The sequence below is a fragment of the Nocardia sp. SYP-A9097 genome (genome assembly GCF_009649815.1).
Taxonomy (GTDB): domain Bacteria; phylum Actinomycetota; class Actinomycetes; order Mycobacteriales; family Mycobacteriaceae; genus Nocardia.
Genome location: NZ_WJIC01000002.1, coordinates 1 through 113,229, shown reverse-complemented (window position 1 = coordinate 113,229; position 113,229 = coordinate 1). Strand labels below are relative to the sequence as shown.

108 protein-coding genes and 3 pseudogenes (1 of these 111 only partly in view) are annotated in these 113,229 nt (G+C 65.8%); 65 read left to right on the top strand and 46 right to left on the bottom strand.

All coding sequences use genetic code 11. The annotated features are described in order from the left end of the window. Window positions 1-666, top strand: the 3' portion of a protein-coding gene (locus tag GFY24_RS04175; protein WP_153803657.1) for a cystathionine beta-synthase. Its footprint begins 723 nt before the window's first position; only the last 666 of its 1,389 coding nucleotides appear in the window; its start codon lies off the left edge, out of view; the stop codon is at window positions 664-666. A gap of 337 nt (window positions 667-1,003) precedes the next feature. Further along, window positions 1,004-2,116 carry an AbrB family transcriptional regulator gene (locus GFY24_RS04170; protein ID WP_153803656.1) on the top strand — a complete coding sequence of 371 codons (1,113 nt, stop codon included), beginning with the start codon at window positions 1,004-1,006 and terminating at the stop codon, window positions 2,114-2,116. Here the strand turns inward: GFY24_RS04170 and GFY24_RS41620 are convergent, their stop codons facing one another. From GFY24_RS41620 to GFY24_RS04155, 4 genes are all read right to left on the bottom strand, one after another. Then, complete coding sequence (locus tag GFY24_RS41620; RefSeq protein ID WP_228565990.1) at window positions 2,117-2,236, bottom strand: DUF6529 family protein; 120 nt, start codon at window positions 2,234-2,236, stop codon at window positions 2,117-2,119. It lies immediately after the preceding gene. Window positions 2,237-2,256: 20 nt separating this feature from the next. Further along, window positions 2,257-2,394: a hypothetical protein gene (locus tag GFY24_RS04165; RefSeq protein WP_153803655.1), complete on the bottom strand. Its 138-nt coding sequence runs from the start codon at window positions 2,392-2,394 to the stop codon at window positions 2,257-2,259. 14 nt (window positions 2,395-2,408) lie between these two features. Then, entirely contained in the window at window positions 2,409-3,011 is a 603-nt protein-coding gene (locus GFY24_RS04160) for a hypothetical protein (protein WP_153803654.1), read from the bottom strand. Between the two features lie 84 nt (window positions 3,012-3,095). After that, window positions 3,096-3,575, bottom strand: coding sequence for a hypothetical protein (locus tag GFY24_RS04155; protein WP_153803653.1), 480 nt, complete (start codon window positions 3,573-3,575; stop codon window positions 3,096-3,098). A gap of 628 nt (window positions 3,576-4,203) precedes the next feature. On the opposite strand from GFY24_RS04155, the gene GFY24_RS40980 reads away from it, so the two are divergent. Together GFY24_RS40980 and GFY24_RS04145 are read left to right on the top strand one after the other, a co-directional pair. Beyond that, on the top strand, window positions 4,204-4,851 hold the full coding sequence (locus GFY24_RS40980) for a transglycosylase SLT domain-containing protein (RefSeq protein WP_194852739.1): 648 nt from the start codon (window positions 4,204-4,206) through the stop codon (window positions 4,849-4,851). Between the two features lie 237 nt (window positions 4,852-5,088). Continuing rightward, the gene (locus GFY24_RS04145; RefSeq protein ID WP_153803652.1) at window positions 5,089-6,063 is read left to right on the top strand and encodes a hypothetical protein; all 975 of its coding nucleotides are present in this window, start codon (window positions 5,089-5,091) and stop codon (window positions 6,061-6,063) included. A 67-nt stretch (window positions 6,064-6,130) separates the two neighbouring features. Here GFY24_RS04145 and GFY24_RS04140 read toward each other — a convergent pair whose 3' ends face one another. From GFY24_RS04140 to GFY24_RS04130, 3 genes are all read right to left on the bottom strand, one after another. Further along, complete coding sequence (locus GFY24_RS04140; protein ID WP_309230446.1) at window positions 6,131-6,475, bottom strand: DUF6401 family natural product biosynthesis protein; 345 nt, start codon at window positions 6,473-6,475, stop codon at window positions 6,131-6,133. Between the two features lie 69 nt (window positions 6,476-6,544). Continuing rightward, window positions 6,545-7,720, bottom strand: a complete 1,176-nt coding sequence (locus GFY24_RS04135) for an acyl-CoA dehydrogenase family protein (RefSeq protein WP_153803651.1) — start codon at window positions 7,718-7,720, stop codon at window positions 6,545-6,547. An 18-nt stretch (window positions 7,721-7,738) separates the two neighbouring features. Continuing rightward, complete coding sequence (locus tag GFY24_RS04130; protein ID WP_228565989.1) at window positions 7,739-8,083, bottom strand: DUF5713 family protein; 345 nt, start codon at window positions 8,081-8,083, stop codon at window positions 7,739-7,741. Window positions 8,084-8,220: 137 nt separating this feature from the next. On the opposite strand from GFY24_RS04130, the gene GFY24_RS04125 reads away from it, so the two are divergent. After that, window positions 8,221-9,366: a cystathionine gamma-synthase gene (locus tag GFY24_RS04125; RefSeq protein ID WP_153803650.1), complete on the top strand. Its 1,146-nt coding sequence runs from the start codon at window positions 8,221-8,223 to the stop codon at window positions 9,364-9,366. A 200-nt stretch (window positions 9,367-9,566) separates the two neighbouring features. Here GFY24_RS04125 and greA read toward each other — a convergent pair whose 3' ends face one another. Both greA and GFY24_RS04115 read right to left on the bottom strand, forming a co-directional pair. Further along, window positions 9,567-10,061, bottom strand: a complete 495-nt coding sequence (greA, locus tag GFY24_RS04120) for a transcription elongation factor GreA (RefSeq protein WP_153803649.1) — start codon at window positions 10,059-10,061, stop codon at window positions 9,567-9,569. Between the two features lie 248 nt (window positions 10,062-10,309). Beyond that, window positions 10,310-10,726: a DUF4307 domain-containing protein gene (locus GFY24_RS04115; protein WP_153803648.1), complete on the bottom strand. Its 417-nt coding sequence runs from the start codon at window positions 10,724-10,726 to the stop codon at window positions 10,310-10,312. A gap of 154 nt (window positions 10,727-10,880) precedes the next feature. On the opposite strand from GFY24_RS04115, the gene mca reads away from it, so the two are divergent. The 5 genes from mca to GFY24_RS04090 all read left to right on the top strand — a co-directional run bounded on the left by mca (window position 10,881) and on the right by GFY24_RS04090 (window position 14,827). After that, the gene (gene mca / locus GFY24_RS04110) at window positions 10,881-11,777 is read left to right on the top strand and encodes a mycothiol conjugate amidase Mca (RefSeq protein WP_153804139.1); all 897 of its coding nucleotides are present in this window, start codon (window positions 10,881-10,883) and stop codon (window positions 11,775-11,777) included. Then, entirely contained in the window at window positions 11,774-12,040 is a 267-nt protein-coding gene (locus GFY24_RS04105; RefSeq protein ID WP_153803647.1) for a hypothetical protein, read from the top strand. The genes mca and GFY24_RS04105 overlap by 4 nt, the downstream gene beginning before the upstream one ends. A gap of 57 nt (window positions 12,041-12,097) precedes the next feature. Further along, window positions 12,098-12,916, top strand: a complete 819-nt coding sequence (locus GFY24_RS04100; RefSeq protein ID WP_228565988.1) for an AraC family transcriptional regulator — start codon at window positions 12,098-12,100, stop codon at window positions 12,914-12,916. Between the two features lie 79 nt (window positions 12,917-12,995). After that, entirely contained in the window at window positions 12,996-14,009 is a 1,014-nt protein-coding gene (locus GFY24_RS04095) for an alpha/beta hydrolase (RefSeq protein WP_153803646.1), read from the top strand. Then, window positions 14,006-14,827, top strand: a complete 822-nt coding sequence (locus tag GFY24_RS04090) for a class I SAM-dependent methyltransferase (protein ID WP_375335998.1) — start codon at window positions 14,006-14,008, stop codon at window positions 14,825-14,827. Before GFY24_RS04095 ends, GFY24_RS04090 begins: the two co-directional genes overlap by 4 nt. On the opposite strand, the gene GFY24_RS04085 is transcribed toward GFY24_RS04090, so the two are convergent. Then, window positions 14,760-15,719 carry an ADP-ribosylglycohydrolase family protein gene (locus tag GFY24_RS04085; RefSeq protein WP_228565987.1) on the bottom strand — a complete coding sequence of 320 codons (960 nt, stop codon included), beginning with the start codon at window positions 15,717-15,719 and terminating at the stop codon, window positions 14,760-14,762. The genes GFY24_RS04090 and GFY24_RS04085 overlap by 68 nt on opposite strands. A 21-nt stretch (window positions 15,720-15,740) precedes the next feature. Continuing rightward, window positions 15,741-16,076 carry an EthD family reductase gene (locus tag GFY24_RS04080; protein WP_228565986.1) on the bottom strand — a complete coding sequence of 112 codons (336 nt, stop codon included), beginning with the start codon at window positions 16,074-16,076 and terminating at the stop codon, window positions 15,741-15,743. Window positions 16,077-16,327: 251 nt separating this feature from the next. Here GFY24_RS04080 and GFY24_RS04075 point away from each other — a divergent pair, with 251 nt between their 5' ends. From GFY24_RS04075 to GFY24_RS04055, 5 genes and pseudogenes are all read left to right on the top strand, one after another. Next, window positions 16,328-16,918, top strand: a complete 591-nt coding sequence (locus GFY24_RS04075) for a TetR/AcrR family transcriptional regulator (RefSeq protein ID WP_153803645.1) — start codon at window positions 16,328-16,330, stop codon at window positions 16,916-16,918. A gap of 153 nt (window positions 16,919-17,071) precedes the next feature. Further along, entirely contained in the window at window positions 17,072-18,295 is a 1,224-nt protein-coding gene (locus tag GFY24_RS04070; RefSeq protein WP_153803644.1) for a Glu/Leu/Phe/Val dehydrogenase dimerization domain-containing protein, read from the top strand. A gap of 32 nt (window positions 18,296-18,327) precedes the next feature. Next, window positions 18,328-19,185: pseudogene (locus GFY24_RS04065) on the top strand (CoA-binding protein); the annotation flags it as partial. A 229-nt stretch (window positions 19,186-19,414) separates the two neighbouring features. Further along, entirely contained in the window at window positions 19,415-19,867 is a 453-nt protein-coding gene (locus tag GFY24_RS04060) for an aldehyde dehydrogenase family protein (protein WP_309230445.1), read from the top strand. A gap of 59 nt (window positions 19,868-19,926) precedes the next feature. Continuing rightward, window positions 19,927-21,086, top strand: a pseudogene (locus tag GFY24_RS04055) (acyl-CoA dehydrogenase family protein). A 79-nt stretch (window positions 21,087-21,165) separates the two neighbouring features. Here the strand turns inward: GFY24_RS04055 and GFY24_RS04050 are convergent. Continuing rightward, on the bottom strand, window positions 21,166-21,324 hold the full coding sequence (locus GFY24_RS04050; RefSeq protein ID WP_153803642.1) for a hypothetical protein: 159 nt from the start codon (window positions 21,322-21,324) through the stop codon (window positions 21,166-21,168). Window positions 21,325-21,818: 494 nt separating this feature from the next. After that, window positions 21,819-22,160 carry a hypothetical protein gene (locus GFY24_RS04045; RefSeq protein ID WP_153803641.1) on the bottom strand — a complete coding sequence of 114 codons (342 nt, stop codon included), beginning with the start codon at window positions 22,158-22,160 and terminating at the stop codon, window positions 21,819-21,821. A 284-nt stretch (window positions 22,161-22,444) separates the two neighbouring features. Here GFY24_RS04045 and GFY24_RS04040 point away from each other — a divergent pair, with 284 nt between their 5' ends. The 4 genes from GFY24_RS04040 to GFY24_RS04025 all read left to right on the top strand — a co-directional run bounded on the left by GFY24_RS04040 (window position 22,445) and on the right by GFY24_RS04025 (window position 26,165). Further along, window positions 22,445-23,323, top strand: coding sequence for a Scr1 family TA system antitoxin-like transcriptional regulator (locus GFY24_RS04040; protein ID WP_309230444.1), 879 nt, complete (start codon window positions 22,445-22,447; stop codon window positions 23,321-23,323). Beyond that, a complete protein-coding gene (locus tag GFY24_RS04035) occupies window positions 23,320-23,676 on the top strand; it encodes a DUF397 domain-containing protein (RefSeq protein WP_153803639.1) in 357 nt (118 codons plus the stop codon). The genes GFY24_RS04040 and GFY24_RS04035 overlap by 4 nt, the downstream gene beginning before the upstream one ends. A gap of 197 nt (window positions 23,677-23,873) precedes the next feature. Next, a complete protein-coding gene (locus GFY24_RS04030; protein ID WP_194852738.1) occupies window positions 23,874-24,596 on the top strand; it encodes a DUF3558 family protein in 723 nt (240 codons plus the stop codon). 90 nt (window positions 24,597-24,686) lie between these two features. Further along, complete coding sequence (locus GFY24_RS04025) at window positions 24,687-26,165, top strand: hypothetical protein (RefSeq protein WP_153803637.1); 1,479 nt, start codon at window positions 24,687-24,689, stop codon at window positions 26,163-26,165. 85 nt (window positions 26,166-26,250) lie between these two features. On the opposite strand, the gene GFY24_RS04020 is transcribed toward GFY24_RS04025, so the two are convergent. Next, complete coding sequence (locus tag GFY24_RS04020; RefSeq protein ID WP_153803636.1) at window positions 26,251-27,543, bottom strand: ROK family transcriptional regulator; 1,293 nt, start codon at window positions 27,541-27,543, stop codon at window positions 26,251-26,253. 89 nt (window positions 27,544-27,632) lie between these two features. On the opposite strand from GFY24_RS04020, the gene GFY24_RS04015 reads away from it, so the two are divergent. The 6 genes from GFY24_RS04015 (at window position 27,633) to GFY24_RS03990 (ending at window position 37,838) form a co-directional block, all read left to right on the top strand. Next, on the top strand, window positions 27,633-29,144 hold the full coding sequence (locus GFY24_RS04015) for a carboxylesterase family protein (RefSeq protein ID WP_309230443.1): 1,512 nt from the start codon (window positions 27,633-27,635) through the stop codon (window positions 29,142-29,144). Between the two features lie 234 nt (window positions 29,145-29,378). Continuing rightward, complete coding sequence (locus tag GFY24_RS04010; RefSeq protein WP_153803634.1) at window positions 29,379-31,850, top strand: glycoside hydrolase family 3 C-terminal domain-containing protein; 2,472 nt, start codon at window positions 29,379-29,381, stop codon at window positions 31,848-31,850. Window positions 31,851-32,025: 175 nt separating this feature from the next. Then, window positions 32,026-33,135 carry a phosphotransferase family protein gene (locus tag GFY24_RS04005; RefSeq protein ID WP_153804134.1) on the top strand — a complete coding sequence of 370 codons (1,110 nt, stop codon included), beginning with the start codon at window positions 32,026-32,028 and terminating at the stop codon, window positions 33,133-33,135. After that, entirely contained in the window at window positions 33,132-34,217 is a 1,086-nt protein-coding gene (locus tag GFY24_RS04000; RefSeq protein ID WP_153803633.1) for a TIGR03857 family LLM class F420-dependent oxidoreductase, read from the top strand. Before GFY24_RS04005 ends, GFY24_RS04000 begins: the two co-directional genes overlap by 4 nt. A gap of 154 nt (window positions 34,218-34,371) precedes the next feature. Then, window positions 34,372-35,052: a TetR/AcrR family transcriptional regulator gene (locus GFY24_RS03995; protein WP_309230442.1), complete on the top strand. Its 681-nt coding sequence runs from the start codon at window positions 34,372-34,374 to the stop codon at window positions 35,050-35,052. A 689-nt stretch (window positions 35,053-35,741) separates the two neighbouring features. Beyond that, window positions 35,742-37,838: a thioredoxin domain-containing protein gene (locus GFY24_RS03990; RefSeq protein ID WP_309230441.1), complete on the top strand. Its 2,097-nt coding sequence runs from the start codon at window positions 35,742-35,744 to the stop codon at window positions 37,836-37,838. 189 nt (window positions 37,839-38,027) lie between these two features. Here the strand turns inward: GFY24_RS03990 and GFY24_RS03985 are convergent, their stop codons facing one another. From GFY24_RS03985 to GFY24_RS03975, 3 genes are all read right to left on the bottom strand, one after another. Further along, window positions 38,028-38,489, bottom strand: coding sequence for a hypothetical protein (locus GFY24_RS03985; protein ID WP_153803632.1), 462 nt, complete (start codon window positions 38,487-38,489; stop codon window positions 38,028-38,030). A gap of 271 nt (window positions 38,490-38,760) precedes the next feature. After that, window positions 38,761-40,350 (bottom strand): adenylate/guanylate cyclase domain-containing protein, encoded by a 1,590-nt coding sequence (locus GFY24_RS03980; RefSeq protein WP_309230440.1) that lies wholly within the window; start codon window positions 40,348-40,350, stop codon window positions 38,761-38,763. A gap of 148 nt (window positions 40,351-40,498) precedes the next feature. Then, complete coding sequence (locus GFY24_RS03975; RefSeq protein ID WP_153804130.1) at window positions 40,499-41,122, bottom strand: hemolysin III family protein; 624 nt, start codon at window positions 41,120-41,122, stop codon at window positions 40,499-40,501. A 287-nt stretch (window positions 41,123-41,409) separates the two neighbouring features. Here GFY24_RS03975 and GFY24_RS03970 point away from each other — a divergent pair, with 287 nt between their 5' ends. Together GFY24_RS03970 and GFY24_RS03965 are read left to right on the top strand one after the other, a co-directional pair. Continuing rightward, window positions 41,410-42,189, top strand: coding sequence for an isoprenyl transferase (locus GFY24_RS03970; protein WP_309230439.1), 780 nt, complete (start codon window positions 41,410-41,412; stop codon window positions 42,187-42,189). Window positions 42,190-42,296: 107 nt separating this feature from the next. Next, the gene (locus GFY24_RS03965) at window positions 42,297-42,890 is read left to right on the top strand and encodes a hypothetical protein (RefSeq protein ID WP_153803630.1); all 594 of its coding nucleotides are present in this window, start codon (window positions 42,297-42,299) and stop codon (window positions 42,888-42,890) included. A 4-nt stretch (window positions 42,891-42,894) separates the two neighbouring features. On the opposite strand, the gene coaA is transcribed toward GFY24_RS03965, so the two are convergent. Next, entirely contained in the window at window positions 42,895-43,827 is a 933-nt protein-coding gene (gene coaA, locus GFY24_RS03960) for a type I pantothenate kinase (protein ID WP_153803629.1), read from the bottom strand. Between the two features lie 283 nt (window positions 43,828-44,110). Here coaA and GFY24_RS03955 point away from each other — a divergent pair, with 283 nt between their 5' ends. Next, window positions 44,111-45,307: a DUF885 domain-containing protein gene (locus tag GFY24_RS03955; RefSeq protein ID WP_153803628.1), complete on the top strand. Its 1,197-nt coding sequence runs from the start codon at window positions 44,111-44,113 to the stop codon at window positions 45,305-45,307. 633 nt (window positions 45,308-45,940) lie between these two features. Next, complete coding sequence (gene glyA, locus GFY24_RS03950) at window positions 45,941-47,236, top strand: serine hydroxymethyltransferase (protein ID WP_309230438.1); 1,296 nt, start codon at window positions 45,941-45,943, stop codon at window positions 47,234-47,236. A gap of 193 nt (window positions 47,237-47,429) precedes the next feature. Here glyA and GFY24_RS03945 read toward each other — a convergent pair whose 3' ends face one another. Beyond that, window positions 47,430-47,780, bottom strand: a complete 351-nt coding sequence (locus tag GFY24_RS03945; RefSeq protein ID WP_153803627.1) for a glutaredoxin domain-containing protein — start codon at window positions 47,778-47,780, stop codon at window positions 47,430-47,432. An 84-nt stretch (window positions 47,781-47,864) separates the two neighbouring features. Next, complete coding sequence (locus GFY24_RS03940) at window positions 47,865-48,137, bottom strand: hypothetical protein (RefSeq protein WP_153803626.1); 273 nt, start codon at window positions 48,135-48,137, stop codon at window positions 47,865-47,867. A 21-nt stretch (window positions 48,138-48,158) separates the two neighbouring features. On the opposite strand from GFY24_RS03940, the gene GFY24_RS03935 reads away from it, so the two are divergent. The 4 genes from GFY24_RS03935 to GFY24_RS03920 all read left to right on the top strand — a co-directional run bounded on the left by GFY24_RS03935 (window position 48,159) and on the right by GFY24_RS03920 (window position 52,018). Further along, window positions 48,159-48,545: a DUF488 domain-containing protein gene (locus tag GFY24_RS03935; RefSeq protein ID WP_153803625.1), complete on the top strand. Its 387-nt coding sequence runs from the start codon at window positions 48,159-48,161 to the stop codon at window positions 48,543-48,545. 229 nt (window positions 48,546-48,774) lie between these two features. Continuing rightward, entirely contained in the window at window positions 48,775-50,178 is a 1,404-nt protein-coding gene (locus GFY24_RS03930) for a PhoH family protein (RefSeq protein ID WP_309230437.1), read from the top strand. Between the two features lie 185 nt (window positions 50,179-50,363). Further along, a complete protein-coding gene (locus GFY24_RS03925; protein WP_153803623.1) occupies window positions 50,364-50,885 on the top strand; it encodes an LGFP repeat-containing protein in 522 nt (173 codons plus the stop codon). A gap of 275 nt (window positions 50,886-51,160) precedes the next feature. After that, window positions 51,161-52,018, top strand: coding sequence for an acyl-ACP desaturase (locus tag GFY24_RS03920; RefSeq protein ID WP_309230436.1), 858 nt, complete (start codon window positions 51,161-51,163; stop codon window positions 52,016-52,018). 52 nt (window positions 52,019-52,070) lie between these two features. Here GFY24_RS03920 and GFY24_RS03915 read toward each other — a convergent pair whose 3' ends face one another. Next, the gene (locus GFY24_RS03915) at window positions 52,071-52,493 is read right to left on the bottom strand and encodes a limonene-1,2-epoxide hydrolase family protein (RefSeq protein WP_153803622.1); all 423 of its coding nucleotides are present in this window, start codon (window positions 52,491-52,493) and stop codon (window positions 52,071-52,073) included. Between the two features lie 65 nt (window positions 52,494-52,558). Further along, on the bottom strand, window positions 52,559-53,281 hold the full coding sequence (locus tag GFY24_RS03910) for a TetR/AcrR family transcriptional regulator (protein ID WP_309230435.1): 723 nt from the start codon (window positions 53,279-53,281) through the stop codon (window positions 52,559-52,561). Window positions 53,282-53,385: 104 nt separating this feature from the next. Here GFY24_RS03910 and GFY24_RS03905 point away from each other — a divergent pair, with 104 nt between their 5' ends. Continuing rightward, entirely contained in the window at window positions 53,386-54,570 is a 1,185-nt protein-coding gene (locus GFY24_RS03905; RefSeq protein WP_153803620.1) for an FAD-dependent monooxygenase, read from the top strand. Between the two features lie 55 nt (window positions 54,571-54,625). Here GFY24_RS03905 and GFY24_RS03900 read toward each other — a convergent pair whose 3' ends face one another. Beyond that, the gene (locus GFY24_RS03900) at window positions 54,626-56,032 is read right to left on the bottom strand and encodes a class II fumarate hydratase (RefSeq protein ID WP_153803619.1); all 1,407 of its coding nucleotides are present in this window, start codon (window positions 56,030-56,032) and stop codon (window positions 54,626-54,628) included. Window positions 56,033-56,300: 268 nt separating this feature from the next. After that, complete coding sequence (glpX, locus tag GFY24_RS03895) at window positions 56,301-57,344, bottom strand: class II fructose-bisphosphatase (protein WP_153803618.1); 1,044 nt, start codon at window positions 57,342-57,344, stop codon at window positions 56,301-56,303. A 186-nt stretch (window positions 57,345-57,530) separates the two neighbouring features. Here glpX and GFY24_RS03890 point away from each other — a divergent pair, with 186 nt between their 5' ends. Then, a complete protein-coding gene (locus GFY24_RS03890) occupies window positions 57,531-58,082 on the top strand; it encodes a DUF4245 domain-containing protein (RefSeq protein WP_309230434.1) in 552 nt (183 codons plus the stop codon). A gap of 59 nt (window positions 58,083-58,141) precedes the next feature. Here the strand turns inward: GFY24_RS03890 and GFY24_RS03885 are convergent, their stop codons facing one another. The 3 genes from GFY24_RS03885 to GFY24_RS03875 form a co-directional block, all read right to left on the bottom strand. Beyond that, window positions 58,142-58,366, bottom strand: coding sequence for an exodeoxyribonuclease VII small subunit (locus GFY24_RS03885; RefSeq protein ID WP_153803617.1), 225 nt, complete (start codon window positions 58,364-58,366; stop codon window positions 58,142-58,144). Continuing rightward, entirely contained in the window at window positions 58,359-59,588 is a 1,230-nt protein-coding gene (gene xseA, locus GFY24_RS03880; protein WP_153804126.1) for an exodeoxyribonuclease VII large subunit, read from the bottom strand. The genes GFY24_RS03885 and xseA overlap by 8 nt, the downstream gene beginning before the upstream one ends. Window positions 59,589-59,819: 231 nt before the next feature. Next, window positions 59,820-60,533, bottom strand: a complete 714-nt coding sequence (locus tag GFY24_RS03875) for a lipid droplet-associated protein (RefSeq protein WP_153803616.1) — start codon at window positions 60,531-60,533, stop codon at window positions 59,820-59,822. A gap of 158 nt (window positions 60,534-60,691) precedes the next feature. Between GFY24_RS03875 and GFY24_RS03870 the strand changes: the two genes are divergently transcribed. Continuing rightward, window positions 60,692-61,693: a 4-hydroxy-3-methylbut-2-enyl diphosphate reductase gene (locus tag GFY24_RS03870; RefSeq protein ID WP_153803615.1), complete on the top strand. Its 1,002-nt coding sequence runs from the start codon at window positions 60,692-60,694 to the stop codon at window positions 61,691-61,693. 65 nt (window positions 61,694-61,758) lie between these two features. Here GFY24_RS03870 and GFY24_RS03865 read toward each other — a convergent pair whose 3' ends face one another. Next, window positions 61,759-62,712: a DUF6542 domain-containing protein gene (locus GFY24_RS03865; RefSeq protein ID WP_309230433.1), complete on the bottom strand. Its 954-nt coding sequence runs from the start codon at window positions 62,710-62,712 to the stop codon at window positions 61,759-61,761. 77 nt (window positions 62,713-62,789) lie between these two features. Then, window positions 62,790-63,938, bottom strand: coding sequence for a DNA recombination protein RmuC (locus tag GFY24_RS03860; protein WP_153803614.1), 1,149 nt, complete (start codon window positions 63,936-63,938; stop codon window positions 62,790-62,792). A gap of 541 nt (window positions 63,939-64,479) precedes the next feature. Between GFY24_RS03860 and GFY24_RS03855 the strand changes: the two are divergent. Together GFY24_RS03855 and GFY24_RS03850 are read left to right on the top strand one after the other, a co-directional pair. Then, a pseudogene (locus GFY24_RS03855) lies at window positions 64,480-65,598 on the top strand (exonuclease SbcCD subunit D); the annotation flags it as partial. Window positions 65,599-65,977: 379 nt separating this feature from the next. After that, window positions 65,978-69,277, top strand: coding sequence for an SMC family ATPase (locus tag GFY24_RS03850; protein WP_309230432.1), 3,300 nt, complete (start codon window positions 65,978-65,980; stop codon window positions 69,275-69,277). A gap of 325 nt (window positions 69,278-69,602) precedes the next feature. Here GFY24_RS03850 and GFY24_RS03845 read toward each other — a convergent pair whose 3' ends face one another. The 4 genes from GFY24_RS03845 to GFY24_RS03830 all read right to left on the bottom strand — a co-directional run bounded on the left by GFY24_RS03845 (window position 69,603) and on the right by GFY24_RS03830 (window position 74,271). After that, window positions 69,603-70,097 (bottom strand): methylated-DNA--[protein]-cysteine S-methyltransferase, encoded by a 495-nt coding sequence (locus GFY24_RS03845; RefSeq protein ID WP_309230431.1) that lies wholly within the window; start codon window positions 70,095-70,097, stop codon window positions 69,603-69,605. A 17-nt stretch (window positions 70,098-70,114) separates the two neighbouring features. Further along, a complete protein-coding gene (locus GFY24_RS03840; protein WP_375335997.1) occupies window positions 70,115-71,590 on the bottom strand; it encodes an AlkA N-terminal domain-containing protein in 1,476 nt (491 codons plus the stop codon). An 88-nt stretch (window positions 71,591-71,678) separates the two neighbouring features. Next, window positions 71,679-71,849: a YbdD/YjiX family protein gene (locus GFY24_RS03835; protein WP_309230560.1), complete on the bottom strand. Its 171-nt coding sequence runs from the start codon at window positions 71,847-71,849 to the stop codon at window positions 71,679-71,681. Between the two features lie 85 nt (window positions 71,850-71,934). After that, window positions 71,935-74,271 carry a carbon starvation CstA family protein gene (locus tag GFY24_RS03830; protein WP_153803610.1) on the bottom strand — a complete coding sequence of 779 codons (2,337 nt, stop codon included), beginning with the start codon at window positions 74,269-74,271 and terminating at the stop codon, window positions 71,935-71,937. A 456-nt stretch (window positions 74,272-74,727) separates the two neighbouring features. Between GFY24_RS03830 and GFY24_RS03825 the strand changes: the two genes are divergently transcribed. The 4 genes from GFY24_RS03825 (at window position 74,728) to GFY24_RS03810 (ending at window position 78,561) form a co-directional block, all read left to right on the top strand. Beyond that, window positions 74,728-76,053: a sugar ABC transporter substrate-binding protein gene (locus GFY24_RS03825; RefSeq protein WP_153803609.1), complete on the top strand. Its 1,326-nt coding sequence runs from the start codon at window positions 74,728-74,730 to the stop codon at window positions 76,051-76,053. Continuing rightward, on the top strand, window positions 76,050-77,015 hold the full coding sequence (locus GFY24_RS03820; RefSeq protein WP_228565984.1) for a carbohydrate ABC transporter permease: 966 nt from the start codon (window positions 76,050-76,052) through the stop codon (window positions 77,013-77,015). Before GFY24_RS03825 ends, GFY24_RS03820 begins: the two co-directional genes overlap by 4 nt. A 14-nt stretch (window positions 77,016-77,029) precedes the next feature. After that, a complete protein-coding gene (locus tag GFY24_RS03815) occupies window positions 77,030-77,842 on the top strand; it encodes a carbohydrate ABC transporter permease (RefSeq protein ID WP_153804122.1) in 813 nt (270 codons plus the stop codon). Window positions 77,843-77,940: 98 nt separating this feature from the next. Beyond that, window positions 77,941-78,561: an HAD domain-containing protein gene (locus GFY24_RS03810; protein WP_153803608.1), complete on the top strand. Its 621-nt coding sequence runs from the start codon at window positions 77,941-77,943 to the stop codon at window positions 78,559-78,561. Window positions 78,562-78,585: 24 nt separating this feature from the next. Here the strand turns inward: GFY24_RS03810 and GFY24_RS03805 are convergent, their stop codons facing one another. Beyond that, the gene (locus GFY24_RS03805) at window positions 78,586-79,071 is read right to left on the bottom strand and encodes a carboxymuconolactone decarboxylase family protein (protein WP_153803607.1); all 486 of its coding nucleotides are present in this window, start codon (window positions 79,069-79,071) and stop codon (window positions 78,586-78,588) included. Window positions 79,072-79,171: 100 nt separating this feature from the next. Here GFY24_RS03805 and GFY24_RS03800 point away from each other — a divergent pair, with 100 nt between their 5' ends. The 4 genes from GFY24_RS03800 (at window position 79,172) to ychF (ending at window position 83,190) form a co-directional block, all read left to right on the top strand. Further along, window positions 79,172-79,354: a hypothetical protein gene (locus tag GFY24_RS03800; protein WP_153803606.1), complete on the top strand. Its 183-nt coding sequence runs from the start codon at window positions 79,172-79,174 to the stop codon at window positions 79,352-79,354. Window positions 79,355-79,396: 42 nt separating this feature from the next. After that, complete coding sequence (locus GFY24_RS03795) at window positions 79,397-80,695, top strand: SGNH/GDSL hydrolase family protein (RefSeq protein WP_228565983.1); 1,299 nt, start codon at window positions 79,397-79,399, stop codon at window positions 80,693-80,695. Window positions 80,696-80,792: 97 nt separating this feature from the next. After that, window positions 80,793-82,031 carry an SGNH/GDSL hydrolase family protein gene (locus tag GFY24_RS03790; RefSeq protein ID WP_309230430.1) on the top strand — a complete coding sequence of 413 codons (1,239 nt, stop codon included), beginning with the start codon at window positions 80,793-80,795 and terminating at the stop codon, window positions 82,029-82,031. Window positions 82,032-82,110: 79 nt separating this feature from the next. Next, entirely contained in the window at window positions 82,111-83,190 is a 1,080-nt protein-coding gene (ychF, locus tag GFY24_RS03785) for a redox-regulated ATPase YchF (RefSeq protein WP_309230429.1), read from the top strand. Between the two features lie 193 nt (window positions 83,191-83,383). On the opposite strand, the gene GFY24_RS03780 is transcribed toward ychF, so the two are convergent. Beyond that, a complete protein-coding gene (locus tag GFY24_RS03780) occupies window positions 83,384-83,584 on the bottom strand; it encodes a hypothetical protein (protein ID WP_153803604.1) in 201 nt (66 codons plus the stop codon). A gap of 255 nt (window positions 83,585-83,839) precedes the next feature. Next, entirely contained in the window at window positions 83,840-85,048 is a 1,209-nt protein-coding gene (locus GFY24_RS03775) for a helix-turn-helix transcriptional regulator (protein WP_228565982.1), read from the bottom strand. Between the two features lie 922 nt (window positions 85,049-85,970). Between GFY24_RS03775 and GFY24_RS03770 the strand changes: the two genes are divergently transcribed. Continuing rightward, on the top strand, window positions 85,971-86,372 hold the full coding sequence (locus tag GFY24_RS03770; protein WP_153803602.1) for a hypothetical protein: 402 nt from the start codon (window positions 85,971-85,973) through the stop codon (window positions 86,370-86,372). A 10-nt stretch (window positions 86,373-86,382) separates the two neighbouring features. Continuing rightward, window positions 86,383-86,553 (top strand): hypothetical protein, encoded by a 171-nt coding sequence (locus GFY24_RS03765; protein ID WP_153803601.1) that lies wholly within the window; start codon window positions 86,383-86,385, stop codon window positions 86,551-86,553. A gap of 319 nt (window positions 86,554-86,872) precedes the next feature. Here GFY24_RS03765 and GFY24_RS42830 read toward each other — a convergent pair whose 3' ends face one another. After that, window positions 86,873-86,998, bottom strand: a complete 126-nt coding sequence (locus tag GFY24_RS42830) for a hypothetical protein (RefSeq protein ID WP_255458608.1) — start codon at window positions 86,996-86,998, stop codon at window positions 86,873-86,875. 782 nt (window positions 86,999-87,780) lie between these two features. Between GFY24_RS42830 and GFY24_RS03760 the strand changes: the two genes are divergently transcribed. After that, window positions 87,781-87,975 carry a hypothetical protein gene (locus GFY24_RS03760; RefSeq protein WP_375335996.1) on the top strand — a complete coding sequence of 65 codons (195 nt, stop codon included), beginning with the start codon at window positions 87,781-87,783 and terminating at the stop codon, window positions 87,973-87,975. A gap of 144 nt (window positions 87,976-88,119) precedes the next feature. Here GFY24_RS03760 and GFY24_RS03755 read toward each other — a convergent pair whose 3' ends face one another. Together GFY24_RS03755 and GFY24_RS03750 are read right to left on the bottom strand one after the other, a co-directional pair. Next, window positions 88,120-88,716 (bottom strand): hypothetical protein, encoded by a 597-nt coding sequence (locus GFY24_RS03755; RefSeq protein WP_153803600.1) that lies wholly within the window; start codon window positions 88,714-88,716, stop codon window positions 88,120-88,122. Beyond that, entirely contained in the window at window positions 88,709-88,966 is a 258-nt protein-coding gene (locus GFY24_RS03750) for a hypothetical protein (RefSeq protein ID WP_153803599.1), read from the bottom strand. The genes GFY24_RS03755 and GFY24_RS03750 overlap by 8 nt, the downstream gene beginning before the upstream one ends. 169 nt (window positions 88,967-89,135) lie before the next feature. Between GFY24_RS03750 and GFY24_RS03745 the strand changes: the two genes are divergently transcribed. Next, window positions 89,136-89,600: a hypothetical protein gene (locus GFY24_RS03745; protein WP_153803598.1), complete on the top strand. Its 465-nt coding sequence runs from the start codon at window positions 89,136-89,138 to the stop codon at window positions 89,598-89,600. A gap of 5 nt (window positions 89,601-89,605) precedes the next feature. On the opposite strand, the gene GFY24_RS03740 is transcribed toward GFY24_RS03745, so the two are convergent. Beyond that, entirely contained in the window at window positions 89,606-90,352 is a 747-nt protein-coding gene (locus GFY24_RS03740; RefSeq protein WP_153803597.1) for an SDR family NAD(P)-dependent oxidoreductase, read from the bottom strand. A 352-nt stretch (window positions 90,353-90,704) separates the two neighbouring features. On the opposite strand from GFY24_RS03740, the gene GFY24_RS03735 reads away from it, so the two are divergent. Both GFY24_RS03735 and GFY24_RS03730 read left to right on the top strand, forming a co-directional pair. After that, on the top strand, window positions 90,705-91,379 hold the full coding sequence (locus tag GFY24_RS03735; RefSeq protein WP_309230428.1) for a GNAT family protein: 675 nt from the start codon (window positions 90,705-90,707) through the stop codon (window positions 91,377-91,379). Between the two features lie 145 nt (window positions 91,380-91,524). Beyond that, window positions 91,525-92,046 (top strand): hypothetical protein, encoded by a 522-nt coding sequence (locus GFY24_RS03730; RefSeq protein WP_153803596.1) that lies wholly within the window; start codon window positions 91,525-91,527, stop codon window positions 92,044-92,046. Between the two features lie 2 nt (window positions 92,047-92,048). Here the strand turns inward: GFY24_RS03730 and GFY24_RS03725 are convergent, their stop codons facing one another. Beyond that, the gene (locus GFY24_RS03725; protein WP_153803595.1) at window positions 92,049-92,528 is read right to left on the bottom strand and encodes a hypothetical protein; all 480 of its coding nucleotides are present in this window, start codon (window positions 92,526-92,528) and stop codon (window positions 92,049-92,051) included. Window positions 92,529-92,676: 148 nt separating this feature from the next. Here GFY24_RS03725 and GFY24_RS03720 point away from each other — a divergent pair, with 148 nt between their 5' ends. From GFY24_RS03720 to GFY24_RS03705, 4 genes are all read left to right on the top strand, one after another. Then, the gene (locus tag GFY24_RS03720) at window positions 92,677-96,354 is read left to right on the top strand and encodes a BTAD domain-containing putative transcriptional regulator (protein ID WP_153803594.1); all 3,678 of its coding nucleotides are present in this window, start codon (window positions 92,677-92,679) and stop codon (window positions 96,352-96,354) included. Between the two features lie 146 nt (window positions 96,355-96,500). Next, window positions 96,501-97,112: a CHAP domain-containing protein gene (locus GFY24_RS03715; RefSeq protein WP_153803593.1), complete on the top strand. Its 612-nt coding sequence runs from the start codon at window positions 96,501-96,503 to the stop codon at window positions 97,110-97,112. A gap of 165 nt (window positions 97,113-97,277) precedes the next feature. Continuing rightward, window positions 97,278-98,492 carry a hypothetical protein gene (locus tag GFY24_RS03710; RefSeq protein WP_153803592.1) on the top strand — a complete coding sequence of 405 codons (1,215 nt, stop codon included), beginning with the start codon at window positions 97,278-97,280 and terminating at the stop codon, window positions 98,490-98,492. A gap of 268 nt (window positions 98,493-98,760) precedes the next feature. Then, the gene (locus GFY24_RS03705; RefSeq protein ID WP_153803591.1) at window positions 98,761-99,486 is read left to right on the top strand and encodes a DUF1906 domain-containing protein; all 726 of its coding nucleotides are present in this window, start codon (window positions 98,761-98,763) and stop codon (window positions 99,484-99,486) included. A gap of 99 nt (window positions 99,487-99,585) precedes the next feature. Here the strand turns inward: GFY24_RS03705 and GFY24_RS03700 are convergent, their stop codons facing one another. Next, window positions 99,586-99,945, bottom strand: coding sequence for a hypothetical protein (locus tag GFY24_RS03700; protein ID WP_153803590.1), 360 nt, complete (start codon window positions 99,943-99,945; stop codon window positions 99,586-99,588). Window positions 99,946-100,059: 114 nt separating this feature from the next. Next, entirely contained in the window at window positions 100,060-100,812 is a 753-nt protein-coding gene (locus GFY24_RS03695; protein ID WP_153803589.1) for a hypothetical protein, read from the bottom strand. Between the two features lie 250 nt (window positions 100,813-101,062). On the opposite strand from GFY24_RS03695, the gene GFY24_RS03690 reads away from it, so the two are divergent. Then, a complete protein-coding gene (locus tag GFY24_RS03690) occupies window positions 101,063-102,331 on the top strand; it encodes a mannosyltransferase (protein WP_153803588.1) in 1,269 nt (422 codons plus the stop codon). On the opposite strand, the gene GFY24_RS03685 is transcribed toward GFY24_RS03690, so the two are convergent. Continuing rightward, window positions 102,273-102,566, bottom strand: a complete 294-nt coding sequence (locus GFY24_RS03685) for a 4a-hydroxytetrahydrobiopterin dehydratase (RefSeq protein WP_153803587.1) — start codon at window positions 102,564-102,566, stop codon at window positions 102,273-102,275. The genes GFY24_RS03690 and GFY24_RS03685 overlap by 59 nt on opposite strands. A 61-nt stretch (window positions 102,567-102,627) precedes the next feature. Next, window positions 102,628-102,807 (bottom strand): hypothetical protein, encoded by a 180-nt coding sequence (locus GFY24_RS03680; RefSeq protein WP_153803586.1) that lies wholly within the window; start codon window positions 102,805-102,807, stop codon window positions 102,628-102,630. Between the two features lie 151 nt (window positions 102,808-102,958). Here GFY24_RS03680 and typA point away from each other — a divergent pair, with 151 nt between their 5' ends. The 7 genes from typA to GFY24_RS03650 all read left to right on the top strand — a co-directional run bounded on the left by typA (window position 102,959) and on the right by GFY24_RS03650 (window position 110,513). Then, the gene (typA, locus tag GFY24_RS03675) at window positions 102,959-104,854 is read left to right on the top strand and encodes a translational GTPase TypA (RefSeq protein ID WP_309230427.1); all 1,896 of its coding nucleotides are present in this window, start codon (window positions 102,959-102,961) and stop codon (window positions 104,852-104,854) included. Between the two features lie 174 nt (window positions 104,855-105,028). Beyond that, window positions 105,029-106,753: an ABC transporter family substrate-binding protein gene (locus GFY24_RS03670; protein ID WP_153804117.1), complete on the top strand. Its 1,725-nt coding sequence runs from the start codon at window positions 105,029-105,031 to the stop codon at window positions 106,751-106,753. Then, the gene (mshB, locus tag GFY24_RS03665; RefSeq protein WP_309230426.1) at window positions 106,750-107,688 is read left to right on the top strand and encodes an N-acetyl-1-D-myo-inositol-2-amino-2-deoxy-alpha-D-glucopyranoside deacetylase; all 939 of its coding nucleotides are present in this window, start codon (window positions 106,750-106,752) and stop codon (window positions 107,686-107,688) included. Before GFY24_RS03670 ends, mshB begins: the two co-directional genes overlap by 4 nt. Before the next feature lie 3 nt (window positions 107,689-107,691). Continuing rightward, window positions 107,692-107,850, top strand: coding sequence for a hypothetical protein (locus GFY24_RS40975; protein WP_194852736.1), 159 nt, complete (start codon window positions 107,692-107,694; stop codon window positions 107,848-107,850). Further along, on the top strand, window positions 107,847-108,362 hold the full coding sequence (locus tag GFY24_RS03660) for a hypothetical protein (RefSeq protein ID WP_153803585.1): 516 nt from the start codon (window positions 107,847-107,849) through the stop codon (window positions 108,360-108,362). The genes GFY24_RS40975 and GFY24_RS03660 overlap by 4 nt, the downstream gene beginning before the upstream one ends. Before the next feature lie 146 nt (window positions 108,363-108,508). After that, the gene (locus GFY24_RS03655; protein WP_153803584.1) at window positions 108,509-109,810 is read left to right on the top strand and encodes an FAD-binding oxidoreductase; all 1,302 of its coding nucleotides are present in this window, start codon (window positions 108,509-108,511) and stop codon (window positions 109,808-109,810) included. Window positions 109,811-110,090: 280 nt separating this feature from the next. Beyond that, window positions 110,091-110,513, top strand: a complete 423-nt coding sequence (locus GFY24_RS03650; protein WP_153803583.1) for a roadblock/LC7 domain-containing protein — start codon at window positions 110,091-110,093, stop codon at window positions 110,511-110,513. Between the two features lie 6 nt (window positions 110,514-110,519). Here the strand turns inward: GFY24_RS03650 and GFY24_RS03645 are convergent, their stop codons facing one another. Further along, entirely contained in the window at window positions 110,520-112,475 is a 1,956-nt protein-coding gene (locus GFY24_RS03645) for a GMC family oxidoreductase (RefSeq protein ID WP_153803582.1), read from the bottom strand. A 121-nt stretch (window positions 112,476-112,596) separates the two neighbouring features. On the opposite strand from GFY24_RS03645, the gene GFY24_RS03640 reads away from it, so the two are divergent. Beyond that, window positions 112,597-113,064, top strand: a complete 468-nt coding sequence (locus GFY24_RS03640) for a carboxymuconolactone decarboxylase family protein (RefSeq protein ID WP_153803581.1) — start codon at window positions 112,597-112,599, stop codon at window positions 113,062-113,064. Window positions 113,065-113,229 lie beyond the last annotated feature (165 nt).

Here is a 113,229-nt window from a genome sequence, read left to right as displayed (position 1 = left end):
GAGATCATCGCGGTCTCCGATGCCGACTCCTTCGAGATGACCCGTCGCCTCGCCCGCGAGGAGGGCCTGCTGGTCGGTGGCTCCTGCGGTATGGCCATGGTCGCCGCGCTCAAGATCGCCGAACGCGACCCGGACGCCGTCGTGGTCGTGCTGCTGCCGGACGGTGGCCGCGGCTACCTGTCCAAGATCTTCAACGATCAGTGGATGAGCTCCTACGGCTTCCTGCGCTCGCGCCTGAACGGCTCCACCGCCGAGGTGCATGTGGGAGATGTGTTGCGCGGCAAGTCCGGTGAACTGCCGGACCTCGTGCACACGCATCCGCAGGAGACCGTGCGCGATGCCATCGAGATCCTGCGGGAGTACGGCGTCTCGCAGATGCCGGTTGTCGGCGCCGAACCGCCGATCATGGCGGGCGAGGTCGCGGGCAGCGTCACCGAGCGCGATCTGCTCTCGGACGTGTTCGAAGGCCGCGCCAAACTCACCGATTCGGTCGCACAGCATATGAGCCCGGCCTTCCCGCTCATCGGCTCCGGCGAGCCGGTCTCGGCCGCAACCAAACTGCTCGAGCACACCGATGCGCTGATGGTCGTCGACGACGGCAAGCCCGTAGGCGTCATCACCCGCCACGACCTCCTCGGCTTCCTCAGCGACGGCGTGCTGGCCTGAGGGGCCGCGCCTGAATCTCGTCGGCGACGGCATGCTGGCCTGAGGGACAGCGTCTGCCCCTCGTCGGCGACGGCGTGCTCCCATGAAGGGCCGCGTCCGACCCCTCGTCATCCCGGCATGCTTTTGGCCGGGATCCACCCCCCGCAGCACATTTGCTGAATGTGTGGATCCCGGCCAAAAACGCGCCGGGATGACGAGGGTCGGTCGAATTACTTACGTGTGATTTGTGGCCTGGCCCTTGGTGATTCGGTTCTGCATCGGAAGTCGCAGCTACTCCGCGGGCGAGGTAACTGGTGCGTTACTGTCCGTTCATGGGTGGCGAGCAGGATCGGCTCGTATGAACTTCAGGCAGGCGCTCACCTGGGTGGCACTGGCGGGCGCGGTGCTTGCCGGTGCGACGCTGCTCGATCGGGTCGGGTTTCCGGCCCCGCAGATGATGTTGGCCATCGTGGTGGGCGCGGCGCTGGCCCTGACCGGGCACCTGCCGAAACCACTTCCGGTGCAGGTGAATCTGGGCGTGCAGGGGATGCTCGGTGTGGTGATGGGCAGCTATCTACAGGTGTCGCTGCTGACCTCGATCGGCTGGGACCTGCTGCCGGTGGCGGCGGTCACCGTGGCCACCATTCTTCTGAGTATCGGTGTGGCGCTGATCTTCTCGCGCGTGATGAAGGTGGATATCCCGACCTCGACGCTGGGCATGCTGGCCGGTGGTTCGGCCGCTGTGGTCGCCGCAGCCGATGAGCTCGATGCCGATCCGCGCCCGGTGGCCTTCATGCAATATCTGCGCGTGGCATTGGTAGCGCTGAGCGCACCCGCGATCGCCGCCCTCCTCGACGATGAAGAGGGAATCGCCTACAGCACAGCGACTCTCGGCGGTTCGGTAACCGATCCCGCGCTCCCGTACTGGATGATCGTCGGCCGCGGCGATCAGGTGGCAGGAGTCTCGACCGCGATCGTATTGTGCGTGTTGGGGATTTGGGTGGGCCGCCGAATCGGCCTGCCCAATGCCGCCCTGCTGGGTCCGATGTTGCTGACTGCATTGCTCACCGCCGCCGGCATCAGCCACGGCTACGCGCCCACACACCTGTTCAAGGATCTGCTGTTCGTGCTCATCGGGTTCGATGTGGGCACCCGCTTCACCCGCAAGGTGGTGCGCGAGATGGCCCGCATGATTCCCGCCATGACGGCCGCCGTCCTCGCACTGTCGGTGCTCGTGGCCGGATTGGCAATGAGCCTGGCGTATTTCGTCGATCTCGAGCTGTCCGACCTGTACCTGGCCACCACCCCCGGCGGTATCAACGCCGTACTCGCCACCGCGGACAATATGAATGCCAACCTGCCGCTCATCACCGGCGTGCAGACCATCCGGCTGCTGCTCATGATGCTCATGCTCCCGCTGCTCATGCGGGCGCTGCGCCGTTTCCGGGTGCCGCAGCCGGTGGTCGCCTAGTCACCTCCCGAAGCCGAAATCGCGGAACCACCAGACCGCGGCCAGCGCCCAGGCCAGGACGAAGCTGGTGAATACCAGCCCGCCGAGCAGCGGAAGCAGCCAGTTCGGGGTGTTCTTCAAGCGCTGTCCGCGTGGACATCTCAACTCAGCTTCTTATTGTCCGCGATACCTCCGGAGAGGATCTCGGCGGTCATCGGCATATGTTCGGCCGCGGCCGCCAGCCTGTCGAAAACCATTCCGTCCCAGGCGGTCTGCGAGTCGATGGCCTGGAAGAGCATGGAGACATGCGGTTTCAGCTCATCGGCGAGGCATCGGCGGGCAGCTCGGGTATCACCGAGTTGATGAGCTGCCCGAACGAGGACCGGGCGGAACAGGCGGGTAGTACGGCCGGCGCCGCCGCGGCCGACAAGCCGATCATGCTTCGGGACAATCGTTTACGCTGCATCGGTAAGGCTCCGTCGTAGTCCGCGGCCTCCACCACCGCAGCGCAGGCGTCGCGGTCCAGTCGCCCGGCGGCGGCCTCGGCGGACAGGTGAGCCGCCGCTTCGCTCGGTTTGTGTGCCACCCGCTCCGGACGCGCCATCCCCGCCAAATCCGCTGCCGCATAGGTCAATTGCGCCACATGGCCCGAATGTCCCAGCAGATAGCGGCCTTTCGGATCCACCACCACCGCCATGGCGGTGCACAGCCGATCCCGGTCCTGCGGCCGGATGACGGTCGGCAGTCCCGGTTCGGCGTCCATCACGGCGGTGAGCAGGTCGGGCTGGTCGAGTACGCCCCACAGCTGCTCGGGATCGGTGGCGAAGGCCGCGACCAGGTCCGGGTCCAGGTGTCCGCCCGCGCGGCGGCGCAATTCGGTGACCACGTCCCGCCGATCGCGGGTGCCGGCGGCCAATACCGCCTGTTCGGCCAGGTGCAGGATGCGCCCGGCCAGCGACAGCTCGTCCCCGCGCAGCCGATCGGGGGCGCCGAGCCCCTCCTAGCGCTCCTTGACCTCGGTGAGTGCGACCACCGCCGCCTCGGGCAATCCGAGGCGTGGTCCCAGGGCCCTGCTGACCTCACAGACGGATCGGACGGCCGCGGGGCACCCTCCGGGCGCTTCGGTAACGAATCGGTCTCGTAACGCCGCCTGGGACCCCGGCATCCAGTCGCCGAATCGGCTCATCTGATCGCGGAAAACGGTCGGGTCGCCCGGATCGAGGGTGTGGTACGCCCGTTGAAACGCGAGGTCATCGGCATATGAGTCGGCATTCTCGCTGGCCCTGCTGGTGCAGCCGACCGCGCCGAGTAGCGCGGCGTGGAACACCACGCGGCGGTCGGTCTCGTCCAGGCCGAGTTTTTCGGCTATCGCGGTGGCGATCAGGCAGACTGCCAGGCCTTTTTCGAATGGCATTCCGGTGGCCAGGTCCGTGGTGAGGGACAGCGCCGCCAGCACCTCGGTGACCCGAATCGATGCCATGTATCGACGGTAGTGCCCAGGTCGCGCCGGTCGCAGGGCGTTTCGTGATAGGTGCGGCGCGATTTACGTGATCGGCGCCGTGATTGGTCCGTGATCGGCGGTTGCTGACAGCTCGCTAAGGGCGTGCGAAACGCCGAAAAAACGGCAAATCCGGGTATATCGCAAATGCGGGGCTAAATTTATCTGTGATCTAGAACACTTACTCGTTTGAATTGAATCACCAGGTCATTGCTTGTATTAATGCAGGTACTTGGGGTGCCGAGCGAGCTAGTTCATCTTCTGTTCAAATTTGGTTCAGGCTGTGTTAACCAAGCGCAATCAAGCTGTGACCTTGTTGGAAACAGACCACAAGTCTGGTTGATGCAAGGAGAAGTCGACACACATGCGGAACGTGAAAACGCCAGCGGTGCGATGAGGCCCCGCGGCCCGAAATGGCCGTCACGTACTTCGCAAGTCTCCTGAGCCTCGAGTTTCCCTGGCCCACAACGGGTTTCACAACAGCAACGCGAACCAGCTCCAGCGCACGGTGCCCGTCGAGAGACGCCCACCTTATTCAGCGCTGCCTTCTTCCAAGCCTGCGAGCCCAGAAACCGAATAGGAATCCAAATTCGCCATGCCTACGAATGCCATGACTGCTCTGCGTGACCCTGCTAGACGTAGCAAGGTGGTTGCCGCCGCCCGTACGGCCGGTGCCGCCGCCCTTGCTCTCGGAGTCTTCGGCTCCATTATCACCGCCGCCGGGACCGCCTCCGGTGATGTGCATCCGGTCGCTCTGCAGCAGACCCTCGCCGCTGCCGCTCCGGCCGTGGTCGCGCCCGCCGCTCCGGCCGTGGTCGCTCCCGCCGCTCCTGCCGTGGTCGCTCCCGCCAACGAGCAGCCCGCGCCGGCCGCCGCCGTGCCCGCGCCGATGCCTGCCCCCGAGCCGGCTCCGGTCGCGCCGCCCGCGCCGTCCTACCCGGACAACCTCGATGGCTGGATCCGTCAGGCGCTGGACATCATGTCCGCCCACGGCATCCCCGGCAGCTACGACGGCATCCTCCGTAACGTGCTGCGCGAATCCAGTGGCGACCCGCAGGCGATCAACCTGTACGACTCGAATGCGGCCATGGGCATCCCGTCCAAGGGCCTGCTCCAGGTGATCGACCCCACCTTCAACGCGTACCACGTCGAAGGCACCCCTGCCGACGTCTGGGATCCGGTCGCGAACATCGTGGCCGCCTGCAACTACGCCGCTGATCGCTACGGCTCGATGGACAACGTCAACAGCGCGTACTGAGGCACGCCCGCTGACTCCCGTCGGTGTGTGACAAGTCGATACGATCCCGTCAGAGCCCTCCCGGAGCACACGCTCCGGGAGGGTTTCGGCTTTCGGTCGTGAGTGTCCGGAAAATCACAGGCACCCGATTCGGCAACTTTTTCGCAAACTGACGGATCTCATGATCGGCAGCGGGTATACACGCCCTTGGAGCAAAGTTCCGGCACTCGGCCGGAACGGATAGCGAAGGGACGGGGTATGCACACCTCGAGTTTGGCTATCGATATCCAGCAGGGCCTTTCGGACGCGTGGAGCTCCGTAGCCACGTTCGTTCCGAAGTTCGCGGGCTTCCTGGCCATCCTGATCGTCGGCTGGCTGGTCGCCAAGATCGTCGCCCGGCTGGTGACCCGAATTCTGCATCAGGTCGGCTTCGACCGGTTGGTCGAGCGCGGCGGCATCAAGGACATGCTGGCACGCAGCAGCTACGACGCGGTCGGCATCATCGCCAAATTGGCTTACTACGCAATCCTTTTGATCACACTGCAGCTGGGATTCGGTGTGTTCGGGCCGAATCCGATCAGCACCATGCTGGATGGCATCGTCTCCTGGCTGCCCAGGCTGGCGGTCGCCATCGTCATCATCTGTGTCGCGGGCGCCATCGCACGCGTGGTGATGGACATGATCGCGAATATGCTCAGCGGACTGTCCTACGGCCGCATGATGGGTCGCATCGCGGCCGTATTCATTTGGGGCGTAGGCATTATCGCGGCGCTGAACCAGATCGGGGTGGCGACCTCGGTCACCATGCCGATCCTCATCACGGTGCTCGCGGTCATCGGCGGTGTGCTGGTGGTCGGCGTCGGTGGCGGCCTGATCCGTCCGATGCAGCAGCGCTGGGAAGGCTGGCTCGAAACCATCGAAGGTGAGATGCCGGAGGTGAAGGGTCACGCCGAAGCGTTCCAGCGCGGTCGCGAGGACGCTGCCCGCCAACACGAGGAGCAGCAGCAGCGGACGATGCAGGCTCAGCAGCAGGCCATGATGGGCAATCAGCGGCCCATGAGCGGCCAGCAGATGCCGCCCGGTAAATGGGCCGAACAAGCCATCGGCTCACCGGGATACAACCCGCAGGATTACGGTCAGCGCGGTTACGGGCAGGCTCCGGGACCGCAGGGACCGCAGCCCGGGCAGTCCGGCCAGATGCCCGATCGTGGCGGTCAACCCGGAATGCTTTAGATCTCTCCTACGAATCGAAGCGGCCCATGTACATCGAGTACGTGGGCCGCTTCGTTGTTCGGAGGTGTCACTCGCCGCGGGCGAGGGCGCAGACCGCGGCAAGGCGCAGGTGCACCCATTCGGCGCACTGCCAATCCTCGGAGTCGTACGGGGCCTGCAGGCCGGTTTCGCGCAGGTCTTCCAGCAGGCCGCGGGCGTATCCGGCGAGCAGCACGCTCACCGGGACGACGCTGGAATTCTCCACGCCCACTTCGAGAATGTCGCGAATGGCGGCGGCATGCTGATCCACCTGCGCGGCCACACCCGGAAACTCATGCATGGCTTCGACGGCCGGAGCTCCGTGTGTGCGCTGCAGGCGGTTCAAGGTCTTACGCGCCGAGACGACGAGCAATGCGGAGCCGGGCAAAAACACCTGGTCATGCTAGCTGTCGGCGCCCAGGTACGGGAGCGGCTGTGAGATATCGCGCACTCGCCGGCTGCGTCAGCGGAACGCTTTGGATCCCGTGAGCGCCTCGCCGAGGACCAGTTGGTGCACCTCCGCGGTGCCTTCATAGGTGAGTACCGATTCCAGGTTGTTGGCGTGCCGCAGCACCGGGTACTCGAGGCTGATTCCATTGGCGCCGAGGATGGTTCGGCATTCGCGTGCGATGGCGATGGCCTCGCGGGTGCTGTTCAGTTTGCCCGCGCTGATCTGTTCGCCGCGCAGCTCGCCGCGATCCTTCAAGCGCCCGAGGTGCAGTGCCAGCAGCTGTCCCTTGCCGAGTTCGACGGCCATATCCGCCAGCTTGGCCTGGGTGAGCTGGTAGGCGGCGAGGGGCTTGTCGAAGACCTGCCGGGTGCGGGCGTAATCGATTGCGGCGGAGAGGCAATCGCGTGCCGCGCCGAGTGCGCCGAAGATGATGCCGAAGCGGGCCTCGGACAGGCAGCCCAGCGGTGCGGCCAGACCGCGCGCCTCCGGCAGCATGGCATCGGCGGGCAGGCGCACCCCGTCGAACGCGAGCTCCGCGGTAATGGAGGCGCGCAGCGAAAGCTTGCGGTGGATCTCGTTCGCGCTGAATCCCGGTGTGTCCGTTGGCACTACGAATCCGCGAATGGTGTCCCGTTCGCCTTCACGCGACTGTGCCCACACCACCGCCACATCCGACACGGACCCATTGGTGATCCACATCTTGGATCCATCCAGGATCCAGTCGTCCCCGTCTCGCCTTGCGCGCGTACGCATTCCACCCGGATTGGACCCGAAATCCGGCTCGGTCAATCCGAAGCAGCCCAGCAGCTGTCCCGCCGCCATCCCCGGCAGCCACCGCTGCTTCTGCTCCTCCGACCCGTACTTGTGAATCGCCGTCATAGCGAGCGACCCCTGCACCGAAACCATGCTCCGCACACCGGAATCCACTGCCTCGAGCTCCATACACGCGAGCCCGTACGCGGTCCCGGAAGTCCCCGCGCACCCGTACCCCTCGAGATGCATCCCCAACAGCCCGAGCTTCCCGAGCTCCGGTGCCAACTCCCGAGCCGGAAACGTCCCCGCCTCGAACCAATCCGCGATATGCGGCCGCAACCGCTCCGCCGCGAAATCCCGCACGGTATCCCGAATAGCCCGCTCCTCGGCACTGAGCAGGGAATCGATGGCGAACAACTCGTCTACGGTGACCATGTCCTGAGCTTAGGACTCTCACCAGTCCCGAGTGGCGATCAGCTCCTCGTGATCCGCATCGGCGAACCCGTACGCCTCGGCGATGAACAGGAAGTCCGCCGCGATCGACTCGCGGGCCACAGTCTCGATTTCGCTACCCGCGTGGTGGAACACCTGCTCCAGTTCGTTGAATTCCTCGGTGGCCGAGTGGGTGAGTGCGTACAGCGCGGCCAGGTCGGCGGGCTGCTCCGTTTCGATGCGCTCACTCAGCCGGAGGAGGATCTCCGTGCCCAGATCCAGCGCGTGGTCGGGGAAATAGTCGTCGCGGTACAGGTCCGCCAGAAAACGGTGGGCCGTGACCTTCGCACTACCGATGGACATCATTTCTCCACGTTCGCTTGTCGATGAGGCAGTTGGATTCTGGCGCATTTGCCGCTGCGGTGGGATGTCCGATATTCGCGGGGTGCCGGAGGTATGCCCCCGGAGCTGGGCAGTCCGAGACACGTCCTTAGGCTGTTCGCATGAGCGATCAGCTGGGTTTCTCCACACGGGCCGTGCACGCCGGGTTCGATCCGGACCCTCAGACCGGTGCGGTGAACGTGCCGATCTACGCGAGCTCGACCTTCGCCCAGGACGGTGTCGGCGGGATGCGCGGCGGATACGAGTACGCGCGCACCGGTAATCCGACCCGTACCGCGTTGGAGGCGAATCTCGCGGCGCTGGAATCGGGTACGTACGGGCGGGCCTTCTCCTCGGGGATGGCGGCCACGGACTGTGCGTTGCGGGCGAATCTGCGCCCCGGCGATCACCTGGTCATTCCGGATGACGCGTACGGCGGCACCTTCCGGCTGATCGACAAGGTGTTCACGCAGTGGGGCATCGAGTACTCGGTGGCGCATGTGAACGATCCGGACGCGGTGGCCGCGGCCATGCGGCCGAACACCAAGCTGGTGTGGATCGAGACCCCCACCAATCCGCTGCTGAATATCGGCGATATCTCGGCGCTGGCCGGGGTGGCACACGCCGGTGGCGCGAAACTGGTGGTGGACAACACCTTCGCCTCCCCGTACCTGCAGCAGCCGCTGCTGCTCGGCGCGGATATCGTGCTGCACTCGACCACCAAATACCTCGGCGGTCACTCCGATGTCGTCGGTGGCGCGCTCATCACCAATGATCAGGAACTCGACACCAAATTCGCGTTCCTGCAGAACGGTGCCGGCGCGGTGCCCGGTCCGATGGACGCGTTCCTCACCATGCGCGGCATCAAGACCCTGGCCCTGCGGATGGACCGGCATTGCGACAATGCCGAGACCATCGCCGAATTCCTCACCAATCACCCGAAGATCGCGCAGGTCATCTACCCCGGCCTGCCCGAACACCCGGGTCACACCGTCGCGCAGAAGCAGATGCGCCGCTTCGGCGGCATGATCTCGGTGCGCGTGCACGGCGGTAAGGAAGCGGCCCTGGACTTCTGCGCCCGCACCAAGCTTTTCACCCTCGCCGAATCCCTCGGCGGCGTGGAATCGCTCATCGAGCACCCCGGCGCCATGACCCACGCCTCCACCGCCGGTTCCGCCCTCGAGGTCCCCGCCGACCTGGTCCGCCTCTCGGTCGGCATCGAAGACATCAGTGACCTGCTGGCCGACATCGAGCAGGCCCTCAGCTGACAGTTTCAACGAAGAACGAAGCGCCGCATCGGATTCCGGTGCGGCGCTTTCGTTTTTACGGAACGTGACAACTGATTTCGCAAGATCCGGGTAACTCCCGGGGTACCCCCAAAATCGGTGTCGCGCACAACCGCCGGTACGCGTCCCCAACGGTCAACGGCTCCCAGCCGTGCGCCAAAGTTTCGGGGAGGCGGAACAGCTTAGCTGTGGTACGGCTCCGCGCTGACCAGTGTCACCTTCATGGTGTTGCCGTTGGGCAGCATGTATTCGCGGGTCTCGCCGACCTTGGCGTTGATGAGTGCGCCGCCCAGCGGGGAGGCGGGGGAGTAGGTCTCCAGGTTGTCGCCATTGAGGCCCTCTTCGCGGGTGGCGATGAGGAAGGTTTCGGTATCGTTCTCGTCGCCGTCGTAGTAGACCTTGACGACGGAGCCGGGCAGTGCGACGCCGGACTTGGTCGGTGCGACGCCCACCTTGGCGTTGTTCAGGAGTTCCTGCAGCTGGCGAATCCGCGCCTCCTGCTGGCCCTGCTCCTCGCGAGCCGCGTGGTAGCCGCCGTTCTCCTTGAGATCGCCCTCTTCGCGGCGCTCATTGATTTCGGCCGCGATGACCGGACGGTTGGCAATGAGGACGCCGAGTTCGCTCGTGAGCCTCTCGTGCGACTCCGGGGTCAGCCAGGTCACGTTCGTCTCAGTCATCTCGATCACTCCCTAGTAGTTGTCCCCGACGCGTGCCGGGATTTCCCTGAACTCCGTCGTGCACGCCCACGCTGGGGTAGGCATGACAACAGCGGACAGCCAGAGCCATCCTGGGGGAGGTTCCCGACAGCGCCGGCCGTCAATGCAGCAAACACGGCTCCGAACCCCGGAACCGTGTGTTGGACTATTTTAGCACGATTCGCAAAGATGCAGGTAGAGGCATCAAAGCGGGTTGCGTACCGGACTTTTCACCCGGCGCGCAGATAGGCCGGCACATCATCGCTGCAGGCGTAGACATTGCCCGCCCCGGCGCGCCCGGTGGTTTTGATGGTGGTGGTGAGGCGCACGGTGCCGCTGTCGGAGGCCGGAACCAGCACTTCGCGGCGGCCGACCTCCTCGCTGTCCGCGGTCATGGCGCGAACAATGCAAACGACCGGCGTATCCGGATCCTTGCGCGTCACCTTGAAGTCCACCTCGACGGTGGAGTCGTCGACGACGGTGTATCCGATTCGATCCGGCTCGATGTCCTTGGGGCCGTACTGCTTATAGCCCACATAGGCGACGCCGAGACCGGCGATTATGACCACCGCGCTGATCGCGTACATCATCCAGCGGGGTGTCTTGCGGCGCGCCGCGCCATACCGCCCGGCCGGTCTTTCGCTCATGACAGGCCCCTCCCGGGGGGTAGGTCGGAACAAACGATGGTCGGATGGAACTATAGGGAATGGAGATCGGACACCCCCTGCCTGGACCTGGCGGAGAGCGATGAGGTGAAAAAGTGATCGGTGAGGTGAACGAGAAGTGAGTGGTCTTCGCCTCATGGCGGTACACGCGCACCCCGACGACGAATCCAGCAAGGGTGCGGCGACCACCGCGCGCTATGCGGCCGAGGGCAATGACGTCCTGGTCGTCACCCTGACCGGTGGCGAACGTGGTGACATCCTCAATCCCGCCATGGATACGCCCGGCATCAAGAACAACATCTCCGAGGTACGCAAGCAGGAGATGGCCGCCGCCGCCGACGTGCTCGGCGTCGAGCAGTTGTGGCTGGGTTTCGTGGATTCCGGCCTGCCGGAAGGGGATCCGCTGCCGCCGCTGCCCGAGGGCAGTTTCGCGCTGGTGCCCCTGGAGGAGGCCACCGAGGCGCTGGTGCGCGTGGTGCGGAAATTCAAGCCGCACGTCATGACGACCTACGACGAGATGGGTGGCTACCCGCACCCGGATCACATTATGTGCCACCAGGTTTCGGTCGCGGCCTACGAAGCGGCCGGCGATCCCGAGCGGTTCCCCGATGCGGGCGAGCCGTGGACGCCGTTGAAGCTCTACTACAACCACGGTTTCAGCCTGGCCCGGCTGGAGATCTTCGCCGACGAGTACGAGCGGCGCGGTGAACCCTTCCCCATGCAGGAGTGGATGGACCGCATGCGCGGTTACGCCCGCGATCGCGGTGACATCATGGGCCGGGTCACCACCCAGATCGAATGCGCCAAGTACTTCCCGCAGCGTGATGACGCGCTGCGCGCGCACGCCACCCAGATCGATCCGAACGGCGCGTTCTTCGCCATCTCGATCGAATTGCAGCAGAAGCTGTGGCCGACCGAGGAATTCGAGCTCGCGAAGACCCGAGTGCGCACCGCCATCCCGGAGACCGATCTGTTCGCGGGGATCGACGATGCCGACACCGAGGCTGTTGAAAATGAGGACGCCGACCGATGATGCTCACCCTGCTCGCCCAGGCCCAGAACACGCCCACCGGACCGGAGTTCGGTAAGGCGTCCCCGCTGGGCCTGGTGATCGTGCTGGTGCTGCTGGTCGGCACGGTGCTGCTCGTGGTGAGCATGAACCGGCACCTGAAGAACCTGCCCGCCACCTTCTCCCCGGAGCATCCGGAACCGGATCAGGAGGCGGACGAGGGCACCGAGCGGAGCGTCATCAAGCAGGAGGAGGACGCTCCGAAACCGGAGAATTCCACCAGCTGAGCCCGGTGGTGATCGGCGGGCCGCCTCGGTGGGTGCGCGGCTCGTAGGATGGGCGGTATGCCCATTGAGCCGGTTCGGATAGCCGGGGCGCTGGTTGATGTCGCGGTTCCGGCGCATCAGCGAATGGCAGGGGTCGGTATGGCCGGATTCTGCGGGCGCGCTGGGACTTCCATCGATATGCGGGTGGTGCCGTATCCGGATTTGACGGTGTTCATCGATTTCGGGGATGTGCTGCTCGTCGATGAGGCCGGTGGGGTGCGGCAAAGGGGGAGTGGGGTTGTCGGGCTCGCGCCGGGGAGTGTGCGCGGGTCGGGGCGGGCGATCGATGTGTTGCAGATTCGGTTGTCACCGGTGGTCGCGCATGCGGTGCTGGGGGCTACGGCCGAGTTGAGTGGGACCGTGGTGGGGCTCGATGAGCTGTGGGGGCGTGAGGCGGGGCGGATTCGGGAGCGTATGCGTGCCGCGTCGTGGGATGAGCGATTCGCTGTCGCGGAGGCAGTGTTGCTGCGCCGGATGGCGGCGGGGCGGGCGGTCGATCCGGAGGTGGCTCGGGCCTGGAATCGAATCGTGGTGAGCCGGGGGCAGATTCGGGTCGAGCGGCTGGCGGCCGAGATCGGGTGGAGTCGTAAGCGGTTGTGGTCGCGATTCCGGGGGCAGATCGGGTTGACGCCGAAACAGGCGGCGCAATTGGTTCGATTCGATTGTGCGGCACACGATCTCGCTTCGGGAGAGAGCGCGGCCATGGTGTCGGCGGGGAACGGTTATGCCGATCAATCGCATCTGCATCGTGATGCCAAAGCCTTCGCGGGATTGACGCCGACCGCCCTCGCGGTCGCGCCCTGGCTGGCTGTCGACCCCATCGCCTGGGCGCGCTGACGGGAACATTCTTCCAATACATTCGCCGACCTCCCGATGATGCTGAGCGTCAGGTCAGACGCGATCGAGGAGGAATGACATGAACGACGCCACCGAACGCCCACCGCGCGGGATCCGGCTACTGCATGCGCTGCAAAAGGATCCGGACTGGCCGAGTATCACGGCCGAGGAATTGGCTGTAGTAAGCGTCAAGGCGAATCGTAAGGCGGGATCGCGCCTGCTCCGGGTGGTCACCGGGTTTCCCGATCGCGGCGCCACCATCGCCTGGCAGGAGGTGACGCTGCCCGATCGGGTGGTCGGGGTTCGGGTGTATCGCCCGTCCTCCGGTGGCGACGCCGCGCTGCCGCTCGTGCTGCATGTGCACGGTGGCGGGTTCGTCGGTACCGCGTCGCAATGTGATTGGGGGAACAGTCATCTCGCCGCGCGGTTGCCCGCGGTTGTCGTCTCGGTCGAACATCGTCTGCTCACCGAGGACACCGCGCTGGCGGATGCGTTGGATGACGCCTGGGATGTGTTGCGGCACTTGGTAAGTCATGCCGCGGAGTGGGGTATCGATCCGGCACGTATCGTGGTCGCGGGGGAGAGCACCGGTGGGTTGATCGCCGCGCTGGCCGCGATTCGGGCCAAAGCCTCCGGTCTGCGGCTGCGGGCACAGGTATTGGTCAACCCCGCCGCCGATCTGACCGCGACCATGCACGACTACCCGTCGATGGCCAAGTACGCCGACAGCCCGACCTTGAATACACCGAGATTGCAGCTGTTCCACCGGCTTGCGGTGCCACCGGGCACGGATCCCCGCACGGTTTCACCCCTGTACGCCGACGACCTGAGCGACCTGGCCCCAGCGCTCGTGGTGGTGCCCACCCTCGACCCGCTGGCCGACCAGGGCCGCCGCTATGCCGAACGACTGCTCGAATCAGGCACGCCCGCAAGACTTTCCGAGCATCCCGGCGCGACGCACGCGTTCATCACCATGCCCGGACTGGTGCCGCAGGCCAAGGCGGCGCGCGCGGAGATCACCGAATTCCTCCGCAATCGCCTCACCGAACCGCAATCGGCCCAAGGGATTACGACAAAGGCGCGGGTGCGATGACCACCGAACATCTCTCCTCGGAGCTGCGCCACCGGCGCGGCGACTACGGGCTCGACGGGGACTTCTCGGTGGTTTCGGCCCGCGTGCAAGGGGTGATCCTGGCGGTGCTGGTCGCCGCGCTCCTCGCGTTCACGGTGCGCGAGATCGCGGTCGGTGCCTTCCTCGGCGCGGTGATCGGCGGCGTGATCGCGCTCGGATTGTCGCTGTTCGTGGGCACGTATGTGCGCACCAGCCGGACCGGAAAATTCGAGGTGTGGGCGCGGATTCTCACCGATCTGCGACTGCGCGGCGATGAACAGGTGCTCGATCTCGGCTGCGGTCGCGGCGCACTACTGCTGATGGCCGCGGAGCTACTGCCGCGCGGGCGTGCGGTCGGCATCGATCTGTGGCAGGCCGACCAGACCGGCAACAGTCCCGAGGTCACGCTGCGCAATGCGGAACTTGAAGGGGTGGCCGATCGAATCGTGGTGGAGACCGGGGACATTACGCGATTACCGTTCGCGGACAACAGTTTCGACCTGATCATCAGCAATGTCGTACTGCACAATATCTCCACCGCGGCCGGTCGCCTGGCCGCGGTCGACGAAGCCGTGCGGGTACTGCGCCCCGGCGGCCGGATCGCCATCGCCGATCTGTTGCACACCGGAAAATACCGTGCCCGCCTGCGCGAACTCGGAATGACCGGCGTGCACCGCCGCAATCTCGGCCGGCGGATGTGGTGGGGTGCGCCCTTCTTCCCCACCCGGCTCGTCACCGCGAGCCGGAAAACCACCGCCGCAAGCGAGTCGATGCCGACTTCTCGGGTTGCCGGGGCTTGATCCGATCGAGCCAGTCGGGCAACGGTTCTCGCGCGGCCACCCACGCCGGCGGTACGCCGCCCGCACCGCCACCGGTGTGGGCGGCCACGATTCCACCGACAATCGCGGCGGTGGTATCGGTATCCCCGCCCGCACCCACACAGGTGGCGATCGCGGCCCGGTAGTCGTCGAGATAGGTTGCCGCGACCCAGATTGTGAACGGCACGGTGTCCTGCGCGGTCACCCGAATTCCGGTGCCGAGCTCCTGCGCGACCTGCTCGACGGGTGCTCCGAGCAGTGCGCGGGCCCGGTGAATCAGCCGCGCGGTATCCCCGCCGCCGACCCGTTCGAGCACGGCGGTAATGAATTCCGCCGGCGCGGGCCGGATTCCGGTGATCCGAGCCTGCCCCGCGGTGGCGGCCGCGACCGCGATCGCGACAGCGCCGACGACCCCTTCGCGATGCCAATGCGTCACCTGCGCGGACCGAACCGCTTCGGCGACAACCCTTTCCGTATCCCCGGCATAGAACGCGCCCAGCGGTGCGACCCGCATGGCCGCACCATTGCCACACGATCCCTGTCGATCGAAAGCGGCCGCGGTTACCTCCCGCCAGGGCACACCACGGCGGATCCGCCCCAGCGTGTCCACGGTCATGAACCCGTAGTCGCGGCGACTGTCGAATCGCTCGGCGAAGGCCGCGGCCAGCCGATCCTGCTCGATTCCGCCGTGTTCGAGCAGTTCCCCGACCACCGTGCACGCCATCTCGGTGTCATCGGTCCATTCCCACCGGCCAACCGGGAGATCGCCGGCCGCCAATTCGGCGAGCGGCCGCCGCAGAATCGGAAATTCGGCCCCCACCGCGTCTCCGACGGAAAGGCCGGCCAATGAATCAAACATCAGGTCGATATTCATCGCATCCGATAGTAGCCGCGGTCAGATGTCGTTGAGCTGCAGGATCATTCCGCGCATAGTGGCATAGCGGGCGAGATTGGTGACGGCGTCCGCGGCGGTGCGCCGACCGATTTCGGAGTTGAGTGCGCTCTGCAGGGCGGCCATATCGTCCCAGTCCAGGATGGCAACCAGGTAGTAGGGTGCGCCGATCACCGGTGTCGCGTCATGACTGACCGTGTAGCGGCGTAATTCGGGCAGTTCGTTCGCCAGCGGAATGTGAATGTCTCGATAGTGGCGTTCGAATGCGTCTATGTCCGTTGGGGTTTCGTACATGATCACGAATCGCGCCAGGTGATCGGTGCCCGGAGTTGTGCTCATCGGTCTCAACCTTTCGAAGAATGCTCTGTTGACCAGGTAGACCTCGGCGACCCCGGAAAGGGATCGGTGTGATTACCGGACCGCGATGAATGTGATCGACTCGAGTACTTGACTCGGGTGTGAGTCGGGTCTCATACTTCGACTGATCAGTTAGTTAGTTGTAGTTCGAGTGGATCTGAAGGAAGCACCTCAGCCGCCGTCGCGAAGGCGTGACATGAACGGTGCAGTAACTTGGCAGGGTGGCAAAGCAGATGAGGCAGCGGAAAGAAACCAAGGATCGCCGTAATGAGATCCTCACCGCCACACTCGAATTGATCACCGAGGACGGGATCGATCGCCTGCGCGCCCTCGATATCGCCGAGGCACTGGGTATCAGCACCGCCTTGATCTTCTATCACTTCAAGACACTCGAGAATGTGGTCGTCAGTGCCTTCGAGTTGGCGGCCGAACATGATCTGGTCAATCTCGACGCGGTATTGGAACGCACGGACGGCTCGGTGGAGAACCGGTTGCGCGCGGTCCTGAACGAATACGGTCCCACCGGTCGCGCGGTGGGCTGGCGATTGTGGATCGAGACCTGGTCGGCGTGCCTGCGTCAGCCCGCGCTGCGCGAGGTCACCCATCGCCTCGATATGCGCTGGCGTGAGGTCGTCATCGAACTCATTGCCGAGGGTGTCGAATGCGGTGACTTCCGTGCCGATGATCCGCGCGGTGCGACCTGGCGTTTGACGGCAATGCTGGACGGGTTCGCGGTCCAGCTGGTCGCCCTCGATGGCGCGGTGTCGCGCGACGATGTGGCCGCCTGGGTGGATCGGGCGATTCGCACCGAATTGCAACTCTGATCCGCCGTCGCCGGGTGCTGCCCGGCGGCTTGACCGTGGGAGATAGCCCGCGGCACCGGTAAATACAAAGCAACACTTGACGTGGCCGGTATCACTCTCTCATGCTGACTGAGCAATCAGTAAGTAACTGGCCCAGAGCGTAGGAGCCTTCCAATGTCTTTGACCCTTCCGAACGCGATCGGCTCGGCCGACGCCGGCCGCAGCGACGACTCGTTCTTCGAGGCGACCTGGCGCGATACCGAAAGCGCCGCGACGGGATACCTGGTCATCGACCGCCTGGTCCGCGGCATCTCCAGCGGCGGCCTGCGGATGCGCGCCGGCTGCACCCTCAATGAGGTGCGCGGCCTGGCCCGGGGGATGACCCTGAAAGAGGCCATCCACTTCGAGGCCGACGCCAAGTACGTGCCGCTGGGCGGAGCGAAGGGCGGCATCGACTTCGATCCGTACCACCCCGACGCCGATCAGGTGCTGCGCCGCTACCTCGCGGCAATGGCCCCGCTCATCGAGCAGCGCTGGACCATGGGCGAGGACTTCGGCGTCCGGCAGGACGCGGTCGATGCCGCGCTCGACGATCTCGGGCTGACCAGTTCCGTGCAGGCCGCGCATCGCGTGGTCGGCGATCCGGCCGAATCCGCGGCCCGGATGAAGACCGCGTTCAGCGCGGTCGTCGATGGCGTGAAGCTCGACGAGCTGGTCGGCGGCTACGGCGTCGCCGAAGCCGCGCTGGCCGCCATGGAGCGAAAAGGTATGGACCCCAAGCAGACTCGCGCCTTGGTGCAGGGCTTCGGCTCCATGGGCGGGGCCACCGCCCGCTACCTCGCGCAGGCCGGTGTGCGCATTGTCGGCATCGCCGATGTGCACGGCGTCGTCGCCAACCCGGACGGCCTCGACGTGGAGACGCTGCTGCTGACCCGCGACGCGACCGGCGGCGTGGATCGCGGCAAGCTCGCGTGCGGCGATGTGCAATTGCCGTCCGAAGCGTGGCTCACCGTCGAGGCCGAGGTGCTGATCCCGGCCGCGACCTCGTACTGCATCAATGACGCCAATCAGGACCAGGTGCGGGCCCGGCTCATTGTCGAGGCCGCCAATATGCCGATCACCCCCAGCGCCGAGGCCGAGCTCCAGCGGCGCGGCGTCGTGGTCTCGCCGGACTTCCTCGCCAACTCCGCGACCAATGCCTGGTGGTGGTGGGTGTTCTTCGGCGATATCGACGGCAGCGCCGAGCAGTCCTTCGACAAGATCAGCACCCGCATGCGGACGCTGAGCACGCAGATGTTCGACCACGCCGACGCGCAGGGCGTCAGCACCCGGGCCGCCGCCTTCGCGCTGGCCTCGGACAAGCTCGCCGACCTGTCCACTCGGTTCCCGACCTACTGATCTCGGCCCCCCACGACCAGGAGTTATTCGATATGGCAACGCTCGCCGCGCCTCCGGCCGATACCGACCTGCGGGTCTTCACCGACCCTGCCTCGGTCGCGGTCGTCGGGGCCACCTCGGACCCAGCGAAATGGGGATACTGGCTGGCCAAGGGGGCGTTGTCCGGCCGTCACCGCCGCGAGGTGTATCTGGTGAACCGGTCCGGTGCGGAGATCCTCGGCGAGGCGAGCCACACCGGACTGGGGGAGCTGCCCGCAACACCCGAACTCGTCGCACTGTGTGTGCCGTCGCAGCATGTCGGTGCGGTGGTGGACGAGGCGCTGGCGCTCGGTGCGCGCGGTTTCCTCGGCATCACCGCGGCTGTGCCCGAGGAGCGGGAAATCGCCGATCGGATTCGGGCGGCCGGGGCGCGACTGGTGGGGATGAACAGTCTGGGCCTCTACGACAGCAGCGCCGAATTGCATTTGGCCTGGGGCAATTTCACGCCCGGACCGATCGCGGTGGTCTCGCAGAGCGGTCAGGTCGGTTCGGAGATCTCCCTGCTGGCGGCCCGCGCCGGACTGGGTGTCTCCCGGTTCGTCTCGATCGGGAACCAGACGGACCTGCGCGCCGCCGAACTACTCGACGATCTCATCGATGACGACGCCACCCGCGTGGTCGCGCTCTACCTCGAATCCTTCACGGGCGGTGCGGAAGTGGTGGCGGCGCTGAGCCGGCTGCGGCAGGCCGGAAAACACACGATCGTGCTCACCGTCGGCGCGAGCGCGGCCAGTTCGCGACTGGCCCGGTCACATACCGGATCGCTCACCTCGAGTCTGGATGTCGTGGATGCGGCCATGCGGGTCGCCGGCGCGGTGCGCGTCGCCACCCCGGCCGAACTGGTCGACCTCGCACGCCTGCTGCTCTCGGCGGGTCTGCCCGGCGGTGGCCGGGTCGCCGTGGTGGGTGACAGCGGCGGTCAGACCGGTATCGCCGCGGATGTGGTCGCCGCGGCCGGGCTCACCGTGCCGGAGTTCTCGGTCGACCTGAAAGCTGTACTCGAACAACGTCTTCCCAGCGGCGCCGCCAACAGCAACCCGGTCGATCTGGCCGGTGGACCCGGCGACCCGGCTCGGGCCGGTGATCTCGGGCCGGCAGCGCGAGTCGATCGCCCAGGCGGTCGAGGGTGCGCTGGGTCGCGGTGCGCGGCTGGCCGCCGGTGGCACCTACGCCATTGCCGAGCGCGGGCATTTCCTGCGGCCCACAATCCTGGCGGACGTCGACCGGAGTGATCCGGTCGCGCGGGACGAGATCTTCGGCCCGGTATTGGTCGTCCTCGCCCATGAGGGGGATGAGGACGCTATCGCGGCCGCGAACGACAGCGAGTACGGCCTCGCCGGTGCGGTCTGGTCGGCCGACCGGGACCGTGCGCTGTCGGTCGCGGCCCGCATGGACACCGGCCAGGTCGATATCAACGGTGCCGCCTTCAATCCGCTCGCCCCCTTCGGCGGCTGGAAGAACTCGGGGCTGGGTCGTGAACTCGGCCATATCGGCATCGAGGAGTTCACCGAATTGACCTCTGTCCAACTGTGATCGGGCCGCTCCGATCCCCACTCGTGCACACCAGAAACGTAAATCCAGAAAGGCCCACCATGACCACCACCCCGTTCGAAGCCTGGCCGCTCACCACCGAGCAGCGCGAAATCGTCAAGCTCTGCCGTGATTTCGCGGAGAAGGAGATTCGCCCGCGCGGCCGCGAGGTCGACGAGGCCGATGTGGTCACTCCCGTCGATATCTTCGCCAAGGCCGCGCAGGTAGGTATCACCGACTTCATGATCGCCGAGGAGTTCGGCGTCGGCGGCATGACCGACGTGTTCACCCAGTGCCTGGTCCAGGAGGAGCTGTGCTTCGGTGATCCGGGTATCGGAAACCTGGTGTGCTCCAACGGTTTCTTCTCCGATCCGCTGATGGCGCTGGGCACCGCGGAGCAGAAGGAGAAGTGGCTGCGCCCGCTCACTGGCACCACTCCGGTGATGACCGCGCTCGCCACCACCGAACCCGGTTCAGGCTCGGACGCCGCCTCGATCATCACCACCGCCACCAAGGTGGACGGCGGCTACCGCATCAACGGCCAGAAGGCGTGGATCTCCAATGCCGGTGCGGCCGAACAGTATGTGGTGTTCGCCAAGACCGATCGCAACGAGCGCTCCAAGGGTGTCACCGCGCTCCTGTTCACCAAGGACACACCGGGATTCAGCTGGGGTGAGCCGATGAAGAAGATGGGTCAGCGCGCCATTGTCTGCCGCGAGCTGTTCTTCGACGATATGTTCGTCCCCGACGAGAACAGGCTCGGCGACGAAGGCCAGGGCTTCTACGGTCTGATGGAGACCTTCGACATCTCCCGCATCGTGCTCGGCGCCGCAGCGGTCGGTTCGGCCCGCGCCGCCTACGAGTACGCCCTCGACTACGCCCGCAATCGCAAGCAGTTCGGCAAGCCGATCATCGAACACCAGGCCGTGGCATTCCGCCTGGCGGACATGGCAACTCGCATCGAGGCCGCGCGCCTGCTGGTCCACCACGCCGCCCGTTCCATCGACGCCGGCGTGAACACCACCGGCCTGGCCGCCATGGCCAAACTGACCGCCTCCGAGACGGCCATGTTCGTCACCCACGCCGCGTCCAAACCCTCGGCGGCTGGGGCTACTCCCGCGAATTCCCGGTCGAGCAGTGGATGCGCGACGTCAAACTGGAGGAGATCGAGGAAGGCACCTCGGACATCATGCGCCTGGTGATCTCCCGCAACCTCGCCTGACCACGCCCGGCGGCGGGCACGATCGCCCGCCGCCGGTCCGGTCCGAGTGAAACCGACTCCGCCGCAGGGCAATTCAGGATTATTCGAAAACCTCGTCCAGATTGCCTGCGGTGAGCACTCGCGCGGCCCAAATCCGCAGCTGCGCTGAATCTGCGCCCTGCACGGTGGCGGTGGTCGCTGCCGTCAGCCGTCCGAACTTCAAGGTCAATTGTTCGAGCACGGTCTCGGCCCGTCCCATGGCTTCCCCTTCAGCGCGTCCTCTGGCTTCGCCGTGGGCTTCCCCTTCAGCGCGAAGTCGATCCGCAGTTGTCACAATGACCTCCTTGCCGTGGGGTCCGAGTCGGTCGCCGGGATGTTCACCAGCCATGGGCGGGCAACCTACTGTCAGATCACCTGCGACACGCAGGTTTTCACGTTTTCAATTGGATGGGCTGCGTGAATCGGCCGTTGGCGACTTCGTTGAATCGACGGTCCGGGGTGCTGGCGCTCCTGTTCGAGGCGGGCGGCTATTGCTCGGACGGTTCGGCTTTCGCCGGTCCGGGTGTGTGATCGGGTGGGTTGCTCGTCGCCGAGTCCGGCGGCGAGGAGGAGCACGAGCGCCGCTCCTACGACGAGTCCGATCACGAACGGTGTCAAGGTGGACATGGGATGGCCCCCTAGTCGGTGAAATGTGTTGGTGAGTAATCGATTCAGGAACTATTCGGCAATGTGCGGGTGCGCCTGGCTCGCTGGCTATGGGGACACTTCGCACACCTGTGCACCGGCTCGCACGGCCAACAGTCCGAGTAGGCAGGTGCGGGGGACGCGCATCCCGGATAGGTGTCCGGCTGCCGTCATGACCAGATGTGCTCGCGCACGGCGACATTCGTCGAGCAGGTCCAGGTAGGCGGGCGGCACGGTCGCGTCCGGCGCGTACTCGCGGAAGATCGCGGCCAGCTCGAATCCGAGTTCGCGTGCGGCGGACGCGAGTCGGCCCTCCCACAAGGCGGTTTCGTCGCCGAGTAGCTCGAGGCGGAGATATCCGTAGGCCAGTGGAAGTGTGACGCCGCACGGCGGCGCGGGTTGCTGCTCCATCAGAGACGCTCCCCAATAGGGTTGGGATCGCGGTGTCGCGCGAGCCCGAAGTCGTTTCAGTTCAAGGAATTTCGATGCGAAATGCTGAAATCGCTTATCCGGCAGAGCATTGAGTGCTCGTCATCGCGGTGCCACGGTTTCCGGGCACTGACGGTTGTCGTGATGCATGTATCGAATCAGTTCTAATCCTGCTTCTGTAACTGTTACAGAAGCAGTTTCGGAAATCAAGGTCCGGTTGCAGGCTTGCGGCGTATCGTTCCGATGACGAGAGGAGTAGCGCGTTGGTGCCCGAGTCACCCGTTGTGGCGAGCTGGGAGCTGACGTTGCGGTTGCGTCAGCGCCGCGCGCAGTTGGGGATCGACGTCAAGACGATCGTCAAGGAAGTCGGCCTATCCCGCAGTTACTGGGTTCTGATCGAAGGGGATCGTCGAATCCCCGCCGTGGACAAGTTGCGAGCGCTGATCCAGCTTTTCGAATTCGATGCGGACGAGGCCGCTGAACTTCTCGCGCTTCGGGAGGTGGCGCGCGGACGGGGCTGGTGGACAGGATATTCCGCGCTGTTCGGCCCGGAACTGCTGCGCTGGTACGGGCTGGAGTACGGCGCTCAGCGCATCAGGACATATGAGAGTGTCCTCATCCCAGGACTCCTACAGAGTGAGGAATACGTTCGGGCACTGATGGTGACCGGGATCGCGACGGTGCTTCCGGTCCAGGTTGAGCAGCGTGTCGAAGTACGGATGCGGCGGCAGCATCGACTCGAAGGCGATGAGCCCCTGCACTTGTCGGCGGTGATCGGTGAAGCGTCACTTGTGCAGCAGATCGGTGGGCCCACTGTCCAGATTCGGCAACTCCAGCATCTCGCCGACACTATCGAAGGCCATCCCGACACCATCGATGTGCGGCTCATGCCCTTCACTGCGACCGAGCGGTCCATATTCAGTGGGGCGACGTTTCACCTGCTCGACTTCGCCAACCCGCGGCTGCCAACCATCGCGTGGCACGAATCCACGGTCGTAGGTGAGGTTTTGGAGGACAAGGGCAATGAGACTCGGGTCCGTGATCTGGGTGTCATTCACGATAGGGCGATGTCGCAGGCCATGGGGCGTGAGGCGACCTTGGACCGAATCAGGGCGATCGCCCTTGGGATACAGTCGACGCTATGAGCGCCCCGGATCTGCCGAGAATCAGGGGATGGTTCAAATCCTCTTGGTCGTCGGAAACCCAAACATGCGTGGAGGTCCGGCTCGGCGATGAGGTCGTGACCGTCCGCGACAGCAAGTTCATCGGCTCCGCTGAATATCAGCCGGTTGTCTCCGTGGCTGCCGGACAGTGGCCGGCTCTGCTCGAGTTGGCGGGGCGGCGGGTGTCCGGTGAGGTTGCCGATTCGGTGGCGATTGCTGTGGGTGACGATGGCGGTGCGGTGATCTCCGGGCAGGGTGTGTCGTTGGTTTATGACCGCGGTGAGTGGGATGCGTTCGTAAAGGGTGTTGTGGCGGGCGAATTCGCCTTCGGATAGTCGGATGACGTTGTCGGGCCTGTGATGCCGGCGTGGGTTAGCCCGATGTATGCCCCCTTGTGAGGACCCCGGATTTGGGGGCATTCACACGATGGCGGTGGGCGCCTTCCATGTCATACGTTGAAGGTCAGCGTGATATGCGAATCCGGTTCCGGGAGAATGCTTTCGGACCGCCGAGCTGGAGGTGTTGGCCGATCATGACACGAACAGGCTGTGCCGCTCCCCGTCGGCGGGGTATGTGGGCCAGGGCGAACACATTCCGCATTGTGGCGGTGCTGGGTAGCGCGGCGATAGCGCTCACGGGTTGCGCCACCAACTCGACGGACAGTGCATCGACTCCGGGCGGGAGCACTTCGGTGACGGCGGGCGTGTCCACGACTGTCCCCGCGGGTGCGGGCGTAACCACGACGGTCCGGGCGGACGGTGGAACTGTCGCGCCGGAACCTACTTCCGGCACCGAATCCGCCGCACCGACGTCCGGCGCCACCACCGTATCGCCGGTGGATGCCCCGGCGGGCGGCTCGTGGGATCCCTGCTCGCTGCCCGAATCCGAGCTCACCGCAGCGGGATTGAGCACCAGCACCGCGGCGCGGGTATCGGGTTCGAAGTTCCCGGCCTGCAAATGGCAGTCCGCCGATCAGACCTTCGAACTGATTATTGTGGCCTCGGGTGACTCGATGGATACGGTCCTCGCGCCCGGCACCTACACCGACCTGCGGCGCACCGAGTACTACGGTCGCCAGCTGGCGCTGTTCCGGGCGGCAGCCGACACCCACAAACTCGGCTGCCTCATCGTCACCCCGGCGAGCTTCGGCAGCATCGTCTTCACCGTCCGCAATACCCGGGTCCAAACCGATTACGGCGATCCCTGTGGCGACGCCCAGCGAGTCGGCGCGAAACTCTTCAAGTCGCTACCCTGACCCGCACCGCTGCCGAGGTTGAATCCCGCACCGCCACAGCCTGATCGTGAGTTAGGACACCTAAGGTTTAAGCCGATACGCTCCGGACTCATGAGAGTTTTCATCGTGGCTTGGCTCGCCTATGCCACGGTTCTGCTGAGTAGCAGTCGTGATCTGTTCTCCCGGATTGTCTTCGAGGAGGGGGACGCGGCGACTGTCTCGATCCAGGTGCTCGCGGCGAAGCATTTCGAGCTTCTCGTGGGCAACTATTCCCGGGTCGGGTTTCATCATCCCGGGCCCGCGTTCGTATACGTGCAGGCGTTCGGCGAATGGCTCTTCTACGATGTGCTGCATTTGGTGCCGGCACCCTGGAATGGGCAGGCGGTCGCCATTCTGCTGCTCAATGCCGCGATGGTGGCTCTGGCACTGAGCATCGTCCACGACTGGTATCCGTCCTGGACGCTCACTGCCGGGATCGGCGGTGCGAGTTTGCTGTTCCTCACCGTGTATCGCGAACTGCTCAGCGCACTTTGGTTTCCCTACGTGTATTTCGCGCCGTTCCTCGTCCTGCTGGTCGCGGTGTCCTCGGTGGTGGCCGGGCGCACCGAACACCTTTGGGTGGTAGCGCTCGCCGGCGGGTTGCTCATCCACGGGCACGCGGAATTCCTGTTTTTCGTGCCACTGCTGGGCGGGGCGGCGCTATACCTCGTATGGCGACGCCGACTGGAGGTCGCCAGGAAAGACTGGTGGCTGTTCGGCGGAATCGCCGCGGTGTTCGCCTCGACAATCGTGCTCGACGCGATCGTGCATTTCCCCGGCGAACTCGTGAAGTACGTCAGCTACGGCGGCGGGCACGGGATCCATATGCCGTGGACGGCAGCGTGGTACACGGTGCAGTTCTGGGGGCCGAACCACGGGCTCGGCATTGTCATCTTCATCGCGCTCTTCGCCCTCGTCGCGCTGGTGGCGCGCGGAGAGAAATTCTTGGAGACCGGTCTGGCGGTCTGCGCGGCGATCGTGCCACTGATGTCGATCTACGCGATGATCGGCATCGATCAGATCGACGAGGCATACATCGGCTACTTCTCATATGCGGTGCCGTTGTTCATGTTCGCCCTTCTTCTGGCCGGCGTCACCCAGCGGGTCCGGCGGCTGGAATTCGCCGGCGCCGACCGGTTGAAATTCGCCGGCGTCGGCCTGCTCGTCATCGGGATCGTGGTGAGTGGGTTGACGCACTCGCTGGCCAATAAGCGCTCCGAAATGGCCGGCGTTCCCACTACTTTGGACGCAATGGCAAGGGCCGCCGGAAGCCGGCCGATCGTCCTGGAGAGCCGCCCGCACGAAGCCTGGGCCGAAGTGGTTCCCCTCGTACTGAGCGGAGCCCGCGCCGGTATTCGAGTCTGCGCCGACGACGCCACCCGAATGGAACTACTGGTAACCGCCGCATTCGTCTGCACCCCAACCGAATTGGCCACCGGCGTCCATTTCGCGGTGACGAGAAAGGCCGCCGGCGCCCCCGTCGGTCAGGTCATCGGCGAGGTAGGCCACGGGGTCGGCAGCCAGGGGAGTTGGGTGACAACGCTGGGCTGACCGATCACGCCCCCACGCTTGATCATTCGCGGAGCTTGACCTTGATCAGTGCGGAGATACCAGCATGCGTGCATCGATCGCATTTTCACGAGCTTGCCGGAACGCCCGTTCGGATGTCGTGCTGCAGGTGCGGCACTGTGACGGGGTCGTCGAGGACCGCTCGGCGTGCGAGTTCGATTGCGCCGGTGAGGATTGCGTCCGATCCGAGGATGCCGCGGGTGATCAGGACGAGTCCGGCTGGCACGGTCGCGGCGCGGCCGGCTATCCGCTCGGTGATGGCCGGCTCGAGCCATGGGAACCAGTCCGCGAAGACCCCGCCCAGGACGATCTCGTCGATATCCAGCATGGCGGCGATGGCGAGCGCGGCTGTGCCCAGCGCTGCGCCGGCCTCGTGAACAGCGTTGCGGGCCTGCGGGTTTCGATCCTGTAGGGCACGCAGCAGCTCGGCCAGCGCGATCGTGCGGCCATGATCGCGCAGGCTGTCGGCGAGGCCGGCTCGGGTCAATACCCGGTCGGGTCCGGCATAGAGCACCAGGCAGCCGCGCGCGCCGCATTCACACGCCGGTCCGTCGGCGCCGACCGGAAGGTGCCCGGGCTCACCGGCTATGCCACGTCCGCCGGTATGTAAGGCGTGGTTCAGGATCAGCCCGCCGCCGATGCCGGTACCGGCCGCGATGTAGCACATGGCGCGGCTTCGGTTGGGCCGCATGCCGTATTCGGCCAGCGCGCCGGCGTTGGCGTCATTGACGATATCGATCGGACAGCCGAGGCCGGGCAGCCGCGCCGCGAGCAGCGCGCCCAGCTGTACCGGGCGCTTCCACCCGAAATTCGTTGCCGCCAATACGGTCCGGGAGTCGTCATCGGCCACCGCGCCCGGCATTGCGACGAGCACCCGCGCCAGTTCCGTGCGCGGTAGCGCGCGGATCCGGTCCTCGGCGCGGCAGATCTCGGCGGCGACGGCATCGGCCACAGATACCGGCACACCGGTGGTGAATTGGTATGGGCGCGAGTCCATCCAGACGGGTGTGCCGTCGAGCCCACTGACCGCTGTCCGCAACTGTTCGTGTCCGATCTGGACGGCGATGGTCAATGCTCGGCGCGGCGCGAGCCGCAACGGTTTGCGGGGCCGGCCCGGTCCGTTCGCATCACCCGATGAGCGGTCCTCGGTCACCAGTCCGCGCATGATGAGCTTGCCGACGGCCGCACTGACCGTGGAGTGCGAGAGCCCGGTTCCGGTGGCGATCTCGGTGCGAGCGCACGGACCCTGCGTCGCGATATGGGTCAGCACGAGACCCAGATTGCGGCGGTGTACGAGACCGGGCTGGTTCGGGCTACCCGCACCGGGTGGCCGCGGCGACGGCCGATTTATTTCGATCATTGACTCGCGCTTCTCGAAATTGCGAACCTGCGCTCACTCACGAATGAATCGAGGATGACTTGCGTTCCCAACCAGTTCGGCGTCGCACTGTGTTGTTCGGTGCCGCGGCATTGGCGGCGGCGGGCGTATTCGCGCCCGCGCGCGCCTTGGCCGCACCCGCCGCGCCCATCGTCCGTACCGGCTCCGGACCGGTGCGGGGCCTGCGCCGCGATACCGGATGCGCCTATCTCGGAATCCCTTTCGCGCAACCACCGGTCGGTGACCTGCGGTTCGCCGCACCGGTACCGGCCACACCGTGGGGCGAGGTACGCGACTGCACCGCTTACGGGCCGACCGCACAGCGCAAACAGCTCACCACGGTGACGACCATTCCCGAGCCGGTCATCCCGGGCGACAACGTCCTGAACCTCAACGTCTTCACCCCCGATCCGTCCGGGGGCGCGAAACTGCCTGTGCTGGTGTGGATTCACGGTGGCGGCTTCACCGCGGGCTGCAATGCCAGCCCCTGGTACGACGGGGCCGCGTTCAATCGTGACGGTGTGGTGCTGGTGTCCATCGGCTACCGGCTCGGTGTCGAAGGATTCATGCATCTGGACGACGCGCCGGAGAATCGTGGTGTGCTGGACTGGATCGCGGGTCTGCAGTGGGTGCGGGACAATATCGCCGCGTTCGGCGGCGATCCGAATCAGGTCACCATCGCGGGTCAGTCCGCGGGTGGCGGTGCGGTCTGGGCCCTGCTCGGCACGCCCTCCGCGCGCGGATTGTTCCGGGCCGGAATCAGCGTCTCCGGTGCGGTGAATCAGCCCAACGATCGCGCGACCGCCCTGAGCATCGCCGCGGATTTCACCCAGCGCACCGGCCGACCGGCCACCGCGGCCGCACTTCGGGATGTCTCCGATGACGAGATGCAGCAATTGCAGGACAAAGCGAATCAGGACGGAGCGGGCCTGCTGACGCATCCGTCGCTGATGACCTTCGCGCCTTACGTGGACGGCACGCTGATCCCGGAATCCAGCACGCAGATGGGCGGTGGCCCGGACATTCCGCTGATGATGGGCTTTACCAAGCATGAGATGAACGCCGTGGTCGACATGCTGCCGATTCCCGCTGCCGCCACCGGCCCGGCGCTGCTGGCGACCGGACTGGATCTGCCCACCGTGGCCGCGTATCACGCTGCCTATCCGGGATTGTCCGATAGCGAGTTGTTCGGTCAGGTGCTCAGTGACCGGGTGCTGCGCGCCGGGGCGTATCGGGTCGCCGAGGCGCGGGCGAGCAGGGGCCTGCCCACCTGGTTCTACGAATTCGGCTGGGGTGACCCGAGTTCGCAGTATCACGGCCAGTCCGTGCACTGCAGTGATCTGCCGTTCTCCTTCGATTTGCTGCACGCGGAGGGGGTCGACCGTTTGAACGGCACCGGGCAGCCGCCGCAGCAGTTGGCCGATGCCATGCACGGCGCGTGGGTTTCGTTCGTGCGCAATGGCGATCCGGGCGCGAACTGGCCGCGGTACAACCTCGCGGAGCGGCCGACCATGATGTGGTCCGCCGAGTCGCGCGTCGTCTCGGACCCGTTCGCCGCGCAGCGCCCGGTCTGGACCCGGTAGCCGCGGGTGTCGCGGCTGAAATCCGACTGATACCAAGCTCTTTCGATCCTGTCCTACGACCGCGGTGATCTCATGGTCACCGCGGTTCGCCGCGTGGGCGGGTGCTGGCACCGACAGATCGGCAGTTGATAACGCAATGGTAACGGTACCTACCGAACGCTCGGTAGTTTGACGATACTCGTCACGAACAGCGCACCGATGCGGATTGCCGCGGAACCAGGAGTGGGACGAGCCATGACAGATCGGGATTCCGAGCGGGCGGCAGTGGTCGAACGCGCACTGTCCGCCCTCGACCTGGACGCACGCTGCCTATTGGTGGCCGGACAGGACATGTGGACCCTGCCCGCCCTCGCGGAGATCGGCCTCGACTCCCTGGTCATGTCCGACGGGCCGATCGGAGTGCGCGGAGTCCGCTGGAGTCCGGAGGACCCGTCCATCGCGCTGCCCAGCCCGACAGCGCTGGCCGCCGGCTGGGATCCGGCGCTCGCGCGCCGCGCCGGGCAACTGCTCGCCCAGGAAGCCCGGCGCAAGGGCGTGCACGTGGTACTCGGGCCCACGCTCAATCTGCATCGGACACCGTTGGGCGGCAGGCACTTCGAGTGCTACTCCGAGGATCCGCTGCTGGCCGGCGAGATCGGCGCTGCGGTAGTCACCGGTGTGCAGGAGGGCGGGGTCGCGGCCACGCCGAAACACTTCGTGGCCAATGACTCCGAGACCGAACGCTTCTCGGTCGATGTGCGGGTATCGCAGCGGGCGCTGCGGGAGTTGTATCTGACTCCATTCGAGACGGTCGTGCGCAAGGCCGAGCCCTGGGTGCTGATGGCGGCCTACAACGGCGTCAACGGCACCACCATGACCCAGCACGGCGAATTGCAGAACGACATCCTGCGCGGCGAATGGGGTTTCGACGGCGCGATCGTCTCCGATTGGCTGGCCGCTCGGGATACCGCCGGTGCGGCCACCGGTGGCCTCGATATCGCGATGCCCGGACCGTTCGCCGTATTCGGGCAGGCACTGGCCGACGCGGTCCGAGCGGGCACGGTACCCGAGGACACGGTCGCGGAGATGGCCCGCAATGTGCTCCGGCTCGCAGCCCGGGTCGGAGCCCTGGCGGGCGCCGAACCGGCCGTCGCGGCGGCGGATCTGCCGCCGGTGATCGACGGCGAAGCACTGGCCCGCGAAATCGCTCAGCGCTCTATCGTGTTGCTGCGCAACGAGAACAATGTGCTGCCGCTGGCGCCGGTGCACCGGATCGCGCTCATCGGGCACGCCGCCGACCATGCTCGCGTCCTGGGCGGCGGTAGCGCACAGGTCTTCCCGCCGCATATCGTGTCGCCGCTGGACGGATTGCGGTCGGCACTGGGTGCGCAGACCGAGCTGGTGTACGCGGTCGGCGCGGACCCCCGCGTCAAGATCCCGCCCGCCGCAACCGGTTTCGAGCTGCGGGTGCAACTGCTCGGCGAGGACGACCGTGTGCTCGGTGACCATCCGCTGCCGGAGGCGGCACTGGAGTGGATCGGTGACTACCCGGATGGTGTCACGCCGGCAGAGCTGCGCGCCATTGTCATCAGCGGCACTTTCACACCGAAGACGACCGGAGTGCACACCCTGACGGTTTCGGGCGTCGGTGAATTCCGGTTGGACGTTGCCGGGCAGGTGCGCTTCGACGACACCATTGCCGCCAAGGATGATCCCACGGCGTTCCTGAACCCTCCGGAAGTGCTGGTCGAGGTGAAACTTGAAGCGGGACAACGGATATCGATCGAACTGCGGCACGCGATGGTGTCCGAATTGCCGCTGCCGTTCGCCAAACTCGGTCTCGGGCACCGGGAACCGGATATCGATCCGGAGGCTTTGATCGCGGAGGCCGTCGCCGCGGCTGCCTCGGCCGATGTCGCCATCGTCGTGGTCGCCACCACCGCCGAGGTGGAGAGCGAAGGCTTCGACCGCACCTCGCTGGCCCTGCCCGGACGTCAGGACGAACTCGTCGCACGGGTGATCGCCGCCAACCCCCGCACCATCGTGGTCGTGAATACCGGCTCACCGGTGCACATGCCGTGGGCATCCGATGCCGCGGCGATCCTTTTGACCTGGTTCCCCGGGCAGGAGGGTGGGGCCGCGCTCGCCGACGTCCTACTCGGCCACGCCGAACCCGGCGGGCGATTGCCCACCACTTGGCCTGTGCACCTTGATGATTCGCCGGTCTCGAATGTCACCCCCACCGACGGCACTCTGGTCTACACGGAGGACGCCCACATCGGATACCGGGCCTGGCAACGACTTTCGGCCGAGCCCGCCTACTGGTTCGGGCACGGCCTCGGCTACACCACCTGGGAGTACGAGTCCGCGGAGTTCACCGCGACCCCGGAGGGTGCGGACCTCGGCACGCTGACGGTTCGCATTCGCAATAGCGGCGAGCGCGCCGGCCGCGAGACCATCCAGACCTATCTCGCCCCGAACCGGGAAGGCTCCGCGGACCTGCGGGAACAGCGCCTCGCCGCCTTCGCGGTGGTCGAAGCCGGACCGGGGCAACATGTTTCGGTCGACCTCCCGATTCCCGGCCGGGCCGCCCAGATCTGGGACGAGGCGGCACAGGATTGGGTGTTTCCCGCGAATACCTGGCAACTACTGACCGGTCGCTCGATAGTCGACCCTCGCATCGCCACCACCATTCACCTCGGGAAATTCGTGGTGGGCGGCGAATGACGAAAGGTGCTGTGACCCAACTCGTCTGATGCATCGGCCCGACTATCTTCGCGCGCCTGGATAATTCTTTGAGAGGGTTCATTGACAATTGGGCCTCCAGCCCCGATCGTTGACGCAGTCGTTACCGCACGGGACATCTGGAGGAAACGTGACGGACGCTCAACCGCCCGATGACATGAAGCTGCAACGCACCAGCCGGGACCGGACCGGTGTGCCCGCCGCTTTGGCCGGCTGGCTCGCGACGAAGCTCCCGGCCGGCGCGGATCCCGCGGTCACCCTGCATTCCAGTATCGACGCCAACGGAATGTCTTCGGAGACACTCAGTTTCGACGTGTCCTGGGAGGCGGACGGGGCTCGGCACACCGCCGCGTACGTGGCCCGCGCCGTGCCGTCCGCGCAGGACTTCCCGGTCTACGAGAGCTACCGCCTGCAGGATCAATACGACACGATGCGCCTGATCGGTGAATTGAGCGATGTCCCGGTGCCGCGGGTGAGTTTCATGGAACCGACGGGCGAGGTGCTGGGTACACCGTTCTTCCTGATGGACCGTCTCGGCGGGGTGGTCCCGCCGGACCTGATGCCCTACAACTTCGGCAGCAACTGGCTCTTCGAAGCCTCGCCGCAAGAGCAGCGACGGCTACAGGACAACACCGTGAAAGCCCTTGCGGGCCTGCACTCGATCCCGCAGGCGGACAAGGTCTTCGACTTCCTCAATCCGGAGCAGCCCGGGACGACCGCGCTGGCTCGGCATCTCGCCCGCACCCGCTCGTGGTACGAGTTCGCCGCGCGCGACCTGGGACCGTCGCCGCTGATCGAGCGAGCGCTGGGCTGGCTCGAGGCCAACCTGCCGGAAACCACCGAAACGGTGCTGGTCTGGGGCGATGCCCGGCTGGGCAACATGATGTACGAGGACTTCGAGCCGGTCGGCGTCCTGGACTGGGAGATGGCGAGCCTCGGCCCGCGCGAACTGGACCTGTCCTGGCTGATCTTCGCGCACCGCTCCTTCGAGTCGATCACCGAGAACTTCGGACTTCCCGGTATGCCGCATTTCATGCGCGAAGAGGATCTCGTGGCCGCCTATCGCGAGCTCACCGGCGCCGAAATCGGTGACCTGACTTGGTATCACGTGCACAGCGCGGTCAATTGGGGCGTGTTGTTCATGCGTACCGGCGCGCGGTCCATCCACTTCGGGGAGATCGAACGCCCCGACGATATCGAGACGCTCATGCATCACCGAGCGCTGTTCGAGCGTCTCGTGAACGAATTGGGAACGGGGACACCATGAGTGACCAACTGAACGAACTCGGCTACTACGCCGTGACCCGGCATCCGGCCGACGCCAAAGTGGTCTTCAGTGAGGCGCGCGCGGCCGAGGAGCTCGGCTTGGGTTCTTGCCATGTCGGCGAGCGCTTCACGGTCAAGGACGCGGGAGTCCTGTCCGGTGCGCTGGCGGGCTGCACCACCGAGCTGGGCATCGCCCCCTCCACCAACCACCACACCCGGCATCCCACGGTCACCGCGACCATCGGATCGACCATGCACGCACTGACCGACGGCCGCTTCGCCATGGCATTCGGCCGCGGCATGGGCGCCTACTGGCAGGCGGTCGGCCTGCCGGTGGTGACCGAGGCCCGGCTCCGCGATTTCATCGGCATCCTGCGCCGCCTGTGGGACGGCGAGATCATTCTCAATCACGATGGGCCCGCGGGGAAATGGCCGATGCTGCGGCACGTGAACGGACTGGCCGACGCACCGCCCATCGGTATGGTCGCCGTCGGACCCAAAACGATGGAGCTCGCGGGCGAGATCTGCGATTTCGTTGTGCTGCATACGTTCTTCTCCGATGAGGCGACCGCGAACTCGGTCGCGGCGGTGCGCCGCGGGGCCGAGCGGGCGGGTAAGGATCCCGACAGTGTTCGGATCTGGGCTTGTCTGGCAACGGTCAGCGACACCCTGCCCGAAGAGGATCGGCTGCGGCGCCGCGCCGGGCGGCTCGCGACCTATCTGCAGGCTTACGCGGACGTGCTGGTCCACGCCAACGGCTGGGACCCCGCGGTATGGGAGCGGATGCGGGCCACCGAGCTGTACGCCAACGCGGCCGCCGCCGGACCCATCGACGCCAGCGCATCGGTCGAAACCCTGCAGCGACTCGATGCGATGATCCCCGCCGAATGGCTGGACGCGGCCGCGACGGGATCCCCCGAGAACTGCGCGAGAACCGTTGCGCGGCAATTCGATCTGGGCGTGGACTCGGTCATCATGCACGGCGCGACCCCGCAGGAACTCGCACCGGTTGTCGCGGCCTATCGCGCCGATCGGCCGACCTTGCGCCGGGCCGTCGCGGTGAATCCCGGACGGTTCGCCTGAACGGCCCCCGGTAGTCTTTGCCGCATGCAGCCCGGGAGCGTCGTACGCACATGACCGAGGAGTTCGTCCCGATACGCGACCCTCGCGTCCCGGTGCCCGTCGTATTCGGCGGACACCGGGACGCGATTCGGGCCTACCCGCCGCGACGGTTCCGGTGAGCGAATCCCCGCAGGCCGCGCGCGCTTTGGCGCAGTGGCTGGTGGCGGTCCCGACCCCGGTCACCGAGTCGGCCGCAGGTACGCGGCTGAACAAGCGCGGCCGCGAGACCCGGGCACGACTACTCGACGTGGCCATTCAATGTCTGGCCGAGGGCAGCAGTGAGCCGGTCTCCGCGAACCGCATCGCCAAGGAATCCGGCGTCACCTGGGGCACCGTGCAGCACCAGTTCGGTGACATGGACGGCCTGTGGGTCGCCGTGGTCACCGAGATCCACGCGCGCAGTTGGGCACAGAACCCCGGCCCATGGCCCGCCCTGACCGGATCGCTGCGCGAACGAGTCCAGGCCGCCATCGACTCCGTCTGGATCTACCTCGAGACAACCGAGGGCCGAGCCCTCACCGCCCTGCGCACCCTGCTGCCACCGCAACGTTCGGACATCATCGCCGAATACCCCCGCACAGCAGCGGCTCTCACCGCCCGCGAACACGACTGGATCGAGGGCTTCGACTACCTGATGAACGGCCTCGACCTCGACCCGGACAAGCTCTACCAGGTCCGCTGCCTGCTCCCGGCCGCGGTACGCGGCCTCAGCAACGAACGCGAACTCGGCTTCACCACCGAACTCGACGTAGCCCGCCGCACCCTCGCGGACGCTTTGGTGGCATACCTGAGCTGAGCAGCGGGCAATCGTGTTGCGCCCTATCGTCGCGCGGGTACGGTTTGGTGTTGGTCATACCATCTACGATTCACGGCGGGACCGCGAATATCGGTCCCTGGATACGCCGAGGCCCTGCCAGAGGTGAACTCCAGCAGGGCTTGGAAGTGTCTTGGCGGACGTTCCTTGTTGTTCCCACATGCTACGACAACCCGCTGACTAGTTCGGTGTTCGGGTTGTGGTTTGTCGGATTTCTCCTGTTGGCAGCTCTCGGTGTCTCTGCCATACGCGAAAACAGGAGAAATATCAGGATGGAAGAGACCTTCGACGCCGACGGCGAGTGTGTGATGGAAGCAACTATCCGGAAATTCCGGATGGTTCGCACGATGCTGCCCTTCCAACTGGTCAGACCCATCTGAATCTCCTTCTCCTCCAAGTAGTAGTAGCCGCCGTGCGGTGATGCTGCGGCTGTGAACACCAGTCGGTGGCCGTAGCATCACCCCGGAGCAGCTCCGACCCCCGGCCGGTGCGGCGCGGAAGCGGACGACGCCACTCGTCATGTGATGGCGCACTACTCTTCAGGTGACGGCCCATGAGTCAGCGGTGTGGTGGCGGGACAGGTTTTGCCATTCTGGCAAATCCGAGTCGCGCGGATCGGGCGAAGTGGCGGAGCTTGTTGTGTGCTGTCTCGGCATAGGAGGTTGACGGTTGTGAACCAATTGGCTGGTGCGACATCGCCTTACCTGCGTCAACACGCTGACAATCCGGTGGATTGGCGGGAGTGGGATGCTGCTGCGCTGGGGGAGGCGGCGGCGCGGGACGTGCCGATTCTGTTGTCGATCGGGTATGCGTCATGTCACTGGTGTCATGTGATGGCGCATGAGTCGTTCGAGGATGCGGATACCGCGGCGCTGATGAACGCGAACTTTGTATGTATCAAGGTGGATCGGGAGGAGCGGCCTGATCTGGATGCGGTTTATATGAATGCCACCGTTGCCATGACCGGGCAGGGTGGGTGGCCGATGACCTGTTTCTTGACGCCGGCGGGGGAGCCGTTCTACTGCGGGACTTATTACCCGAAGACGGCTCGGCAGGGGATGCCCTCGTTTACGCAGCTGCTTACCGCTGTGGCCGATACCTGGACGAATCGGCGGGATGAGGTGGATCAGGTTGCGGGGCAGGTGGGGGAGGCGTTGCGGCAGCAGACCGCGGGGTTGCGGGACAGTACGGTCGAGTTGAAGGGGAGTTTGCTGGATCATGCCGTCGCGGCCGTGTTGAAGGATTTGGACGCTCAGCACGGGGGATTCGGTGGGGCGCCGAAGTTTCCGCCTTCTGCGTTGTTGGAGGGGTTACTGCGGGATTACGAGCGCACCGGGAACAGTGATGTGCGGCAGGCTGTTTCGTTCACGGCGGAGGCTATGGCCCGGGGTGGGATCTACGATCAGTTGCGGGGTGGGTTCGCGCGGTACTCGGTGGACGCGGCCTGGGTGGTGCCGCACTTCGAGAAGATGCTCTACGACAATGCGCAGTTGCTGCGGGTGTATTCGCATCTCGCGCGGCGGGCGCAGGACGGCGAGGACGCACCCTGGCGTGACCCGCTGGCCGCACCCGATGCCTCGGAACCGTTGGCATTGCGGGTGACTCGGGAGACCGTGAGCTTTCTACTGAATGATCTGGGCACCGAGCAGGGCGGGTTCGCGTCGGCGCTGGATGCCGATACCCACCTGGAACCGGGGCAGGCGGGGGTGGAGGGTGCCACCTATGTGTGGACGCCGGCGGAATTGAACGGGGTGCTCGGCGCGATCGATGGGGCTTGGGCCGCAGGGGTTTTCGGCGTCACGACGGCGGGGACCTTCGAGCACGGTACCTCTGTGCTCACCCGGTACTCCGATCCGGAGGCCGCGGATTATGAACGCCTCGAGCGCATTCGGGCCCTGCTGAGTGCGGCGCGCGGGCGCCGCCCGCAACCCGGACGCGATGACAAGGTGGTCACCGCCTGGAACGGCATGGCGATTGTCGCGCTCGCCGAAGCCGGTGCGGCACACCTGGATCCGGTGTGGATCTCCGCCGCCGAGAACTGCGCGCACTTCCTGCTGGAGGTGCATGTTCGTGACGGGCGGCCCTGCCGGGCCTCGCTCGGCGGCGTCGCCGGGACCGCGCCCGGTGTGCTGGAGGACTATGCCTGGCTCGCACTGGGATTGCTCGCGCTGCATCAAACCGGCAGTGGCGATTGGCTTTCGGCGGCACAGCGCATTCTGGATGCCGCCGTCACCCACTTCGCCGACCCGGAGAATCCCGGCAGCTGGTTCGATACCGCCGATGACGCCGAAACCCTGGTGACCCGCCCCCGTGATCCGGTTGACGGCGCAACCCCTTCCGGCACTTCGGTTCTGGCGGACGCCCTGCTCACCGCCGCCGCCCTCAGCGACCCGGAACAAGCGCTCCGCTACCGGGATCTGGCCGATCGAACTCTCACGCGCGGCGCGGTCCTGCTGGCCCGGGCACCGCGCTCGGCAGGCCAATGGCTCACGGTCGCCGAGGCCGCCCTGCGCGGCCCCATCCAGGTGGCCGTCTCGGCGGGCGATGCCGACCTGGACGGCTGGGCCGCCTGCCTGCTCACCGCGGCGCGAGTAGCCGCACCCGGCGGCACCGTAATCGTCTCCGGCGACCAGGATTCCCAGCCGCTGCTCGCCGACCGCCCACCGGTGGACGACCTGTCCGCCGCCTACGTCTGCCGCGGCTCGGTGTGCGATCTCCCGGTCACGACGGTGGCGGAGGTGCGGGCCGCCCTGCAACCCCCCGTTTGACGGTCGCGGAGGTGCGGGCCGCGCTGCAACCCGGTGTTCGACGGTCGCGGCGCGGCCGGGCGGTGAGCCTCGTGCGCTTGAACTCGCCCCCATCCCGGCGCGTTTTCGGCCGGGATCCATCGAAACTCGTTGGAGCACAGCCGGTGTGGACTCCTGCTAAAAGCATGCCGGGATGACGAGGGAGGGGGCTCAGGGGCGGTGCCGGAGTTGGAAACCCGCGCGCACCATGGCGGGTACGGCGACCAGCACGGCGATGATGTGCACGGTGCGGAATACGCCGATGGCTACCGTCCTGATGCTCCAGTCGATGGAGATGCCCCCGGAGGCCATCGCGCTGATCGGTTCGATGACCAGTGACGCCAAGCCGACGATGCCCAGGCCGATAATGAGAACGATTCGCGCCCAAACGATTCCGGCCGCCATACGGACCGCGACGGTGAGCACGGTGAGGTAGATGGCGCTGCGGATGAGCAGTCCGGAGACGATGCCACCACCATCGGAGTCGGCGAGCGCGGTGGCGGCCTGCACCACCGTCTCACCTACCCCCGCCAGCAGGGCGACGACGATAGCCCGGTAAGCGAGTGAAAGTAGCGGCGCAGGAACGGTTTCCGGCGCGCCGGGGATACGATGCGAAGCACTGACTTCGGTCATTTCCCCAGCGTGATCCCCCACACCCCATCGCCGAATCCCCCGCAGGTACCGATCCGTCTAATCCCCCGGTAGTACACAACCCTGGTCAAGTGATCACCGGGACTTGACCGTGGCATCGGCCGAGTAGCGAACACGGTCAGGTCCCGTTGATCTTGATGGCCGCATATTCCATTGCCCCGGGCTTCGGCGCGGTCCTACAGTCCGGGGCATGTGTAGGTTGATTTGCCGCTTTCCGTATTCCATCGAGCTCGTGAATGCCGTGCGTGAATGACTAGTGATCGGTTGCCAGGTCGACGGCGGTCGCCGGGAGTGCGGCCGACTGCGGCTCGGCCTGCGGGGCGGTGCCGTTGCGGCGGGCTGACGTGCGGGACGGAGTATCGGTCCAGCATGGAGTGGGCTCTTTGCGGCCGCGGAGGTGGAGGGTGTCGCGCAGCTCCCACTTGCTGCGCTCGAACTCGGCGGCGGCGTCGATAACGGCCTGACTGGCCAGAATTCGGCGCGGCACCTGTTTGGCCTCGGTGGTGAGGCGGGCGGCCTCATTGACCGCGTCGCCGATGACGGTGAATTCCAGGCGGGTGTCCGCGCCGACATCCCCGGCGAAGACGACGCCGCGCGCCACACCGATGCCGATATCGAGTTCACCGGCGTCGGCGACCTCATCGCGAATGCGGCGGGCGGCGCGCAATGCCGGGGTGGCATTGTCGTCCAAGGCGAGTGGCGCACCGAAAATGCACAGCGCCGCATCACCTTCGAACTTGTTGACCAGCCCGTGGTTCTCCTCCGTGGCGGCCACCACAATGGACAGCAGTCGATTCAGTTTGGTGACGAAGTCGTGCGGTGCGAGCTCGGTGGCGAGCGCGACCGATCCGGTGACATCCACGAAAAGTGCTGTCACCACTCGGGTATCACCGGTCAGATTGGTGACTCCGGCGATATCGTCCGGACCGGAGAGCGCCCGCGCGGCCACCTCCTCACCGACGTGACGGCCGAAGACGGTCCGCATGCGTTCGCGCTCACGCAGATTCGTGGCGAGTTCGTTGACCGAATACTCCAGTCGCCCGATCTCGCTGGTGCTGCCGATCGGCACCCGCACATCGAGGTCGCCGCGCGCGATCCGGTCGAGGGCATCGCGCAGGGTGTGCATGGGAGTGGCGACCGCGCGCGCCAGTGCCGCCGTGGCCACCGCGCCCGCCGAAAGCCCGACCACCGCAAGGTAGATGGCGGTGCGAACGCGGTCGGTGTACTCCGACGACGGATCGGCCAGCACGGTGATGAGCATGAACAGCGGTACCGCGCCCACCACCGCGAAGGTGACCAGCACCCGCATCAGCACCGTCGAACTCCAGTGCGCGGTGTCATCGAGGACCTCGGCCACCACCGGAATGGTGGGCCGGATCAACCGGTCCACGATCAGATAGGTCAGGGCCGCCGATTCCAGCCCGCCGAGCGTGAACATGGCCAGCACGACCGCGAAGTCGCGGTCCGGTGTCACATGCGCGATGAGCGCCGCCGCGATGATCACCCCGGGCACCCAGATGGCGAGCGCGCGCAAGGTGACCGCGAGCGGTACCTGTAGCAGTCGCCGCGCCTCGGCCTCGGTAGGCGGTCGGCGTTGATCCAGCCAGCCGAAATTGCGTTGCCGGTCCCGCACCGCGAGCGCGATGCCGATGCCCGCGCCGATGCTCGGATAGATGGCGACCTGTACGAAGGTGCTCACCCAATCCGAGCCGAGGCGGCCGAAGAATCCGCTGAGCCAGAGTTCGGTGGTGATGACCGCGAGACCGCTGAGGTTGCACGCCATGACGACGATCGACAACCCCCACCGCGCACGCAGCGCCCACAGAATGAGTCTGCTGATCACGTCGCCAAGGGCGTCGCGGAGGCGACGGTCGGTGGTGTCATAGCGGTGTTTTGCCTAGGGTTCGTCCGGCTGCTGTTGTTCAGGACTTTAGAGACCTTTCGGCCCCGAGTGCACGTTTGTGAGTAATTGCTCGGTGAGTAGCCCGAGTTCAGTGCAGCAATACCAGCCAGACAGCAATGTAATGGCAAAGCGCGGCGATCACCGTTGCGGCATGGAAGAACTCGTGATGACCGAACACCTCCGGCCACGGATCCGGCCAGCGCGCGGCATACAGAATCCCGCCGACGCTATAGGCGATACCGCCCGCGAGCAGCAGCAATACCGGCGTCCACCCGACATTCGAGATGAGCGTCCCGGCCACCGGCACAATGGCCCAGCCGAGCAGCAGATACAGCGGGACGCCGACCCAGCGAGGAGCGGTGGGCCACAACATCTTCAGTGCGACGCCCGCCAGCGTGCCCGCCCACACCGTGATCAGCAGGATTGTTCCGGCCCGGCCGCGCACGCCGAGTAGTGCGAACGGTGTGTACGACCCCGCGATGAATAGGAAGATCATCGAATGGTCGGCCCGCTTCATCCACATGCGGGCGCGGGCGGTTTGCCAATTCACCCGGTGATAGGTGGCGCTGATGCCGAAGACGCCACATACGGTCAGCCCGTAGACCGCGGTCGACCAAACCGCGGTCGCGGAGACGGTCGAGGCCACGCTCACCAGGACGCTCACCGCGATGGCGGCAATGCCGACGGCCCACGCGTGAATCCACCCCCGCATGCGCGGTTTGATCGGCGCGATCTCGTCCCGGATGGTTCCGAGGGCGTCCGCCACCGGGGCGGATGGTTGCACAGTGTCGGACACGTAGTTACCTCCTGAGTAACCTACGGTATCGTAGGTTACGGTCTATCTGCCTAGGTGCCGACTGATTTCGTGAGTGATGGGTAACTCATTGGGGACGGGCTAACCCAGGGCGTATCTGACCGACGGCCCGGTCTGAGAATGGCGGGGCACATAAGTGGTCGGCAAAAATCGCGGAGAGGCGGATTAGCGTACTGTTCCTCTCCGTGAAGCTTGCGAGTCAGGTCCGTGGACTGCCGTATCGCATTTACGAAGCCCGGCTGACCAAGCAGTTGGCAGGTAAGCAGCATCCCCGCCATGTTGCCGTGATGTGCGACGGCAATCGGCGCTGGGCGCGCGAGAACGGCTTCACCGATGTGAGTCACGGGCATCGGGTGGGTGCGCTGAAAATCGCGGAACTGGTTGGCTGGTGCGGTGAGTCGGGGATCGAGATGGTCACCGTCTACCTGCTCTCCACCGAGAACCTGCGCCGCGACCAGGACGAACTGGACACGCTCTTCGAAGTCATCACCGATGTGGTCGACGAACTCTCAGCGCCGGAACAGAATTCGAGCGTCCGTATTGTGGGCGCCCTCGATCAGTTGCCGGAGGATGTGGCCGGGCGATTGCGGGAGGCCGCCAAACGCACCAGCGGCCGCAGCGGCGTGCACGTGAATGTGGCCATCGGCTACGGCGGCCGGCAGGAGATCACCGACGCCGTGCGCTCGCTGGTACGTCAGGAGATCGAGGCCGGGGAGACCGGCGAGGATCTGGTGCAGGCGATAACCGTCGACGCCATCGGACAGCACCTGTACACCTCGGGTCAGCCGGATCCGGATCTGGTCATCCGCACCTCCGGTGAGCAGCGACTCTCCGGATTCCTGTTGTGGCAGAGCGCCTATTCGGAGATCTGGTTCACCGAGGCATACTGGCCGGAGTTCCGCCGCGTCGACTTCCTGCGCGCCCTGCGCGATTTCGCCGCTAGACACCGCCGCTTCGGCGTGTAGTTCGATCGGCACCACGCCGCGCGTGCGACACGGCCAGTAAACGGTTGTGTTGCAGTGCAATGGCTTTCGTGGTTCGCGGGGTCGTCGCTGCCGTACCGTCGGAGTGCATGAGTGAGCTGAACGAAGGGCAGAGTGGCCCGGCGGATGTGCAGTCCTATCTCAGCTATGAGGAGTTCGGCCGGCGCTTCCTGGAGTACGCGGCCTCACCCGAGCGCATAGCGGGGGCCTTCGAGAAACTCACCGGCGAAGCCTTCGAATTCGGCCCGATCGGGGTGGGGCCGGGCCGTATCGCGAAACTCTCGGCGGCGGTGCGCCTGGGTCAGCCGCGGTTGAATCGTGAACCGCAGGAGTACATTTCGTACGATCTGGTGATCCCGCTCGATGTCGATCTACTCATCGATCTGGCCGTGGATCGCTATCGGTTCCATGTGGACGGCACCATCCACCTGCACCTCACCGTGCGCACTGCGGAGCGGCTGCGGGTACTCATCGAAATCGATGAGCCACAACCCAGCAATGTGCGCATCAATGTGGCGAGCGCGACCCGCCGCGGCGAGTTGCTGCGCATTCTGGCCAGCGTCGATCATGAGATCCGCCGCTTCGTCTCGCGCTATATCGCCGCGGAGATCCGCAAACCGAATATCCAGGCCGCCACCGATATCGACGTGGCGGCGCGCCTGGACGCGGCATGGCGACTATGAACCGCTATAGCTTTCGCAGTCGCAACCTGTTGATGGTGTGGTCGGCGTCCTTGCGCAGCACCAGGGTCGCGCGCGGCCGGGTCGGCAGGATGTTGTCCACCAGGTTCGGCCGGTTGGTGTTGTTCCAGATCTCCTTGGCCGCGCTGGTGGCCTCGGAGTCGTTGAACTTCGCGTAGTGGTGGAAGTGCGAATTCGGGTTGGCGAAGGCGGTTTCGCGCAGTGACAGGAAGCGCTGCACGTACCAGTTCTCGATATCCTCGATGCGCGCGTCCACATAGACGGAGAAGTCGAACAGGTCCGAGACCATGAGCCGGGGGCCGGTCTGCAGGACGTTCAGGCCCTCGACGATCAGGATGTCGGGCTGGCGCACGCAGTGGAATTCGCCGGGCACGATGTCGTAGGCGATATGCGAGTACACCGGTGCGCACACCTCGGTCGCACCGGATTTCACCTCGGTGACGAAGCGCAGCAGCTTGCGGCGGTCGTACGACTCCGGGAAACCCTTGCGATGCATGATGCCGCGCCGGGTGAGTTCGGTTGTGGGATACAGGAATCCGTCGGTGGTGACCAGATCCACCCGCGGATGGTGATCCCAGCGCGCCAGTAGCGCCTGCAGTACGCGCGCGGTGGTGGACTTGCCGACCGCCACCGATCCCGCCACGCCGATCACATACGGCACCTGACGGTCCGGATGGGTTTCGCCGAGGAAGGTCGCGGTCGCGGCGAACAACCGCTGCTTCGCGGCGACCTGCAGGTGAATCAATCGGGCGAGCGGCAGGTAGACCTCGGCGACCTCCTCGAGGTCGATCTGCTCGCCCAGGCCGCGCAGGCCGGTCAGTTCTTCCTCGGTGAGTACCAGCGGAGTCGACTTACGCAGTGTGCGCCACTGCTTCCGGTCGAATTCCACGTAGGGACTCGGCTCGCTCATCCGTGCCATCTAGCCACGTCCCTGTGTCGGTCGACAACAACAGTCACGGGAAGGTCGCACCGTCGCCGAGTCCGGCGCACCGGTTGATGCCGGCTCGACCCCCACCCGTATTGACCTCGGGCTCCCAAGAGGCAGATACGGCGACACTCCACGCATAGGCGAATTGTGCTCGGGTCCGACAACCCGGTGAACACCAGGTGTTGCTACTGGCGAGTAACCGGCGTGACATATGCCATAGCGGAGTTCTGGTCGGCGGCACCGGAAGCCGCGCGATCCAATACAGTCGCCTGTTATGGCAGCGCATCCACTGGTCACCGAATACCTGCGTCTCGGTCTGGCTTTCGAACGGCTGGAGGAGGGTTTCGTCGATGCCTTCACCGGCGATCCCGCCCTGCGCCGGGAGATGGAGAACGCCCCCGCGCCGGAGCCGCGCGCACTCGCCAATAAGGCTGCCGCACTGCTGAAAGAGCTGCCGGAGGCGGGCCTGGCCGCCGAGCGCACCGAATTCCTGGACGCGCACCTGCGGGCTTTGGAATGCTCGGCCCGCAAATTCGCGGGCGACGACATCTCCTTCATCGATGAGGTGCGCGCCTATTTCGATGTCGATATCGCGCCCGGCGATGAGGACGACTACCGCGAGGCGCACCGGCAGCTGGATGAGGAACTACCCGGCGAGGGTGCGCTCCTCGATCGCATTACCGCGCACCGCCGCGGCGATGAGATTCCGCCCGAACGCCTGCGCGAATGTGTGGACGCTTTCTCCAGCGCGCTGCGGGAACTGGTCCGCGAACGCTATCCGCTGCCCGATCACGAGCGGGTGGAATACGAAGTGGTGGGCGATAAGCCGTGGTCCGGCTTCAACTACTACCTGGGCAATTATCAGTCCCGGGTGGCCATCAACTCCGATCTCAAACAGCATTTGTCGCAGCTGCCGCATCTGATCGCGCACGAGTCGTATCCGGGGCATCACACCGAGCACTGCCGTAAGGAGGCCGGGCTGGTGGCGGCCGGGCAGGACGAGCAGACGCTGTTCGTAGTGAACACTCCGCAATGCCTGATGGCGGAGGGCCTGGCGGATCTGGCATTGAAGTCGATTGTCGGCCCGGGCTGGGGCCGCTGGGCGCAGGAGATCTACGCCGATCTCGGACTGCGCTTCGATGGTGAACGCGCGGAACGCATTTCGACCGCCTCGGCGAAACTGCTGGGTGTGCGGCAGGATGCCGCACTGCTGCTGCACGATCGCGGGCGCAGCGCCGATGATGTCGCGGAATTCCTGCAGCGCTGGAGTCTGATCACACCGGATCGGGCACGGCAGTCGCTGCGTTTCCTGTCCTCGCCGCTTTGGCGGGCCTACATCTCCACCTATGTGGAGGGATATCGCCTACTCGGTGGCTGGCTGGATCGGGCGGCCGATGCGGGTGAGCGGTCCGAGCGATTCCGCCGCCTATTGGATGAACCCCTCACACCCGGCGCGATTCGCCGGATGTGAGGGGACTCCCCGCAAAGTTCGGGGGTTGGTTACGCGCCCCACCCGGCACAGGCAGCGCCGCCGCTGGACATGGAACACATGGACTTCAGCAGTGCGAAGATCATGTCCTGGATACCGCCGCCTGCGATGTTGTACAGCATTCTGAACCTCGAAAATTCTGTTGGGCCAATGACACTGGCGCATTGAGGCCAGCCGATCGGAAACAATACCGAGATTTACCGTCGCGCCACAGCCTGAATTTGTGACGCTGTCCACCGTTTCGGGCAAACCGCCCGCTTCCCCTGCGCGGACAGCGCCCATGCCCCCATTTTTCGGGGCACATCTCCCTTGGTGTGGCGCAGCATGAGCTGCTCCGCATCGCCGCTGCGCGTCCATGACGGTTGGCGGCTCTCAGCCGGGCGCAGAAGGTCCGGAGAGGCGGGGGAGTTAAACTCGGCTCACCGCGACTGGCGCACTCGAGGTGGAAGTAACCACCGGGAAGCACCGAAGTCCCGCACCGCGCGCCTGGGTGCTGGGCCCGAGGACTTTCGGCACCCCGAAACTCCTCCGAGTACGGAGGTTGCGATGGATCAGCATTCACTTACACAGAACCCCCCGGCCGACGCGCCGACCACGGCCAATACACTCGACCAGGTGACGCAGACGACCTCCTCTGTCAATTCCCAGTCCCTCGCTGAGCTCGATCCCGAGGTCGCTGCCGCGATGGGCGGCGAACTCGCCCGCCAGCGCGACACCCTCGAGATGATCGCCTCGGAGAACTTCGTGCCGCGCGCGGTCCTGCAGGCGCAGGGCAGCGTGCTCACCAACAAGTACGCCGAGGGCTACCCGGGCCGGCGCTATTACGGCGGCTGCGAGAACGTCGACATTGTCGAGGATCTCGCCCGCGACCGTGTAAAGGAGCTCTTCGGCGCGGAATTCGCCAATGTGCAGCCGCATTCGGGTGCGCAGGCCAATGCCGCGGTGCTGATGGCGCTGATGAACCCGGGCGAGAAGCTGCTCGGCCTGGATCTCGCGCACGGCGGCCACCTCACGCACGGTATGCGCCTGAACTTCTCGGGCAAGCTCTACGAGGTGCACGCCTACGGTGTGTCGAAGGAAGATCACCGCGTCGATATGGACGAGGTGCGCAAGATTGCCCGCGAGACTCGCCCGAAGGTGATCGTCGCCGGTTGGTCGGCATACCCGCGGCATCTGGATTTCGCGGCGTTCCGGGAGATCGCCGATGAGGTCGGCGCGTACCTGTGGGTCGATATGGCGCACTTCGCCGGTCTGGTCGCCGCCGGTCTGCACCCGTCGCCGGTGCCGCACGCCGATGTCGTCTCCTCGACCGTGCACAAGACCCTCGGCGGACCGCGCTCCGGTCTGATCCTGGCCAAGCAGGAGTTCGCCAAGAAGCTGAACTCGGCGGTCTTCCCGGGTCAGCAGGGCGGACCGCTCATGCATGCCATTGCGGCCAAGGCGGTTTCGTTCAAGATCGCCGGCACCCCGGAGTTCAAGGAGCGCCAGGAGCGCACCCTGTCCGGTGCCAAGATTCTCGCCGAGCGACTGACCGCCGCCGACTGCACCGCCAAGGGCATCAACGTACTCACCGGCGGCACCGATGTGCACCTGGTCCTGGTCGACCTGCGCAACTCGCAGCTCGACGGTCAGCAGGGTGAGGATCTGCTGCACGAAATCGGAATCACCGTGAACCGCAACGCCGTTCCGTTCGACCCGCGCCCGCCGATGGTCACCTCCGGCCTGCGGATCGGCACCCCGGCCCTGGCCACCCGCGGCTTCGGTGACGCCGAATTCACCGAGGTCGCCGAGATCATCGCCGCCGCCCTCACCGGTGCGTCCGATCTGGAATCCCTGCGTCAGCGCGTCACCAAGCTGGCCCAGGAATTCCCCCTCTACGAGGGCCTCGAGGACTGGCGCCTGCTCGGCTGAGCTGAATCTTCCTGAGCCACAAGCGAAAAGGGCCCGCCACGACAGAAAGTCGTGGCGGGCCTTAGCGTTATAGCGGCGCAATCGTCCCCCGTCATCCCGGCGCGTTTTTGGCCGGGATCCACATCTGTGGATGCATCGCGAAGGGTGGATCCCGGCCAAGAGCATGCCGGGATGGCGGGGAATGCCGGGGAGGTCAGTTGGCCTGGGGTGGCCGGGGGCGGGGGAGGTCGTCCTTGCGGATGGGCCAGTAGCTTTTGGGGCCGCCGGTGAGGGCCGGGGCTTCGGTGTTGATCACGGTGAGCAGCCATTGGGGGCGGGGGTTCACCCAATAGCGTTCCTTCGCACCGTCTTTGAGCATCACGGTGGGCACGGTCTCATTGCCGTCGGCGACCTTGCGGACGAAGGCCGCCGCCTCCGGATCGTCCCAGATGTCGATCTCGCGGTGGATGATCCCATTGCGGTTCAGCACCCGGCGCAGGCGCGCGCAGAAGGGGCAGCCCGGGCGGCGGTAGACGACCAGTTCCGGCGTGGTCTCAGCGGTCATGTCCGGAGTTTAGAGGCGAAAAGGATTGCCCGCGAACACTGAGCGATACGACCACCGGCCTGCACGGCATCTCGTAGTTTCGGGCTAGGCGCGTTTGCTCAGGTAGTCGATGTACATCGGCCGGAGTATCTCGCCGATCTCACCCTCACCGGCGTGCACATAGTCGTCCAGCATGGGCAGCACGTACTTGATGTCGGCCTCGCTCTCGCCGAGATCGCCCGCGGCGGCGGAGGCGGCCGGAATGGACTTGAGCAGCTCCCAGAGGAACTTCACATCGCCGTGGCGAACGGCCAGCTTCACCGCGCGGTCGTGTAAATCCTTGGTGGAGAGCGCCTCGAGATCCTGAGTATCGGCCATGGTGTCGACTCTAATGGACCGATGGCACAGCAACCGAGGTACCGGGTCAAGCGTGTGTACGACGCGCCCGCGGCGGACGACGGCCGCCGGGTGCTCGTCGATCGATTGTGGCCGCGCGGGATCAGCAAACAGCAGGCGGCCATTGACGAATGGGCGAAGGAGGTGACCCCTTCGAACGAACTCCGGAAGTGGTATCACGCCGACCCGCAGGCCCGACGCGCCGAGTTCGAGACACGGTATCGACTTGAACTCGCCGCCGACGCGCCGCAGGAAGCCTTGGCGCGCTTGCGCCGCGCTGCCGCCGACGAACCATTGACGCTGGTAACCGCGGTGAAAGAGCCGGAGCTGAGCCATGTCCCGGTACTCCTGGGCGAATTGGACGAAACGCCCACCGGGGGTGCGCGTTAACGAGTTCTTCACCAATGTGCCTGCCAGTCGGGAAGCCGGATCTCGATTTCGGCGGTAGCGTCGGGAGTGCGGGCCGCGTAGGTGTGGCTCGTACGGGAGGTCCTGATCGTGACTGAGCAACTCAGTACGAGGGGGCCGGCACCCGGCCCTCGGGTCGTACGACCCTAGAGCCCAACCGGCCCAGCGAGAACGCTTGCGCGGTGTCGCGCGAGTGGCAAAGGAGCCCACCGTGACTGATGCACGCTCCGTCAACGCTCCCACCGGGAACGCCGCCTCCAACCGGAGGACGCGCACCACAGGTCCGGGAGTTCGCGCCTCGCAGTCATCCGAATCGGGACTGCCGAAAACCTTCGTGGTGGACACGTCGGTACTGCTCTCCGACCCCTGGGCACTGACACGATTCGGCGAGCATCACGTGGTGCTGCCGCTCGTGGTGATCAGTGAACTCGAGGGGAAACGCCACCACCACGAACTGGGATGGTTCGCTCGCGAGGCATTGCGCATGCTGGACGATCTGCGTCTGGCACACGGTCGGCTCGATCAGCGCATACCCGTCGGAACCGGCGGCGGCACGCTCCAGGTGGAGCTCAATCACACCGATCCGAGTGTGCTGCCGGTCGGATTCCGTACGGACAGTAACGATTCCCGCATTCTCGCCTGCGCGCTCAACTTCGCGGCCGAGGGTGAACAAGTTGTGCTGGTATCCAAGGACATTCCGCTGCGCGTCAAGGCGAGCGCGGTGGGTCTGCAGGCCGATGAGTACCACGCGCAGGATGTGGTCACCTCCGGCTGGACCGGCATGGTGGAGCTCGAGGTCGGATCCGACACCGTGGACAAGCTCTACAACGACTCCATTATCGATCTCGATGATGCCCGGGATATGCCGTGCCACACCGGGATTCGGCTGCTCAGCTCGCGCGGTAGCGCCCTGGCCAGGGTGACCCCGGACAAGCGGGTGCAGTTGGTGCGCGGGGATCGGGAGGCGTTCGGCTTGCACGGGCGCTCGGCCGAACAGCGCATCGCCTTGGATCTGCTGATGGACGAGAGCATCGGCATCGTCTCCATGGGCGGCCGGGCGGGCACGGGCAAATCCGCGCTCGCTTTGACCGCGGGTCTGGAGGCCGTGCTGGAGCGCCGCACCCATCGCAAGGTGGTGGTGTTCCGTCCGCTGTACGCGGTCGGCGGCCAGGATCTGGGCTACCTGCCCGGTAGCGAGAGCGAGAAGATGGGGCCGTGGGCGCAGGCCGTCTTCGACACCCTGGACGGGCTCGCCAGCCCGGAGGTGATGGAGGAGGTACAGGCGCGCGGCATGCTGGAAGTGTTGCCGCTCACCCACATTCGCGGGCGGTCGCTACACGACTCCTTCGTGATCGTGGACGAGGCGCAGTCCCTGGAGCGCAATGTGCTGCTCACGGTGCTGAGTCGATTGGGCAGCGGGTCGCGGGTGGTGCTCACCCACGATGTGGCGCAGCGTGACAATCTGCGGGTCGGGCGACACGACGGTGTGGCCGCGGTGATCGAGAAGCTAAAGGGGCATCCGCTCTTCGCGCACATCACGCTGACTCGCAGTGAGCGTTCGCCGATCGCGGCGCTGGTCACCGAGATGCTGGAGGAGTTCGGGCCGAACGCGTAAGCGGGCGGTTCTTGCCCGATCGGGTCGGTTCGCCGACTCGATCGGGCAAATTTTTGGCCTGTGTTTCATCGCATAGTTGGCAGGGTATATTCCGCACAAATACCTGCTCGGCTGTTAATTCGGTGGGCTTCAATGGTTTTGCCGAATAATTGCTGAGCGCCTGGCCAGTTATCGAGAGGGATGAAATGCGTACCTTCGCTCGACGTTCGGCCGGCTTCATCGCGGCCATCGCCATCGTGACCGCATTCACCGCGGGCTGCGACAAGGACAGCAAGGATTCGAAATCCGATACGGCGGCGGCCACCACCACCGCCATGGCGGCGGCGGTGGCCGCCGAGCACGCCACCGAAACCAAGATCGCCACCCGCGACGGGGAGCTCATCGTCAGCGGCGACTTCCTGGCCGAATACAACGAAATGGGCGGTGTCACAGGCCCACTCGGCCTGCCCACCGCCGCCGCCCAGGACGGCCCCGGCGGCGGCAAGATCCAGGAATTCGCGGGCGGCGCGATCGTCAGCAGCCCCGCCGCCGGAATCCACGTGGTGTGGGGTGAGATCCGCAAAGCCTGGGAAGCGGACGGCGGCCCCGGCGGCGCCCTCGGCTACCCGACCACCGACGAAACCGATATCACCGGCGGCAAGCAGAGCGACTTCACCGGCGGCACCATCACCTGGGTCGACAACAAGACCACCATCACCCCGAAGTAGGCGCTGTGAGCGGAAGTGACTGCGGCACAGCGACAATGACCGCAACGCGACGACAGCGGCTGCGGCGCAGCGCGGGTCACCACCGCTGAGCGGTAGCGCGGCGTGGGTCCGGAGCCTTCCCCGCCCCGGACCCACTTCGCTGTTCGGTTCGGCACCGGCACGGCGGTGTTTGCTCGGGCGCGAGGTCTCGGCATTGGCCTGCGGCGTAGGCGATAGCCGTTTCGAATGCGGGGCGAATATACCCATGTTTGCCCGCGAGCCGCTAGGTTGTCTCCGTGCAGAACGATTTGGCCGACCCCGAACTGCTGGAACAGCTGGCGGCGGAGGTAGAAGCAAACCTGGTTCGCCATATCGCCCTGGCGGTGGAGTGGCAGCCCCACGACTATGTGCCGTGGGACGACGGCCGCAACTTCGAGTTCCTCGGTGGAACCGATTGGGAGCCCGGGCAATCCGAGCTCAGCGACGTCTCCAAGCTCGCGCTGACCGTGAGCGTGCTGGTCGCCGACAATCTGCCCTCCTATCACCGGGAGATCGGCAAGTACCTGCGCACCGGCGCCTGGTGGCGCTGGGTCGGTCGCTGGACGGCCGAGGAGAACCGGCACGAAATCATGATCCGCAACTTCCTCATAGTGACGCGCGCGGTCGACCCCATCGAGCTGGAGCGCATGCGTATGGCGCATATGACCGCCAGCTTCCGCCGCCCCGCCATGCATCTCATCGATGTGCTGGCCACCTGCGCCTTCGAAGAGGCGGCAGCGGCTGTGCGGCACCGCAATACCGCCGCTACCGTCGACAGCCCGATCGTCGCCACCATTGCCGAGCGCCTGGCCGCCGATGACGAACTGCAGGCCGTCTTCTTCGCCAACCTGGTCTCGGCCGCTCTCGACCTGGTCCCGGACCAGGCCGTGCGCGCCATCGCCGACCGGGTCGCCGACTTCCACGTCCCCGTGGTCGAACTCGCCGACGGCAGCACCAGCGATGAGGTCCTCGCCGAGGCCGGCATCTACGACAAGGCGAATGAACCCGCCCTGGTCTTCGGTCCCCTGCTCGAGCGCTGGAACATCTTCACCCGCACCGACTTCAGCGAAACCGGCGAAAAGGCCCGCGCCGAACTGGCGCACCTGCGCCCCTGAGCAATCACCGTCGCATCACCGGCTGTCCATGTGGGCAGCCGGTTTTCGTTTGTCAGCGGGGGAGTACGGCCCGGAATAGGCCGACGACCGTGCCGCGCAGGAAGTTCTCCCAGCTGAAGTGGTCGTGCCACAGGGCGATTCGGCCGTCGACGAGTTCGAAGGTGCCGCACACCCAGAAGGCGATCTCGACAGGGCCCATCCGCAGGTAATCGGTGCGCTCGGTGAGCACCACACCATCCTCGTCGGCGGCGATATGGTGCATATCGGCCCGGAACCCGAAGCGCGGATTGCTCAGCTTGTCGAGAATCCACCGCACCCGGTCTACCCCGCGCACATCCGGTAGCGAAGTGTTCTTCCAAACAATGCCAGGATCGACGAGTTCGAGCGCCTCGGTAACGGCCTTCATCTCCATTGCGGCGAAGAACTCCCGCACCGTCGTAACCGCATCCTGCTGCAACTCAGGTATTTCCGCCATGCGCTGAGTCTATTTGCCCTCCGCTTCGCTGCGGGCGGGTTGGATCAGATGGGGGGTAGCGCTCTCTACCTTCGGCTGTTGATGAGCGCGCCCAGTCCATCCAGGATGCGGTCGATGCCGAAGTGCAGGGCGTTATTGCGTTCGGCGGCGGCTTCCGGCGCCGCCTGTTCGGCCATGGCCGCCGCGACATGCGGGAACCGGTCGCCGTGTTCGAGCAGTACCACGTTCAGTTGGGTGGCCAGTTCGGCCTCCACATCGGCATCGCTGGCGGCCCCGCCGATCACTTGCACCAGGCTGCGGGTGTGGCCGATCAGGAGCACGGTGGCGTCGAAGCGTTCGGCCGCGGTCAGGCCGCTGCCGTCGAGCGCGGCGAGGCCGGTCTCCAGCCAGGACATCTCATTCGGCCCCATGGGCCGGGTGCCGGTCGTGAGTTCCAGTCCCCACGGGTGCGCGTGGTAACGGTCGAAAATCGTCTCGGCCCACACGCGCAGGTATGCCCGCCAGGGTTCGGCTGAATTCGCCTGTGCGGCAGTTGTTTCCGGTGGTGTGCCGAAGGCGGTGTCGAGCATGAGTGCCGTCAGTTCGGCTTTGCCCGGCACGTACCGGTAGAGCGCCATCTTGGCGCATCCCAGCCGCTCGGCCAGCCGCTGCATGGACAGATTGCCCAGCCCTTCGGCGTCGGCGAGTGCGATCGCCTCGCTCACAATGCCCTCCAGGGTGAGGGAGGGTTTCGGTCCGCGTTTGGGTCGGGCGGGTGCGGGCCAGAGCAGTTCGAACGAGGTCGGCATCGTCGCCATCCTTCCGGAAAGTTCGGCTTGACGTTCTTCTGCGTCCATCATACGCTATTCAACAACAGCGGCCGACGGACGCAATAACTCGAAGGAAGAACATCATGCGAAACACCACGGTTCTCATCTCCGGCGCTTCCATCGCGGGACCGGCCCTGGCCTACTGGCTCGAGCGCTACGGCTTCCAGGTCACCGTCGTCGAGAAGGCCCCGGCCTTGCGCGCCGGCGGCCAGGCCGTCGACTTCACCGGCCGCACGCACATGGCGGTGCTGGAGCGCATGGGCATACTGGACGACATCAAGCGCCGCCAGACCGGCAAGACCGATATGGTCATCGTCGATGAGGCGGGCAACCAAAAGGCGCTCATCTCAGGCGATTTCACCGGCGGCGATATCGAGATCCTGCGCGGCGATCTGGCCGAGGTCATGTATCAGCACACCGCGGACAGCTGTGAATACATGTTCGGCGACACCATCACCGCACTCGAGGAGACGAAAACCGGTGTGCGCGTGGAGTTTCAGCACGCTCCGGCCCGCACGTTCGACCTGGTCTTCGGCGCGGACGGCATTCACTCCAGGGTCCGCAAGCTGACCTTCGGGCCGGAGCGGAACTTCGTGAAGCATCAGGGCCACTACTACGCACTCGCCGGGCTCTCGAATTGGGAGACCGAACCGCACGGTAATCGTGAGCGCGCCACCTCGCACGCCTTCAACGTTCCCGGCCGTTTGGCCAGCCTGGGCAGTTCCAAGGCGGCGCACCTGTACATTTTCGCGTCGCCCCAACTCGATTACGACCGTGACGATTTCGACGCTCAGCGGCGCATCATCGCCGACAAGTACGCCGGACTCGGCTGGGAGGTGCCGCGCATGCTGGGCGAGTTGCCGCAGCTCAACGGTTTCTACCTGGACTCGATCAGCAAGGTCAGCATGAAGAGCTTCGTCAAGGGGCGGATCGCACTGGTCGGCGATGCGGGACAGGGCAATACGCTCGCGGGCTTCGGTACCGGTCTCGCGGTGGTCGGCGCGTATGTACTCGCCGGTGAATTGGCCGCCGCCGAAGGCGATTACACCATCGCGTTTCCGCGCTACGAGGAGATGATGAAGCGCTACGGCAAGCTGGCGGATGGTGCGAACGCCGGTCCGTTCCTGGCCCCCAAGACCGGATACGGTTTGCGACTGCGCAATTGGTTCCTGCACTCGCGTTTCATGGACATGATGGTGAAGTCGGCGGAGAAGTCGAAGAACGATATCGAGCTGAAGAACTACCCGGAAATCATTGCCGCGCGGTGAGATACGGGAAACGGGCCCGGTGGCAGTTGCCGCCGGGCCCGTTCGTCGTGTGTCGCTATTCCTTCTTGTCTTCGACCTTCGACATGGACAGCACGTCGAGGCGGCGGTCGAGTTCCTCGACGGACAGGTTGTCCCCGATGAGCCCACGGTCGATCACCGTCTGCCGAATCGTCTTGTGCGCCTTGACCGCCTCCTTGGCGACAGCGGCGGCTTCCTCATAGCCGATGGCCGAGTTCAGCGGCGTCACGATCGACGGCGAGGATTCGGCCAGCCGGCGCAGTCGCTCCTCGTTCGCGATCAGCCCGACAATGCACTTGTCGGCGAAGAGGCGGGAAACATTGGCCAGCAGTCGAATCGACTCCAGCACATTGCGCGCCATCACCGGAATGTAGACGTTCAATTCGAACGCACCATTGCCGCCGCCCCAGGCAATGGCCGCGTCATTGCCGATGACCTGAGCCGCCACCTGCGTAACCGCCTCCGGCAGTACCGGATTCACCTTGCCGGGCATGATCGACGAGCCGGGCTGCAGATCGGGCAGCTGGATCTCGGCGAGCCCGGTGAGCGGTCCGGACCCCATCCATCGCACATCATTGGCGATCTTTGTCAGGCTGATGGCAACGGTGCGCAACGCACCGGAGAGCTCGACCAGGCCATCGCGCGCGGCCTGCGCCTCGAAGTGATTCCGAGCCTCCGACAGTGCATCCAGATCCGTCGACTTTTTCAGCTCCACAACGACTTTCGCGCCGAATCCGTCGGGTGCGTTCAGTCCGGTCCCGACGGCGGTCCCGCCGATGGCCAGCTCGCCCAGGCGCGGCAGTGTGGTCAGCAGCCGTTCGATACCCGCGCTCACCTGCCGGGTGTAACCGCTGAACTCCTGACCGAGGGTGATCGGCACGGCATCCATCAGATGCGTGCGCCCGGACTTCACCACCTCACGCCACTGCACCGACTTGTCCAGCAGCGCCAGCCGCAGATGATCCAGCGCGGGCACCAGCTCCTTGACCACGGCCTCGGTGGCCGCGACATGCGTTGCGGTGGGGAAGGTGTCGTTCGACGACTGCGACATGTTCACATCGTCATTGGGATGCACGGTGACGCCATCGCGTGCGGCGATACTCGCGATCACCTCATTGGCGTTCATATTCGAGCTGGTGCCCGAACCGGTCTGGAAGACATCGATGGGGAATTGATCGTCATGCTTGCCGTCGGCGATCTCGGTGGCGGCGGCGACAATCGCATTCGCCTTGATCGGGTCGAGCAGCCCCAGATCGCGATTGACGGTGGCGCAGGCGGCTTTCAGCAGGCCGAGCGCGCGGATCTGCGCACGCTCCAGGCCGCGACCGCTGATGGGGAAATTCTCCACCGCGCGCTGAGTCTGCGCCCGCCACAACGCTTCAACTGGGACGCGGACTTCGCCCATCGTGTCGTGCTCGATGCGGTACCGGGTGTCGTCGGTCATGGGTTCGACCCTAGGCCGGGACCGGGATGCGTGGGGGTGCCACGCCTGGGAGAATCCGCACATGCGCCACCGGGAATACAGCGACGGCCGGAGCTGAACCCGTCACCCCTGGCAACGCGCGCATCCCCTCGTCATCCCCGGCACCGCGCGGATCCCTCGTCATCCCGGCATGTTTTTGGCCGGCATCCACACGATCGTGCAGATCCCAGCCAAAAAGCGCACCGGGATGACGAGACGTCCGAAGTCATTGCCCCGGTGCGGGATTCGATCAGAACATCGGCGGGCTGGCATCGTCGTCGCCGACGAAGTCGACCGAGGCGTACTCGCGCAGCTTGGTCAGCCGGTGGTAGGCGTCGACCATGCGGACGGTGCCGGACTTGGCGCGCATGACGATGGACTGGGTGTACGCCCCGCCGCCGTAGTAGCGCACGCCGCGCAGCAGATCACCGTCGGTGACGCCGGTGGCACTGAAGAACACGTCCTCACCGGAGACCAGGTCCTCGGTGCCGAGCACCCGATCGAGATCGTGGCCCGCGTCGATGGCCTTCTGCCGCTCGGCCTCGTCCTTCGGGGCCAGCTTGGCCTGCAGCGCGCCACCCATACAGCGCATGGCCGCCGCGGCGATAATGCCCTCGGGCGTGCCGCCGATGCCGATGAGGAGGTCGACACCGGATTCCGGTCGGGCACAGGCGATCGCGCCCGCGACGTCACCGTCGGAGATGAGGCGGATGCGGGCACCGGCCTCGCGGACCTCGCGCATATGCGGCTCGTGCCGGGGACGATCGAGGATGCAGACGGTCAGGTCCGAGACGAAGGAGTTCTTGGCCTTGGCGACGCGGCGCAGGTTCTCCGCGATCGGGGCCGAGAGGTCGATGACATCGGCGGCGTCCGGGCCGACGGCGATCTTCTCCATGTAGAACACGGCCGACGGGTCGAACATGGCGCCGCGCTCGGCGACCGCCAGGACGGAGATCGCGCCGGGCGAGCCCTTCGACATCAGCGTGGTGCCGTCGATCGGGTCGACCGCGAAGTCGAGTTCCGCGCCCTCGCCATTGCCGACGAGTTCGCCGTTGTAGAGCATGGGCGCTTCGTCCTTCTCGCCCTCACCGATGACCACGATGCCGCGCATCGACACGGTCGACACCAGCTGGCGCATGGCGTCGACGGCGGCACCGTCGCCGCCCTCCTTGTCGCCGCGGCCGACCCAGCGTCCCGCGGCCATGGCGCCGGCCTCGGTGACCCGGACCAACTCCAGTGCGAGATTGCGATCCGGGGCCTCGCGGCGGCTGGTTGCGGGCGTGGGTGCCGTCATTACGGTGCCTCCTTGGTTGTCTACTGCTGCGTGAATTGTCTCATTGGGCTTCGAGGCCCTACGCAAGTACTGACGTTTCACTTCCGCGCCGGTGCTGGACCTTTACGGATGCGCCACTTGACCGCGCGGCAACCGGCACCGGCACTGTGAGGCGGGTCGCATCCACCCGCCGTGGATACTGGGTGCGTGTCGAACACGAAGCCGCGGATCCTGAACGACTGGAAGGACCTCTTCTGGTCCCTCCTGCCCCTGGTCCTGATCTGCCTGGTCATCGCTGGCATAGCCAGCCAGTGCACCTTCACCTCGAATGGCCCCACCGCGGGCCAGGTCCCGAACTTCGACGCGCACACCGCACTTGCCGAGGACGCCAAACAGCTCCCATTCGGCATTCGCGAGCCCGCGCTGCCCGCGGACTGGAGAGCCAACTCCGGCAACCGCGAACCCGGCGTCTCCAGCACGGTCGGCTACATCACCCCGCAGGGCAGCTATATGCGGGTGACGCAATCCAATACGGCCGAAGAGGTGCTGGCCAAGAAGGTCGCCGGCACCCGCTACGCCACCGGCGTCCAGCAGATCGGCGACCGCAAATGGGTCGTCTACTCCGAGCCCGGCACCGAAACCGCCTGGATCTCCGACTTCGGCGACACCCGAGTCCTGATCAAGGGCGCCGGCAATGCGGGCTCGTACAACATTCTCGCCGCGGCCGTCGGCAACGCTCAGCCGCTGCCGCGCTCGTAGCGGTAATTTCGCCCGTCATCCCGGAATGACGGGGGATCAGCCCCGGAAAGGGTTGTGGCTCAGCCTTCCTGAGAGCCGTGCGCGAGCGCGTCCTCAACCCGCTTGCGGGCTCCGGCGAGGTGTTCCTCGCAGCGGTTGGCGAGGGCTTCGCCGCGCTCCCAGAGGGTGAGTGAATCGTCCAGGTCGAGGCCGCCCTGCTCCAGCATCTTGACCACATTGACGAGTTCGTCGCGGGCGCGTTCATAGCCGAAGGTGGAGATTTCGGCGAGGTCGGTATCAGACATTCTTGGTGGAATCCTTTCGCGGACCGAGGGGTTGGGAGCCGAGCGTGGCAGCGGAGAGCGCGCCGTCCGCCACTCGGATGCGGAGCTGACTGCCCGCCGGAGCGTCGTCGATCGACCGCACTACTCCGCGGTCCTTGCCGACTACCTTCTGAACGACCGCGTAACCGCGCGCAAGGGTGGCGGCCGGGCCCAGCGCGGAGAGCTTTTCGCGCAGGTGACGGGTGGCGGTGGATTCGGTGGTGAGGCCGTGGTTGACGGCGCGCCGGGTGGCGGTGCGGAAACGCTCCACCTCATCGTGCCGCTGCTCCAGCATGCGAAGCGGATCGGCGAGTACCGGGCGCGAGCGAAGCTGTTGCAGCGCACGGGATTCGCGATCCACCCAGCCGCGTAGCGAGGCGGCGGCGCGAGCCTGTAATTCGCGCAGTAGCGCGGCTTCGGCGGCGGCATCGGGGACTATGCGCTTGGCGGCATCGGTGGGGGTGGCCGCGCGCAGGTCCGCTACATAGTCGCTGAGTGGATTATCCGGCTCATGGCCGATCGCGCTGACAATCGGTGTCTTGGCGGAAACTATTGCGCGGCATAGAGTTTCATCGGAGAACGGCAGCAGGTCCTCGACGCTGCCGCCGCCGCGCGCCAGCACGATCACATCGATCTGCGGATCGGCGTCCAGCGCGGCGAGAGCCTCCAGAATCTGCGGAACGGCGGTCGGCCCCTGCACCGCGGTATTGCGAATATCGAAGCGGACCGCGGGCCAGCGCTGTGTCGCCACCGTCACCACATCGTGTTCGGCGGCACTCGCGCGGCCGGTAATGAGCCCGATGCGATTGGGCAGGAACGGAATCGGGCGTTTGAGCCGCGGATCGAACAATCCCTCGGCATCCAGTAGCGCCTTCAGTCGTGCGATACGGGCGAGCAGTTCACCGATGCCGACCGGCCGAATCTCGGTGACGCGCAAGGAGACCGTGCCGCGCGCGGTGAAGAATGACAGTTTGCCGTAAACCACAACCCGGCTGCCCTCCTGCAGCGGCACCGCGGAATTGCGCAGCAGATCCGGATCACAGGTGACCGAGAGCGACATATCGGCGGCGGTATCGCGCAGCACCAGAAACGCGGTGCGGGTGCCGGGCCGCAGATTGATCTGGGTGATCTGGCCTTCGACCCAGACCGCGCCCAACCGGTCGATCCACTGCGCCACCTTCACGGCGATGGTGCGCACCGGCATGGGATTGTCGGCGGTACTGGACGGCTTCGCCGGTTGGTCGGTGGTCACCGCACCGATTCTGGCAGCACCTACCGACCTGATGTGTTCACACCCGCCGAAAGCCGGCTCGCGCACTGCCCGTGAACGGCTGTACGCGCTGCCCAGGAGCGCTCGTGCCGTGCTCCGGACATGACAGAGCGCCGACCATCCGGGCGTACCTGGCCCGGGTAGTCGGCGCTCAGTGGGTTGCGTTCACTTGGACTGAACGGTCGCGATCCGATTCGTCAACATGGTGACGAACGGGGCGCGGTCGCGGGTGTGCTGTTCGTAATCGAGCAGCGTGGCCAGATCCTCGACGGTGAGCATGCGCAGCCGGGCACGCAGCTGAGCCAGGGTCATATTGGGGTAGTCGTACCGGGTGGCCACCGCGGGCTCGGTCACCGGCGCACTGCCATTGTGACCATTGGTGGACGCCGTGGAAGCCGTTGCGGGCGCGGCGGATTCGGTGTTCTCGGGATCGGCGGCAGCCTTTGGAGCCGCTTCCGGTGCGACCGGCTCGGCAACCTGTTCCGGTTCGGCCGCAACCGGGTCCGGTTCATCGAAAATCGGCTCGGCGACCGCGGCGACCGGAGTTTCCGCTGCGGAATCGACCGGCTCGAACAGATCGAAACTGCTCTTGCGTGCCGATTCCGGGGCGGCGCTCGGAGTTTGCTCGAATACCTCGTCCTCATCGAACGTGGCCCATGCCGGCTGTTCTTCCGGCTGGTTGATCAAACGGTCGAAAACGGCGTCACCCTTGAGAGCGAGGCTGGTCACGAACTGCTGCAGGTGCATGGTGGTCTGCAACATCTGGCTGATCGCGGTGATCGGGAAATTGATTGCGTTGGCAGGTAGCCGGCGAGTTTCCTCGAGGGCATAGACAGCAGCCCCGGCGGCGACCCGGGCCAGGAACGGAGGTCGGAACATGCCCCTAGCCTGCCCGAAACCCGGTGTGATGCAAAGGTGAGCGGGCGTATTCAATTGCGCGTCGTTTTGCTCCGGGTCTCCGGGGCGATGAATAGGCGACTGTGTTGTCGCCTATAGCCGGGGGGCGGTGCACAGGTGCGGCCAGTATTCTGAGGTGCATGTCCTCGGCTATCCCTTTGAATGTCGGAATCGTCCGGTCCGCTGGTGTGGATGCCGACGCGCCGAAGCGGGTACTGCTCGCTGAACCTCGTGGCTACTGCGCCGGTGTCGACCGTGCGGTGGTGACCGTGGAGAAGGCGCTCGAAAAGCACGGTGCGCCTATTTATGTGCGCAAGGAGATCGTGCACAACCGGCATGTGGTGGAGACGCTACGGGAGCGCGGGGTGATCTTCGTGGACGAGACCGACGAGGTGCCCGAGGGCGCGCTCGTGGTGTTCTCCGCACACGGTGTCTCCCCGGCGGTGCACGAATCCGCCGCCGAGCGGAATCTGCACACCATCGACGCCACCTGCCCGCTCGTCACCAAGGTGCACCAGGAGGCCAAGCGGTTCGCGCGCGATGATTTCGACATTCTGCTCATCGGCCACGAGGGGCATGAGGAGGTCGAGGGCACCGCCGGTGAGGCACCCGATCATGTGCAGCTGGTGGATGGTCCGGACGCGGTCGACGGTATTACCGTGCGCGATGAGAACAAGGTGATCTGGCTCTCGCAGACCACGCTGTCGGTGGACGAGACCATGGAGACGGTGCACCGGCTGCGGGCCAAGTTCCCGAATCTGCAGGATCCGCCGAGCGATGACATCTGCTACGCCACCTCGAATCGGCAGACCGCGGTGAAGGCGATGGCGCCCGCCTGCGATCTGGTGATCGTGGTCGGTTCGCGCAATTCCTCCAATTCGGTGCGCCTGGTCGAGGTCGCGCTGACCGCGGGCGCGGGCGCGGCGTATCTGGTCGACTATGCGCGCGAGGTCGATCCGGCCTGGTTCGAAGGCGTGCGCACCATCGGTCTCACCTCGGGGGCCTCGGTGCCGGAGATTCTGGTCGAGGGTGTGCTGGAAATGCTCGCCCAGCACGGTTTCGGCGAGGTGCAGCCGGTGTCGACCGCCAATGAGACGCTGGTGTTCTCGCTGCCGCGCGAATTGCGTACCGCGCGTAGCTGAGTCGCGATAAACGACGAATCCCCGTACCGGAAGGTACGGGGATTCTTTTTGTTCCGGGCGCTTACTCAGTGCTCGATGCGACCCGAATCCCGTTCGCGGTAGCGCACATTCGGGCGCGGGTGCGGCGGCACCTCGGCGTTCGGGGTACGGCGGCGACGCGGTTCGGCAGCGGCCGCCGGGTTGGCGCGCTCGGCCGGATTGGCGCGACGCTCGGCCGGGGGCTTGCGCTCACCGGTGGGCTTGCGGTCCGGATTCGGCTTGCGATCGCCGGGCGGGGTGCGCTTGCGCTCGGTCCCGGCTTGGCGATTGCCCGCCTGCCGATTGCCGGTCTGACCCGAGGCGGCCGGCCGGTCCGCGCCGACCCGCGGTGGGCGGGCCGCGACCCGACCGGCCGGGCGGCGAGTGCCCGGAGTCGATTCGGGTGCGTCACTGCCGTCCTGCTCCGCCGGGTTGGGCCGGAAGCGTCGTCTGGCGGGTTCCTTGGTATCGGTCGCGCCGGCGCGCTGGGCGCGGGCGGCTCCGACCGGCCGGGCGACCCGGGCGCGCGGTTTGCCGAGCGGGCTGCCGGATTCACCGCTCTGCTCCCGGCGATACATCGCCACCCGGACCGCGCCGATGATCAGCACCAGAACGGTGGCCAGCGCCATGGTGGGGAAGCGATTCACCAGTGGGATGGCCAGATTCAGCAGGATTTCCTTGACCTTGAAACTGCTGGAGTTGCCGAGCATCTGCTGATATGCGAGCGGCACGGCCAGGAAAAGTAGGAGTGGCGGCAGCACCATCGTGGTGAAGAGACCGCGGTACCGCACCATGAGCGCGGCCAGTACACAGCCGATCACATACAGCGAGGCGAAGGTGCCGGTCAGCTCATCGCCACCCATGGTGTCGATCAGAAATCCGATGAAGGTGCAGGTCACGGCAGTGAGCACCGCGGCGCCGGCCGGTGCGCCGGGGACCGTCGGCAGGATCGAACGGTGCGACGGGGGCACCTCTGCTCGCTCGCGCTGGGTAACTGCCACGTCAAGCACACTAAAGCATGTGACGGTTCCGCGAGGTAGGCGACATCATGCCGACATCCCCGAGCGAGTAAAGCGGATTAGTCCGATTCGGCGAATCCGACCGCCCTGGGCCAGGTTTCCAGGCGCTGGATTTCCTCGACCGGAGTGTCCGAAATCTCTAGATCATGAAGTTTGCGGGCGGTGACCATCACACGGGTCTCCATCGAGGCGACGGTGAAGTTGAAGGAATCGACCGCCTTACCCAATTGCGCGCCGAGCCGATCCAGATGACGACCGGTGGTGCCGAGCCGGGCATAGAGCTCGCGGCCCAGCTGCTGGATCACCGCCATATCCTGCGACATGGCCTCCTGCCGCCAGCCGAGCGCGATGGTGCGCAGCAGTGCCATGAGAGTGGTCGGGGTCGCCAGCACCACATTGCGACCGAAGGCGTATTCGAGCAATCCGGGATCGGCGCCCATCGCGGCGTCCAGGAATGGATCGCCGGGAACGAACAGGATCACGAATTCGGGGGAGGGGTCGAAGGCCGCCCAATACTCCTTGGCCGCCAACTGATCGACATGATTGCGCAGATGTTTGGCGTGCCTGCTCAAATGGTTGTCGCGCTCGCGCGGGTCCTCGGTGGACGCGGCCTCCAGATAGGCGGTGCACGGGACCTTGGCATCGACCACGATCTGCCGTCCGCCCGCCAGCCGCACCACCATGTCCGGGCGTACCACTCCCTCGGTGCTGCCGGTCGTGCCCGCGCGCCGGGTGACCTGGGTGTCGAAATCGCAGTGCCGGGTCATGCCCGCGAGCTCCACCACCCGCTCCAATTGGATCTCACCCCAGCGCCCGCGCACCTGCGGGGCACGTAGCGCGGCCACCAATTGCGAGGTCTGCGTGGAGAGTTGGTGCGAGATGTGCTGCATCCCCGCAACCTGTTCGCGCAGACCGGAATACGCGTTGATGCGATTGTGCTCGGTCTCCTGAATATGCCGATTCAGCGTGCCCACCGCCTCGCGCAACGGTTCCATCAACGCCCCGAGCTGGTGCGAATGCCGCCGCGCCGCATCCTCACTCGCGGCCCCCAGTGACTGCCGCAACAACCGCTCATTGTCATGCATCGAACTCAACCGCGCTTCAGCAACAGCCGCACGTTGCCCCGCGCGTGCGGCATGCCCCAACCAGCCCACGCCGAGCCCGGCGGTGAAGACCAACAGCAGCGCGAACAGCATCGGTGCGGTCATGGGACGCGAGTTTGCCGTATGCCACCGACAAATTGGTGAAAGCGGCGGCTGAACCGCCTCCCCGCGCTTTTTGCCGACGGCTGCATGCGTTGGACTTTGTCACCGAACCTCCGGTGCGGGGCGCGTTGCCAGGCACTCTGAAGTTGTCCGATGCTCACGAAATCCGTTGCCACTGGCCGAATACCTCCTGCGCCGTTGCCAGGTGCGTTGCGCGGCAAAGCCCCTCCGCCCCCGCCCCCGCCTCCCCTGTCCTCCCGGCATGCTTTTGACCGGGATCCACAGCGGCAGTGCGTATACGAATCGTGTGGATCCCGGCCAAAAGCGCGCCGGGATGACGGGGGATTGGTGCTGGGATGCCGGGTTGATTCGCGCCCAGATGGCGGGTCGATTCGTGCCGGGATGTCGGGTTGATTCGTGCCGGGATGACGGGTGGGTTGCCGAACCGATCATTGTGGACGCGGCTCGCAATACATCGGCGAGTTCGCGGCGGCGCGCCTGGGTGCCGATGAAAGTGTCGGAGGGATCGCCTACCGTCGGCGGCATGCGAATCCTGCACACCTCCGACTGGCATATCGGCCGCACCTTTCACGGTGTCGATCTGCTGTCCGATCAGGAGTGTTCGCTGCGTGCCATTGCCGATCTGGTGGCCGCGGAGCAGGTGGATGTGGTGGTGCTACCGGGGGACGTTTACGACCGATCCATTCCGAGTGCCGATGCGATCGCGGTGTGCAATCGGGGATTCGAGGCGATTCGGGCCGCGGGGGCAACCATTGTGGCGACTTCGGGCAATCACGATTCGCCGACTCGGCTCGGGGCGCTCGGGACTTTCGCCGCCGCGGGCGGATTGCATCTGCGGTGTGGCATAGCCGAAGTGGCGCGGCCGGTAATGGTGTCCGATTCGCACGGAGAGGTGGCTTTCTACGGAATTCCATATCTGGAGCCGGAAATCACCCGCGCGGAACTGGGCGTGCCACAGGCGCGTTCGCATGCGGAGATTCTGGACGCGGCCATGGGATTGATCCGGGGGGATCTCGCGCAGCGCACCGGGGTGCGGTCGGTGGTGCTGGCGCACGCCTTCGTGGTGGGTGGTGAGGCGACCGGGTCCGAGCGCTCCATTTCGGTGGGCGGGGTGGAGACGGTGCCGCTCGCGGCGTTCGCGGGCATCGACTATGTGGCACTGGGGCATTTGCATTCACCGCAGACGCTGTCGGAGTCGGTGCGGTACTCCGGATCTCCGCTGCCGTACTCGTTCGGGGAGCGGTCGCATCGCAAAGCGGTGTGGATCGTCGAGCTCGACGCCGGCGGATTATCGGCCGTGACTCGGCATGAACTGCCGGTGGTGCGCGGGCTCAGTCAGCTCAGCGGCACCCTGGACGAACTCCTGCGGGCGCCGGAACACGCTGCCGCAGAACAGGATTACGTCTCGGCGACCCTCACCGATCACACGCGCCCGGTGGACGCCCTGCGTAAGCTGCGAGAGCGTTTCCCGCATGCCGTGCACGTGGAATGGGAACGGCCGGAAGGCAATCCGGAGCTGCACTATCGCGAGCGGGTGCATGGCCGCCGCGATACCGAGATCGCGCAGAGCTTCCTCACCGATGTACGTGGTGCGCCGACTTCGGGCGAGATGAACTGGCTCGAGCGCGCGTTGGCTGCCGCCGTGCGGGAAAAGGATGGCCCGGTGCGCGCACCCGCCGTAGCCGTGGAAGGTGGGCCGGTACGTGGCTCCCGCCGGGCCGCGAAGGTGGACGCGCACTCGCAATCCGATACGGGCGACAGCGCACACTCCGACCCGGCTTTCGGGGGAACGGCGGAGTCCGATGCGCGGCCGATCGCCGACGACGGGAGCACCCGCCTATCCGGGGACGGCGAGTTGGACGGGGATCCTGGCCTGTTCGGGTTGGTGCCGCCCGAATCCGATGGTGGCGCAGCCGAGTTGACTGCATGAGCGGTAATCGCGGAGGCGCCCCGGCGTGTCCTGAGGACAGTCGTGTGCGCCGGGTTGTTGGATGGTGCGTGGAGGCGGAAGGGGACGGCGCGTGCGGCTGCATCGTTTGGAGCTGACGGCTTTCGGGCCGTTCGCGGAGACCGCCGTGGTGGATTTCGACGAATTGGGGGCCGACGGGCTCTTCCTACTGCACGGGCAGACCGGCGCGGGTAAGACCACGGTCTTGGACGCGGTCGCTTTCGCGCTGTACGGGAGTGTGCCCGGGGCGCGCGGGGAGAAGCGGCTGCACTCCGATCACGCCGACGATCAGACTCCGCCGCGCGTGCAATTGGAGGCCACACTCGGCGGTCGCCGCCTGCGTTTGACCCGTTCGCCCGAATTCCAGCGCCCGAGTACGCGCGCGAAAAGCGGTTGGGTCAAAGAGAATGCGTCCGCGACCCTGGAGTGGCTGGACGGCCGCGGCCAGCATCTGTCCCGAATCCCCGATATCGGCGACGAGGTGCTGCGGCTGCTCGGTATGAGCGCCGACCAGTTCTTCCAGGTCGTGCTGCTGCCCCAGGGCGATTTCGCGCGCTTCCTGCGCGCCGACAATGAGGATCGCGAGAAACTCCTCGAAAAGCTCTTCGACACCGAACGTTTCGGCATCGCCGAACAATGGCTGATCGATAAGCGCCGCGCGAGCAGCGCCGACCTGGACACCCGCAAAACCACCATCGACCGCCTCATCGGCCAGGTCGTCACCGCCGCCGGTCTCCCCACCACCGAAACCGCGGGCCTGCTCGAATCCGGCGAATGGTCCCGCAACCTGCTGGTGGCCGCTCGCACCGACCTCACCTGCACCGCCGCCGAACGCGAACAGCAGCAGAAGGTTTCGGCGCGAGCCCGCGCCGCCGCCGAATCGCAGCGCAACCTGCACGCCCTGCACCGCCGCCGCACCGAAGCGACCACTCGACTCGCCATGCACGCCGCGGCCGCCCCGCACCGCGAGGCCCTGCAAGCCGAACTCGACCACGCCCGCCGCGCCGATCCGGTGGCCACCGCTCTAACCGAAGCCCGCACCGCCGCGGTGGCGCTGCGCCGCCGCGAGGACGAGGCCGCCCGCACCGCCGAACACCTCGCCACCCGCCTGCTCGAACCCGCCTCCGCCGAGCTCGACGGAACTGTCTGGGCCGCAACCGATCTCGTAGCATTCGAACTTTCGAATGCCGACTATGCGGTCGAACTCGGAGCGATCGAGCCGCCCGCCGCCCTGGCTCGCGACAGCGGGTTGTGGCCCACGATCGACAGTGCGGACCCGGATGTCGGCCTGGACGGGGCTCCCGGATCACGACCGGATGCGGCCGTTGGGACATCGCGGGACATCGAGAGCGGGGGGAGGGCGATCTCGCCGGACGCCGACGAGCTGTCGGGTGGTTCCCCCGGCGAGCGGGGGCGGGGGCTGGAGGCCGCTGTACAGCGGTGGAGTGCGCAGATGGGTGCGTTGGATGAGGTGCGGGCCGATGCGGATTCGGCGAAGCAGCTGATGGGAGAGTTGCAGCGGCTGCGGGGTGAGCAGCAGGAGCTTTCGGGACAGCTGTCGAAGTTGGCTGAGCGGCGCGCGAAGTTGCCGGAAGCCATTGCGGGGGTGGAGGTTCGGCTGCGTGAAGCCACCGATGCCGCCGCCGGGCTGCCGGTGTTGGAAGCCGAGCGGGAGCGGTTGCGGGCCGCTGCCAAGGCGGCCCTGGAATTGGAGCGGCGGCGCGGGGAATTGATCCGTGCGGCAGCGGGTTTCGAGTCGGCGCGCGCCAAGCATCTGGATGCGCGCGAGCACACGCTCTCACTGCGGGAGCAGCGATTGGCCGGTATGGCGGCGGAATTGGCTGGGGCGCTGGTCGATTCGCAGCCGTGTGCGGTGTGTGGATCGGCGGAGCATCCCGCGCCCGCACAGCCGACCGCGCGGGCGGTCTCGAAGGACGCCGAGGAGACCGCGCTGGCGGCGGAGCGGGCTGCCGAAGCCGCTCGCGATAAGGCGGGGCAGCAGGTCGCGGACTTGGAGCGCGCCATCGAGGTGCTGGTCGAGCGGGGCGGCGACGTCGACAAGGCCGAACTCGCAAGCGAATTGGCGGCTGCCGATGCGCGTTGGACTGCGGCCAGTGACCGCGCCAAGCTGGCGGATGGTCTCGCCACCGAGTTGGAGCGGCTCCGGGCCGAGGAGACCCGCTTGCAGGATGAGCTCCGCAATTGCGAAAGTCGTGCCAGTGCAACGATCGAACGCGTTGTCGCCGCCGATCGCAGGCTCGCCGAACTCACCGATCGACTGACCGCCGCCGCCGGTGCCGACGGCACCGTGGATCGTCGCCGCGCCCGCCTCGACGCCCTGGTCGCCGGTGCGACCGCTGTACGTGAGGCGCGCACCGAGGCCGCGCTGGCTCGGGAACAGGTTGCCTCGCTTGCCGTCCGCGTCGAAAAGCTCTCGTATGACGCCGGTTTGGTTGAGACCGCGCCGCCCGTCATGGGCGAGACAGGCCCCGACTACAGCGTGCTGGCCGAGTACGCCCGCGCCGTCGATGCCGCCTCGCGCACGGCTCAGCGGCAGGCCGATATCGAAGCCGAGTTGATCGCCGCCGACCGTGCTCGCGCCCACTCCGAAGCGGTCCTCGCCGAACCGGAGATTCGGGCCGTGGCGGAGGTCGCTCTCGGTGATCTGGAATCCCTGGAAACAGCTGTCGCAGAGGCGCAATCGGCCCTCGAGCGTGCCGTTTCGGCTCATACCGTGGCCGGCCACCGCGTGGAGCAACTGGAAGGCCTCTGCTCCCAACTCTGGGCCGCCGTCGACCGATTCGCCCCGATCCAGCGTTCCCACGACGAACTCGCCCGCTTGGCCGATGTGGTGGCGGGCCGAGGCGAGAACAACCGCCGAATGTCCCTGCGCTCCTACGTCCTGGCCGCCCGCCTCGAAGAGGTGGCCGTGGCGGGTTCCGTCCGCCTCCGCCGAATGTCCGGTGGCCGTTACGAATTCGTCCACACCGACGCCGCAGGCCCGCGCGGTCGACGCGGTGGCCTGGGCCTGGACATCCGCGACGACTACACCGGCGCCATCCGCCCCGCCAAAACCCTCTCCGGCGGCGAAACCTTCATGGCCTCACTGGCTCTCGCCCTCGGCCTCGCCGATGTCGTCGCGGCCGAATCCGGTGGCCTTGTCCTGGACACCCTCTTCATCGACGAGGGCTTCGGCAGCCTCGATGCCGATACCCTCGACGCGGTCATGGGCGTCCTCGACGAACTCCGCTCCGGCGGCCGAGTAGTGGGCGTAGTCAGCCACGTGGACGAAATGCGCCAGCGAATCCCCAGCCGCCTCCACGTGATCCGTGGCCGCACCGGCTCCCACCTCGAAACGTCCCTCAGCGCTTGAGGGAGGATGGTCTGTACTCGGGGCCTTCGTAGCGGACGGCCGGAATTACCCTCTTTCCCAGCGGGGGTTCGGGAGGACACGCCAAGACGGCAGTGCTGGTGGCGTCGCCTGCCGTACCCGGCTTTCGCTCTCCCTTGGGGAGCCGCCATCTCTCGTACCAGCCTGGTTGGACGGCTGTGGTACTGATCTCGAGCAAGACAAAACCCCAAAGACCAAAACCCCCAAACCGCCCATCCTCGAAGTGATCACACCCCGTGTCTAACGTGCACACCCCCTACTACACAGGGTGTGCGGCTGCGACAAGGGGTGTGCTGTTGGTTTTAGGTCAGGCTTCGTGGGTTAGGAGCCAGCGCTTGATGTCGAGGCCCCAGCGGAAGCCTCCTAGGGTGCCGTCGGTGCGGATTACGCGGTGGCAGGGGACGAAGAGGGCGGCGGCGTTGCGGGCGCAGGCGTTGGCGGCGGCTCGGGTGGCGGCGGGGCGGCCGGAGGATGCGGCGAAATCGGTGTAGGTGACGGGGGTGCCGGCGGGGATTTTGCGGAGGACTTCCCAGGCGTGGACGAGGAAGGGGCCTGAGACCTGGCGGACCGCAATCGAATCGATGATGGTGAGGTCGTCGGCGTGGTACGCCTCGATGGCCTTGGTGACCTGGCCCAGGTCGGGGCGCTCGCGCAGGGTAGCGGGGCGCAGGGTGCTGTGGATGAGGGTGCGGAGGTTTTCGGCATCGGCGGTCCAGCCGGAGGCCAGGACCGCGCCGTCGGGGTCGATGAGGGCGGTGAAGGGGCCCGCGGGGGTGGTCACGGTGGCGAAATCTGCGGTCACAGAGGTGGATTGGGTGTTCACGGTGCTGTTCTCGCTTTCCGGGCGACGGGTGCGCCATCGGGGGTGGGGGTGGCCAGCGCGTGCTTCCAGAGGTGCATGGTCAGGTAGGAGCGCCAGGGGGCGAAGCGGGCGGTGTCGGCCAGGTCGATATCGAGCAGGGCCGCGCCACGGCGGACGATCAGGTCGGAGGGGAGTAGTACGTCGGGGTCGGCGAGTAGTCGCATGGTGACGTAGTCGGCGGTCCAGGGACCCACCCCGTCCAGTGCCAGCAGATCGCGGCGCAGGTCGGCGGCGGTGCGGCCGGAGTGCAGGACCAGTTCGCCGTCGGCCAGCGCCCGTGCCGCCGCCACAATGGCTTCGACCCGTCGCGCGGGGCCGGTCAGCACCTCCGCGCCGTGTTCTGCGATCGCCGCGGCGGTGGGGAACAGGTGGGGGACCGGTCCGGGGATGGATTCCCCGAGCGTCTGTACCAGCCGCGCGGTATGGGTATTGGCCGCCGCGACCGAGATCTGCTGTCCGATCATGGTGCGTAGCAATAGTTCTGGACCGTCCAGGCAGCCCGGTACCCGGATACCCGGTGACAGCGCGACTCTCCCGGCCGTCAATCCCTCGTCTATGCCGATGGGGTCGGCGTCCAGGTCGAGGAAGTGTCGGAGCCGGGCGACGGTCGGGGCCAGGTCGCGCATATCGTGCAGGGCCAGCGATGCCCGCACGTGTCCGGGCTGGATCGACATGCGAACTGTGGTGTGGCCGTGCGGTGTTCGCAGGCTGCGGCTGTAGTGGCCGTCCTCCCAGAGTTCCAGACCGGGCACGGCGTGCGCGGAGAGGAACCACTCCAGCCAGGATCTGTCGAGAGGTTCGCGGTACGGAAGCCGCAGTGTCAGTAGACCATTGGTGGATGGCAGGGTGTCGCCATTGCGGCGCCGGGACTCCTCGCGCAGGGTGGTCGGGCTGACCGCGAATACCTCGCGCACGGTGTCGTTGAACTGCCGGATGCTGGCGAAGCCCGCGGCGAACGCGATATCCGACATGGACAGCCGGGTGGTCTGGATGAGCAGCCGGGCGGTATGCGCGCGGTGCGCGCGGGCCAGGGCCAGCGGTCCGGCCCCGAGTTCGCTGGTGAGGACCCGGGTGAGCTGACGTTGTGAATAGCCGAGCGTATCGGCCAGGGCGGGTACGCCACCGCGTTCGATCACGCCGTCCGCGATCAGGCGCATGGCGCGGGCGGCCAGGTCGGCGCGGGTATTCCAGAGCGGTGACCCGGGGGCCGCGTCGGGTAGACAGCGGCGGCAGGCGCGGAAGCCCGATTGCTGTGCCGCGGCGGCGGTCGGCAAGAAGGTGACGTTGGCGGGTTTCGGTGTAATGGCGGGACATGAAGGGCGGCAATAGATTCCGGTGGTGCGCACCGCGGTCACGAATTGCCCGTCGAAGCGGGCATCCCGGGTTGCCACGGCGCGGTAGCACCGTTCGAAGTCCAGCTCGTTCGCACTCACAAGATCCACCATCGCAGCCGGAGGCGGCGCGCGCTAGCGGAAAACGGACGCGGGCGTCAGCGGGAAAACGACACGCTGGACGAACTCCTCAGCAGCAGCGGTTGGCGGGGTTGCGGGCGGCGGCATCGTGGCGGTCGCGCCAGTAGTCGCGTTCGCTCGGAACCGAGGCATCCGGGTGTCGGAGTTGGAGATGCTGCACGTAGCGCTGGTAGTCGTTGCCGCCGAGGATCGAGTTGAACCACCAGATCACGGCGCGGATGGCCCGGACAACCGCGCGCCCCGCCGTCCGCAGGAGACCTGCGGTCGACGGGGCGGTGGATTCATTCATCACGGACAAGTGTGACTCAATGTGCGTGTGCGGTGGCCGCACCGGTGGGTTTGACCTTGCCCGCGGCAGCCAGGGCATCCCATTCCTTCTGGACTTCCTTCTCCTCCTTGGTGGCCAGGAAGGAGCTGGGCCCGAAGATCTTCGACGGTTCCTCCGGCGATTCCTTGGTCTCCTCGCCGCCCTTGCGAATGGCGCGCAGGCACACCCACACACCCACGACGGCGACAATGAGCACCAGCACCGCGAACACGATCGACAGCGTGCCCTGGATGAACGTATTGCGAATCGTCTTCTCCAGGTTGGCGATCTGCGTCTGCAGCGCCGCCGCGTCCGCCACACCCTTGGGTAGTTGCCCGGAGTCCTGCGCGGCGAGATAGGCGTCCCGCTTCACGATGGTGTTGTGGTGCAGCGTCCAGTAGCCGATCTTCGGATCACCCGAGAAGATCTTCTGGAACGAGGCCGTCATGGTGACGATCAGATCCCAGGTCAGTGGCAGCGCCGGAATCCAGGCCCACTTGACCAGGCCCTTCTTCACCACGATGGCCAGCACCACGGTCAATGCGACCGCCGCGAGCAACTGGTTGGAGATACCGAACAGCGGGTACAGCGTATTGATGCCGCCCAGCGGATCGGTCACACCCATGAGCAGCACCGAACCCCAGGCCGCGACCACGAGCGCCGAGCACAGCCATGCGCCGGGCAGCCAGGACGGATCCTTGAACTTCTTGGCCGCACCACCGAGATTGCCGAGCGAATCCGAGAGCATGAACCGCGCCACGCGGGTACCGGCGTCGATGGTGGTGAGGATGAACAGCGCCTCGAACATGATCGCGAAGTGGTACCAGAACGCCTTCAGCCCGGAGCCGCCGAACAGCTTGTGCAGCACCTCGGACATGCCGATGGCCAGGGTCGGCGCGCCACCGGTGCGCGAGACGATATTGGACTCGCCGATCTCGGTGGCGGTCTGCTTCAGCTGGTCCGCGGTGATCGGATCACCGTGCAGCCCAAGGCTGTTCACGTAGGTGGCGGCCTTCTCCGCGCTGCCGCCGGTCACCGCCGGGCTGGCATTGATGGCGAAGTACAGGTGCTGGTCGATGATGCTCGCGGTAATGATCGCCATGACCGCCACGAACGACTCCATCAGCATGCCGCCGTAGCCGATCATGCGCGCCTGCGACTGCTTGGCCAGCAGCTTCGGCGTGGTTCCGGAGGACACCAGCGAATGGAATCCGGACAGCGCACCACACGCGATGGTGATGAACAGGAACGGGAAGAGATTGCCCGCGAACGACGGACCATTGCTGTTGCCGGCGAATTGCGAGATGGCGGGAGCCTGCAGCACCGGCATGGTGACCACCACGCCGACGGCCAGCAGGCCGATGGTGCCGATCTTCATGAAGGTGGAGAGGTAGTCGCGCGGGGCGAGCAGCAGCCACACCGGCAGCACCGAGGCGATGAAACCGTAGATGATCAGCATCCAGGCGATATTGGTGCCGGACAGCGTGAACCAGTCACGGCCCCAACCGGATCCGGCCACCCAATTGCCGGAAACAATGGCCAGCAACAACAGTACGAAGCCCACCAGGGAGATCTCGCCGACCTTGCCCGGCCGCACGAAACGCAGGTAAACACCCATGAACAGCGCGATCGGGATGGTCATGGCAATGGAGAACACGCCCCATGGGCTGCCACCCTCCAGCACGCCGGTCTTCGGATTCGCTGTCGCGGCAAGGGCATTCACCACGACGATGCCGAGTACCGCGAGCAGGATCATCATGATGACCAGTACGGCCACGATGGCGGCCACACCGCCCACCGGGCCGAGCTCCTCGCGCGCCATCTGCCCGAGGCTGCGGCCGCGCCGTTTCACCGAGGCCCACAGCACCAGATAATCCTGTACCGCACCGGCGAATACGACGCCGACAATGATCCAGATGGTGCCCGGCAGGTATCCCATCTGCGCGGCGAGTACCGGTCCGACCAGCGGGCCGGCGCCGGCGATGGCGGCGAAGTGATGCCCGAACAGGACGCGGCGGTCCATCGGCATGTAGTCGCGGCCGTTCTCCATGGCCTCGGCCGGAGTGGCGACGTCATCGCGTGGTTTGGTGATCTTCCATTCGATCAGCCGCGAATAGAACTGGTACGCCAGCACATACGTACAGACGGCGGCGATCACGATCCAGACGGCATTGACGTTCTCCCCGCGCATGAACGCGAGGATCGTCCAGGCGATCGCGCCGAGTACGGCGATGGCCAGGAAGATGCCCTTTTTGGCGGGCGTGAGGGGCGTCCGGTCCACGACACCGACCGGAGGCAGGTCGGGGTCCGTCCGGAGGTATTCGATGGTCGCCATGCGACAAATCTCCCGTGCGGTACAGCGGATCTAAGTGAATTCGTGCCCAACGTAGCGGAATCGACACGCCTGAAATGTGGCTTTCGACAGCCGTTCATGAAGTGTCGGACCGACGGGTATGGGTGACCCGGTGGACGCTGTGTGCCGGGAGACGAGGTGACGCAATCCGGCATTCGCCCCCGCGAGTCCGCGTGTTCTCCGCGTGTCGCAGGTTGCTCTCCGTATGCTGCCATGCTGATCTGAGACCTGGGCCACAGGGTCCGTGACCGGAGGAGACCCTCGTGACCGGGAGATCGTTTCATTCATGCCCGTACTTTCGGCGCTGGATTTCGGACGCCGACCGATATGCGACGAACGGTGGATCCGCTGCGACAAACGGTAGGAATGCCGCGATGAACGGTGCGCGATGGTGGCTCGGATCATGAGGATGGCGCGGGGCACATCAGTGGTGCGGGCATGAGACTCGGCGATGGCGCTGCCTTTTCGCGTCGCGCCCTCCTCGGCGGGGCGGCGGCCGCGGCCTTGGCGGGTGCCGTCGGCGGGTGTGGCCGCGGCGATGACGATGCGGTGACCTTCTTCTTCCAGGCGCGGCCGGAGGAGGCGCGGTCCCGGCTGTTGATCATCGACGAATTTCGGAAGCGGCGGCCGGATATCGAGATTCGCACGATCATGTCCGGGCCGGATCCGCTGCAGCAGATGCTCACCTACTGCGCGGGCGGGAAATGCCCGGATGTCCTGATGTCGTGGGAGCTGCTGTACGCGGGATTGGCCGAGCGCGGGGTGCTGGTGGATCTGCGCGAGTTCCTCGACCGCGATCCGGGGTATGCCGCCGAGCTGGAGGCGGACGGGTATGCGCCGCTGCGGAATACCTTCGTCTGGCGTGGTGGGCAGTACGCCTTGCCGGAGCAGTGGTCCGGAGTATTCCTCTACTACAACCGGAAACTGTTCCAACAGGCGGGGATTCAGCCGCCCGCGCGGTGGGCCGATGCCTGGTCGTATGCCGAATTCCTCGCCGCCGCAAAGGCACTCACCCATCATGATTCCGACGGCCGTACCCGACAGTGGGGTTTCGTCGACGCCTGGGTGCCGTACTTCTCCGCCGCCTGCTTCGGTATGAACAATGGTGCGGAGTGGTTCACCCCGCCGGTGCGACCGGAGCGCACCAATATCGGCGATCCGCGCTTCGCCGAAGGATTACAGTTCTACGCGGATCTGGCAGTTCGGCATCGGGTCGCGCCGAGCGTCGGTGACCGGCAATCGGTTTCGGCGCAGGACCTGTTCCGGAGTGGGCGCGCGGCCATGCTCATGGGCGGGCACTGGCTGTACTCGGAGTTCACCGGGCGTGATGATCTCGACTTCGATGTCACCGTGCTGCCGGTCGGACCGCACGGTGGACCCGGTGCAATCACCGATGTCGGCAGCACCGGGCTCGCCATTGCCGCCGCCAGTCCGCGCCGTGAACAGGCTTGGGAATTCGTGAAATTCGCGACCGGGCCGGAGGGGCAGGCGCTCATCGCCGCCTCCGGACTCTTCGTACCCGTGCTCAAATCCGCCATGCACGCACCGGGTTTCGCGAACGCGCATCGCGGTATCCGCAATATGGAGGTCTTCACCGAAGGCCCGGCCAACTCCCGCCAACTGGCAGTCACACCGCAGTGGGGGAAGGTCGAATCGCTGCTCGAACGCGGCTGCAATCGGGTGCTGCGCGGTGCGGCTCAGGCTGATTCGCTTGCCGGGCGGACCGCCGCCGATATCGACGCGGTGCTGCGGGCGGCGATATGACGCGGATCGAAACGCGTATGCCGCGCGGGGATATCGCGCTCGTGGAAGAGCCCGGGAGTGTCCGGAAGCGTGGCGGGTCCGCGCTGGCGCGACGGCGGGCGCGAGCCGGAGCCTGGTTCGTACTCGCCAATCTCGCGTCCGTCGCGGTGTTTCTGCTTTTCCCGCTGGGGTTTTCGCTGTATCTGAGTTTCCACTCCTGGGATCTGTTCAGTCCGCCGCGGTTCGTGGGTGTGGACAACTACCACCGGCTGTTCGCCGATGATCCGCTGTTCTTCATCGCCCTGCGCAATACCGCCGTCTTCACGCTGCTGACCTTGGTACCCACCGTGCTGGTGAGTCTGGCCGTGGCGGGTCTGCTGAATCGAAAACTGCGGGGGATAGGCATCTTTCGTACCATCGCCTTCCTGCCGCTGGTGGCGTCGACCGTGGCCATGGCGGTTGTCTTCCGCTTCGTCTTCGCCAGCGATGACGGTCTCGCCGATCTGTTTCTCGGCTGGTTCGGCATCTCCCCGGTGCCGTGGCTGACCGATCCGGATTGGGCGCTGGTCTCGCTCAGCTTGGTGACGGTGTGGAAGAGCGTGCCATTCGCCACGGTCATTCTGCTCGCTGCCATGCAGGGTGTGCCCGAAAACCTTTATGAGGCAGCCGAAATCGACGGTGCGGGTCCGTTGCGCCGCTTCCGCTCCATCACCATTCCGCTGATTCGCGGTGCGCTGTCCTTCGTCTTCGTCATCACCATTATCAATTCGGTGCAGGCATTCGATCAGGCGTACGCGCTCACCGGTGGTAATGGCGGTCCCGAGACGGGCACCTATGTGCTCGGAATCATGCTGTTCCAGAACGCCTTCCGCTTCTATGAGGTCGGTTACGCGTCGGCGCTGGCCTGGGTGATTTTCGCAATCCTGCTGGTGCTCACGCTGATTCAGCTGCGGCTGTCCCGGCGTGCGGAGGCGGACCTGTGAAGGGCACGCGCCGCATGGTGCGCGTCCTGCTCATCTACCTGGCCCTGATCGCCGTCGCCTGGTGCGCGCTGGCCCCGATCCTGTGGGCGGTCTCGGCCTCGCTGAAATCCGAGGGCGAGCTCATCGACCCGTCGGCCCTGCCCGCGCACCCCCAATGGTCCAACTACACAGACGTTTTCGACGCCATCCCACTCGGCCGCATGCTGCTCAATACCGCCGTGTACGCGCTCTGTGTCACCGCCGGTCAGGTCTTCTTCTGCTCCCTGGCCGGATATGCCTTCGCCCGCTTGCGTTTTCCCGGCTGCGAGGCCCTGTTCCTCGCCTACCTGGCCACCCTCATGGTCCCGCTGACGGTCACGGTAATCCCGCAATTCCTGCTCATGCGCGCCTTCGGCTGGATGGACACCCCCTGGTCCATGATCATCCCCGGCCTCTTCGGCAGCGCCTTCGGCACCTACCTCATGCGCCAGTTCTTCGCCACGCTCCCAACAGAATTGGAGGAGGCCGCCACCCTCGACGGCTGCACTCCATGGCAAATCTATTGGCGCGTCCTACTCCCACACGCCCGCCCGGCCGTAATGGTCCTGGCAGTCCTCACCTGGATCACAGTCTGGAACGACTTCCTCTGGCCCCTGATCATGATCCAGCGCAACGAATACGCCACCGCCACCCTCGGCCTGCTCCGCCTCCAAGGCCAATACACCACCAACTGGCCCCTCCTGATGGCCGCCGCCACCCTGATCCTCCTCCCCCTCCTATTGATCTACGCCATAGCCCAACGAGCCTTCATCCGAGGCATAGCCATGTCCGGCCTCGGCGGCCGCTGACCCCTCGAAATTCCACTGGCACCGCCGCGGCGGCTGGGCCATGCTGGGCGGGCCGAGACATCCGGTGACCTGTCATAACCGGGCCGAGGGGGAGACGTATGGACAAGGCGGACAGACCCGCGATTCTGCTGGATGTGGATGGTCCGCTGAACCCGTTCGTGGGGAGCGAAACCCCACGTGCCCCGGGCTATCAGGCACACCTACTGCGCCCCAAGATCTTTCCGGGGCGCCCGGCCGAGCACCGCACCGTCTGGCTCGATCCGGCGCACGGCCGTCAACTCCTGGAACTGGCTGCAGAAACCCGGGCCGATCTGGTTTGGGCCACCCTCTGGGAAAACGAGGCCAACCGCCTGCTGAGCGCTCCACTGGGCTTGCCGAAACTCGAAGTAATCGTCTTCAACGGCACCGCCTTCCAGCACTCGGGCGGCCACCACGCCAAACTCCCCGGCATCACAGCGTGGGCCGCCGCGCGCCCGCTCGTCTGGTTCGACGACCAATTCCAGCCCGCCGATGCGGACTGGGCCATTGCCCGCTCGGCGGACACCGCACCCACCTGCATCATTCCCATCGACTCATCCATCGGTCTCACCGCCGCCGATTTCGACGCCGCCCGGGATTTTCTCCTACGGCACCGGCGAATTCAGGCGCTTGCTCAGTTGGGTGAGATGGCGGATCGAGGTGAGTTCGACGAGTACCTGACCGGGCCCAGGATCGAATGATCTTGGGCGGCAACGGGGATGCGGTCAGTTGGCGGGGGTGTTGTACATGCCGGGTTCGTAGGAGCCGCCCTGCTGGCGGATGATGACGCCGAGGCGGTTGGCGGCGTTGATTTGGGCGATCAGGGCTACCAGGGCGGTGAGTTGGTCGTCGTCGAAGTGTTTGCGGGCGGTGGCCCAGGTTTCGTCGGAGACGCCTTGGTGGGCGTCGGCGAGGCGGGTGCCCTCCTCGGCCAGTGCGAACGCCGCGCGCTCGGCTTCGGTGAACACCGTGGATTCGCGCCAGGCGGCGACCAGGTTGATGCGGGTCGGGGACTCGCCCGCGTGCGCGAGATCCTTGCTGTGCAGATCGGTGCACCAGCCGCAGCCGTTGATCTGGCTGACGCGCAGCATCACCAGATCCTGGGTGACCTTGGGCAGGGTCGAGCCGATGATCACCAGGCTGGCATTGCCGAAACGCTTGGCGAACTTCGCGCCGATCTCGGTCTCGGCCAGGTTGAGTCGCTGTTCCATGATTCGTCCTCACTAGTGGTGCGTATTCGGATGCCCACAAGATGCCGCGCGCCCGAAGACTGTGACGGGGTGGCGGGGTGACAAACGGCATAGCCGTGCGGTGTCACAAAACGGTGGGTTCAGCGCTCCGGCGGGGTGGCGGCGGAGTATCGGCGGGCCGGGGGCTGTGGAACCGCTGCGGCAGCGGGGTGCGTACGCCGCGATCATCGAATCCGGTTCCGCGAGTGCCGCTCCCGTCGCCGATGAGCTGCTCGGATACCTCGGGCGGGACCCGCGCGCCTGATCCGCCACGAGAATTCGGCGGCGCAGTGCGAAGGTGGTGTACATGCACGGTGTCGATTTCGCTGGTACGGCTCGAAAGCCGATGAAGCGGAACGCCGTGCGTGTCATCGCCGCCGCATTCGGCCTGCTCCTCGTCTTCGTTCTCGCCGCCGCCGCACCGGTCGCCGCGCCGGGATGGCAGCCGGTATGGGTCAGCGCGATGCAGCGGCCCGGTGACAGTTTCGCGCCCAACTGGTCCGGCGTCGGCTTCGGGAATCAGACTGTGCGCCAAGTTATTCGGGTCGGCGACGCGGGATCGATACTGCGACTGCGATTGTCGAATCGGTTCGGCACGCAGCCGCTGCGGGTGACCGGTGCCACCATCGCAAGGAGCGCGGGCGGTGCGGCGGTGCGTTCGGATAGCCTGCGGCAGTTGACAATCGGATCCACGTTCGCGTTTCGGATCGAGCCCGGTGAGGACGCCGTCACCGATCCGATCCGGCTGCCGGTGCGGGCGCTGGAGCAGTTGACGGTGACCTTCTACTTCGCCGATGCGACCGGTCCGGCGACGTATCACGCTCAGGCGCAGAACACTTCATATCTGGCCTGGGATGATCATCGCTCCGATGCCTCCGGTAATGCTTTCACCGTGAACTCGTCGTCCTGGTACTACCTGGCGGCCGTGGAGTCCGAGGTCGCGTTACCGCGCAGGTCGTCGGTCGCCCTGTTCGGCGACTCGTTCACCGAGGGTGTCGGCTCCACCTACGACGCGCACCGCAATTATCCGGACAAGCTGGCCGAATACTTTGTCGCGCAGGGATTTCCGCGTCCGGTGCTCAATCTCGGCATCGGCGGCAACTGTTTGACCGCCGATTCGCAGTGGCTGGGGGAGAGTGGGCTGTCCCGGTTCCGCCGCGATGTGCTCGACCAGCCCGGTATCGGCACCGTCGTAATCCTGGAGGGCATCAACGACATCTGGCTCAATGGCGCGAATATGGCGCTGGGCGCACCGATCCAGGGGGTCTCCGCCGAGCAGTTGATCGCCGGTTTCCGCACCCTCATCGCGCAAGCGCGCGCGGCGGGTCTGCGGGTGATCGGCGCGACGATTCTGCCCGCCTCGGGTTCGGGTTTCGGCGGCGGTGATCGGGCGCGTTATGCCGAACGCGAGAGCGTCCGCAGGGCGGTCAATGCTTGGATCCTCGGCTCCGGCGAGTACGACGCCGTGGTGGATTCGGCTACCGCACTTGCCGATCCGGCCAACCCCGATCGCCTTGCCCTCGCCTTCGACAGCGGCGACCACCTGCATCCGAACGATGCCGGATACGCCGCCCTGGCAGCGGCCGTCGCCACGGTCCTGAACTGACACCGCGACCCCTCGGGAATCAAATGCGCACGCATGGAGTTGGTTTGGCTCGTGCCACCCGGATCGGGCGGCACAAGGCCGACGAAGGGATCTGCCCGTGCGTATCGTCACCGCGCTCGCCGCACTACTCGCGGCGCTACTAGTCTTCGCCGGAGCGGCTGCCGCAGCGCCGGTTTCGGGTCCCGGATGGCAATCCGTGTGGGCGACCGCAACCCAACTGCCCAATATGAGCTTCGCGCCCAACTGGGCTCAGGAGGGGTTTGCGAATCAGTCGGTGCGTCAGGTGATTCGGGTCAGCAGCGGGGGATCGGTACTGCGACTACGGCTTTCGAACAGTTACGGTACGCAGCCACTGGAGGTGACCGGTGCGACTCTCGCGCGCACCGACAAGGGTGTGTCCGTTCGCCCGGACAGCCTGCGGCCCTTGACTATCGGTGCTAACCAGACGTTCCGTATCGCCGCCGGAACCGAGGCCGTCACCGACCCGATCGTGCTGCCGGTCGCGCCGCTGGATTCCCTCACCGTGACGCTGTACTTCGCGCAACCCACCGGTCCCGCGACGTATCACGCTCAGGCACTGGGTACTTCGTTCCGTGGAACGGGTGATCATCGCGCCGATATCGCGGGCGACGGGTTCACCGAGACCTCCGAATCCTCGTACTACCTGGCGGCTGTCGAAACCCTCGACGTGCTCCCGCACCGCTCCGGCGTGGCGCTCTTCGGTGACTCCATCACCGACGGTGCCGCCTCCACCGTGGACGCGCACCACACCTACCCGGATGAGCTGGCCGAACAGCTTGCCTCACAAGGACAATCACGTCCGATCCTGAATCTCGGCATCGGCGGCAATCGTGTGACGGTGGATTCGGCCTGGCTCGGTGACAGTGCCCTGTCCCGCTTCCACCGCGATGTCCTGGGCCAGCCCGGTGTCGGCACGGTGGCAATCCTGGAGGGCATCAATGACATCGGGCTCAGCGGTGGCGGTATCCCCATGGGCGCGCCCTTCCCGGTCGTCTCCGCCGATCAGCTGATCGCGGGCCAGCGCACCCTCATCGCCGAGGCGCGCGCCGCCGGACTGCGGGTAATCGGCGCGACCATCCTGCCTTTCGCGGGCTCGCAGTACTACGACGCCGACAAGGAAGCCGTGCGCACCGCGGTCAACTCCTGGATTCGCGGCTCCGGCGAGTTCGATGCCGTGGTCGATCTCGAGGCCGCACTCGCCGATCCGGCCGATCCCAAGCGCCTGGCTCCCGGCCTCGACAGCGGTGACCATCTGCACCCCGGCGACGCCGGATACGCGGTGATGGCGAATGCCGTACGCGGCGCGCTCGACTGATCTCCCGATCACCGAACGGACCCAGCCCGCGCGGCCCGGGTCCGTTCCGTCGCAAGTGCGCAGGTAAACTCTCGTTCTCGTGAGTCTCACCCTTGGAATCGTCGGCCTGCCCAACGTCGGAAAGTCGACGCTCTTCAATGCGCTGACCCGCAACGACGTGCTGGCGGCGAACTACCCGTTCGCCACGATCGAGCCGAATACCGGCGTCGTTCCGCTGCCCGATCCGAGGCTGGCCAAGCTCGCCGAAATCTTCGGCTCCGAGCGCCAACTCCCCGCAGTGGTGACGTTCGTCGATATCGCGGGCATCGTCAAGGGCGCCTCGGAAGGCGAGGGCCTGGGCAATAAGTTCCTCGCCAATATCCGTGAAGCCGACGCCATCTGCCAGGTCGTGCGAGTCTTCGCCGACAGCGACGTGGTCCACGTCGACGGCAAGGTCGATCCCCTCGCCGATATCGAGGTCATCGAAACCGAGCTCATCCTCGCCGACATGCAAACCTTGGAGAAGGCGGTCGTCCGCCTCGACAAGGAAGCCCGCGTCAAGAAGGACCGCAAGCCGGTAGCCGATGCCGCCAAGCAGGCGCAGGAAATCCTGAACACCGGCCGCACCCTCTTTGCCGCCCAGAAGGAGCTGGATGTCGAGCTGCTGAAAGAACTTTCGCTGCTCACCATCAAGCCGTTCCTCTACGTCTTCAACGCCGACGAAGCCGTCCTCACCGACGAGGCCAAGAAGGCCGAGCTGAAAGCCGCCGTCGCCCCCGCCGACGCCGTCTTCCTCGACGCCAAAATCGAGTTCGAACTCATCGAACTAGACGACGAATCCGCCCTGGAACTCCTGGAGTCCATCGGCCAATCCGAGCCCGGCCTGCACGCCCTCGCCCGAGCCGGTTTCCACACCCTCGGCCTCCAGACCTACCTGACCGCAGGCCCGAAAGAATCCCGCGCCTGGACCATCCACCAGGGCGACACCGCCCCCAAGGCCGCCGGCGTAATCCACACCGACTTCGAACGCGGCTTCATCAAAGCCGAAATCGTAGCCTTCAACGACCTCGTCGAAGCCGGCTCCATGGCAGCAGCCAAAGCCGCCGGCAAGGTCCGCATGGAAGGCAAGGAATACGTCATGGTCGACGGCGACGTCGTCGAATTCCGCTTCAACGTCTGAGTCCTGCTGGGCTCAAATGAGCCGATGCCGAATGCCTCCCGGTTACCCGACCAGGGCGGCGTCAGGCTTGTGGAGCAGAGCCCGGTGAACTGAAGCAGTTCACCGGGTTGAGAGCGAGTATCAGCTATGGCGAGCCTCCGGTAGTGAGATCTCGATGGCGTTTGCCAACGCTCGCAGTCTCATCGCTGCCGACCTAATGTCTCCGAGTGTGCTCAGGGCGGGCGGCCATGTCGATGGCCTTGCCAGCCCCGATTTGCTCAACGAGTTCGAGGGCGAGAGGAACCCAGACGCCTTTGCCTCCGCGCAGCGCGGGCAAAGAGGCCGCTTGCCTGCGCCACAGCGCCCGCTGCTCGGCCAGCAATTGCGAGGAACTTGTCGCATCGGCAGAAGTCATACGGATAGTCTAGGCTGGAATTTATTTGATCATGGGCCAGATTGAATCAATAATCGACAGCATCTGGACTCCAGGGCACTCATCAATCTCTGGCACGCGCGGGCGAATTGATTGCCGAATTCATGAGTATCGGCTACGGAAGGTGGTCGAGTTCCACTTTCAACGTGTAGGCCGCTCCGAAGCAGGTGCCCTGACTACTAGACGGAGAGACCCCCGAAGAGATCGGTCCTTCTATCCAGAACAGGTAGCTTTTCGCTAAGCCGCGTGGATGTAACTCTGCAAAGTCGCGCGGGCTTCCTGGGCATTCTTCGAGTCCGGGAAGTGCTCCAGTAGGAGTTCGTCTAGCTGGTTCAAACGCTTCTTGACCCATGAAAACGAAGCTGTGACAGGGCGTTCGAGGATTGGCCCGACAGCTTCGATACTGCTGTCCAGATCGCCTAGGCGGGCGCAAGCGGTCGCCAGGTAGATATAGGTCAGCATCTCGTCGCCCGGTGAGGTGCTTTCCTTCCAGGCCGCGATTGCCTCATGTGACGCCTTGATTGCTTGTTTCAGAATTGCTGGATCGTCGGACCACATCAGCGAAAAGCCGTGGTAATAGAGCTGTTTCGCAGGACTGAATCCGAACAGCGGGCCTTCCAGCTCGTCCGGACCGCAGTGTTCCCGCGCGAGGTCCGCTTGCTCGAGCAAATCAAGTGCGCCTCGTGAATCTCCGAGATTCGCCGTCGAAGCCGCGAGACCACACAGGAGGCGTGGCTCACCCGTACCTGTCGACGAACCGACGTAGCGGAGTCCGTCTATCGCCGCGTCACGAGCCAACTCGAAATCCTTGGTGAATCTGAATGCGAGAGACTGGGTTCCGCGTGCCCACGCGCGGAGGGCGTCGTGGTCGGCGCGGTCGGCCAGTCGGAACGATGCCTGTACGTGAGTGCGGGCCATGTCCGCTTGGCCAAGGTCCAAGGTCAGGTAGGCCAGCACGCCGCACACCCGCCCTAGAGCTATATAGAGATCTCTGATCGCATCTGGGCGATGAGCACCCTCACGAAGCCGCCGCATCAGTTCGGCGCGCAGTTCGAGGGCATGGTGGATCGACTTGTCGTACTCCTCGATTCCAGAGGCTCGCGCCACGCGCGCGATGTCGTCTTGAATGTCGTTCAGGTCCACGCCATCCGGGGCAACGAGTAACGCCTCCGATTCCCGGCGCGCCCGCTCGAGCCGCCGCATGGTTTCCTCTGCTCGTGCTCGCTCGGTCTGGTCCGCATCCCACGCGGAAATCAATTCGCCTCCGGCGGAGAGCAATTGGTCTGCGGCTTCCACCCATCGTCGATTACTCGGGCACCTCCGACCGGCCTCGATCGCAAGTACCCAGGTGTGGTCGCAGAACAACCCGGCAGCCAACTCCCGCAAGCTCATCTGTCGGGCCAGCCGATAGCGACGAAGCGTAGAACCAGTCCGGTTCGGGTCCATACCCGCGAACCCTGGGGGCTTCGAGCCCATCTCTCATCATCCCCTGTGGTGACAGATCGGAGGGTAGTGGTTCGTCACCACCGTATCTCTCCACCACAGTCGTCGCGGGTGGTGAGCTGAATTCACTTCCGGCCATGGCCACGATCATGGCCGGAGGACTCCAATCCAACGGCGATAGGGGAACCCGTAATGAAGTTCCGGCCGACCGCGGTCGGATACTGTCGAAGCGACGTATCCGGCATACAGCAATCCTGGGACGAAGACCAGATCCGCAGTGCCGCAAAGCGTAGGGGCTATGACCTCGCAAAGATCGTGGTCGTTGACGGTAGACGTAACAACCGCCCACTTGCGGGATTGAAGGCCACCGTTACCCGGACGAGAGCCGAGGCGGTATTCACCCCCAGCTTGGCGCATTTCCCAGGGGAAGACGTGCCTTCGGATCTCATGCAGAACACCGACGTGATCACGGTAAGCCCAGAAAACACATACACCCGTGCGGGTGGGACGAGCTAGACAATGCCATGTCCGTCGATGACGCCTTAGCGCTATTCGCTGACGAACCTCCAGCCCGTTGGTTGCAGTACCAAGACGGCTCATGGGCTCCCATCTCCGAAGACGGTTGGGTCGGAGCTTCTTTCACGATCTCCGACCTACTCGAGGTAGCCCAGCGCGTAGCCGCGCTCGAGGAAGTCGGGTTCATCACCCAGGTGATCGATGTAGAGCCACTCGAGGTGGTCGACACCGAGCCGGACAACACCGACGGGAGGCGCTTACACGAGATAGCCAGAACCCCTTTCGATCCGCAATAACCTGCCCCCGCACCGTATGTCCGGGGGGTTTGCTTTTGAAGGAAACTCTATGCCTAACAACATGATTCCCACTGTTGCCGCCGTTGTCACCGTTGTGATCGGCGGTACCTTTGATGGTGGTAGCCGCTGCGTCCTCGGCGCACGCCGCCGCCAAATCCTGTGACTTCGAGTTCACGCCCTACCAAGGCCCGCCCACCGTGCTGCCCGCCGCCGCCGAAGTCCACGCCGACGGGTGGGCGCAATGCGATGTGACCCCCGATGAACACATCCTGACCCTTTCACTCGAATACAAGGAGGGGGGTAAATGGGTGACGGCGAACTCCAACACCGATGCCACCCTGCCCCCGGCACCGCCGAACCGGTACAGCTACCCCACCGTGAAGGCGGCGTGCTACGCCGGAACATGGCGCATGGCGGTGTCGGTGACCGGCAAGATTGGTGGGAACCCGTTCGTGTTCTCCGACTACTCAGCTACCCGCGATATCCCGACCAGCGATTGCCCAGCCCGATTCTGAGGAGTTTGACATGCCCACCAGCTCGAATGTTCCTACCTCGCAGGACATTCAACCATTGTATGAGCGGACCGCCGATGCCCTCGGCGTCGACCATCCAGCAGCGAAAGCATTGAAGGCAGCGGCGGAAGAGCTGTCCGTGGTGGCGGCGCAAGGGCAACGGCGATACGGCGACGTGGAATGACTCCGATCGAGGAGTGACGCGCGATCGTGGAGACCTCCGTCCGCGCCTCGGCCGGGGGTCTTCCCATGTCCGGGCATGAAAAACAGAGCCCTAGCGAGGCAGAAACAAGCTGGGACTCTCGGCGAGTTGCTGGTGTCGGAGGGTACCCGACGCCGGGCGCGACTCGAGATCGAGCGCGCAGGTTCCGCCAATGAGATTGTGGACGTGGCCGAGATGTTCTGCCAGCGGGTGATGGGCGCTGGCGGCGCGTAGGAGGCCCGGAGGGGTCTGAGATGTTCTGGCTGGCACTAGGTGCTGGCGCTCCCCTCCGGGCTGAGTCCTACCGGCGCTTGATCATCCGGAGACCGGCGTACCACCCCTTCCGCAGATTGCCGTAGGCGCGCGGGCCGTTGGCAATCAGGTTGACGAGGAACGAACCGGCACCGAAAAAGACCGCGATGGTCACGGGTACTCCTTATGAAGTTGTTATTCAATTGTCGTGTCCCACTGCGGAACCCGGCGTCCAGTTGACTGCTGGCTCACGGGGTTAATGATACCGGCGCGACCGACACAGAATGCATCTATGACACCCCTGAGCAAACTTCTGGGCGTGTCCGTGATGGCAAACACACCGGCTCTCAGCTCAGATGGCAGAGCAGCCGGTTGAAGCCCGGTAAGCCCTGGAGAGTCGGCAATGGGGAAACTGCGAGCCCACACGGGAACCAAGGCGCGGATCCCGCGATTGCCACGCGGCATACAAGTTGAGGCGCTGGGGACATTAGGTGCCCCCGGCCCGTACGAACGTCCCTCTCGAATCTGCTAAAACCCTTCTCGCACTCCAGATCTAGCAGTCCCGACGGCCGCGCCTCAACCTTCCCGGGGTCATCGCCGCGCCGGGGCCGCAGCGGGAACGGGGTTATCCAGAGGAAGCCTGATCCAGCTCCCTGCCCCTGATCTGCACCGTCTGGACACCGCGCTGGATGCCCCGGATCGATTGCCTCGACCCCTCGGTGGCGGTGTGACAAGCGGAACCTGGAATCCCGCGAACCGCAACTGGGAGCATCCCTGACCCCATCTGGATGTCGATGGGGCTCAGTCGTTTTCGGAGTTGGTGTAAGCGGTCCGCTGAGGCGCGCGCGGCTTGCGGGTGACCCACACATCACCGGTCGAGCCTGTCAGGGACTCGCAGGCTGTCTCGTTCGGAGGGCACGTGAACCAGACAGGAGCGAATCATGAAGCATCGCATTGTTGTTCTCGGGGCCGGGTGTCGCCGAGCATGCCTTCCATGTGGCCGCGCGGCCGGCTGTGCTGCGCCTGCGCGCACGCTTGGATGAACTCGGCGAGAACGGGAACGTGCTGGTGGTCGGCGGTAATCTCACCGCGATCGAGGCTGCCACCGAGGTCGCTGAAGCCACGACCTCGGCCGCCGCGAGAATCAGGTGACGACGAATAGTGTTGGTGGACATGCCTTCTCCCCTCGAATGCCGGGCAGTGTGAACTGCTCCGCCTTCACATTTCTCGAGCTTTACCTGAGCGGTCAAAGAACTGCTCACCGAGGCCCTCGACGGTCCACTGCGGTAGGCCTGCTCAGATGGTTCGGCTGCCGTCGCCGACGATCGTCAGCGCGACGGTGTTCGCGCGTAGCGCGGCGAATGCGAACAAGGTGTTCGAGGTTCGGGGCTGTGCAAGGTAATCCATTGCGGCCATGTTCATTTCGGTGATCAGATCGGTGTGCAGGCCGATGGCTGTGCCGCCGGTCAGGAATGTCGCCAGGGCGTTCTCGTATGCGGTGTTGGCGCGCCCATATTGTCTGCGCGGATGAATCATTACCGTGGTGAAGCCGACGAATACGCCGGTGGCGGCGGTGGTGAATACGCTGGGTGCCAGCATCGCGCCGGCGTGGCATGCGAGTGCGACCAGGATCTGGTTTCCGGTGAGATTGTTATTGTCTATCAACGGGTTTGATGTTGAAGCACCCAGCGAATTCGGGCGGCCATGCCCGAGGTAGAGGGTGCAGTCCGCGTATCGCAAGTAGTGGTCGATCGCGGTTCTGGTGGCAGCGTGGTGGTGCAGGTCTGTCACGGAGTGGCGTGTGGGCACCGACGGTTTTACCGCCTGCGAAACCGGTGCGAGAGTGCGCGGCGCCCCCCGCTCATTGGGACTGATGAAAAGCAGGTCAGCCATTGAATCGCTCCCAGTTGGCGGCTTCCTGTTCGAAAACGGAAGCGATTTCTCGGATGAGTTCTTCCTGGGATCCGCGGTAGCCGCTGAATCCGGCTTCGAATAATGCCGTGATGGCGGGGCGGGCGGGATGCCCGGGATCGATGAGCGCCTCGGCCACATCGCGCGGGCTCAATCCATGGTCGGCGTCGTCTACCTCGCCCGGAATATCGGCATCGAGAAATGGCCTGTCGGGTGCCGGATGTACCGCCACCCACCGTACTACCGCTTCGATGAGCCGCCTGGAGTTCCGGCTGAACAGGAGCGGTGGATCCGAGCCCAGCGCCGAAGGGGTTGACCAATCATCTCTCGACCAGATACTCACTGCGCTACCCTCCATTTATAGCGAAACTGTATTACTGCTGCGAGATAGAGGCAATGCCATGAGCGTCTGGCGAATAGCAACCGATGAGGGCCCGCTTCCCGGCGACCTCGACGAGGGGGCCCCGAGTATCAGAGACCAGTTCTCCAATTTCATCGACAAGGTCGTCAAATGGATCCCCGGCGATATCGCGGCTATCTACGCGGCCGGAATCGTGGGATTCTCCGGCCAAGCCAACGGTGGAGTGCCGAGTACCGCATGGTGGATACTCAGTGCGGCCGCAGCCCTGGTCATCACCTTCTTCCTATCTCTCAAACACGCCGGCGGCCCAAGAGGATCCGCGGTTCGCGCCTTACTGGCGGCGGCTGCCTTCTTCATCTGGTCCGCCACAATCCCCTCATCAGGATGGGCGACATTCGACTGGTTTGCCGACAATGCCCGCATAGTCCCCTGGTTCGCAGGCGTCATCGGCCTCATGTTCACGGCCTTCGCCGAATGGGCCACCGAAGCGATCCCCAACCCCTGAACACATCAGAGGGCCATTTTGCCGTTGTCGACGGTGTAGACGGCGCCGTGGACGGCGGAGGCTTCGTCGGAGCAGAGGAAGGTGATGACGTTGGCTACCTGGGTGGGGTCCATCAGGCCGCGGGGCGTCGCGGTTTTCATGATGAGGGTGTAGTCGGGGTCCTCGGGGAAGGTGAAGTTTTCCAGGAGGGGGGTGGTCATGCCGCCGGGGCAGACGGCGTTGACGCGGATGCCGCGGCCGTCGAATTCCAGTGCCATGGCACGGGTCAGGCCGATGAGGCCGTGTTTGGCGGCGCAGTAACCGGCCGAGTATGCCTGGCCTTCCAGGCCCGCGATCGAAGCGACGTTGACGATGCAGCCTTGCCGGTCGAGCAGGTGGGGGAGGGCCGCGCGGGAGAGGAAGAATGGGGCGCTGAGGTTGACGGCCAGGTCGTGCTCCCATTCCTTGTCGGTGACTTCGGCGGTGTGGCGCATGGTGTGCGCGCCCGCCGCGTTGACCAGGATGTCGATTCCGTCGAATCGCTCCGAGCAGGCCCGCACGGCCTCAGCGCAAGCCGCCGGATCGGTGAGATCGGCTGCCAGCCAGGCATTTTCGGCTAGAGTGGCGCTGAGTCGCGCCTCATCCCGTCCGGTACCGAACACATCCGCGCCGCCCGCGCTCAGCGACCGCGCCACGGCTTGGCCGAGCCCGGAGGACGCCCCGGTTACCAATGCGACCTTGCCGCCGAATCGCCCGGCTCCATTGCGCGTCATACCCGCCTCCATTCCATTGCCGGGCGACTGCGAAACCGTCGCCCGATCGAACGGGTTTCAACGTAGCCTGGCCCGGCTCCGAGGTCCTCCGGCCAGGCCCTGAAAGTCCGGTTGTGACCGGGCGATCTGACGGATTTGGGCGGTGCGTTGACGTGTCCGGCGCGACACGCTCGGCAGCGGATTGAATTTGCACGCCGCCTGCCTTGTTGTGAACCCTTGTTCCGCTATCGTTCATCGCACTGTTCGATGCTGCTACTGGCGCGCCAAGGCTGATTCGTCGATTCCGGAGCACACGGCCGGTGCGGCACTGCCTGAAGCGGGCCCCTGACCGTCTCCGAAAGATCGAGGGAACGTGCCTGTACCCCTTACTCTGACCGGCCGTCTGGTACGGCTGGAACCCCTTGCGCCGCAGCATGCTTCGGGTATTGCGCAGGCAGCGGTGGGGAATCGCGACGAGTACGCGTTCACTCCTGTCCCGCACGGAGTCGATGAGGCGCTGGAGTATGTGGCGCAGGCATTGGCCGGGCATGCCGCCGGGACCTCGCTCGCTTTCGCGATCATCGCGGTCGCGAGCGGCCGGGTGCTGGGGTCGACCCGGTTCACCAGATTCGACTATTGGCAGGGGCCGATGGTGTGGCCGATGGTGCACGGCCTGCCGCCGGGGGATCCCCTGATGGCGGTGCCCGACGCCGCCGAAATCGGCAATACCTGGCTGTCGCCGCAGGCGCGCGGGGCGGGCATCAACCTGGAATCCAAGTTGCTGTTGCTGCAGCACGCCTTCGAGACCTGGCGGGTGCGTCGCATCAGCATGCGGGCAGATGTGCGAAACCGCCGCTCCCGCTTGGCAATCGAGCGGCTCGGCGCGACCAGCGACGGAGTGCGGCGGGCACACTCGCGCGGCCTGGACGGCGAGGTGCGCAGCACCGCTTTCTACTCGATCCTGGACGAGGAGTGGCCGACCGTCCGGGCCACCATCGAGGGCCAGTTCAGTGCGCGGCCCGCGCGAAACAGGCTGATCGACGCTTAGCTTCGCGACTATAATTCCGGGTGTTGCACCGGTCGGCCGTCGAGCAGTCATCTGACTCGGCGGTCGGCGGAACACTCCGATGACATGTCAGCAACCGGGCGCGGGGTCGCGTTGAGGCCGCCCCTCTTTCTCGAAGGAGAAGCGCATGCCCGACCCCATGGCCACCAAGGTCTATCTCGCCGACAGGGTATCGGGCTCTCCCGCGCTCACCCTGTTCCTGGTTCCCGAACCACGTGTCCCCGGCGGCAGCATGCTGCATCTGCTCGAGCAGGCACCGCTGACCGGCCGCATACCCCACCCGAACGCCACCCTGGTGGACTGGTTGCAGGTGCATTCCATGCCCGCCATCCGCACCCGATTCCTGGCCTTCCGGCCCGGTATCCACGATCCGTCCCGGGTACGCGCCATACTGCGCGATCACTTCATCGCCGACCCCGCGCCCATGGGCCTGGACCTCGACGATTCCGAGGAGATCACCAGGCTGGAACTGCTCCCCGAGCACACGCTCGGCCCACGGCGCATCGACGACTTCCACGATGAGGCCGTGCGCTCGGCAATGCTCGCCGTCTACCGGCATTTCGAGGTGGACCGGCGCATTCCACTCATGTACCACGGCTTCGCCGAACCCGAGGACGGCTGGTTCGAACCACTCGCCGCCGAAGCCTGAGGCTATTCGACCGGCACCACGGTCAGCAGCCACCACGGCCGCCGCGGCGCCTGGAACTGGAAGGTCTGCACATACATCCGCCGCTCCTTGCGAGCGGCGGATTCCCGCATGAGCAGGGTCCGCTCGATCCGCTCATCCGGTTCGGCCTCGTTGTGCCACAGTCGATCCCACTCCGGTGCGCGCCGGCACTGATTGAGGATCTCCTCCTTGCGTTCGGGCACGATGAGTTCGGGACCGGAGCCGCGGAACGACGAGATCATGGTCTGCGCCTCCACCTCCCAATCACCGAGGCGGTAGCGCGCCATGGGTTCGAGCATGATGGCGGTCAGCAGATTCGCACCGGGGCCGGTGCCCGGAAACAATCTGCTGAAGGCGCTGTTCGAGGCCACTACATCGAAGGCGCCGTCGTGCAGGCACGCCGGATGCGTAAGGCTGTGCAGTACCGCGAGATCGGCGGGCGGAGGCCGGGAGGGGTCGAACACCCTAGGCAGTGTGCGGTACAACTCTTGTGATCGACTTCGTATCGAGTTAAGCCGGATCACAAGACTGGGTATTACCGCAGAATTTCTGCCATATTGAAGACCTTGTTTGATCTGGTTCTGAAGTGGGTAATGGGGGTGGTTCCGCGCCATGGCGGTAACGCGGATCGATGTGCTGGGTCCGCTGCACATCAATATCGACGGGCAGCGAATGCCACCGGGGGCTCCGATGCAATGCGCGGTGCTCGGGCGTTTGGTCGCCGCGGGTGGGCGGGTGGTTCCGACCGATCGACTGATCGACGACCTCTGGAGCGGTGATCCACCGGCGAAAGCCGTTGCCGCGCTCCAGGTCTACATTCACAATCTGCGCCGGGTCTTCGAACCCGACCGGCCACGCCGGGCACAGTCCCGCATAATCGTCTCCGAATCACACGGGTACGCCCTGAATCTCGAACCCGAACAGGTCGATTCATGGCATTTCGAACAATTGCTGCACGGGCATGAATCGGCCATGCGTGATCCCGCGGTGCGCCCCGACCCGCTGGAACAGGTGCGGGTGCTCGATGCCGCACTGGGTTGCTGGCACGGCAATGCCTTCGAATCCTTCGCCGGAATGCCCTGGGCGACACAGGAAACCGCGCGGCTCGCGGCACTGCGGCTCACCGCCGCCGAACTGCGGGCACAGGCGGCACTGGAGATGAACCGGCCCGCCGAGGTGGTCCTGGCCCTGCGGCCCATCTTCGCCGAACATCCCGGCCGGGAGGAGTGCGCGCGACTGCTCGCCCTGGCCCAGTACCGGCTCGGCCAGTCCCTGGACGCACTCGCCACCGTGCGGCACAGCCGCGAATTCCTCACCCTGGAGTTCGGCGTCGATCCCGGACCCGGGCTACGCGATCTGGAGACGGCCATCCTCACCCATTCGGTGGAGACCGAGACACCGGCCCCGCCGCTCGTACTCCGCCCGGCCGAGGCAGCACCGTCGCGGACGGCGGATCCCTTGTCGGACAGCGGATACCGCGAACAACGCGATGCACTCGAGACCGCCGCCGCGGCCGCCGCGGCCGGACACGTACGCCTGGTCTGGCTCTCCGGAGAGGCAGGGGCGGGCAAGACCACGCTCGCCGCCACTCTCGTCAACCGGTTGGCCGGAGCCTCCTGGACCACCGTCTTCGGGCGCTGCCCGGAGGTGGAGGGCGCACCGCCGGCCTGGGCCTGGGCCGAGGTCCTCACCGGCCTCGATGCCGCCGAACCCGAAACCTATACCGCCTCGGACGCTTTCACCCTCGCGCGGCGGGTGGTGCGCTCCTGCCGGGAACGCTCCGGCAACGGCCCCATCGCCATCGTGCTCGAGGATGTGCACGGTGCGGACGCCGCCACCCTGCAGGTACTGCGGCAGGTGGTGAACTGGCTGCGCGACCGCCCCATCCTGATCGTCGCCACCCTGCGCGGCACCGAGGCCGGACCCGGCGTCCGCGATACCGCCGCCGCCCTCGCCCTCTTCACCGCCGACCGCATCGAACTCGACGGTCTCGACCTGGCCGGCACCCGCCGCGCGGCGGCCGCCGCCGGACTGACCACCCTGGACGACCGCACCGTCGAACTGCTGCGCCGCCGCACCGGCGGCAATCCACTGTTCGTCCGCGAATTGGCCAAACTCGTTGCCGGGCAGGGCAGTACCGACGCACTCCCGGACAGTGTGCGCGATCTGCTCGGCCGTCGTATCGGCCAGCTGCCCGCCGCGGTGACCGAACTGCTGCGGCACATGTCGGTCTGGGGTGAGCACAGCGATATCAATACCCTCGCCGCCTCCGCCGCCCTGAGCCCCGACACCGTGATCGACCTCATCGCCGATGCCGAGGCCGCGCGCCTGCTGCGCACCGAACGCAGTGGGCGCATCGCCTTCGATCACGCGCTGGTCCGCGAAACCGTCTACTACGACATTCCGATGCTGCGCCGCGCCCGAATGCATTGGGACGCATTCGAACTGCTCTGCGACCGGCTCCCCGGTAGTACGGCCGCCGCCAAGGCGCGATCCGTCACCGCCATCGACGCGCTCGCGCATTCCGCCGGGGTATCGGTGAAATCTCCGGGGCTCGCCCGGCCAGCGGAAATCCATCCCGCGCAAGCCGATTCGCTGTCGGCTTCCGCTATGGACGCGCTCGCGCACTCCGTGGGCATTCTCGCGCCGACCGGTGCACTCGGCGATTACGATGCGCTGCACTGGACCGCCGCCGGTGCGAGCACGACCAGCTCGCAGGCCGAGACGGTGGCCGCGATGCCCGAGGCGATCGCGCCGCCCGGTGCCGATATCGACGCGCTGGCGCATCACGCCGCGCTGGGCGCGAATGCCGAAACAGCGGCTCGCGCACTTGAATTCGTGCGAGCGGCGGCCCGGCGCTGTGTCGAGCGCCGAATGCGGGCCGATGCCGTACGGCGCTGGCGGTCGGTGCTCGCGCTACATGAGCTGGCCGGGCATACCGTCTCGAACGCGGCGCGCGCGGATCGCATCGCCCTGCTCGAGGCACGCTGTGAACTGGTCACCGCCCTGGCCTACGACGGGCAGCACATCGCGGCGCGAACGGCTCGCACGCAGGCCATCGAATTGGCCGAATCACTCGGCCGCGCAGAACTTCTCGCGCGCGCCTCCACCTGCTGGCCGACGCCGCTGATCTGGTCCGTGCACGATTGGCACACCCCGGATCCGGGCATCCGGGAACCCTTGCGGATCGCGCTCGAGAATCCGAATCTGCCTGTCACCACCCAAATCGGGATCCATGTGACCACGGTTTTCGACCGGGCCCTGGACGATCTCGAAGCCACCGAGGAGGCCGCGCGAGCGGCGAGTGCGCTGGCCGCGCCCATCCTTGATCCGGATCTGCTCTGTACGGTGCTGAACGCGCAAGCCTTCTCCGCCTTCGCGCGTCGCGGCTTCCTCCGCGCGGAAGATCTGAAATGCCATGCGGAACAGATGCTTCGGATCGCCACCGACGCCGAACTCACCGAATTCCGCGCGCTCGCACACTATCTGTTGTTCCGGTCCGCGCTCGCCGACGCCGAACTGGTCGCCGCCGCCGACCATGCCCGCAGCGCGAGCGAGTACGCCACCGACGGTCAGCTACGGCATCTGCTCGACGCCATCGCACCCTTCGATATGGTGCTCGAACTATTGCGCGGCAATACCGACGGCGTGGCGCTCATGCTCGCGATCGAACCGGCCGCGGCCGACGAGATCGTGGCGAATACCGAAGCGGGCGTTGCGGAACCGTCCCGCGAACCCAACGCACTGCATATCGGTATCGCCATCTCGCTCGCCTGGCAGCGCGATGACATGTCGGGGTACCTCGATGACATGCGCGAACGCGCGGCCGTGAAACCCGAGCTCTTCATACACGGCTACGCCATGGCGCTGGTGCATTCGGGACAGCACGAGTTGGCGCGGCAGGTGATGCGGGATGCCGCGCCACTGGCCCCGCAGTTCTGGACCACCTTCAGCTCGGTACGCGCCCGCCTGTCCATCGCACTGAGCGATCGACCGTGGGCCCGCGAACTATACGACCACCTGCTGCCGTACGCGGGCACCATTGCCGGCCTGGAGACCGGCGCGACCGTACTCGGCCCCGTCGACGACACCCTCGCCGAACTCGCCGACTTCCTCGGCTACCCGGAAAGTGCTGCTGCACATCATGTTTCGGCGTCCCGACTGCGGCAGCGGCTGGATGTCGCGCTGGCACTGCTGGCCGAACGAGGCAGCCCGAATCACGCCCCGCAGCGCGTGCACCAGGTCCGTGAGGTATCGCTGAGTCAAGCCTGCCGCGGTCCCGGCGAATGAGGGCGCGCCCGCAGCCGGACAGGGATCGGCCGGTTCCGCATATGTGGGGATTTTGTGGGGATTCGGGTCGGCGGGAACCTCTCACGCCCGGATGACGTCGAAACTGGTAGCGGTCGATCTTCGACCGGATACGGGGGAGAGACCATATGACCGTGCAACTGGATCGTCCGACACGCAAACGCGGTCGCGGGCGGCTGGCGCTGATCGCGGTACTGGCCGTACTCGCGGTCGGTGGTGTGACGGGAGTGCGCTGGTGGCAGGAGCATTCGACGGACCCGGCGGTCGCGGGGGACCGGCTGCGGAGTTTCCCGGCCGTCGATCGCACCGGTCTGAATGAGACCCAGCTGCGCGTTCTCGATGTCACGAAACAGGAATTCGGCCGCCAGCCGGCCGGCACCACCTACTCCGAGGGCGTCAAGGAGCCGTGGTGTGCGGACTTCGTCAGCTGGGTGATGCGCGAATCCGGTCGCGCACTGGACAATCCGAACTCCGGCTCCTGGCGGATTCCGGGCGTCGCCACCCTGGAGGCGTATTACCGGCAGCAGCAGCGTTTCGAGAATCCGGGCTATCGCCCGCATATCGGCGATGTGGTGATGTACGCCGAGGGCAGCGTCTTCAACCAGCACACCAATATCGTCATCGACGCCGATGTGGACTCCATCACCACCATCGGCGGCAATGAATTCGGCAAGATCAGCATCCATCGTATAAAGCCTGCGGAGGTCTCCGGCGGACTGGTCGGATACGGCAGATTGTGAACAGAGCGGTTCCACATTTTGGAAACGCTGACCCGGGAGGGTGGGACTGAACGGGTCGACCGCCTACGATGGTCTCGGCGGCGCCCGGCAGCGTCGCCGATTGATCCCTGTCCTGCTGCCCCCTCATCGGCAGGACAGGGGTCCCCGCCCGACGAAAGTAGCTGGATGACGCCGTCCGACGAACCGGTCTGGATCGATTACGCCGAATTCGGCGAACGTTTCGTGGCGGCGGCGGTTACGGAATCCCGAATCGAAGCGGCGGTGTCCGGTATGGCCGGACGCGGTATGACCATCGGACCATTCGGTATCGGCCCAGCCGGACTCGCACGATTCGTGGCCACGGGCAGTGTCGGAAAACCCACCATCATTCGGCGCGGCCCACATGTGCACTTCGATGTGGCGCTGCCGGTGAAACTCCGGGTCGATGTAACCCTCGGCGGTCAGCGACTACGCCTGGAAGCGGTCGTCGATATCGATCTGCGGCTGCATGCCCGCACGGCGAATCCGCTGCTCATCGTTATCGATATTCCGCCGGTCACCGGGCGCGATGTCAGTTTCGTCATGCGCGCGCAGGCCATCGGCGCGGCTTTCGACCTGTTGGTCGACCCCATTGCCAAACTCGTGCAGAACGAGGTCGCCAATCGGATCAACGGCATTCTCGAGGATCCGGACGCACAGCGCGGGCGCACCTTCGATGTGGAGGCCATTCTCAACGGCAGTAGATCGCGCTATCGCGGCCGGCCGACCCACGAGTGGATCGACTACGGCGACTTCGGCCACCGCTTCTTCGAACGCATCGTGACCGCCGATCGGGTGCGCGAGGTGGTGGAATCCATGGCGGGCAAGCCCATCGAGGTCGGCCCGATTCGCACCGGGCCGGGTAAGAAGGCGCAGGTCGCGGTGCAGGGTACGGTGCGACTACCCCGGGTCGTGGAATCCACGCACGACCCCGCGCCGGCCGCGCCCGAACCCGTGATCGCCGAATTGCCCACGCCCGCAGACCATCACCCGATGCCGGCGGCCGATACCGCCGACAAAGCGGATCTGGTGACCTTCGATCTGACCATTCCGGTGAGCCTGGATATCACCGTGAATGTGCTGCAATCCAATCGCTACAGCGCCGAACTGCTGGTGCCGGTGGCCCTGACCGCCCGCGCCGCCGAACCGCTGCTGATTGTCATCGACGCCGTCCCGCCCGCACCCGAGGACATCGAACTCGAGCTGAAGGCGCAGGGCCTGCGCGCGGCCACGCTCGGCAAACTCGCCGGAATTCGCCGGCAGGTGGCCGTGCAGGTGGCATCGGTGGTGCGTGCCGAGGTGGCCGATACCGCCCGCCGGACCATCGATGTGGGCGCACGCCTGGACGGAACCCGCGTCTGACCGGCGGAAGCCGTTCTCGATCGATGACCGATGCGCCTGGTTGTGCACGCGTGTGACTCATGGTGCCAATGTGCCGTGTGCTTCTGGCGATTCCAATGTGAATATGGTGAAATGAGTTCACGTTCAGGGCTCCCGGCGCACAGATGATCTGCGGGTTATCGGGGAAGGTGCGCCGGGCACGCCGCAAGGGTTCTACCGGTCACGGGCAATCTTTCGGTGCGCGCGCGATCGGCATGTTCGATCAGCGAGTGTGCGAAGGAGTTCCGCGATGGTGTTTTCCCGTGTCAGCCGCCGGGCGTTCCTACTCGGAGGTGCGACCGTAGCCGCGGGCGTCTCCACCGGTCTGAGCCTGCCCGCCCCCAATGCCGCTGCGCGGCAACAACTCGGCACCCTGCTCGATTACGCGGGCGGTGTCCCCGCCGCCGAATCCATCAGTGCCGAAGGGCATATGGGCGTCATCCGGTACGTCTCCGATCGCCGCCCCGGCGCGGAGTGGATGGCCGGAAAGCCGCTGCTGGCAAGGGAAGTCGACCAACTCAGGGCCGCCGGGCTCTCGGTGGTCTCCTGCTACCAGTTCGGCAAGGGCCCCACCGCCGACTGGCGCGGTGGTCTCGAGGCCGGACTCAGGCACGCCGCAAGGGGATTGATGCTGCACAAGGCGGCAGGCGGCCCGGACAACGTCCCCATCTACGCCTCCATCGACGACAACCCGGACGACGCGGATTTCGACAATATGATCGAGCCCTATCTACGCGGCTGGGAAACCGTCCTCGGCCGCGAGCGCGTCGGCGTCTACGCCAACTCGCCCACCATCGACTCGATTCGCGGCGCGGGCCTGGGTTCCTACTTCTGGCAACACAATTGGGGCACCCCGAAGGGCTACGTCCACCCCGACGCCCACCTGCACCAGTTCGAAATCGACAAGCGCTCCCTCGACGGCATCGGAGTCGACGTCAACGCCGTACTGGCCCCCCAGTACGGCCAGTGGTGGTAGATCCGTCTCCCCGGACCCTCGTGCCCCGCTGCCGTACGGCAGCGGGGCACGAAAAGTATTGAGGTGGGAACAGATCGGGCTCGAGTGGGGATCGTGAATCTAGGTCTGGCTGTGGAAGGTCGGATCCTCCAGGAGATCCGGCTCGTCCGGGACCACGCGCAAGGTGTGGTGGTGGTCGACACTGTCGTCGTTCCCCGAGAAGGCTTGGCGGTCACCCATCCACGAGAAGATCGACCAGCGGGACAGGCCGGAGAAGGCCGATCCGATGCTGCCGAACGACGCGGATGAGATGAGTGAGCCGAAGGATCCGGCGGAGCCGATGGACAGCACCGACCCGATACTTCCGATGGACAGGATGGAGTACGCCGAGCCGATCGACAGGATCGATCCCTCCGAGCGAATCGACAGGATCGATCGGCGCGACTTCAGGCCCCGCAGGGCGGAGTTCTCAGCGGCCATAACTGTCGGTCTACCACAGGAATCCATGATCAAGAAAGATTTCGCCCCTGTCCCGTCCGGCTTGTCGCCGGAGTGGAACAGGGGCGGAATTCTCGGCTGACTTTCGGATTACCTTCAGACGGTGAAGAATCCGGCGGTCGGCAGGAACGAGCAGGTGATGGGCTGCGACTCCGGATCGGCCTGAGTGGTCAGCGAACCCGAGACCACGGCGACGACGCGCCCGGCACCGGTATTGACGATGGCCGACAGCGTGGCCGGGCCATCCGGGTTGATCTTGGCCTCATCGGTCAGGTTGGCCACGCCGCTCGCGCGGGTGTCCAGGTTCAGCCACTGCACCGTCATCGGCGGGGTCTGAATCTCGGTGGGCCGCTTGGTGCCCAGCGCGGTGAAGACGAAACCGGCCTGGCCCGCGACGGGTCCGGGCGGGGGCAGCTGGGCCGGGCCGGGCACGGCGAGCGCGGTGCCGACGGAATCCGCGCCGGAGCCGATGCAGCCCTTACCGATGCTCGGCCAGAGGAACTGGGCGATGACCGGGCCGTCCTTGGGGATGTCCGGGCCACCACCGCCACTGCCGTCCAGGAAGGTGATGATCTTGTTCAGCGTGTCCTTGACCGAAGGCGGCAGGTTCAGCGTGGACAGGATCTGCCTGGCCTGATCGAGAATGGCGGTCTGCGGGCCGGGGGCCGCGATATCCGCTGGTCCGGCGGCCGCACCGATGATGGCGGGGATCAGCGAAGCTAGCGCGTCGACCGAAACGCCTTCGGGGATCATCGGAATGGACGCCGTGGTCTGCGCGGGCGTCGGCTTGGCGAACGCAGTGGTCGGTACGGCGACGGTGGCGCAGGCCGCCAGGGCGACTGCGGACATTGCGAACCGCGATCCTCGGGTGCGAAGCACTGGTGTAGCCGTCCTTACCTTCGGGTGCATCTAGCGGCGATGGAGACATCGCTTCCGCGACACTCTAGGGACCGGGCTGCCCGGTTGTACAGCCACGGAGTGATCTTGGCGTCCTGCATCAAGCAACGCTATCGAATGGCCCACCGGAAGCGGTGTTACTGATGGGGTCAGTGATGCAAATGTTACAGCAGGTGGTGCGCGCCTCACGGCACATTTCACCATGCGACTACGCTTGTCGAGGCCTGTCGCCCGAGCTGAAAGTCCCGCCGTGAACCGACACTTCCGACTGGCAGCCGCGGCACTGGGTATCTCGGTGCTGGCGCGCCTGGCCTGGGTGCTCGTCCTGCCGAATGGCATGAACTTCGTCGACCTGCACGTTTATGTGGATGGTTCGGCCGCGCTGGGTAGCGGCAACCTCTTCGATTTCACCGACTCCAGTAAGACCCCGGACTTTCCGCTGCCGTTCACCTACCCGCCGTTCGCGGCACTGGTGTTCTATCCGCTGCACTTCCTGCCGTTCTCGTTCGTGGCCATCGCCTGGCTGCTGGCGACCATGGCGGCACTCTTCGGCGTGGTATGGCTCGCGCTGGAGATGATTCTCGGGAAAGACGCACTGCGCGAACAACATTGGCGTACGACCGCGGTGGCGTGGACGGCCGTCGGGCTGTGGCTCGAGCCCGTGCGCACCACCCTGGACTACGGCCAGGTCAATGTCTTCCTGGTGCTGATCGCCATGGTCGCGGTGCGCAGCACCCGCTGGTGGATCTCCGGCACGCTGGTCGGCGCGGCCGCCGGGGTGAAGCTGACCCCCGCGGTCACCGGCCTGTACTTCGCGGCCCAGCGGCGCTGGCTCACGGCGGCGTGGTCGGCGGTGGTGTTCTTCGGCACTGTCGCGCTGACGTACCTGATCACCCCCGATGAGACGCGCAAATATTTCACCGAACTGCTCGGTGACGCGACCCGGATCGGTCCGGTCGGGTCGTCGGTGAATCAATCGCTGCGCGGTGCCCTGAGTCGCCTGCTCGGCCACGATGTGGTCTCCGGGCCGGTGTGGATCGCGGCGGTGCTGGTGACGGCCGTGCTGGCGGTGCTGGCCTGGCGTGCGCTGGCCAAGGACGACCGGCTGGGCACGCTGCTCATCGTGCAGCTGTTCGGTTTGATGGTGTCGCCGATTTCCTGGTCACACCATTGGATCTGGCTGATTCCGGTCATGCTGTGGCTGTTGTACGGCCCGCTGCGGGAGGTCGCGGGCGCGCGGCTGCTGGCCGGGTATTGGCTGGTCACCACCGTGATCGGGGTGCCTTGGCTGCTCTCGCACTTCCAGAAGTCCATCTGGACCGTTTCGCGGCCGGGCATCTTGTCCTGGCTGGCGGCGGTGGATGTGATCGGTGTGCTGGTCTTCTATGTCTGGGTGGCGTGGGCGGGCCGCACTAGCTCTGCGCTTCCAGCCGATCGATCTCGTGCGCAAGAGCCACATCCAGCGCGGTGAGCCCATCCGCGTCATGGGTGGAGAGCGTGAAGGTGACGCGCCGCCAGCGGATAGCCATATCGGGGTGATGGTTGGCTGCCTCGGCGGCGAGCGCGACCCGGCGGACCAGTTCGATTCCGGCCAGGAACGAGGCTGCCTCGGCGGTGCGGGAGATGCTGTGCCCGGCGCGGGTCCAGCCCGGGAGTTCGGCGAGGGCCTTGGCGATTTCTGCTTCGGAGAGCGGTGCGGGAGTCATGTGTCCGGTGTACTCCCGGCGGAGTGCGGGCGCGCGGATTTCGGCAGCGCGCCGTTGTAAATTATGCCGCGCGTGCGGCTTTGAGGCCCTTCTTGAGTTCCTTCTTGCTACAGCAGCCCGAGGCTTCGAGCTTCTTCATCCGCATGATGACCAAAGGGCATTTCAAGCACCGCGTCTTCTTGCGGCAGCATTTTTTCTTCGGCTTCAGACCGGAAACATCCTTCGCCTTTACCTTGCCCATGTTGGTTAGCTTAACCTAACTCGGGTGCGTTAAACGAGTGAGTTATGTCGAACGGTAGTGTGTAGCTCGCCGCATGCCCGGTGGAATCAACTACTTCCCCATGCATGACCCGCCGGGTCGGGCCAACCCTTTGCACCAGGAGGAATCTAACGTGTCGTCTGTCGAGTTCCGTAACGTCGCCATCGTGGCGCACGTCGACCACGGCAAGACAACACTGGTCGACGCCATGTTGCGTCAGTCCGGGGCGTTTGCCGAGCGCGCCGAGCTTGTCGACCGAGTGATGGACTCCGGAGACCTGGAGCGCGAGAAGGGCATCACCATTCTTGCGAAGAACACCGCGGTGCACCGGCACAATGCCGATGGCTCGCTGACGGTGATCAACGTGATCGATACCCCCGGCCACGCCGACTTCGGTGGTGAGGTCGAGCGCGGCCTGTCCATGGTCGACGGTGTCGTGCTGCTGGTCGACGCGTCCGAAGGTCCCCTGCCGCAGACCCGCTTCGTGCTGCGCAAGGCGCTCGCCGCCTCGCTGCCGGTCATCCTGGTGGTCAACAAGACCGACCGCCCGGACGCCCGTATCGAAGAGGTCGTCGAGGAGTCGCACGATCTGCTGCTCGACCTCGCCTCCGATCTGGACGACGAGGCCTCCGAAGCCGCCGAGCTCGCCCTCGATCTGCCGGTGCTCTACGCCTCCGGCCGCGAGGGCAAGGCCTCGACCATCCGCCCCGAGAACGGCAACGCGCCGGGCGCGGAGAACCTCGACGAGCTGTTCGAGGTCCTGATGAAGTACGTCCCCGCCCCCAAGGGTGACAAGGACGCGCCGCTGCAGGCCCACGTCACCAACCTCGACGCCTCCCCGTTCCTCGGCCGTATCGGCCTGGTCCGCATCCACAACGGCACCCTGCGCAAGGGCGCCAACGTGGCGTGGATGACCCCCGAGGGCAATAAGACCGTCAAGATCACCGAGCTGCTGCAGACCGTCGGCGTCGAGCGCAAGCCCGGCGAAGAGGCCATCGCCGGTGACATCGTCGCCGTCGCGGGCATCCCGGAGATCATGATCGGCGACACCCTCGCCGACGTCGAGAACCCGGTTGCGTTGCCGCGCATCACCGTTGACCAGCCCGCCATCTCGGTGACCATCGGCACCAACACCTCGCCGCTGGTGGGTCGCGTGTCCGGTCACAAGCTGACCGCCCGCATGGTGAAGGACCGCCTCGACAAGGAACTGATCGGCAATGTCTCGCTGAAGGTTCTCGACATCGGCCGCCCGGACGCCTGGGAGGTGCAGGGTCGTGGTGAGCTCGCGCTCGCCATCCTGGTCGAGCAGATGCGTCGCGAAGGCTTCGAGCTGACCGTCGGCAAGCCGCAGGTGGTCACCCAGATGGTCGACGGCAAGATGCATGAGCCCTACGAAGAGCTCACCGTCGACTGCCCGGACGAGTACCTGGGCGCCGTCACCCAGCTGCTGGCCGCCCGTAAGGGCAAGATGGTCCAGATGAGCAACCACTCCGCGGGGTGGGTGCGCATGGAGTTCATCGTGCCCTCGCGTGGTCTGATCGGCTTCCGTACCGATTTCCTCACCGAGACCCGCGGCACCGGTATCGCCAACGCCATCTTCGACGGTTACGCGCCGTGGGCCGGCGAGATCCGCGCCCGCCACACCGGTTCGCTGGTGTCGGACCGTGCCGGTTCGGTCACCCCGTTCGCCATGATCCAGCTCTCCGACCGCGGCCAGTTCTTCGTGGAGCCGGGCGCGGACACCTACGAGGGCATGGTCGTGGGCATCAACCCGCGTGCCGAGGACCTCGACATCAACGTCACCCGTGAGAAGAAGCTGACCAATATGCGGTCCGCCACGGCCGACGTGTTCGAGACCCTGGCCAAGCCGCTGCACCTGGATCTGGAAGCGGCCATGGAGTTCTGCACCGACGACGAGTGCGTCGAGGTCACTCCCGAGGTCGTGCGCGTGCGCAAGCTCATCCTGGGCGCGACCGAGCGTGGCCGCGAGCTGTCGCGCAAGAAGGCTCGCGACCGCGCCGCGAACTGATATCAGCCGCTCCGGCGGTTCGCAGTAGTTCCAAACCTGCTCCGGTCGATTTCGACCGGAGCAGGTTTGTATATCCCCGGATGACGGGCCCAGGTCGCGAGATGTGGATCAAGTAGAGTGCCGAACGTGAGAACGGGGGCCGGTGTGCGCGCGACGTTGCGTGCGGTGCTTTTGATGGTCGCGACCCTCCTGGCGGTCGCGACCGGGTGCACCGCGAATCCGCCACCGCCCATCGAGTCCACGGACAGCCCGAAGACGCAGCCCGCCAAGCCGGGTAAGAATTCGATCGTGGTGGCGGTGGATGACATCGGCATCGGGTTCAATCCGCATCTGCGGTCGCAGCTTTCGCCCGCGGCGTCGGCGGTGTCGTCGATGGTGTTGCCGAGTCCGTTCCGGTCGGTGCCGAATCCGGTGGTTCCGGGTGGTGCGGATTGGGTGCTGGATCCGGCGTTGATGGTATCGGCGGATGTGACCGCGCAGGAGCCGTTCACCATCACCTATCAGATCAAGAACGAGGCGTCCTGGTCCGATGGCGCTCCCATTGCCGCCGAGGACTTCAAATACCTTTGGCAGCAGATGATTACGCAGCCGGGTGTGGTGGATCCGGCCGGATATCGGCTGATCTCGGATGTGAGTTCGTCGGCGGGCGGTAAGACGGTGACCGTCACGCTGCGCGAGGAGTATCCGGCCTGGCGACAGCTGTTCACCGATCTGCTGCCGCAGCATCTGGTGAAGGATTCCGGGTTCGAGCAGGGCCTGGTGGACACCATTCGAATCTCCGGCGGGCAGTTCCGGATCAAGCAGGCCGATCGCGGTCGCGAGGAGATTCTGCTCGAACGCAATGACCGGTACTGGGGTAAGCCCGCGGTGCCGGATCAGATTCTGTTGCGGCGCGGTGGAACTCCCGCGCAGGTGGCGGAGTCGCTGCGGGTCGGGGACGCGCAGATGGCGCTGGTGCACGGCGGGGTGGCGTTGCAGGCGCAGTTGGCGGCGATTCCCTCGGTGCGCACCGCGATTCAGGCGCAGTCCCGTGAGATGCAGCTCGTATTGAATGGCCGCACAGGCGATTTGGCGGATATGCGGGTGCGCAAGGCCGTGCTCGGGCTGCTGGATCCGGTGCTGCTGGCCACGGTCGGCGCGCAGACCGGCAGCTGGGTGGAGCCGGTGCGCGCGCAGGTGCTCGCGCCCTCGGATCCGGGTTATCTGGCCACCCAGCCGCCGCGGCTGAGCAATGAAGAGGTGTACGGCCTGTTCAACGAGGCCGGATATGGCCGTGGCCCAGAGCCTTCCGTGACGCAGTCACCGACTTCGCCTGCGCCGCAACCGCGTCCGATCGCCAAGAACGGTAAGACGCTGACCATTCGGATCGGCGCGGTCGAGAGCGACTCCGCGACGCTGGCCGTCGCGAATACCGCCGCCGACCAATTGCGCAGTGCCGGAATCGATGTGATCGTGCGCAGTGTCTCCGCCGCGCAGCTGTACGGCAAGGACACCACCGATTCCGGGGTGGACGCCATTGTCGGCTGGGAGCATGCGGGGGCCGATCCGGCGACCGCGCTGGCCTCGCGCTACGGCTGCCCGCCGGTGCCGGTGCCCGATGCCTCCGGTTCGACCACCGACAACACCGTCGCCGATGCCGCGAAGAAGGCTCCGTCGAATCTGTCGGGTGTGTGTGATCCGGTGCTGCAGCCGGGCATCGACGCCGCGCTGCGCGGTATCGATGTCGGCCGGGTGATCGGCGATTCCGAACCCGCGCTGTGGAATTTGGCGACCGTACTGCCGATCGTGCAGGACACGCAGGTGGCGGCGGCCGGGCCGCGGGTGGACGGTGTCTCGCTGAGCGGCGCTATTCAGACCGGCATCTTCGCCGATGCCGCGAACTGGCGGCGGCTGCCGTGACGGCGCGCGATCGTTCGGCGCGCGGGCAGGGTGGCCTACTGCTGGTGCACGCGCACCCCGATGACGAGTCCATCACCACCGGCGGCACCATCGCGCACTATCGGCGCCGCGGTATTCCGGTGACCGTGGTGACCTGCACCCTCGGCGAGGAGGGCGAGGTCATCGGGGACGCGTGGGCGGGCCTGGTCGCCGATCAGGCCGATCAGCTCGGCGGATATCGGATTCTCGAATTGACCAGGGCGCTGGGCGAATTGGCTGCCGCGCCGCCGCGGTTCCTCGGCGGTGCCGGGCGCTGGCGGGACTCCGGTATGGCCGGGACTCCCGCGGCCCGGAATCCGCGCGCGTTCGTGAAATCCGGTCAGGAGGCCGTGGACGCGCTGGTTCAGATCATGCTGGAGCTGCGCCCGAGCGTGGTCGTCGGCTATGACCCGCGTGGTGGCTATGGCCATCCGGACCATATTCGCGCGCACGAAATCACCATGGCCGCAGTCGATTCCGCGGGTGAATGGGGTTGGGAGGTGCCGAAGACGTACTGGACCGTCACCGACAGCGCCATCCTCGCCATGCATACCGAGGCCCTGAAGCGCCGCACGGTCGATCAGCTGCCCGGTGCGCTGCCGCCGGGCTGGCGATTGCCGCACACCGGTGAATTGGCTTGTGTGCCACACGAATCCGTCACCACCATTGTGGATGTAGCCGATGTGCTGGCCGCCAAGCGCGCCGCCCTGCGCGCGCACGCCACCCAGGTGACGGTCGCGCCGTCCGGCCGCGAGTTCGCGCTGTCGAACAATATCGCCCAGCCGGTCCTGCCAGAGGAGCATTACGTGCTGGTGCGCGGGCAGCGTGGTCCGGTCGGGCCGGACGGGCGTGAGCACGATCTGTTCGCCGGATTACCCGGCGCACCCGTTTCACAGTCGATCGAGATGAGACACTGAGCCATGTACAACTGGGACTTGCAGAATGCGATCGCGGCGTTCGTCGAGAGTCAGCGCCCCAATTTCCAGGCGCAGCACGAGCTGTATCTGTCGGTGCTGTACGGATTCGTGGATATGCAGAGTCACCTACTGACTCTGCTCGGCTTCCCACCGGTGCCGTGACAGCCGTCGTCGGAGCTCGCCCGGGCGACTCGGCGAGCGCGGCCGGTGTGGCCGAACCCAATTGGGTCAATATCGCCATTGCGCTGTTTCTGACGGTGGACGCGCTGATCACGCTGGTGCTCGAGGTGTTCTACCTGCCCATCTATGCGGGCCACGCGCATGTGCCGGCGAGTGCGCCGGTGCTGGCCGCCGCCGCTCCGCTGGCCTCGACCGCCACCACGGCGGGTGCGATCGCGCTGCCGATCACCGCGCTGCTCGCCGGCGTGGTGAATGTGCTGCTGGTGATGGGCATGTCGGTGGTGAGTTCGCGTATCCCGGTCATGATCATTCCGTTGACGGTGTGGACGCTCGGCTTCCTGGTCTGTGCGAGCAGCGGGCCGGGCGGAGATGCACTGCTGATCAGTGATTGGCCGACCATGGTCTTGCTGCTGTGCGGGCTGGTCCCGGCGGGACTGTATCTGTACTGGCGGGCGACCTCCCGGTACGCGCACGAGATCGAGGCCGTGCGCTGACCGGTCCGTCGCGGTTGCTGACAATCCAGCTGGATCTGGTCGGCTATCAGGTCGAATAGCACTCGCCTTGCCGCCGGAGTCACACTTTGCCCGCCCGCTTCGTCTTCTCGGTAACAGATCAAGATCATGAGAAGCGAGGAAAGACTATGGATTTCGAGACACTGCGCGGCGATATCCGGGGCCGAGTGCTGACGCCCGGTGACACCGGCTTCGAGCAGGCGGCGACGCCGTGGAATACCACGGTGGCACAGCGTCCCGCGGCGGTGGTCGAGGCGGCCACGGCCGGGGATGTGGCCGCGGTTGTGCGGTTCGCCCGCGCGGCCGGGCGGTTCGTGGTCGCCCAGCCGACCGGGCACGGTGCGACCGGGGATATCGAGAACGCGATCCTGCTGCGCACGGGGCAGTTGAACGCGGTATCGATCGATGCCGGGGCGCGGGTGGCGCTGGTCGGCGCGGGAGCCAATTGGGGGCAGGTGCAGGCCGCGGCCGCCGAGCACGGTCTGACCGGGCTGGCGGGCAGTAATCCGGTGGTCGGGGTGACCGGCTATACGCTCGGTGGCGGTTTGGGCTGGTTCGGCCGCAAGTACGGCTGGGCCTCGAATGCGGTGCGCGCCTTGGAGATTGTGACCGCGGAGGGCGAGCCGGCCCGGGTCACCGCCGACAGCGATCCGGAACTGCTGTGGGCATTGTGCGGTGGCGGTGGCGATTTCGGTGTGGTGACCGCGCTGGAGTTCGATCTGTTTCCCGCGCCGGGCCTGTACGGCGGCCGGGTGATGTGGCCGGGTACGCACGCCCGCGAGGTGTGGGATCTGTTCCGGCAGTTGACCTCTCAGGCCCCCGACGAGCTGTCGGTGTGGTTCCACCGGTTCCAGTTCCCGCAGGCCCCGGAGATGGTGGCCCTGGATGTGGCCTACCTCGGTGATCCGGAACAGGGCCGTGCGCTTGTCGCCGCCATCGACGGTCTCGACGGTGCGGTCTCCGATTCCCGCGCCGTCATGTCGGTGGCGAATCTCGGTGACATCACCACGGAGCCGACGACACCCAGCCCGTCTATATCCCGCGCCGAACTGCTCACCGATCTCGATGACGAGGTCGCGGAGGCCCTGCTCGGCGCGCCGGTCGCGCCACTGCTGAATATCCAGGTCCGGCATCTGGGCGGCGCACTGGCCCTGCCCGGTGCGGGCGCGCGCGGGCCGTTGACCGAGCCCTATGCGGTCTATCTGCTCGGCCTCGGACTCCCGCAGCTGCGAGATGCGGTGACCGCCAAGCAATTCGCGTTGGTCGAGGCGCTGGGCGCGCATGTCAGCGGTGCGAAGCCGTACACCTTCCTGGCGCCCGGCGAGTCTGCTGCTGCGGCGTTCGATGCGGACACTATCGAGCGACTGCGGATATTGAAGCGGAAAGTGGACGCGGACAATGTGATTCGCGCCAACTTCGGGGTGCTGTAAACGTCGCAGCGAATCTTCGGCTAAGTTAACAGCTTTCGAATTGATTTTGAGTTGTAGTCGATTCGGGATCTTTCCGTTACTCTCTCGATCGAGGAGTCGTGGCGAACAGCTCATGTCGGGCGATTCGGCCCGACGTGGCTGTCGCGGCGCTCGGGAGCGGGAAGATTGTTCGGTGGGAAGCTGGCAGGAACTGCGCAAATAGGTTGGCAGACAAGCTAATTCGGTGGGGCACCCCCCGTCAGGGCCGCGCGCGGCGGCCGGAATCCGAGAGAGGACCACAATGACCACCTTCCAGCGAATCGATCTGGGCTGGCTGCTCGACGAACTGGTCAATGGGCTGACCGATGCGCGCGAGGCGGTGCTGCTCTCCACGGACGGCCTGCTGCGCGGTTTCTCCTCGGGCCAACAGCGCACGGACGCGGAGCGTTTCGGGGCCATGGCCTCGGCGCTGCACAGTCTGGCGCGCTCGGCCGGATATCACTTCAAGGCGGGCGGGGTCGCGCAGACCGTCGTCGAACTCGATGAGGCGATGCTGTTCATCACCGCCGCCGGGGAGAACGCCTGCCTGGCGCTCCTGGCATCGGAGAACGCGGATAGGGATCTGATCGCTCTCGAGATGAATCAGGCCGTGCGGCGCGCCGGTGCCCATCTCGCGGGCGAACCGATCCGCCGCCCCGAGAACGAGGACCTGCGGTCGCGCTGAGGTGAGCTAACTCAGCTGGGCGGCAAGGCGTTTGGCATTCATGTAGGCGATGGCCTCGATGGACACCATGGGATTGACGCCCGGCGCGGTCGGGAAGCTGGAACCGTCCGCGACCACGATATTCGCCACCTCCCAGGTGGCGCCGTCCGGATCGGTCGCCGAGATTTCGGGGGAGCCGCCCATGCGGGCCGAACCCATAATGTGCAGTGCGCCCAAGGAACACTGCCCGGGACCGTAACCCGCTGCGCGGCAAGCCGCTTCGAATTCGGCGTGCGAGCCGCGCACACCGGGTTCATAGGAGACACCGGCCTGGTGCCCGGAGAAGATACGCCGGGCCCCCGCCGCCTCCAGAATCCGTGCGGCACCGGTGATTCCGGTGTGCAGGTGGTTGGCGTCGTAATCCGACAGCTTGTACTTCACGATCGGCTCGCCGGTCTTGTCGATCTGCACGGTGCCGGAGTCGCGGTCGCGGGTGATGACGCCGACCGCATTGGACCGGGCGAACTCCAGCATGGTGGCGCGGTGCTCGGCCGCCCCGCGCCAGTTCATGAAACCGGTGGCGAGACCGGGATGGATCGGGCCGGTCTCATAGATGACGCCATGGCCTTTGCCATCCAAATCCGCGTGGTGCCGGCTGATTCGGGTCTGCAGGCCGCCCTCCCACGGGCGGATCTCCTCTTCGAAGACACCGAAGACGGCTGCGGCCGGATGTAGGCGCAGGTAGCGGCCGATATTCTTGTTCTTCAGTCCCGATCGCCGCAGGAGCGCGGGTGTTTGGATGGCACCGGCGGCCACGACGACCGCGCGGGCGGTCACCTCGATCGCGACACCATTCGACGTGATGGCCGAAACCTGCTCGGCACGACCATTTTTCACGTCGATGCGTCGCACGTTCGCATCCACCACAAGCCGTGCCCCGTGTCCGGCGGCATCGGCGAGCCAGGTTTTGTTCACCGACTGTTTCGCGCCGAGGCGGCAGCCGTAACCGCAACGGCCACACTCGATTCCGGCATCGCAGGCGTCGGAGACATTGCGCGGCAGGGTATCCACATCCCAGCCGAGGGCCTGTGCGCCGCGCTCCAGAATGCCGTCCCGCGGTGACAGCGGCGACTTCGCCTCGGTGACGCCGAGCCGCTTGGACACCACATCGAGGGCGTCACCGTATTCGGCCTCGGCGAAGTGAGGTGTGCCGAGCTCGGCCCACTCCTGGCGTACCGCATCGGGAGTGGGCAGCGAGGTACTCCAGTTGACGACGGTGCCGCCGCCCAGACAGGTACCGGCGACCAAGGTGATCTGGCCCTCGGCCGATGCGGCGGGGCCGGGCGCGTAGATGCTGGTGAGCGCGTTCAGTTCGCCCGTGCCGAAATCCTGGTCGTCGTAATAGTTTCCGCGTTCGAGTACCACCACATCGAGCCCGGCCTCGGCGAGTACCGCCGCCGCCGTTCCGCCACCCGCACCCGATCCGATGATCACGACATCGCAAGTGAGCGTGGTGGATTCGGTGAACCGCAGTGGTTTCAATGCCGGTTGCGGTGCGTTCGGCAGCGGCCCGGCCGGAACCGGATACCCGATCTCCTTCCATAGCGGATTGGTGCTGGTCGGCCCCGGAGTCACGTTGTAGGACAACAGCGAAGCCTGCTTGAGCGCCTGAAAGACGGCGCGCACCGGTGCCAGCCCGGAGTCACCGAGTTTGAGCAGTGCCTGCTCGCGCTGCTCCTGCGACAGGGTGGAGAACTTGCGCAAGCCATTGCCGGTGAGCAATCCGGTGAGCCTCGAATTCCACAGCCCGAGCAGGGTGGCCAGCTGCTTCCGCTCCGCCTCGCGCGGATTGCGCCCCAGGATCTGGAAGATCGTGTCGACAGCTCCGAGTTCTGTCGCCGCGGGTAGCGTGAGCCCGTCCCCGGGCAGGAATGTATCGCAGATCAAGCCCAGGGCCGCACGCTGTTCGGCGGTCGGTTCCATGACGAATCCACCCTTCGTTGGACGTGAATCAAAAATTACATCCGGATTCGATGTCACACCTGTGAGGGCTGCGTCGTCCTTCCTGTGTAGTCAACAAGAACCCGAGAGAAAGCGCAGAACAATGACCCGCTTCGCCCTGTACCAGAATGAAGTCGCCGCCAAGTTCAACAAGCGTCTGGTGACTGCGGCTCGCGTCATCGACGAGTCCACGCTGCCCAAGGCCACCCAGGAACTGGTCAAGATTCGGGCCTCGCAGATCAACAGCTGCGGGATGTGCTTGGACATGCACACCAAGGATGCGGCGCATGCCGGTGAGACTCCGGTTCGACTGGCCATGGTTGCTGCTTGGCGGGAGTCGTCGGTGTTCGACGAGGCCGAGCGTGCTGCGCTTGCGCTGACCGAGGAGGGGACTCGGCTGGCCGATGCCAATCCTGGTATCTCCGAGGACACTTGGGCTCAGGTTCGCAAGAATTACGACGATGATCAGATTGGTGCGTTGATCTCTCTGATTGCCACTATTAATGCCTGGAATCGGCTGAATGTGATTGCGGGGATGACCGGTGGGGAGTACCAGCCCGGGCAGTGGTGAGAGCTGTTGCCCTGGTTTCGTATTGGAGGGGGGTGGCCGACCCATGTGTTGGTCGGTTCGACCTGGTTGGGGTGGCCCCCTTGGATGGCGGAGAAGATCAGGCACTGTGGCTGGGTTGGGTGACGTACCCGGCTTGCTCTTCCGGAGTTGGGAATACATCGTACC

Bases quoted from the DNA above. Each gene is read 5' to 3' on its own strand.
- GFY24_RS04170 (WP_153803656.1), top strand. From the start codon at position 1,004: ATGAACTTCAGGCAGGCGCTCACCTGGGTGGCACTGGCGGGCGCGGTG.
- GFY24_RS04165 (WP_153803655.1), bottom strand. From the start codon at position 2,394: ATGCTCTTCCAGGCCATCGACTCGCAGACCGCCTGGGACGGAATGGTT.
- GFY24_RS04155 (WP_153803653.1), bottom strand. From the start codon at position 3,575: ATGGCATCGATTCGGGTCACCGAGGTGCTGGCGGCGCTGTCCCTCACC.
- GFY24_RS40980 (WP_194852739.1), top strand. From the start codon at position 4,204: ATGACTGCTCTGCGTGACCCTGCTAGACGTAGCAAGGTGGTTGCCGCC.
- GFY24_RS04145 (WP_153803652.1), top strand. From the start codon at position 5,089: ATGCACACCTCGAGTTTGGCTATCGATATCCAGCAGGGCCTTTCGGAC.
- GFY24_RS04135 (WP_153803651.1), bottom strand. From the start codon at position 7,720: ATGGTCACCGTAGACGAGTTGTTCGCCATCGATTCCCTGCTCAGTGCC.
- GFY24_RS04130 (WP_228565989.1), bottom strand. From the start codon at position 8,083: ATGATGTCCATCGGTAGTGCGAAGGTCACGGCCCACCGTTTTCTGGCG.
- GFY24_RS04125 (WP_153803650.1), top strand. From the start codon at position 8,221: ATGAGCGATCAGCTGGGTTTCTCCACACGGGCCGTGCACGCCGGGTTC.
- greA (WP_153803649.1), bottom strand. From the start codon at position 10,061: ATGACTGAGACGAACGTGACCTGGCTGACCCCGGAGTCGCACGAGAGG.
- GFY24_RS04115 (WP_153803648.1), bottom strand. From the start codon at position 10,726: ATGAGCGAAAGACCGGCCGGGCGGTATGGCGCGGCGCGCCGCAAGACA.
- mca (WP_153804139.1), top strand. From the start codon at position 10,881: ATGGCGGTACACGCGCACCCCGACGACGAATCCAGCAAGGGTGCGGCG.
- GFY24_RS04105 (WP_153803647.1), top strand. From the start codon at position 11,774: ATGATGCTCACCCTGCTCGCCCAGGCCCAGAACACGCCCACCGGACCG.
- GFY24_RS04100 (WP_228565988.1), top strand. From the start codon at position 12,098: ATGCCCATTGAGCCGGTTCGGATAGCCGGGGCGCTGGTTGATGTCGCG.
- GFY24_RS04095 (WP_153803646.1), top strand. From the start codon at position 12,996: ATGAACGACGCCACCGAACGCCCACCGCGCGGGATCCGGCTACTGCAT.
- GFY24_RS04090 (WP_375335998.1), top strand. From the start codon at position 14,006: ATGACCACCGAACATCTCTCCTCGGAGCTGCGCCACCGGCGCGGCGAC.
- GFY24_RS04085 (WP_228565987.1), bottom strand. From the start codon at position 15,719: ATGAATATCGACCTGATGTTTGATTCATTGGCCGGCCTTTCCGTCGGA.
- GFY24_RS04080 (WP_228565986.1), bottom strand. From the start codon at position 16,076: ATGAGCACAACTCCGGGCACCGATCACCTGGCGCGATTCGTGATCATG.
- GFY24_RS04075 (WP_153803645.1), top strand. From the start codon at position 16,328: ATGAGGCAGCGGAAAGAAACCAAGGATCGCCGTAATGAGATCCTCACC.
- GFY24_RS04070 (WP_153803644.1), top strand. From the start codon at position 17,072: ATGTCTTTGACCCTTCCGAACGCGATCGGCTCGGCCGACGCCGGCCGC.
- GFY24_RS04050 (WP_153803642.1), bottom strand. From the start codon at position 21,324: ATGGGACGGGCCGAGACCGTGCTCGAACAATTGACCTTGAAGTTCGGA.
- GFY24_RS04045 (WP_153803641.1), bottom strand. From the start codon at position 22,160: ATGGAGCAGCAACCCGCGCCGCCGTGCGGCGTCACACTTCCACTGGCC.
- GFY24_RS04035 (WP_153803639.1), top strand. From the start codon at position 23,320: ATGAGCGCCCCGGATCTGCCGAGAATCAGGGGATGGTTCAAATCCTCT.
- GFY24_RS04030 (WP_194852738.1), top strand. From the start codon at position 23,874: ATGACACGAACAGGCTGTGCCGCTCCCCGTCGGCGGGGTATGTGGGCC.
- GFY24_RS04025 (WP_153803637.1), top strand. From the start codon at position 24,687: ATGAGAGTTTTCATCGTGGCTTGGCTCGCCTATGCCACGGTTCTGCTG.
- GFY24_RS04020 (WP_153803636.1), bottom strand. From the start codon at position 27,543: ATGATCGAAATAAATCGGCCGTCGCCGCGGCCACCCGGTGCGGGTAGC.
- GFY24_RS04010 (WP_153803634.1), top strand. From the start codon at position 29,379: ATGACAGATCGGGATTCCGAGCGGGCGGCAGTGGTCGAACGCGCACTG.
- GFY24_RS04005 (WP_153804134.1), top strand. From the start codon at position 32,026: ATGAAGCTGCAACGCACCAGCCGGGACCGGACCGGTGTGCCCGCCGCT.
- GFY24_RS04000 (WP_153803633.1), top strand. From the start codon at position 33,132: ATGAGTGACCAACTGAACGAACTCGGCTACTACGCCGTGACCCGGCAT.
- GFY24_RS03985 (WP_153803632.1), bottom strand. From the start codon at position 38,489: ATGACCGAAGTCAGTGCTTCGCATCGTATCCCCGGCGCGCCGGAAACC.
- GFY24_RS03975 (WP_153804130.1), bottom strand. From the start codon at position 41,122: ATGCGGGGGTGGATTCACGCGTGGGCCGTCGGCATTGCCGCCATCGCG.
- GFY24_RS03965 (WP_153803630.1), top strand. From the start codon at position 42,297: ATGAGTGAGCTGAACGAAGGGCAGAGTGGCCCGGCGGATGTGCAGTCC.
- coaA (WP_153803629.1), bottom strand. From the start codon at position 43,827: ATGGCACGGATGAGCGAGCCGAGTCCCTACGTGGAATTCGACCGGAAG.
- GFY24_RS03955 (WP_153803628.1), top strand. From the start codon at position 44,111: ATGGCAGCGCATCCACTGGTCACCGAATACCTGCGTCTCGGTCTGGCT.
- GFY24_RS03945 (WP_153803627.1), bottom strand. From the start codon at position 47,780: ATGACCGCTGAGACCACGCCGGAACTGGTCGTCTACCGCCGCCCGGGC.
- GFY24_RS03940 (WP_153803626.1), bottom strand. From the start codon at position 48,137: ATGGCCGATACTCAGGATCTCGAGGCGCTCTCCACCAAGGATTTACAC.
- GFY24_RS03935 (WP_153803625.1), top strand. From the start codon at position 48,159: ATGGCACAGCAACCGAGGTACCGGGTCAAGCGTGTGTACGACGCGCCC.
- GFY24_RS03925 (WP_153803623.1), top strand. From the start codon at position 50,364: ATGCGTACCTTCGCTCGACGTTCGGCCGGCTTCATCGCGGCCATCGCC.
- GFY24_RS03915 (WP_153803622.1), bottom strand. From the start codon at position 52,493: ATGGCGGAAATACCTGAGTTGCAGCAGGATGCGGTTACGACGGTGCGG.
- GFY24_RS03910 (WP_309230435.1), bottom strand. From the start codon at position 53,281: ATGCCGACCTCGTTCGAACTGCTCTGGCCCGCACCCGCCCGACCCAAA.
- GFY24_RS03905 (WP_153803620.1), top strand. From the start codon at position 53,386: ATGCGAAACACCACGGTTCTCATCTCCGGCGCTTCCATCGCGGGACCG.
- GFY24_RS03900 (WP_153803619.1), bottom strand. From the start codon at position 56,032: ATGACCGACGACACCCGGTACCGCATCGAGCACGACACGATGGGCGAA.
- glpX (WP_153803618.1), bottom strand. From the start codon at position 57,344: ATGACGGCACCCACGCCCGCAACCAGCCGCCGCGAGGCCCCGGATCGC.
- GFY24_RS03885 (WP_153803617.1), bottom strand. From the start codon at position 58,366: ATGTCTGATACCGACCTCGCCGAAATCTCCACCTTCGGCTATGAACGC.
- xseA (WP_153804126.1), bottom strand. From the start codon at position 59,588: ATGCCGGTGCGCACCATCGCCGTGAAGGTGGCGCAGTGGATCGACCGG.
- GFY24_RS03875 (WP_153803616.1), bottom strand. From the start codon at position 60,533: ATGTTCCGACCTCCGTTCCTGGCCCGGGTCGCCGCCGGGGCTGCTGTC.
- GFY24_RS03870 (WP_153803615.1), top strand. From the start codon at position 60,692: ATGTCCTCGGCTATCCCTTTGAATGTCGGAATCGTCCGGTCCGCTGGT.
- GFY24_RS03860 (WP_153803614.1), bottom strand. From the start codon at position 63,938: ATGACCGCACCGATGCTGTTCGCGCTGCTGTTGGTCTTCACCGCCGGG.
- GFY24_RS03830 (WP_153803610.1), bottom strand. From the start codon at position 74,271: ATGGCGACCATCGAATACCTCCGGACGGACCCCGACCTGCCTCCGGTC.
- GFY24_RS03825 (WP_153803609.1), top strand. From the start codon at position 74,728: ATGAGACTCGGCGATGGCGCTGCCTTTTCGCGTCGCGCCCTCCTCGGC.
- GFY24_RS03820 (WP_228565984.1), top strand. From the start codon at position 76,050: ATGACGCGGATCGAAACGCGTATGCCGCGCGGGGATATCGCGCTCGTG.
- GFY24_RS03815 (WP_153804122.1), top strand. From the start codon at position 77,030: ATGGTGCGCGTCCTGCTCATCTACCTGGCCCTGATCGCCGTCGCCTGG.
- GFY24_RS03810 (WP_153803608.1), top strand. From the start codon at position 77,941: ATGGACAAGGCGGACAGACCCGCGATTCTGCTGGATGTGGATGGTCCG.
- GFY24_RS03805 (WP_153803607.1), bottom strand. From the start codon at position 79,071: ATGGAACAGCGACTCAACCTGGCCGAGACCGAGATCGGCGCGAAGTTC.
- GFY24_RS03795 (WP_228565983.1), top strand. From the start codon at position 79,397: ATGCACGGTGTCGATTTCGCTGGTACGGCTCGAAAGCCGATGAAGCGG.
- GFY24_RS03780 (WP_153803604.1), bottom strand. From the start codon at position 83,584: ATGACTTCTGCCGATGCGACAAGTTCCTCGCAATTGCTGGCCGAGCAG.
- GFY24_RS03775 (WP_228565982.1), bottom strand. From the start codon at position 85,048: ATGGACCCGAACCGGACTGGTTCTACGCTTCGTCGCTATCGGCTGGCC.
- GFY24_RS03770 (WP_153803602.1), top strand. From the start codon at position 85,971: ATGGTGGTAGCCGCTGCGTCCTCGGCGCACGCCGCCGCCAAATCCTGT.
- GFY24_RS03765 (WP_153803601.1), top strand. From the start codon at position 86,383: ATGCCCACCAGCTCGAATGTTCCTACCTCGCAGGACATTCAACCATTG.
- GFY24_RS03755 (WP_153803600.1), bottom strand. From the start codon at position 88,716: ATGGCTGACCTGCTTTTCATCAGTCCCAATGAGCGGGGGGCGCCGCGC.
- GFY24_RS03745 (WP_153803598.1), top strand. From the start codon at position 89,136: ATGAGCGTCTGGCGAATAGCAACCGATGAGGGCCCGCTTCCCGGCGAC.
- GFY24_RS03740 (WP_153803597.1), bottom strand. From the start codon at position 90,352: ATGACGCGCAATGGAGCCGGGCGATTCGGCGGCAAGGTCGCATTGGTA.
- GFY24_RS03730 (WP_153803596.1), top strand. From the start codon at position 91,525: ATGCCCGACCCCATGGCCACCAAGGTCTATCTCGCCGACAGGGTATCG.
- GFY24_RS03720 (WP_153803594.1), top strand. From the start codon at position 92,677: ATGGCGGTAACGCGGATCGATGTGCTGGGTCCGCTGCACATCAATATC.
- GFY24_RS03715 (WP_153803593.1), top strand. From the start codon at position 96,501: ATGACCGTGCAACTGGATCGTCCGACACGCAAACGCGGTCGCGGGCGG.
- GFY24_RS03710 (WP_153803592.1), top strand. From the start codon at position 97,278: ATGACGCCGTCCGACGAACCGGTCTGGATCGATTACGCCGAATTCGGC.
- GFY24_RS03705 (WP_153803591.1), top strand. From the start codon at position 98,761: ATGGTGTTTTCCCGTGTCAGCCGCCGGGCGTTCCTACTCGGAGGTGCG.
- GFY24_RS03700 (WP_153803590.1), bottom strand. From the start codon at position 99,945: ATGGCCGCTGAGAACTCCGCCCTGCGGGGCCTGAAGTCGCGCCGATCG.
- GFY24_RS03695 (WP_153803589.1), bottom strand. From the start codon at position 100,812: ATGTCCGCAGTCGCCCTGGCGGCCTGCGCCACCGTCGCCGTACCGACC.
- GFY24_RS03690 (WP_153803588.1), top strand. From the start codon at position 101,063: ATGCGACTACGCTTGTCGAGGCCTGTCGCCCGAGCTGAAAGTCCCGCC.
- GFY24_RS03685 (WP_153803587.1), bottom strand. From the start codon at position 102,566: ATGACTCCCGCACCGCTCTCCGAAGCAGAAATCGCCAAGGCCCTCGCC.
- GFY24_RS03680 (WP_153803586.1), bottom strand. From the start codon at position 102,807: ATGGGCAAGGTAAAGGCGAAGGATGTTTCCGGTCTGAAGCCGAAGAAA.
- GFY24_RS03670 (WP_153804117.1), top strand. From the start codon at position 105,029: ATGGTCGCGACCCTCCTGGCGGTCGCGACCGGGTGCACCGCGAATCCG.
- GFY24_RS40975 (WP_194852736.1), top strand. From the start codon at position 107,692: ATGTACAACTGGGACTTGCAGAATGCGATCGCGGCGTTCGTCGAGAGT.
- GFY24_RS03655 (WP_153803584.1), top strand. From the start codon at position 108,509: ATGGATTTCGAGACACTGCGCGGCGATATCCGGGGCCGAGTGCTGACG.
- GFY24_RS03650 (WP_153803583.1), top strand. From the start codon at position 110,091: ATGACCACCTTCCAGCGAATCGATCTGGGCTGGCTGCTCGACGAACTG.
- GFY24_RS03645 (WP_153803582.1), bottom strand. From the start codon at position 112,475: ATGGAACCGACCGCCGAACAGCGTGCGGCCCTGGGCTTGATCTGCGAT.
- GFY24_RS03640 (WP_153803581.1), top strand. From the start codon at position 112,597: ATGACCCGCTTCGCCCTGTACCAGAATGAAGTCGCCGCCAAGTTCAAC.